Origin of the sequence: Sphingomonas oleivorans, from assembly GCF_003050615.1 — a bacterium.
GTDB lineage: Bacteria > Pseudomonadota > Alphaproteobacteria > Sphingomonadales > Sphingomonadaceae > Sphingomonas_H > Sphingomonas_H oleivorans.
Genome location: NZ_NWBU01000009.1, coordinates 224164 through 337958, shown reverse-complemented (window position 1 = coordinate 337958; position 113795 = coordinate 224164). Strand labels below are relative to the sequence as shown.

Annotated in this window: 103 protein-coding genes, 1 tRNA gene and 1 pseudogene (2 of these 105 only partly in view); 49 read left to right on the top strand and 56 right to left on the bottom strand. The window is 66.5% G+C overall.

All coding sequences use genetic code 11. From position 1 onward, the window contains the following. The 3 genes in view from CLG96_RS11425 to CLG96_RS11415 are tightly spaced (at most 3 nt apart) and all read right to left on the bottom strand, a layout consistent with a single transcriptional unit that may run on beyond the window. Nucleotides 1-1206, bottom strand: the 5' portion of a protein-coding gene (locus CLG96_RS11425) for an efflux transporter outer membrane subunit (protein ID WP_423828199.1). Its footprint begins 246 nt before the window's first position; 1206 of the gene's 1452 nt are visible here — the first part of the coding sequence; the start codon lies at nt 1204-1206; its stop codon lies off the left edge, out of view. Beyond that, complete coding sequence (locus tag CLG96_RS11420) at nt 1203-4373, bottom strand: efflux RND transporter permease subunit (protein WP_107968049.1); 3171 nt, start codon at nt 4371-4373, stop codon at nt 1203-1205. Before CLG96_RS11420 ends, CLG96_RS11425 begins: the two co-directional genes overlap by 4 nt. A 3-nt stretch (nt 4374-4376) precedes the next feature. Further along, nucleotides 4377-5570: an efflux RND transporter periplasmic adaptor subunit gene (locus CLG96_RS11415; RefSeq protein WP_107968047.1), complete on the bottom strand. Its 1194-nt coding sequence runs from the start codon at nt 5568-5570 to the stop codon at nt 4377-4379. Nucleotides 5571-5856: 286 nt separating this feature from the next. Between CLG96_RS11415 and CLG96_RS11410 the strand changes: the two genes are divergently transcribed. The 3 genes from CLG96_RS11410 (at nt 5857) to scpB (ending at nt 9634) form a co-directional block, all read left to right on the top strand. After that, complete coding sequence (locus CLG96_RS11410) at nt 5857-6876, top strand: sulfate ABC transporter substrate-binding protein (RefSeq protein WP_107968045.1); 1020 nt, start codon at nt 5857-5859, stop codon at nt 6874-6876. Nucleotides 6877-6932: 56 nt separating this feature from the next. Continuing rightward, nucleotides 6933-8450 carry an OprO/OprP family phosphate-selective porin gene (locus CLG96_RS11405; RefSeq protein WP_107968043.1) on the top strand — a complete coding sequence of 506 codons (1518 nt, stop codon included), beginning with the start codon at nt 6933-6935 and terminating at the stop codon, nt 8448-8450. 404 nt (nt 8451-8854) lie between these two features. After that, nucleotides 8855-9634 (top strand): methylmalonyl-CoA decarboxylase, encoded by a 780-nt coding sequence (gene scpB, locus CLG96_RS11400; protein ID WP_107968041.1) that lies wholly within the window; start codon nt 8855-8857, stop codon nt 9632-9634. Nucleotides 9635-10206: 572 nt separating this feature from the next. Here the strand turns inward: scpB and CLG96_RS18775 are convergent. The 10 genes from CLG96_RS18775 to CLG96_RS11340 form a co-directional block, all read right to left on the bottom strand. Further along, nucleotides 10207-10404 carry a hypothetical protein gene (locus CLG96_RS18775; RefSeq protein ID WP_165799626.1) on the bottom strand — a complete coding sequence of 66 codons (198 nt, stop codon included), beginning with the start codon at nt 10402-10404 and terminating at the stop codon, nt 10207-10209. A gap of 462 nt (nt 10405-10866) precedes the next feature. Beyond that, entirely contained in the window at nt 10867-13305 is a 2439-nt protein-coding gene (locus CLG96_RS11390) for a ligase-associated DNA damage response DEXH box helicase (protein ID WP_107968038.1), read from the bottom strand. After that, complete coding sequence (locus CLG96_RS18770; protein ID WP_165799625.1) at nt 13268-13441, bottom strand: hypothetical protein; 174 nt, start codon at nt 13439-13441, stop codon at nt 13268-13270. Before CLG96_RS18770 ends, CLG96_RS11390 begins: the two co-directional genes overlap by 38 nt. 1004 nt (nt 13442-14445) lie before the next feature. Further along, complete coding sequence (pgmG, locus tag CLG96_RS11370; RefSeq protein ID WP_107968133.1) at nt 14446-15828, bottom strand: phosphoglucomutase/phosphomannomutase PgmG; 1383 nt, start codon at nt 15826-15828, stop codon at nt 14446-14448. 65 nt (nt 15829-15893) lie between these two features. Beyond that, nucleotides 15894-16307 carry a J domain-containing protein gene (locus tag CLG96_RS18985; protein ID WP_207796666.1) on the bottom strand — a complete coding sequence of 138 codons (414 nt, stop codon included), beginning with the start codon at nt 16305-16307 and terminating at the stop codon, nt 15894-15896. After that, nucleotides 16304-17116 carry a division plane positioning ATPase MipZ gene (locus CLG96_RS11360; RefSeq protein WP_107968031.1) on the bottom strand — a complete coding sequence of 271 codons (813 nt, stop codon included), beginning with the start codon at nt 17114-17116 and terminating at the stop codon, nt 16304-16306. The genes CLG96_RS18985 and CLG96_RS11360 overlap by 4 nt, the downstream gene beginning before the upstream one ends. Before the next feature lie 267 nt (nt 17117-17383). After that, nucleotides 17384-18493, bottom strand: coding sequence for a GNAT family N-acetyltransferase (locus tag CLG96_RS11355; RefSeq protein WP_107968131.1), 1110 nt, complete (start codon nt 18491-18493; stop codon nt 17384-17386). 24 nt (nt 18494-18517) lie between these two features. After that, complete coding sequence (locus CLG96_RS11350; protein ID WP_107968130.1) at nt 18518-18976, bottom strand: RidA family protein; 459 nt, start codon at nt 18974-18976, stop codon at nt 18518-18520. A 32-nt stretch (nt 18977-19008) separates the two neighbouring features. Continuing rightward, nucleotides 19009-19632, bottom strand: coding sequence for a hypothetical protein (locus tag CLG96_RS11345; RefSeq protein ID WP_107968029.1), 624 nt, complete (start codon nt 19630-19632; stop codon nt 19009-19011). Beyond that, nucleotides 19629-19898 carry a DUF3572 domain-containing protein gene (locus CLG96_RS11340; RefSeq protein WP_107968027.1) on the bottom strand — a complete coding sequence of 90 codons (270 nt, stop codon included), beginning with the start codon at nt 19896-19898 and terminating at the stop codon, nt 19629-19631. Before CLG96_RS11340 ends, CLG96_RS11345 begins: the two co-directional genes overlap by 4 nt. Nucleotides 19899-19938: 40 nt before the next feature. Between CLG96_RS11340 and CLG96_RS11335 the strand changes: the two genes are divergently transcribed. Next, complete coding sequence (locus CLG96_RS11335; protein ID WP_107968128.1) at nt 19939-20301, top strand: response regulator; 363 nt, start codon at nt 19939-19941, stop codon at nt 20299-20301. A 138-nt stretch (nt 20302-20439) separates the two neighbouring features. On the opposite strand, the gene rpmG is transcribed toward CLG96_RS11335, so the two are convergent. Next, nucleotides 20440-20607, bottom strand: a complete 168-nt coding sequence (rpmG, locus tag CLG96_RS11330) for a 50S ribosomal protein L33 (protein ID WP_010125625.1) — start codon at nt 20605-20607, stop codon at nt 20440-20442. Between the two features lie 192 nt (nt 20608-20799). Between rpmG and CLG96_RS11325 the strand changes: the two genes are divergently transcribed. Both CLG96_RS11325 and CLG96_RS11320 read left to right on the top strand, forming a co-directional pair. Beyond that, the gene (locus tag CLG96_RS11325; protein ID WP_107968026.1) at nt 20800-21135 is read left to right on the top strand and encodes a hypothetical protein; all 336 of its coding nucleotides are present in this window, start codon (nt 20800-20802) and stop codon (nt 21133-21135) included. 123 nt (nt 21136-21258) lie between these two features. Then, nucleotides 21259-21759, top strand: coding sequence for a Dps family protein (locus CLG96_RS11320; RefSeq protein ID WP_107968024.1), 501 nt, complete (start codon nt 21259-21261; stop codon nt 21757-21759). A 36-nt stretch (nt 21760-21795) separates the two neighbouring features. Here CLG96_RS11320 and CLG96_RS11315 read toward each other — a convergent pair whose 3' ends face one another. Further along, nucleotides 21796-22428: a hypothetical protein gene (locus tag CLG96_RS11315; RefSeq protein ID WP_107968023.1), complete on the bottom strand. Its 633-nt coding sequence runs from the start codon at nt 22426-22428 to the stop codon at nt 21796-21798. A 197-nt stretch (nt 22429-22625) separates the two neighbouring features. On the opposite strand from CLG96_RS11315, the gene clpB reads away from it, so the two are divergent. Further along, entirely contained in the window at nt 22626-25205 is a 2580-nt protein-coding gene (gene clpB / locus CLG96_RS11310) for an ATP-dependent chaperone ClpB (RefSeq protein WP_107968126.1), read from the top strand. A gap of 75 nt (nt 25206-25280) precedes the next feature. On the opposite strand, the gene CLG96_RS11305 is transcribed toward clpB, so the two are convergent. Continuing rightward, complete coding sequence (locus tag CLG96_RS11305; protein ID WP_107968021.1) at nt 25281-25556, bottom strand: HU family DNA-binding protein; 276 nt, start codon at nt 25554-25556, stop codon at nt 25281-25283. A 282-nt stretch (nt 25557-25838) separates the two neighbouring features. On the opposite strand from CLG96_RS11305, the gene CLG96_RS11300 reads away from it, so the two are divergent. Together CLG96_RS11300 and astD are read left to right on the top strand one after the other, a co-directional pair. After that, complete coding sequence (locus CLG96_RS11300) at nt 25839-26861, top strand: DUF1338 domain-containing protein (RefSeq protein ID WP_107968019.1); 1023 nt, start codon at nt 25839-25841, stop codon at nt 26859-26861. Beyond that, complete coding sequence (astD, locus tag CLG96_RS11295; RefSeq protein ID WP_107968017.1) at nt 26858-28318, top strand: succinylglutamate-semialdehyde dehydrogenase; 1461 nt, start codon at nt 26858-26860, stop codon at nt 28316-28318. Before CLG96_RS11300 ends, astD begins: the two co-directional genes overlap by 4 nt. 10 nt (nt 28319-28328) lie before the next feature. Here the strand turns inward: astD and CLG96_RS11290 are convergent, their stop codons facing one another. Continuing rightward, the gene (locus CLG96_RS11290; RefSeq protein WP_107968015.1) at nt 28329-28934 is read right to left on the bottom strand and encodes a redoxin domain-containing protein; all 606 of its coding nucleotides are present in this window, start codon (nt 28932-28934) and stop codon (nt 28329-28331) included. 96 nt (nt 28935-29030) lie between these two features. Further along, nucleotides 29031-31109: a protein-disulfide reductase DsbD family protein gene (locus CLG96_RS11285; protein WP_107968013.1), complete on the bottom strand. Its 2079-nt coding sequence runs from the start codon at nt 31107-31109 to the stop codon at nt 29031-29033. 72 nt (nt 31110-31181) lie between these two features. On the opposite strand from CLG96_RS11285, the gene CLG96_RS11280 reads away from it, so the two are divergent. Further along, nucleotides 31182-32804, top strand: a complete 1623-nt coding sequence (locus CLG96_RS11280) for an alkaline phosphatase family protein (protein ID WP_243395743.1) — start codon at nt 31182-31184, stop codon at nt 32802-32804. Nucleotides 32805-32843: 39 nt separating this feature from the next. Here the strand turns inward: CLG96_RS11280 and metH are convergent, their stop codons facing one another. The 4 genes from metH to CLG96_RS11260 form a co-directional block, all read right to left on the bottom strand. Further along, nucleotides 32844-35471 carry a methionine synthase gene (metH, locus tag CLG96_RS11275; RefSeq protein WP_207796665.1) on the bottom strand — a complete coding sequence of 876 codons (2628 nt, stop codon included), beginning with the start codon at nt 35469-35471 and terminating at the stop codon, nt 32844-32846. A gap of 65 nt (nt 35472-35536) precedes the next feature. Then, the gene (locus tag CLG96_RS11270) at nt 35537-36595 is read right to left on the bottom strand and encodes a homocysteine S-methyltransferase family protein (RefSeq protein WP_107968010.1); all 1059 of its coding nucleotides are present in this window, start codon (nt 36593-36595) and stop codon (nt 35537-35539) included. Next, on the bottom strand, nt 36592-37536 hold the full coding sequence (gene metF, locus CLG96_RS11265; protein ID WP_207796670.1) for a methylenetetrahydrofolate reductase: 945 nt from the start codon (nt 37534-37536) through the stop codon (nt 36592-36594). Before metF ends, CLG96_RS11270 begins: the two co-directional genes overlap by 4 nt. Further along, complete coding sequence (locus CLG96_RS11260; protein ID WP_107968005.1) at nt 37536-38516, bottom strand: ArsR/SmtB family transcription factor; 981 nt, start codon at nt 38514-38516, stop codon at nt 37536-37538. Before CLG96_RS11260 ends, metF begins: the two co-directional genes overlap by 1 nt. Before the next feature lie 106 nt (nt 38517-38622). On the opposite strand from CLG96_RS11260, the gene CLG96_RS11255 reads away from it, so the two are divergent. The 3 genes from CLG96_RS11255 to CLG96_RS11245 all read left to right on the top strand — a co-directional run bounded on the left by CLG96_RS11255 (nt 38623) and on the right by CLG96_RS11245 (nt 40242). Beyond that, on the top strand, nt 38623-39510 hold the full coding sequence (locus CLG96_RS11255) for an MlaA family lipoprotein (protein WP_107968003.1): 888 nt from the start codon (nt 38623-38625) through the stop codon (nt 39508-39510). A 144-nt stretch (nt 39511-39654) separates the two neighbouring features. Then, the gene (locus CLG96_RS11250) at nt 39655-39885 is read left to right on the top strand and encodes a hypothetical protein (protein ID WP_107968001.1); all 231 of its coding nucleotides are present in this window, start codon (nt 39655-39657) and stop codon (nt 39883-39885) included. 144 nt (nt 39886-40029) lie between these two features. After that, complete coding sequence (locus CLG96_RS11245; protein WP_133175393.1) at nt 40030-40242, top strand: hypothetical protein; 213 nt, start codon at nt 40030-40032, stop codon at nt 40240-40242. Nucleotides 40243-40430: 188 nt separating this feature from the next. Here CLG96_RS11245 and groL read toward each other — a convergent pair whose 3' ends face one another. Together groL and groES are read right to left on the bottom strand one after the other, a co-directional pair. After that, nucleotides 40431-42074: a chaperonin GroEL gene (gene groL, locus CLG96_RS11240; protein ID WP_107967998.1), complete on the bottom strand. Its 1644-nt coding sequence runs from the start codon at nt 42072-42074 to the stop codon at nt 40431-40433. Nucleotides 42075-42170: 96 nt separating this feature from the next. After that, nucleotides 42171-42458, bottom strand: a complete 288-nt coding sequence (gene groES / locus CLG96_RS11235) for a co-chaperone GroES (RefSeq protein WP_107967996.1) — start codon at nt 42456-42458, stop codon at nt 42171-42173. Nucleotides 42459-42816: 358 nt separating this feature from the next. Here groES and sppA point away from each other — a divergent pair, with 358 nt between their 5' ends. Genes sppA through mtnP form a run of 3 tightly spaced genes read left to right on the top strand, consistent with a single transcriptional unit; the run spans nt 42817 to nt 46125 of the window. Continuing rightward, complete coding sequence (sppA, locus tag CLG96_RS11230; protein WP_107967994.1) at nt 42817-44700, top strand: signal peptide peptidase SppA; 1884 nt, start codon at nt 42817-42819, stop codon at nt 44698-44700. After that, a complete protein-coding gene (locus CLG96_RS11225; protein WP_107967993.1) occupies nt 44697-45230 on the top strand; it encodes an arsinothricin resistance N-acetyltransferase ArsN1 family B in 534 nt (177 codons plus the stop codon). Before sppA ends, CLG96_RS11225 begins: the two co-directional genes overlap by 4 nt. A gap of 31 nt (nt 45231-45261) precedes the next feature. Continuing rightward, complete coding sequence (mtnP, locus tag CLG96_RS11220; protein ID WP_107967991.1) at nt 45262-46125, top strand: S-methyl-5'-thioadenosine phosphorylase; 864 nt, start codon at nt 45262-45264, stop codon at nt 46123-46125. 7 nt (nt 46126-46132) lie between these two features. Here the strand turns inward: mtnP and CLG96_RS11215 are convergent, their stop codons facing one another. From CLG96_RS11215 to CLG96_RS11205, 3 genes are read right to left on the bottom strand one after another with little or no spacing between them, the layout of a single operon-like run. After that, nucleotides 46133-47554 (bottom strand): efflux transporter outer membrane subunit, encoded by a 1422-nt coding sequence (locus CLG96_RS11215; protein ID WP_107968122.1) that lies wholly within the window; start codon nt 47552-47554, stop codon nt 46133-46135. Further along, entirely contained in the window at nt 47547-50717 is a 3171-nt protein-coding gene (locus CLG96_RS11210; protein WP_107967989.1) for an efflux RND transporter permease subunit, read from the bottom strand. The genes CLG96_RS11215 and CLG96_RS11210 overlap by 8 nt, the downstream gene beginning before the upstream one ends. Before the next feature lie 12 nt (nt 50718-50729). Then, on the bottom strand, nt 50730-51875 hold the full coding sequence (locus CLG96_RS11205; RefSeq protein WP_243395742.1) for an efflux RND transporter periplasmic adaptor subunit: 1146 nt from the start codon (nt 51873-51875) through the stop codon (nt 50730-50732). A 125-nt stretch (nt 51876-52000) separates the two neighbouring features. Between CLG96_RS11205 and CLG96_RS11200 the strand changes: the two genes are divergently transcribed. Next, a complete protein-coding gene (locus CLG96_RS11200) occupies nt 52001-52648 on the top strand; it encodes a TetR/AcrR family transcriptional regulator (protein WP_165799624.1) in 648 nt (215 codons plus the stop codon). 21 nt (nt 52649-52669) lie between these two features. Here CLG96_RS11200 and CLG96_RS11195 read toward each other — a convergent pair whose 3' ends face one another. Next, nucleotides 52670-53509, bottom strand: a complete 840-nt coding sequence (locus CLG96_RS11195) for a class I mannose-6-phosphate isomerase (protein WP_107967985.1) — start codon at nt 53507-53509, stop codon at nt 52670-52672. 64 nt (nt 53510-53573) lie between these two features. Between CLG96_RS11195 and CLG96_RS11190 the strand changes: the two genes are divergently transcribed. Next, entirely contained in the window at nt 53574-54290 is a 717-nt protein-coding gene (locus CLG96_RS11190; RefSeq protein WP_423828198.1) for an extensin-like domain-containing protein, read from the top strand. A 33-nt stretch (nt 54291-54323) separates the two neighbouring features. Here the strand turns inward: CLG96_RS11190 and CLG96_RS11185 are convergent, their stop codons facing one another. Together CLG96_RS11185 and CLG96_RS11180 are read right to left on the bottom strand one after the other, a co-directional pair. Beyond that, complete coding sequence (locus tag CLG96_RS11185) at nt 54324-54884, bottom strand: hypothetical protein (protein WP_107967982.1); 561 nt, start codon at nt 54882-54884, stop codon at nt 54324-54326. 224 nt (nt 54885-55108) lie between these two features. Further along, nucleotides 55109-55384: a hypothetical protein gene (locus CLG96_RS11180; RefSeq protein ID WP_243395741.1), complete on the bottom strand. Its 276-nt coding sequence runs from the start codon at nt 55382-55384 to the stop codon at nt 55109-55111. Between the two features lie 156 nt (nt 55385-55540). Between CLG96_RS11180 and CLG96_RS11175 the strand changes: the two genes are divergently transcribed. Further along, the gene (locus CLG96_RS11175; protein ID WP_120308478.1) at nt 55541-56701 is read left to right on the top strand and encodes a sensor histidine kinase; all 1161 of its coding nucleotides are present in this window, start codon (nt 55541-55543) and stop codon (nt 56699-56701) included. Further along, complete coding sequence (locus CLG96_RS11170) at nt 56691-57440, top strand: LytR/AlgR family response regulator transcription factor (RefSeq protein WP_243395740.1); 750 nt, start codon at nt 56691-56693, stop codon at nt 57438-57440. The genes CLG96_RS11175 and CLG96_RS11170 overlap by 11 nt, the downstream gene beginning before the upstream one ends. A gap of 9 nt (nt 57441-57449) precedes the next feature. Here the strand turns inward: CLG96_RS11170 and CLG96_RS11165 are convergent, their stop codons facing one another. Further along, entirely contained in the window at nt 57450-59195 is a 1746-nt protein-coding gene (locus tag CLG96_RS11165) for a DUF885 domain-containing protein (protein WP_107967978.1), read from the bottom strand. Between the two features lie 75 nt (nt 59196-59270). Between CLG96_RS11165 and CLG96_RS11160 the strand changes: the two genes are divergently transcribed. From CLG96_RS11160 to CLG96_RS11150, 3 genes are all read left to right on the top strand, one after another. Further along, nucleotides 59271-59480 carry a dodecin gene (locus CLG96_RS11160; protein WP_107968116.1) on the top strand — a complete coding sequence of 70 codons (210 nt, stop codon included), beginning with the start codon at nt 59271-59273 and terminating at the stop codon, nt 59478-59480. Between the two features lie 127 nt (nt 59481-59607). Beyond that, a complete protein-coding gene (locus CLG96_RS11155) occupies nt 59608-60996 on the top strand; it encodes a peptide MFS transporter (protein WP_107967976.1) in 1389 nt (462 codons plus the stop codon). 20 nt (nt 60997-61016) lie between these two features. Continuing rightward, the gene (locus CLG96_RS11150; protein ID WP_107967975.1) at nt 61017-62276 is read left to right on the top strand and encodes a UdgX family uracil-DNA binding protein; all 1260 of its coding nucleotides are present in this window, start codon (nt 61017-61019) and stop codon (nt 62274-62276) included. 4 nt (nt 62277-62280) lie between these two features. On the opposite strand, the gene CLG96_RS11145 is transcribed toward CLG96_RS11150, so the two are convergent. Together CLG96_RS11145 and smc are read right to left on the bottom strand one after the other, a co-directional pair. Continuing rightward, nucleotides 62281-63093, bottom strand: a complete 813-nt coding sequence (locus CLG96_RS11145; RefSeq protein WP_107967973.1) for an aldo/keto reductase — start codon at nt 63091-63093, stop codon at nt 62281-62283. 42 nt (nt 63094-63135) lie between these two features. Then, nucleotides 63136-66549, bottom strand: a complete 3414-nt coding sequence (gene smc, locus CLG96_RS11140; RefSeq protein WP_107967971.1) for a chromosome segregation protein SMC — start codon at nt 66547-66549, stop codon at nt 63136-63138. A gap of 87 nt (nt 66550-66636) precedes the next feature. Here smc and CLG96_RS11135 point away from each other — a divergent pair, with 87 nt between their 5' ends. Then, nucleotides 66637-66927: a GIY-YIG nuclease family protein gene (locus CLG96_RS11135; RefSeq protein WP_107967969.1), complete on the top strand. Its 291-nt coding sequence runs from the start codon at nt 66637-66639 to the stop codon at nt 66925-66927. 125 nt (nt 66928-67052) lie between these two features. Here the strand turns inward: CLG96_RS11135 and CLG96_RS11130 are convergent, their stop codons facing one another. The 3 genes from CLG96_RS11130 to CLG96_RS11120 form a co-directional block, all read right to left on the bottom strand. Further along, nucleotides 67053-67796 (bottom strand): thioredoxin domain-containing protein, encoded by a 744-nt coding sequence (locus tag CLG96_RS11130; RefSeq protein ID WP_107967967.1) that lies wholly within the window; start codon nt 67794-67796, stop codon nt 67053-67055. A 102-nt stretch (nt 67797-67898) separates the two neighbouring features. Next, nucleotides 67899-68600, bottom strand: a complete 702-nt coding sequence (locus tag CLG96_RS11125; RefSeq protein WP_107967966.1) for a DsbA family protein — start codon at nt 68598-68600, stop codon at nt 67899-67901. 2 nt (nt 68601-68602) lie between these two features. Beyond that, nucleotides 68603-69139, bottom strand: coding sequence for a DUF721 domain-containing protein (locus tag CLG96_RS11120; protein WP_243395739.1), 537 nt, complete (start codon nt 69137-69139; stop codon nt 68603-68605). A 38-nt stretch (nt 69140-69177) separates the two neighbouring features. Here CLG96_RS11120 and mutY point away from each other — a divergent pair, with 38 nt between their 5' ends. Both mutY and nudC read left to right on the top strand, forming a co-directional pair. Beyond that, entirely contained in the window at nt 69178-70227 is a 1050-nt protein-coding gene (mutY, locus tag CLG96_RS11115; protein ID WP_107968115.1) for an A/G-specific adenine glycosylase, read from the top strand. Then, entirely contained in the window at nt 70224-71105 is an 882-nt protein-coding gene (gene nudC / locus CLG96_RS11110; RefSeq protein ID WP_423828197.1) for an NAD(+) diphosphatase, read from the top strand. Before mutY ends, nudC begins: the two co-directional genes overlap by 4 nt. A 7-nt stretch (nt 71106-71112) precedes the next feature. Here the strand turns inward: nudC and CLG96_RS11105 are convergent, their stop codons facing one another. Further along, entirely contained in the window at nt 71113-72006 is an 894-nt protein-coding gene (locus CLG96_RS11105; RefSeq protein ID WP_107967963.1) for a prephenate dehydratase, read from the bottom strand. Nucleotides 72007-72158: 152 nt separating this feature from the next. Between CLG96_RS11105 and CLG96_RS11100 the strand changes: the two genes are divergently transcribed. Further along, the gene (locus CLG96_RS11100; protein ID WP_107967961.1) at nt 72159-72860 is read left to right on the top strand and encodes a c-type cytochrome; all 702 of its coding nucleotides are present in this window, start codon (nt 72159-72161) and stop codon (nt 72858-72860) included. Nucleotides 72861-73020: 160 nt separating this feature from the next. On the opposite strand, the gene CLG96_RS11095 is transcribed toward CLG96_RS11100, so the two are convergent. The 3 genes from CLG96_RS11095 to CLG96_RS11085 form a co-directional block, all read right to left on the bottom strand. After that, complete coding sequence (locus CLG96_RS11095; RefSeq protein ID WP_243395738.1) at nt 73021-73950, bottom strand: LOG family protein; 930 nt, start codon at nt 73948-73950, stop codon at nt 73021-73023. A 58-nt stretch (nt 73951-74008) separates the two neighbouring features. After that, nucleotides 74009-74641 (bottom strand): extensin family protein, encoded by a 633-nt coding sequence (locus tag CLG96_RS11090; protein WP_243395737.1) that lies wholly within the window; start codon nt 74639-74641, stop codon nt 74009-74011. 108 nt (nt 74642-74749) lie between these two features. Then, the gene (locus CLG96_RS11085) at nt 74750-75175 is read right to left on the bottom strand and encodes a hypothetical protein (RefSeq protein ID WP_107967957.1); all 426 of its coding nucleotides are present in this window, start codon (nt 75173-75175) and stop codon (nt 74750-74752) included. 187 nt (nt 75176-75362) lie between these two features. Between CLG96_RS11085 and CLG96_RS11080 the strand changes: the two genes are divergently transcribed. Both CLG96_RS11080 and serA read left to right on the top strand, forming a co-directional pair. Further along, nucleotides 75363-76520 carry a phosphoserine transaminase gene (locus CLG96_RS11080; RefSeq protein WP_107967955.1) on the top strand — a complete coding sequence of 386 codons (1158 nt, stop codon included), beginning with the start codon at nt 75363-75365 and terminating at the stop codon, nt 76518-76520. 126 nt (nt 76521-76646) lie between these two features. After that, nucleotides 76647-78224, top strand: a complete 1578-nt coding sequence (serA, locus tag CLG96_RS11075) for a phosphoglycerate dehydrogenase (protein WP_107967953.1) — start codon at nt 76647-76649, stop codon at nt 78222-78224. 103 nt (nt 78225-78327) lie between these two features. On the opposite strand, the gene CLG96_RS11070 is transcribed toward serA, so the two are convergent. Continuing rightward, the gene (locus tag CLG96_RS11070; RefSeq protein WP_107967952.1) at nt 78328-78618 is read right to left on the bottom strand and encodes a GIY-YIG nuclease family protein; all 291 of its coding nucleotides are present in this window, start codon (nt 78616-78618) and stop codon (nt 78328-78330) included. Between the two features lie 114 nt (nt 78619-78732). Between CLG96_RS11070 and CLG96_RS11065 the strand changes: the two genes are divergently transcribed. Together CLG96_RS11065 and CLG96_RS11060 are read left to right on the top strand one after the other, a co-directional pair. Continuing rightward, nucleotides 78733-79848: an ATP phosphoribosyltransferase regulatory subunit gene (locus tag CLG96_RS11065; RefSeq protein ID WP_107967950.1), complete on the top strand. Its 1116-nt coding sequence runs from the start codon at nt 78733-78735 to the stop codon at nt 79846-79848. A 53-nt stretch (nt 79849-79901) separates the two neighbouring features. Further along, entirely contained in the window at nt 79902-81191 is a 1290-nt protein-coding gene (locus tag CLG96_RS11060) for an adenylosuccinate synthase (protein WP_107967948.1), read from the top strand. Nucleotides 81192-81237: 46 nt separating this feature from the next. Here CLG96_RS11060 and CLG96_RS11055 read toward each other — a convergent pair whose 3' ends face one another. Next, the gene (locus CLG96_RS11055) at nt 81238-81780 is read right to left on the bottom strand and encodes a hypothetical protein (protein WP_133175392.1); all 543 of its coding nucleotides are present in this window, start codon (nt 81778-81780) and stop codon (nt 81238-81240) included. Between the two features lie 159 nt (nt 81781-81939). Between CLG96_RS11055 and CLG96_RS11050 the strand changes: the two genes are divergently transcribed. Then, nucleotides 81940-82689, top strand: coding sequence for a class I SAM-dependent methyltransferase (locus CLG96_RS11050; protein WP_107967945.1), 750 nt, complete (start codon nt 81940-81942; stop codon nt 82687-82689). Nucleotides 82690-82792: 103 nt separating this feature from the next. Here the strand turns inward: CLG96_RS11050 and CLG96_RS11045 are convergent, their stop codons facing one another. From CLG96_RS11045 to CLG96_RS11020, 6 genes are all read right to left on the bottom strand, one after another. Next, on the bottom strand, nt 82793-83065 hold the full coding sequence (locus tag CLG96_RS11045) for an acylphosphatase (protein ID WP_107967943.1): 273 nt from the start codon (nt 83063-83065) through the stop codon (nt 82793-82795). Beyond that, the gene (gene aroC / locus CLG96_RS11040; RefSeq protein WP_107967941.1) at nt 83062-84132 is read right to left on the bottom strand and encodes a chorismate synthase; all 1071 of its coding nucleotides are present in this window, start codon (nt 84130-84132) and stop codon (nt 83062-83064) included. The genes CLG96_RS11045 and aroC overlap by 4 nt, the downstream gene beginning before the upstream one ends. Continuing rightward, nucleotides 84129-84533, bottom strand: a complete 405-nt coding sequence (locus CLG96_RS11035; protein ID WP_107967939.1) for an endonuclease domain-containing protein — start codon at nt 84531-84533, stop codon at nt 84129-84131. The genes aroC and CLG96_RS11035 overlap by 4 nt, the downstream gene beginning before the upstream one ends. A gap of 66 nt (nt 84534-84599) precedes the next feature. Continuing rightward, nucleotides 84600-85403 (bottom strand): enoyl-ACP reductase FabI, encoded by an 804-nt coding sequence (gene fabI, locus CLG96_RS11030; RefSeq protein WP_107967938.1) that lies wholly within the window; start codon nt 85401-85403, stop codon nt 84600-84602. Between the two features lie 10 nt (nt 85404-85413). Continuing rightward, on the bottom strand, nt 85414-86385 hold the full coding sequence (locus CLG96_RS11025; RefSeq protein WP_107968109.1) for a YihY/virulence factor BrkB family protein: 972 nt from the start codon (nt 86383-86385) through the stop codon (nt 85414-85416). 75 nt (nt 86386-86460) lie between these two features. Continuing rightward, a complete protein-coding gene (locus CLG96_RS11020; protein WP_107967935.1) occupies nt 86461-87426 on the bottom strand; it encodes a DnaJ C-terminal domain-containing protein in 966 nt (321 codons plus the stop codon). A gap of 181 nt (nt 87427-87607) precedes the next feature. On the opposite strand from CLG96_RS11020, the gene CLG96_RS11015 reads away from it, so the two are divergent. Further along, complete coding sequence (locus CLG96_RS11015; protein WP_107967933.1) at nt 87608-88693, top strand: zinc-binding metallopeptidase family protein; 1086 nt, start codon at nt 87608-87610, stop codon at nt 88691-88693. Nucleotides 88694-88806: 113 nt separating this feature from the next. Here CLG96_RS11015 and CLG96_RS11010 read toward each other — a convergent pair whose 3' ends face one another. From CLG96_RS11010 to CLG96_RS11000, 3 genes are all read right to left on the bottom strand, one after another. Continuing rightward, nucleotides 88807-89163 (bottom strand): UrcA family protein, encoded by a 357-nt coding sequence (locus CLG96_RS11010; protein WP_107967931.1) that lies wholly within the window; start codon nt 89161-89163, stop codon nt 88807-88809. 217 nt (nt 89164-89380) lie between these two features. Beyond that, nucleotides 89381-90514, bottom strand: a complete 1134-nt coding sequence (locus CLG96_RS11005; RefSeq protein ID WP_165799623.1) for an FAD-dependent oxidoreductase — start codon at nt 90512-90514, stop codon at nt 89381-89383. A 54-nt stretch (nt 90515-90568) separates the two neighbouring features. Next, nucleotides 90569-91225, bottom strand: a complete 657-nt coding sequence (locus CLG96_RS11000; RefSeq protein WP_107967930.1) for a glutathione S-transferase — start codon at nt 91223-91225, stop codon at nt 90569-90571. Nucleotides 91226-91374: 149 nt separating this feature from the next. Between CLG96_RS11000 and CLG96_RS10995 the strand changes: the two genes are divergently transcribed. Continuing rightward, nucleotides 91375-92592, top strand: coding sequence for a polyhydroxyalkanoate depolymerase (locus CLG96_RS10995; protein ID WP_107967928.1), 1218 nt, complete (start codon nt 91375-91377; stop codon nt 92590-92592). 89 nt (nt 92593-92681) lie between these two features. Beyond that, a complete protein-coding gene (locus tag CLG96_RS10990; protein WP_107967926.1) occupies nt 92682-94175 on the top strand; it encodes a S10 family peptidase in 1494 nt (497 codons plus the stop codon). Between the two features lie 90 nt (nt 94176-94265). On the opposite strand, the gene CLG96_RS10985 is transcribed toward CLG96_RS10990, so the two are convergent. After that, nucleotides 94266-94616, bottom strand: a complete 351-nt coding sequence (locus CLG96_RS10985) for a hypothetical protein (protein WP_133175391.1) — start codon at nt 94614-94616, stop codon at nt 94266-94268. Between the two features lie 186 nt (nt 94617-94802). Here CLG96_RS10985 and uvrA point away from each other — a divergent pair, with 186 nt between their 5' ends. After that, nucleotides 94803-97658, top strand: coding sequence for an excinuclease ABC subunit UvrA (gene uvrA / locus CLG96_RS10980; RefSeq protein ID WP_107967922.1), 2856 nt, complete (start codon nt 94803-94805; stop codon nt 97656-97658). A 274-nt stretch (nt 97659-97932) separates the two neighbouring features. Continuing rightward, entirely contained in the window at nt 97933-98391 is a 459-nt protein-coding gene (locus tag CLG96_RS10975) for a PA2169 family four-helix-bundle protein (protein WP_107967921.1), read from the top strand. Between the two features lie 60 nt (nt 98392-98451). On the opposite strand, the gene CLG96_RS10970 is transcribed toward CLG96_RS10975, so the two are convergent. Beyond that, nucleotides 98452-98718 carry a hypothetical protein gene (locus CLG96_RS10970; protein WP_133175390.1) on the bottom strand — a complete coding sequence of 89 codons (267 nt, stop codon included), beginning with the start codon at nt 98716-98718 and terminating at the stop codon, nt 98452-98454. Between the two features lie 147 nt (nt 98719-98865). On the opposite strand from CLG96_RS10970, the gene CLG96_RS10965 reads away from it, so the two are divergent. After that, nucleotides 98866-99270, top strand: coding sequence for a DUF3597 domain-containing protein (locus CLG96_RS10965; RefSeq protein WP_107967917.1), 405 nt, complete (start codon nt 98866-98868; stop codon nt 99268-99270). Between the two features lie 160 nt (nt 99271-99430). Here the strand turns inward: CLG96_RS10965 and CLG96_RS18765 are convergent, their stop codons facing one another. Then, entirely contained in the window at nt 99431-99664 is a 234-nt protein-coding gene (locus CLG96_RS18765) for a hypothetical protein (RefSeq protein ID WP_165799622.1), read from the bottom strand. A gap of 235 nt (nt 99665-99899) precedes the next feature. Here CLG96_RS18765 and CLG96_RS10955 point away from each other — a divergent pair, with 235 nt between their 5' ends. Then, nucleotides 99900-101192 (top strand): homoserine dehydrogenase, encoded by a 1293-nt coding sequence (locus tag CLG96_RS10955; protein ID WP_107967914.1) that lies wholly within the window; start codon nt 99900-99902, stop codon nt 101190-101192. 69 nt (nt 101193-101261) lie between these two features. On the opposite strand, the gene CLG96_RS10950 is transcribed toward CLG96_RS10955, so the two are convergent. After that, nucleotides 101262-101672, bottom strand: a complete 411-nt coding sequence (locus tag CLG96_RS10950; protein WP_107967912.1) for a hypothetical protein — start codon at nt 101670-101672, stop codon at nt 101262-101264. Between the two features lie 32 nt (nt 101673-101704). On the opposite strand from CLG96_RS10950, the gene glpX reads away from it, so the two are divergent. The 3 genes from glpX (at nt 101705) to CLG96_RS10935 (ending at nt 104694) form a co-directional block, all read left to right on the top strand. Beyond that, complete coding sequence (gene glpX / locus CLG96_RS10945; RefSeq protein ID WP_107967911.1) at nt 101705-102688, top strand: class II fructose-bisphosphatase; 984 nt, start codon at nt 101705-101707, stop codon at nt 102686-102688. 98 nt (nt 102689-102786) lie between these two features. Then, the gene (gene recJ, locus CLG96_RS10940; RefSeq protein WP_107968106.1) at nt 102787-104553 is read left to right on the top strand and encodes a single-stranded-DNA-specific exonuclease RecJ; all 1767 of its coding nucleotides are present in this window, start codon (nt 102787-102789) and stop codon (nt 104551-104553) included. A 65-nt stretch (nt 104554-104618) separates the two neighbouring features. Then, nucleotides 104619-104694 (top strand) — tRNA-Glu (locus tag CLG96_RS10935). Between the two features lie 137 nt (nt 104695-104831). On the opposite strand, the gene CLG96_RS10930 is transcribed toward CLG96_RS10935, so the two are convergent. Beyond that, a complete protein-coding gene (locus CLG96_RS10930; RefSeq protein WP_107967909.1) occupies nt 104832-105236 on the bottom strand; it encodes an HIRAN domain-containing protein in 405 nt (134 codons plus the stop codon). A 347-nt stretch (nt 105237-105583) separates the two neighbouring features. Here CLG96_RS10930 and CLG96_RS10925 point away from each other — a divergent pair, with 347 nt between their 5' ends. The 7 genes and pseudogenes from CLG96_RS10925 to CLG96_RS10900 form a co-directional block, all read left to right on the top strand. Further along, nucleotides 105584-106063 carry a Ros/MucR family transcriptional regulator gene (locus CLG96_RS10925; protein WP_107967908.1) on the top strand — a complete coding sequence of 160 codons (480 nt, stop codon included), beginning with the start codon at nt 105584-105586 and terminating at the stop codon, nt 106061-106063. A gap of 38 nt (nt 106064-106101) precedes the next feature. Then, nucleotides 106102-106323 (top strand): annotated as a pseudogene (locus tag CLG96_RS10920) (IS481 family transposase); the annotation flags it as partial. Between the two features lie 235 nt (nt 106324-106558). Then, nucleotides 106559-107716, top strand: coding sequence for an ROK family transcriptional regulator (locus CLG96_RS10915; RefSeq protein WP_243395736.1), 1158 nt, complete (start codon nt 106559-106561; stop codon nt 107714-107716). 368 nt (nt 107717-108084) lie between these two features. Further along, entirely contained in the window at nt 108085-109473 is a 1389-nt protein-coding gene (locus CLG96_RS10910; RefSeq protein WP_207796663.1) for a sugar porter family MFS transporter, read from the top strand. Between the two features lie 14 nt (nt 109474-109487). Continuing rightward, nucleotides 109488-111056, top strand: coding sequence for a glycoside hydrolase family 32 protein (locus CLG96_RS10905; protein WP_243395735.1), 1569 nt, complete (start codon nt 109488-109490; stop codon nt 111054-111056). A 206-nt stretch (nt 111057-111262) separates the two neighbouring features. After that, nucleotides 111263-111427 carry a hypothetical protein gene (locus CLG96_RS18760; RefSeq protein WP_165799621.1) on the top strand — a complete coding sequence of 55 codons (165 nt, stop codon included), beginning with the start codon at nt 111263-111265 and terminating at the stop codon, nt 111425-111427. Then, nucleotides 111428-113795: the 5' portion of a TonB-dependent receptor gene (locus CLG96_RS10900; protein ID WP_279330653.1), read on the top strand. It continues 317 nt past the right edge of the window; 2368 of the gene's 2685 nt are visible here — the first part of the coding sequence; its start codon is at nt 111428-111430; its stop codon lies off the right edge, out of view.

Sequence of the window (113795 nt, the reverse complement as noted above, 5' to 3'; positions counted from 1 at the left end):
CCGGCCGATCGTGCTGCGCCGCGCCAGCGCGTCGGCCACCTCGCGGAACGCCGTCTGGATCGTCAGCTCATAGGCGGCGAGCGCCCGGTCGCGCCCGGCCCGGGCGGTGGCGAGATTGCCGCGATTGGCACCGCCATCGAAGATCGGCAGCGTCGCCGAAGGCGCCACGCTCCAATTGAACGCCCCTTCCTTGAACAAGGCGTCGAGCGCCCCGCTGGCAAAGCCCGCCACCGCCGTCAGGCTGATCGACGGGAAGAAGGCCGCCCGCGCCGCGCCGATCCGCGCATTGGCCGCCTTCAACGTAAATTCCGCCTCCGCCACGTCGGGCCGGCGCAACAATATGCGCGAATCCAGCCCCACCGGCAGCTCGGCCAGCCCGCCATCCACCGCCTCGATCGATAGCGGCAGCAGTTCCTCCGCCACCGGCGCGCCGACCAGCAGCTCCAGCGCATTGCGATCCTGCGCCACCTGCGTCGTGAAGCTCGCCACATCCGCGCGCGCCGTCGCCAGGATCGTCTCCGCCTGGCGCAGGTCGATGCGCGTGCCGATGCCGCCGGTCAGCCGCGCACGCGTCAGCCTCACCGATCGCACCGCATTGGCCTCGGTCGCCTCAGCGATCGCCAGCAGGCTGCGGTCCGCCGCGAGCGTCAGCCAGGCGCTCGCCGTCTCCGCCACCAGCGCCAGCCGCGCCGTCCGCGCCACCGCCTCGGTCGCAAAATAGTCGTTGAGCGCGGCGTCGGTCAGGCTGCGCACCCGGCCAAACAGATCGATCTCGAATGCCGCCATGCCGAGATCGACCGAATAGCGGTCGCTCGTCCGCGCAGCCCCGCTCGTGCCGTTGGCGCCGCCCCCATTGCCGCTGGTGCGCGCGACCGAGGCATCGGCGCCCGCCACGATGCGCGGCAGTCGCTCCGCCCGCTGCACGCGATATTGGCCGCGCGCCGCCGCAACATTGGCCGCAGCAATGCGAAGGTCGCGATTATTGGCGAGCGCCTGCCCGATCACCGCCTGCAGCTTGGGATCGCGGAAAATGTCGCGATAATCGACGCTCGGCAACGCGGCCGCATCGCCCGGCTCGACATAGGCTGCGCCCTTCGGCCAGCTCGGCGGCACGGGCGCGGCCGGCCGCACATATTTGGGCTGGAGGCTGCACGCGCCGAGCGCAGTCGCCATAAGCAGCGCGAAGGGAATGAACGCTCGCATCAATGCGCGCCCGCCGCCGCGCCGCTTACGGGCCGCTGCTTCACCTTTTCGCGGAAGAGCCGCCGCACCAGCACGAAGAAGAGCGGCACATAGAATATGGCGAGAATCGTCGCGGTCAGCATGCCGCCGATCACGGCGGTGCCGATGGCGATGCGGCTCTGCGCGCCTGCGCCGGTCGATATGGCGAGCGGCAGCACGCCGAAGATGAAGGCGAAGCTGGTCATCAGGATCGGACGAAGCCTGAGTCGCGCCGCCTCGATCGCCGCCTCATAGGCGCTCTTCCCCGTCTTTTCCGCCTGTTCGGCGAATTCGACGATCAGGATCGCATTCTTCGCCGAAAGCCCCATGGTGGTGAGCAGACCCACCTGGAAAAAGACGTCATTCTCCAGCCCGCGGAACGTCACGGCCAGCACCGCGCCGATCAGCCCCAGCGGCATCACCAGCAGCACCGCGAGCGGGATCGACCAGCTTTCGTAAAGCCCGGCCAGGCACAGGAAGACGACCAGCAGCGAGATCGCATAGAGCATCGGCGCCTGCCCTGAGGAGAGCCGCTCCTGAAAGGACAGCCCGCTCCAGGATACGCCCACGCCCGGTATCTCGGCGGCGAGCTGCTCCATCCGGTCCATCGCCTGGCCCGAGCTGCTGCCCGGCGCCGCCTGCCCCTGTATCTGATAGGAAGGGATGCCGTTGAAGCGCGTCAGCGTCGCCGGCGCGGTCGACCAATGTGCGCTGGCAAAGGCGGAGAAGGGCGCCATCGATCCGTTCGCCGAGCGCACATACCATTGGTCCAGATCCTCGGGCGCGGAGCGATAGGGCGCATCGCCCTGTACATAGACGCGCTTCACGCGCCCGCGGTCGATGAAATCGTTGACATAGATGCCGCCCCAGGCGGCGCTCAGCGTATTGTCCACCGCCGCCTGCGACAGGCCCAGCGCGCCGACCTTCGCCTGATCGACATCGACCTGCAATGTCGGCTGATCCTCCAGCCCGCCCGGCCGCACGCTCGCCAGCGACCTGTCTGCCGCGGCCGCGGCGAGCAACCGGTCGCGCGCCGCCTTGAATTCGGCGCGGCTGAGGCCGCCTATGTTCTGAAGCTCGAGCTGGAAGCCCCCGCTCTGCCCCAGCCCCTGCACGGCGGGCGGCGTCAGCGCGAAGAATTGGGCGTCGCGCAATTGCCCGCCCAGCGCCCTGTTGGCGCGCTGAGTGATGGCGATCACGCCATTTTCCGCGCCCTCGCGCTCGTCCCAGGGTTTCAGCGCAATGAAACCCTGCCCGACATTCTGGCCCGATCCGCCGAAGCGGAAGCCGGATACGGTGAACAGCCGGTCGACATTGGCCGCCTCCGTCCCCAGGAAATAATCCTCGATCCTCTTCGCCGTCTCCAGCGTGCGCGGCCGCGTCGCGCCGGGGGGCAGCGTATATTGGACGATCGCCGATCCCTGGTCCTCGGTCGGCAGGAAACTGGTCGGCAGGCGGGTGAAGAGCAGGGCCAGCCCCGCCGCGATCACCACATAGAGGATCATCGCGGCACCCCGCCGCGCGATCGTCCGCCTCACCCCCTGTTCGTATCGCGCCACCATGCGATGGAAGCGCCGGTTGAAGCCTGCGGAGAAGCGTTCGAGCAGCGCGCCGATCCGCCCCTGCCCGGCAGTCCCTGCCTCCTCATGCCGCTTGAGCAGGGTCGCGGTCAGCGCGGGCGTCAGGATCAGCGCCACCAGCACCGAAAGCGCCATGGAGGAGATGATGGTGATCGAGAATTGGCGATAGATCACGCCCGTCGATCCGCCGAAGAAGGCCATGGGCAGGAACACGGCGGAGAGGACGAGGCCGATGCCGATCAGCGCGCCCGTAATCTCGTCCATCGACCGGATCGTCGCCTCGCGCGGAGAAAGGCCGGGATTCTCCTGCATCACCCGCTCGACATTCTCGACCACCACGATCGCGTCGTCGACCAGCAGGCCGATCGACAGCACCAGACCGAACAATGTCAGCGTGTTGATCGAATAGCCGAACATAGCGAGCACGCCGAACGTGCCGAGCAGCACCACCGGCACCGCGATCGTCGGGATCAAGGTTGCCCGCCAATTCTGCAGGAAGACGAACATCACGATCACGACGAGGATGATCGCCTCGACCAGCGTCTTCACCACCTCCTCGATCGAAAGGCGGATGAATTCGGTGCTGTCGCGCGGGAAGGCGAAACGATAGCCGGGCGGGAAGCTGCGCGAGAGCTGCGCCACCTTGTCCTTCACCATCTGCGCGGTGGTCAGCGCGTCCGCGCCGGGGGCGAGCTGGATGGCGATGCCTGCGGCGGGATGACGGTTCAATCGCGTCAGCGCATTGTAATTTTCGGAGCCGAGCTCGATCCGCGCCACGTCGGAAAGCCGCACCTGAGAACCGTCCGTCTGCGTCTTGACGATGATCGCGCGGAATTGCTCCGGCCGCTGCAGGCGCGACTTGGCGGTCACGGTCGCGTTCAGCATCTGCGTGTCGGGCGACGGCTGCGCGCCGAGCTGGCCGGCGGCCACCTGCGTATTCTGCGCCTGAATGGCCGCTATGATGTCGGACGGCATCAGCCCCACGGCCGAAAGCCGGTAGGGATCGAGCCAGATGCGCATCGCATATTGCGCGCCGAACACATTGGTGTTGCCGACCCCCTGGATGCGCCCGATCGGGTCCTGCAGGTTGGACGTCAGATAGTCGGCGACGTCGGCATTGGTCTGCCGGTCGCTTTCGTCATAGACCGCGACCACCATCAGGAAGTCGGCGTTGGACTTGGTGACGGTCAGCCCCTGCTGCTGCACCTGCTGGGGCAATCGGGGCAGCGCCTGCTGCACCTTGTTCTGCACCTGCACCTGGGCGATATCCGGATCAGTGCCCTTCTCCAGCGTCACGCTGATCTGCACGCTGCCCGCCGAGCTGGACGTGGCGGAGAAATAGAGCAGCCCGTCAATGCCGGTAAGCTGCTGCTCGATCACCTGGGTGACGCTGCTCTCCAGCGTCTCGGCGGACGCGCCCGGATAATTAGCCGAGATATTGACGCCCGGCGGCGCCACGTCCGGATATTGGGCGATCGGCAGGCTGAAGATCGCGCCGATACCCGCCAGCATCACGCCGATCGCGATCACCCAGGCAAGGATCGGCCGATCGATGAAGATGCGGGATATCATGCCTCAGCGCCCGGTGCGGGGTGCGGCGGCTCCGCCGGCGGGCGGCGGGCTGGGCGGCGATCCGGCGGGAACGGGACGCACGGGCTGGCCCGGCTTCGCCTTGGCCGTACCCTCCACGATCACCCGCTCGCCCGGCTTCAGCCCGGCCGTCACCAGCCATGCGTCGCCCAGCGCGCGATCCGTCTCGATCGCGCGCAGCTCGGCCTTATTGTCGGCGCCCACCACATAGACATTGGCCTGGCCGCGCGGATCGCGGCTCACCGCCGGCTGCGGCACCAATATCGCCTCGCGCCGATTGCCCTGCACCACCGACGCGCGCACATACATTCCCGGCAGCAGCAGCCCTTGCGGATTGGGGAAGCGCGCGCGCAGCGTCACCGTCCCCGTGCTGGGATCGACGGTCACCTCGGCGAACTCCAGCCTCCCCGTCAGCCCGTAATCGCTGCCATCCTCCAGCTTCAGCCGCACTGTGGCGCTTGCCGGCACCACGCCCCCCGTCATCAGCGCGCGGCGCAGCACGAGCAGCTCCGCGCTCGATTGCTGGATATCGACGAAGATCGGATCGAGCCGCTGGATCGTCGTCAGCGCCTGCGACTGGCCCGCCGTCACCAGCGCGCCGGTCGTCACGATCGATCGCCCGATCCGGCCGCCGATCGGCGCGGTCACGCGGGTGAAACCCAGATTGATGCTCGCCGTGTCGAGCGCCGCGCGGCTCTGCGCCACCTGCGCGCGCGCCTGCCCCGCCGCCGCGCGCGCATCGGCCGCGTCCTGCCGGCTCACCGCCTCGATCCCCACCAAAGCGGCCATGCGCTCGGCGCGCTGCTCGGCAGCCGCGACATTGGCCTCGGCATTTGCGAGATTGGCGCGCGCCTGCGCCGCCGCCGCGCGATAGAGGCGCGGATCGATCTCGTAGAGCGTCTGGCCCGCGCGCACCATCGCGCCCTCGGTGAACAGCCGCGCGCGGACGATGCCCGATACCTGCGGCCTTACCTCCGACGTCTCATAAGCGGCGACGCGGCCCGCAAGCTCGCTCGCGAGCGGCACCGTCTCGCTCCTGACCGTCACATAGCCCACTTCGGGCGGCGGCGGCGCGGCCTTCTCCGCCTGTCCCCCGCTGCAGGAGGCGAGCGACAGCGCCAGCAGCAAGGCTCCCGCGGCGCTCCTTATGTTCTTGCGGCCATATCCGGGAAAAATCATGGAATGCTGGCTATTGGGCGCCCGACAGCCTGTCAATCGCCGGAATATTGCAGCCGCAAGGGATCCTCCGTCCGCATGTTCCGGAAGGGACGCCGCCGCCCTCCATCGCGTAAAATCCACGGCAGCGTTCCCCCTTATGCGGCCATCCATCATGATACTGTCAGGAATGGATGTTTCACCAGCAGAAAATAACAACGAGGGACGGCTCCGCGCCGGCGAAGATTCCTTATTATGTCTACTCTATTGAAAGAGATTATATTTCTCCCATTATCAGGGGAGTTTCGTCATGAAACGTCGCCTCGCCTCGATCGCCGGATGGCTGACCGCATTCGGGCTCGTCCTGCCCGCCACCGCCGCCGTCGCGGCTCCCGTCCAGCTTCTCAACGTCTCCTACGATCCCACGCGCGAACTCTATCGCGCGATCAATGACCAGTTCGCCAAGCGCTGGAAGGCGCAGAGCGGTCAGGATGTGGTGATCAAGCAAAGCCATGGCGGCTCGGGCAAGCAGGCCCGCGCGGTGATCGACGGGCTTCCCGCCGATGTCGTCACGCTGGCGCTCGCTTATGATATCGACGAGATCGCCGCGCGCACCAAGGCGCTGCCCGCCAATTGGCAGAGCCGTCTGCCGCAGAACAGCACGCCTTATTATTCGACGATCGTCTTCCTCGTCCGCAAGGGCAATCCCAAGGAGATCAAGGACTGGGGCGATCTGGTGAAGCCGGGCGTCAAGGTCATCACGCCCAATCCCAAGACGTCCGGCGGTGCCCGCTGGAACTATCTCGCCGCCTGGGGCTATGCGCGGCGCACCTATGGCTCGGATGCCAAGGCGCGCGACTATATGACGCGCCTGTTCCGCAACGTGCCGATCCTCGATTCGGGCGCGCGCGGCGCCACCACCACCTTCGTCCAGCGCGGCCAGGGCGATGTACTGCTCGCCTGGGAGAATGAGGCATTCCTTGCGGTGAACGAGCTTGGCCCGGGCAAGTTCGACATCGCCGTGCCCTCCATTTCGATCCTCGCCGAGCCGCCCGTGGCGGTGGTCGATCGCAATGTCGATCGCAAGGGCACGCGCAAGGCGGCAGAGGCCTATCTGCGCTATCTCTACACGCCCGAAGCGCAAGAGATCGTCGCGAAAAATTATTATCGCCCGCGCAATCCGGAGGTCGCCGCACGCCATAAGGCCCAGTTCCCGAATGTCGCGCTCCTCACCATCGATCGCAATTTCGGCGGCTGGGCCCGCGCCCAGGCGGCCCATTTCAACGATGGCGGCGTGTTCGATCAGGTGTTCGAAGAAGCGAAGCGCTAAGGCGCGTGGCCCCTGGGGGGAGGGATTTTCCGGGCCGCAGCAAAAGGGATTTGACCATGCGCAGCATTTTCGCCGGCGGGGCCTCGCTGATCGCGCTTGCGATCGCCGCGCCCGCTGCGGCCCAGACAGGTCCCGAGCCCGGCCAGGAGGAACAGACCCAATCCTATGAAGGCCAGGAAACCGGCATCGACACGCTCGTCCCCGCCGACGACGTCGCCGCCGAGCCTGCTCCCGCCATACAGAAGACGGGCGATCCGATCCTCGACCGGCTGAACGCGCTGGAAGCCAAGGTCAGGGCGCTCGAGGCACGCAACAAGCAGCTCGAGGATCAGGCCGCCGAAACCGCGACCCGCGTCGAGAAGGTCGAGGTCCGCGCCGCCAAGGGCGTGCAACCTGGCGTCGCCCCCACCTTCGCGGACGTGACGGACAATTTCAGCTTCAAGCCGCGCGGCACGTTCCAGATCGATTATGCCGCTTATAATGCGCGCGCCGGCGGCTATGATTTCAACAATGGCACGCAGATCCGCCGCGGCCGCTTCGGCTTCGACGGCACGGCCTGGCGCACGTTCCGATATCGCATCGAGGCTGAATTCGTGAACAACAGCGTCAATCTGCTCGACGCCTATGTCCAATATGCCGGCATCCCCCAATGGCTGTTCACCGTCGGCCAGCAAAAGACGCCCTTCGGCCTCGAAGCCAACACCAGCGACGCGTTCAACACCTTCCTGGAACGCGGCATGGCCAATGTCGCCTTCGGCGCGGTCGGCGCGGAGCGGCGCATCGGCGCCACCATCGCCTATCAGACGGACCGGCTGAACGCCACGATCGGCGTCTTCGGCGCGGGCGAGGCGGTAAATCGCAACGCCGTCACGCCCGACGAGACCTATAGCGTCAACGGCCGCCTCAGCTGGGCCCCGATCCTCGATGCCGGCCGCCTCGTCCATCTCGGCGCATCGGCCTATCATGTCACAAATCTCGCCGGGAATATGATCACGCTCGCCGACCGGCCGAACAGCCGCATCGACGACGGCCGCATCATCTCCGCCGCCATCCCCGGCGGGGTCAGCCCCACCGGCGTGAAGAGCGGTGCGAAGGACGCCACCTTCGTCGGCGCGGAAAGCGCGCTGGTCTATGGCCCCTTCTCCGTGCAGGGCGAATATGGCCATTTGTCGGTCGATCGCTTCGGCGCGGAGCCCTCGCTCGATTTCGACGGCTTCTACGCCTTCGCCAGCTTCTTCCTGACGGGCGAGTCCCGCACATTCCGCAACGGCGCGGTCGACCGGCTGCGGCCTTTCGCGGACTTCAATCCGCAAAATGGCGGCTGGGGTGCGTTCGAGCTCGCCTTCCGCTACGACCAGCTCGACCTGACGGACACGGCGCTTTCGCCACTCAAGCGCAAGGCGCACAGCTATACGGGCGCACTCAACTGGCATTTGAACGGCAATTTGAAGCTGCTGTTCAACTATATCCGCGCAAAAGGCACCAATAGCCCGCTGGTCGTAGCCCCCGTCACCGAAAACGGCACCACCGCCAAGGTCGACATCTTCCAGACCCGCCTGCAACTCGACTTCTGACCAGCCCCTCTCCCCTCCGGGGGAGCGAGAAAGCCTCTCATCCCGTCGCCTTACAGGTCAGCGTCTTGCCAAACGCGAGCCGCTCCAATGCCTGCTGAGCTGAAGCTCCGGAGACCTTGGGACATCGAGACCGGGGGGACATCGAGACCGGGCCGGCGACTCTCGTCCAGCTCACGCGCCGCGATTGTTCCACACAAGGAGGCAAATCAGTAGCAAAAACACCCCTCGGAACTGCCGAGCCTACCAGCCACCCCCGGATCAGCCCAAAAGTCCAGGTGCTTCCATGCGTCCAATCGAGCCCGGACCATGATCTGTAAATTGCAACGACTTCGTGCTCTGCAAAACCACTGCGAAGGATTGTTTTCCTTATACATTCCATATCGAACGTGAGGGGGAAAATGTAAATGCCGTTAGCACTTACCTCTATCCAGGGCGATATTGGGTTTATCACCCTGAATCACGAGCGAAAGAAAAATGCGCTCAGTGAACCGCTGGTTTGCGAGATCATCTCTGCCCTTGCTGCGTTCAGGGAGCAAGAGATACGGGTGGCAATCCTGCGCGCCCAGACCGGCTCAACAGTCTGGTCGGCGGGTCATGACGTGACCGAACTCCCGGACTCGCACCGGGATCCGCTGGAATGGCAGGATCCTCTTCGTCTCCTGATCAGGGAAATCGAGAACTTTCCGGCGCCCGTCATAGCCATGATCGAGGGCACGGTCTGGGGCGGCGCCTGCGAGACCGCGTTCGCGTGCGATCTGATCGTGGCGGCACCGAACGCCACCTTTGCCGTCACTCCGGCGAAGCTTGGCGTGCCCTACAACGTTTCCGGCATGGTCACCTTCCTGAATGCCGCCGGCCTGCGCATCATCAAGGAAATGGCCTTTACTGCGCAGCCCATGACGGCCGAACAAGCCGAAAGGCTCGGCATGATCAACTATGTTGTTCCCGTCGATGAGTTGGAGACGTTCACCGTGCAGCTCGCGCGTAAAATAACCGCCAACGCCCCATTGAGCATCTCAGTCATGAAAGAGCAGTTGAGAATTCTTGCGGGCGCGCGCCCCATGTCACCGCAGGGATTCGAGCGCATCCAAGGATTGCGCCGCGCAGTATATAGTAGTGATGACTATCAGGAAGGAATTCGCGCCTTCAAGGAAAAGCGCAAGCCCGTCTATAAAGGACGATGAGCGCGACTTCTGCGCTTATGGTCAAGCTGACGATTGCGATCCTGGGCGCAAGAAGGTGTTGGTTGTCGCTATCTACTGGGCAAAGGGGCACATCGCACTGCCGGCGCGTGGTACGGCTTGCCCGAGTGGGTATGAGCCAAACAGCGCGTGCTCAATGCCATTTGACAAGCCGAGCGGCGCTGCGGCAGTTCGAGCCATGGTCCATGAAACTTGGTCCGAAGCGACTGCCCCCGCCCGATCGAGAGCGTTCTGATGTCCCGCTTCGGTCGAGGTCAGCTAAGCTGACAACATCTCCGGAGGCAAGGCGACAACCTTGTTCCGGCTCGCATTTTCTGCCATTGTAAAATGAATATGTCAGTAAATGATATTAGGAAATCGAGAGGCCGCCCTGCTTCCGGTGGAACGCCTGTCACCGTCCGCCTATCGCCTGACCAACTTGCAACGCTGGACGAGTGGATAGCCAATCAACCTGATCCAAAGCCCAGCCGGCCCGAGGCGGTTCGGCAGCATTTGGACCGGAGCCTAGCTCAGTCAGGAAGCCGGATAAACGAACATCCGCGCTCAATTATCCTTCACGAGATGACCGGGCGAGACAAAATTGAGGAACCGCCCGATGCCTGATCCCCGCCCGGATTGACGAATTTCACAAGCACGAGATGTCGCACATTGCGAGCATCACGGTGAGCGTGCTTGAGGAGGATATCGATCAGCAGCGCATCGTCCGCCAGTCCCTGCACAATCCATTCGCGCCTAATCAGCACCAGCACCACGATCGACGATAATATGAAGAAGAGCGGGCCAAAGTCTGTACCAAGAGACCTTTTCCTAACCAATCTTCCAGCGGATATCTGACAATTCAGATTATCACGCCCTCCGCGACGGTTTGCCTGCCTTCCATCAACGCGAACTGACTTCCCGGCGTGAGCAAATGGGCCGGTACTTGCTCCGACAGAAACCGGACGGAGACAGTCATTGGGCTCTGCTGTCCGGACTGCTCCGGCAACTCGACGACCAAACTCCAGGCCGCCGCCGGCCAATCGCTTTGCGCGCGAAACCGCGCCACGGTCGAATAGAGCGGCCCTGTGTGTGCGGCCTTCCGTCCATCCTCGCTCTCCGACAGCCAGCGCGCAACTGCGCTCGCACGCCTCGACGCACTGCCTTCTCCCGGCTTATCACTAGCTGGTTAGATCGCTATACGAACGTCCGCAACGCGTCGGAATTTGCGGCCAGCCTCATTCCCCCCGCATCGCCTCCGCCGCCAGCGCTTCCGCCTCGATCAGCAGCGCATCATCCGCCTGCCCCTGCGCCACGCGCTCGCGCCCGATCAGCACCAGCACAGGCACGGCCAGCGGCGATACGCGATCCAGATCGACATGCAGCATCGTCCCCGCCGCGCGCTCCAATAGCGAGGCGAGCCGCCCCACATCCGTCATCCGCGCCCGCGCATCCGCCCAGGCCGCGCGCAGCAGCAGATGGTCGGGCTCGTAGCGCCTCAGCACATCATAGATGAGGTCGGTCGAGAAGCTGACCTGCCGGCCCGTCTTGCGCTTGCCCGGATGCTGCCGCTCGACCAGCCCGCCGATCACCGCAACCTCGCGGAACGCCCGCTTCAGCAGCGCCGATTGCTGCACCCAGTCGACAAATTCATGCTCCAATATATCCGGCGAGAAGAGCGCCGCCGGATCGACCACGGGCTTCAACGAATAGGTCGCCAGGGCATAGTCGCTCGCGACGAAGCCCAGCGGCTGCAGCCCCGCCGTCTCCATCCGCCGGGTGAGCAGCATGCCCATCGACTGATGCGCATTCCACCCCTCGAAACTGTAGCAGACCATATAATGACGCCCCTCGCGCGGGAATGTCTCGATCAGCAATTGCCCCGGATCGGGCAGCACCGATCGCCGCGCCTGCATCTCCAGCCATTCGCGCACATCGTCCGGAAAGCGCGCCCACTGGCCCGGCTCATGCAGATATTCGCGCACCCGCCGGGCGAGGCCCGTCGAGATCGGCATGCGCGCGCCGCCATAAGTGGGAATGCGCGCCGGCCGGGCGGTGGCGCGGACGATCAGATCCTCCACCTCGACCTTATCCACCTCCAGCGTCAGCCCCGCAAAGAAGAAAGTGTCGCCCTTCGCCAAGGTAGCAGCGAAGCCCTCCTCCACCTTGCCCAGCGTCCGCCCGTTCCTGAAGCGCACATTGAGCATCGTCGCCTCGACGATGATGCCCGCGTTCAGCCGATGCTGCTGCACGAAGCGCAGATGGCTCACCCGCCATGTCCCGTCCGCCTGGCGCGTCAGCCGCTTGAAACGATCATAAGCCCTGAGCGCATATCCGCCGGACTCGATGAAGCCGAGCACCGCTCCGAACGTCTCCGCGTCGAGCGCGCTGTAAGGCAGAGCCGAGCGCACCTCCTCCAGCATCTCCTCCTCGCGGAAGGGCCTGGCGCAGGCGCATGCCATGACATGCTGCGCCAGCACGTCGAGCGTCCCCGCCCGGAATATGTCGCGGTCGAGCTCGCCCGCCTCGACCGCGTCGAGCGCCGCGCGCGCCTCCAGATATTCGAAGCGGTTGCCCGGCACGAGCAGCGCCTGCGAAGGCTCGTCGAGCCGATGGTTGGCACGCCCGATCCGCTGGAGCAGCCGCGACGATCCCTTGGGCGCGCCCATCTGGATGACGAGATCGACATCGCCCCAGTCCACGCCCAGGTCGAGGCTGGAGGTCGCCACCAGCGCGCGGAGCCGCCCGTCCGCCATCGCCTGCTCCACCTTGCGCCGCGCCTCGGGGCTGAGCGATCCATGGTGGATGCCGATCGGCAGGCCCCGGTCGTTTACCGCCCACAGATCCTGGAAGATCAGCTCGGCCAGACTGCGCGTATTGCTGAAGACGATGGTGGTGCGGTGCCGCTCTATCTGCGCCATCACCTGCTTGGCCGCATAGCGCCCCGAATGGCCCGACCAGGGCACGCTGTCTTCCGGCAGCAGGATCGAAATATCCGCCTCCGCCCCCGGATCGCCCGTCACCAATGCCGTTGCATCGATATCGCCATGGGGCGCCAGCCAGGCGCGATAGCCGTCCGGGTCCGCCACCGTGGCGGAGAGCGCCACGCGCCGCATGCCCGGCGCCAGCCGCTGCAGCCGTGCGAGGCAGAGCGAGAGCAGGTCGCCCCGCTTGCCCGTGGCGAAGGCATGCACCTCGTCGATCACGATCGCCTTCAGATCCGCGAACAGCCCCGCCGCATCGGGATAGGAGAGCAACAGGCTCAGCGACTCCGGCGTCGTCAGCAGCATGTGCGGCGGCCTCGCCCGCTGCCGCGCCTTCCGGTCGGACGGCGTATCCCCCGTCCGCGTCTCGACCCGGATGTCGAGGCCCATCTCATGGATCGGATTGATCAAGTTCCGCCGGACATCGACCGCCAGCGCCTTCAGCGGCGAGACATAGAGTGTGTGAAGCGTCGTAACGGGATGCTCAACCAGATCGACCAGGCTGGGCAGGAAGCCCGCCATCGTCTTGCCCGCCCCGGTCGGCGCGACCAGCAGCGCATGGCGCCCCGCCCGTGCCGCCTCCAGCATCTCCAACTGATGCCGCCTGGGCGCCCAGCCCCGCGCGGCGAACCATCCGGCGATCGCCGGCGGCAAATCAGCTGCGATCCTTCTCCTCGCGGTCGATGCGGTCATAAAGCTCCGCCGTCCCGCGCTCCGTCCGCTCGCGCTGGGCGGGCGAACGGTTGCGATTGGCGATCACCGCCCAGATCAGCGCCACCGCCAACAGGATCGGCCCGATGATCGTGATGAGGCTCCACAGCGCTTCCATCTCCAGACTCCTGCATCCGGCCCTCTCCGCCAAACGCAGCATATCCGGCTCCGATCCCATGGAAGCCCGCCCGCCGCCATCCCTCTTGCATCCTGCGGCGATCCTGATGAGATAAACCATATTCAATCAGGTCCAAGACTTGTTGAAGAGTGAGGCTCCACGGAAAGATTGATACGCCTGATTTCCTTGTGCGTGGCGTTCGTCACGCGCTGAATGCTCATTAAGGCGGACCGAGGGTGAGCCAAAAGCTGGCGAGCAGAACGCCCAGGTTCCAGACCATATGCGCGGCGACGTTTGCCACATATCCAGTCATGTAGCCGCGCTCGCTTGCGACGCGGCAGTATAGTCCCGCGAGAAGCAAAAAAGCTCCACCAACGCCAACGGACAACAGACTCGCTCCATGTGCGCCCCAACCGATGACGAACATCGATCCGATGAAGAAAATGCTGCCAGCCTGAGGCAGCAGACGTTGCACAAGGCGAAGTGCTATAAGAAATATCACGCCTTCTATTAACGGCGATAGCAGCACATCCGCGATCAGCGCCTTTGTCAGATCATCCTTGCCTGGATTTCAAATGGCTGCAGCCGAACATCAGCGATAAGAAAACCCCAGGAAATTACAGCAAATGCACAAAGCATGCCGGTTGCTGCGGCGGAGAAGGCCCACCTGGGATCTTTCACGATTCCTCAAAAGATTTATTCAGATACTGATTAAGCATATGCCAACTCCGAGACACCAAGCTCAGAGTTAGCGCGGCCAGATGGACGAGATCCCGCATGCCGCAGCGGATTCGGAACTCGAACCGTCGCCCCGAGCGCGCGCACCCGCCACCGCTCTTTGCATCATCGTCAATATCATGGCGTCCGAGGGACGCACGGACATCAGCCCCGATCGGCTCCTGTCCGCCGACCAACCGCAGGACGTCTCCGCCCTTCCCTGGCATGGCTTTTTGTGACTTTCCGAACGACGGCACGCCCGATGCGCGCCGTCGTTCAGTTTCGGATCAGTGCCCTGCCGACAATACCGGCTCGACACCCGATGCGGAAAGCTGCGCATTGATCTGCCCCATAAGCCGGTCGAGCCCGGCCTGGTCCTTCGCCTCGGCGCGGGCGACCAGCACGTCCTGCGTGTTGGATGCGCGCAGCAGCCACCAGCCTTCGGGCGTGTTGACGCGGGCGCCGTCGGTGCGGTTCACATCCGCGCCTTCAGCCTCCAGCCGGTCGAGCACTTCCTCGACCACCTTGAACTTGCGATCCTCGGACGACTGGAAGCGCAGTTCGGGCGTGTTGACCATCTCCGGCATCGCATCTTTGATCGCGGTCAGCGATCCGCCGAGCACGCGCACCGCCTGGATCAGCCGGATCGCGGCATATTGCGCGTCGTCGAAGCCATACCAATTGTGGCGGAAGAAGATATGGCCGCTCATCTCGCCGCCGAGCGGGGAGTCGGTTTCCTTCATCTTGGTCTTGATGAGCGAGTGGCCGGTTTTCCACATCAGCGGCGTGCCGCCCAGCTCGGCGATCCGGTCATAGAGCGCCTGGCTCGCCTTGACGTCGCCGATGATGACGGCGCCCGGCTCCTCGCGCAGCACCGGCTCGGCGAGGATGGAGAGCAACTGGTCGCCCCACACGACGCGGCCCTGGCCGTCGATCGCGCCCAGCCGGTCGCCGTCGCCGTCGAAGGCGAGGCCGAAATCCAGCCCCTTTTCGAGCACCAGCTTCTTGAGATCGACCAGATTCTCCTCGACCGTGGGATCGGGATGATGGTTGGGGAAGGTGCCATCGATATCGGTGTAGAGCGTGTGATGCTCGCCCGGCAGCTGCTTGACCAGCTTCTCGATCACGCGGCCGGCAGCACCATTGCCCGCGTCCCAGCCGATCTTGAAGGCGCCGCCGGCATAGCCCGCCAGCAGCCGCTCGACATAAAGATCCTCGACATAGGCTTCGGAGACGGAGCCCTGCCCCTCTTCCCAGTCGCCCGTCTCGGCGAGCTTGCCGATCGACTGGATGTCCTCGCCGAAGAAAGGCTTATGCTGCAGCACCATCTTGAAGCCGTTATAGTCGGCCGGATTGTGGCTGCCCGTAATCTGGATGCCGCCATCCACTTCGAGCGTCGCTTCGGCATAATAGAGCATCGGGGTCGGGCCCAGGCCGATACGGATCACGTCCACGCCGCCCTTGGTCAGCCCGTCGACCAGCGCCGCTTCGAGCATCGGCGAGGAGATGCGGCCATCATAGCCGACCGCCACGCGCGTACCGCCCGCGCGGCGCACATGCGTCGCGAAGCCACGGCCGATCGCATAGGCATCTTCCGGGCCCAGCGTTTTGCCGACGATGCCCCGGATATCATATTCACGCAGCGATGTCGGATCGAAGCGATGGGTCATTTGGCTCTCCGCATAAGGATGGAAATGCAACTCAAAACTCAAGACGCACAGGAAATGTTACGGCTTCAAGATCGGGATCCACGCACCGACAATAATCTGTCGCGCGCTGCGTTGACGCGAGCGGTAAGGTCCGCCGAACCGCCGACATCGGGATGGACCCGTGCGATCAGCCGGCGATGCGCGGAACGCACCGTCTCGCTGTCCGCGTCGGGCGGCACGTCGAGCAGGCGGCACGCCTCCTCCGCGGACATGATCCCGCCCTGAGCCTCGCCCCGCTCGCCAGCGCGGCGGAACCACAGCCACCAGGCAGCACCGCCCCCCGCCAGCAGCGCCAGCGGAACCTCGCCCTTGCTGAACATCCTGATAGCGACGATCGCCGCCACCGCCGCCGCCACATCGCCGAAGCGCAGCGCGCGAAGCTCGCCCGTCTTCCAGGCCCAGGCGCCCACCAGCGCGGCGACGATCAGCGCCGGGATCATGCCTCGGCTACCTCGGGCGCCTGCTTCGGCGCGGACGTCCAGTCGGGGAGCGCGAAGCCCGCGACCAGCTCGCGCAGCTCCTGCCGCGCCGCGATATGGGCGATCCCGGCTTCCGCGCCGATCAGGTTGAGATCGAGGAGCGTAATTCCCTTGGGGAAAAGCTCGCGATAGATGACGCGCTCGGACAGGCCCGGTATCACGCGGAAGCCCACCCGCTTGGAAAGCTCGCCCAGCGCCGTCGCCACGCGGCGCATGTTGCGCGCTTCGAGATGCTGGAGGCGGTTGCGCAGCAGCACCCAGTCGACCGTGCCGCCGTCGGCGCGCGCGCGCGCCTTGCGCGCCTCCCACACCAGCTCGGAATAGAAGCTCGGCCGCTTGATCCTGTACGTCTCGGGATCGACCTGGCCGATCAGGTCGAGGTCGATGAAACTGTCGTTGATCGGCGTCACCAGCGTATCGGCGCGCTCGATCGCGGCGCGCGCATGCGGATCGTCGCGGCCCGGCGTGTCAACCACCACTATGTCCGCATCGGCAGCCAGCGCGTCCAGCCGCTCGCCGATCACCATGCCCTTGTCCGGATCGAACGTCTCGCAGTTCGGCATCGGCAGGTCGACACCCGAGCGCCGCATCGTTGCCTCGCGATTTTCCATATAGCGGGCGAAGGTGCGCTGACGCGTGTCGAGATCGATCGCCGCCACCCTGCGGCCTGCCGCCGCCAGCGCGACCGCGGTATGCACGGCAGTGGTCGATTTGCCCGATCCGCCCTTCTCGTTGGCGAAGACGATCAGATGCGCTGCGGCGGCACTCATGCCCGAAACCCTTGATCCCTGCTATCCATACCGTGCCGGCGCCCCATGCACGGACCACAGCTTATGGCCGCCGCTGCGATTTCACGCAAATGCTTCGTAATCTGCAAGGAAAAACTTAGGTGCTGCACCGAAATCGCGGCGAACAACATCGCCAAAGGGAAAGGAATGATGCTCGGCGGAAGAAAAAGCGCCGCAGCATCGACCGCTCGACACAAGAATGGAGACGATCGGCTTGCCGATGACCGGGCATGTCGGGAAAGCTCCACCCTATCCCCGGCGGAACGGCCCAATCTCGTCCAACATGGCGATATTCTGCGCCACGGCCTGCCGCTCCGCCTCCAGATAATTCGCCACGGCCGCGCGGAAGCCCGGATCGGGAATATGATGGGCGGAATAAGTGGCGGTCGGCTGATAGCCGCGCGCCAGCTTATGCTCCCCCTGCGCGCCCGCCTCGACCGTCTTCAGGCCCCGCGCAATCGCGGCATCGATCGCCTGATAATAGCAGAGCTCGAAATGGAGGAAGGGCACCTCCTCGGTCGCGCCCCAATAGCGGCCATAAAGCGCGTCCGCGCCGATCAGGTTGAGCGCGCCCGCGATCGGCCTGCCATCGCGCAAAGCGAGGATAAGCAGCACCCGATCGCCCATCCGCTCGCCGAGCAGCGAGAAGAAGGCGCGGGTAAGATAGGGCCGGCCCCACTTCCTGGCGCCCGTATCCTGATAGAAGCGCCAGAAGGCGTCCCAATGCGCCTCGGTCAGTTCCCGGCCGGCGACATGGACGATCTCCAGCCCCTCGACCGCGGCCGCGCGCTCCTTGCGGATCGCCTTGCGCTTGCGCGATGCCAGCGCGCCGAGAAAGTCGTCGAAACTGGCATAGCCTTCATTGGTCCAGTGGAACTGGCGATCGGTGCGGATCAGCCATCCCGCCGCCTCGAACAGCGACACCTGCTCCGGCGCGACGAAGGTAGCGTGCGCGGAGGACAGGCCATGCTGCTGCACGACCGCTTCGGCCGCAGCGATCAGCGCCGGCGCGAGCGTTGGATCGCGCAGCAGCAGGCGCGGCCCCGGCACCGGCGTGAAGGGCACCGCGATCTGCAGCTTGGGATAATAGCGCCCGCCGGCGCGCTCATAGGCATCGGCCCAGCCATGATCGAACACATATTCGCCCTGGCTATGGCTCTTTGCATAAGCGGGCAGGATCGCCGCGGGGCGCCCGTCCGCCCCATCGATCGCAAGCGGGACGGATTGCCAGCCCCTGGCGCTGGTGGCGCTTCCCGAATCCTCGAGCGCCGACAGGAAGGCATGGGAAATGAAGGGATTGTCCTGCCCGGCGCACGCATCCCATGCGTCGGCGGAAAAGGCCGATACGCCGTCCGCCATCCGCGCGACGACGCCCGTCACCGCTCAATCCCGGACGGCGACGACTGCATCCACCTCGACCGCGGCGCCCAGCGGCAGCACCGGCACGCCGACCGCGCTGCGCGCATGCCTGCCCGCATCGCCGAACACGGAAACCATCAGTTCGGACGCGCCATTGGCGACCTTGGGCTGGGCGGTGAAATCGGCCGTCGAGGAGACGAACACGCCGAGCTTCACGATCCGCTCGACCCGATCGAGCGAGCCCAGCGCCGCCTTGATCTGCGCGAGCAGCATCACGCCGCAACGCTCGGCCGCGAGACGACCAAATTCCTCGTCGCAATCCTCGCCCAGCCGCCCGGTCATCAGCGCACCGTCGCGGAAGGGAAGCTGGCCGGAAACATGGAGCAACCCGCCCGCCAACACGGTGGGCACATAGGCGGCGACGGGGGCGGCGGGCTCGGGCAGTTCGATGCCGAGTTCGGAAAGGCGGTTGTCTATCGTCATGGCGCCGTACTTCGGCCCCAGCGCCGCGAGCGTCAAGAGCAGGCCGGCACCCGGAAATGCGCCAGCACCCATTGCGCGGCCTCCTGCCAGTCGTCGATCCGCGCATGGGCGGCGGACGCCGGCGGCACGAGCGGCGCGAGCGCCGGCTCGGAAACCATATGCAATCGATAAACGTCGGGCGCATGTTCCGCGACGGAGTCATGATGCGTCGCCAGATCGTCGACGAACACCGCCACCGAGGGACGATATTCCTCGATCAGCCGGCATACGGGCGGCCCCTTGCCGCCCTGATTGCATTGCACGCGGTGGCGAATGCCGAGCGCTTCGAGCTGCGCCACGCGGCCGGCATGGCAATGATCGCCGAGATTGGTGAGCACGACGATATCGGCCACTTCGCCGATCCGGGCCAGCGCCTCGCGCGCATGCGGCACCAGCGTCTGGCGGTGCATTTCGGTCGCGAAGAAATTGTCGAGCAGCGACCACATCTCCTCGGGCGTCAGCACATATCCGTCGCTCCGCCGACGCATCGAATCGGCGAAATGGCCATGCTTCAGATTGAGGTCGATCGCATGCGCCTCATCCAGCCACGCCCCGAAAGGGCTCACCATATGGAGCAGCACTTCGTCGCAATCGGTGATCAGGAGCGGCCGGCTCATCCCTCGAGCGACTCCCGTGCCTGGACGAGCGCCTCGGGCGCGACGCCGATCGATTCGGCGCAAGCGATCAGATCCGGCTGATGCGCTTCGAGGAAGCCCAGCGTCGCGGCCAGCAAGGCGGGCTCCGCCGCACGGGCACGCAGATCATCCGGCGCGAGCCCGGTCAGCGCGAGCAGCCGCCCGGCCCGGTCTGGCTGCGCCAGCGTCCAGGCGAGCGCCGTCAGGCCCAATGCCGCGGGATCGGGGATGATTGTCTGCCTTGGCATCCTGGCCTAACGTCAATTTTCAACAATATGGTATGTGGGCGTGGCGAAGAAAGTGCTCGTTGTCGAGGACAATGATCTCAATCTGAAACTCTTTTGTGACCTGCTGCGCGCCCATGATTATGCGGCCGAGCCCGTGCGGGACGGCCGCGAGGCAGTCGAGCGGGCCCGCGCCTTCGCGCCCGATCTGGTGATCATGGATATTCAACTGCCCCATGTCAGCGGGCTGGAACTGATCGAGACGATGAAGGCGGATGATGACCTGCGCAACATCCCGATCATGGCGGTGACCGCCTATGCCGCAAAAGGGGATGAGGAGCGCATCCGCTCCGCCGGCGCCGAGGCCTATGTCTCCAAGCCGATTTCGGTAGCGCGCTTCGTGGAAGCGGTCGAATCGCTGATCTGATGACATGAAAATGCCGATCCAGCGGAAAGCCCGGCCTTCCTTCCTGTCGGAACAGGAGCAGGAGATCGAGCCACCGCTGGATCGAGCGAGAAGCGGGATCAAGTCCGGGGCGGCGCCGTCGCGCCCGCCCGCACGGGCTTACTTGATCTTGGCTTCCTTGAAATCGACATGCTTGCGCACGACCGGATCATATTTCCGGAAGCTCAGCTTCTCGGTCTGGGTGCGCGGGTTCTTCTTCGTGACATAGAAGAAGCCGGTGTCGGCGGTGCTGACGAGCTTGATCTTTACGGTGGTCGGCTTTGCCATGACCCGTTACCCTCTGAACCTGTGCGATCGACGCGAATAAAAAAATAAAAGCGGCGTCGCCGCCGCTCCTGTCAGCCCGGGCCTTTGGGATAGACTGGCCGAAAAGTCAAGCAGCGCGGCCCCTATTGCAACGCCAGCGTCGCAATTCGCCCCTAAAAATGCGCTCGGGGACACTGCAGCGCAAGGGGTGTGATGATGGAAATGGCCTTGGGACATGGCGATGGGGGCCCCTTCCCGCCAGCCGCCGTCCGGGCGAGAATCGATGCGCTGGAGCGCGATTTCCGCATATTGGCGCCCACGGAACTCGGCCGACGCGTGAATGCGCTTCACCGACTCGCGCGGACCGCAGGGCTGGAGCCTGCGGCGACGCTGGCGGCGGGGCTCGCCGATGCAGTCGCACGGCATGGGCGCGGGGCGATGATCATGCCCTATCTTGCGGGCCTGCGCGAAGCGGCCTGCTGCGAACCGAGCGATTCGCGCGCGGGCGACATATTGCTGGCGACGATCGGCGTCCGCCTCGCCGGCTGACAATCGGCCTGCAATCGACGGGATCGATCAGTGCGATCACAACATTTTCATGGTTCCAGGCGCCACCAACGCTAGAGTGGATCGTTAGCGCAACGAACCAAACTGCCTTGGAGGAACAAGATCATGGCGAAAACGCCTGAGCCCGAGCTCGCCACACCCACCGACCTGCCGTCCAACGCCGTCTCCTCGGTGGCGGATGCGCTGAACGGCATATTGGCCGACAGCTATGCGCTCTACCTCAAGACCAAGAACTTCCACTGGCACGTATCGGGCCCGCATTTCCGCGATTATCATCTGATGCTCGACGAACAGGCGACGCAGATCCTCGGCACCACCGATGCGATCGCCGAGCGCGTCCGCAAGACCGGCGGCACCACGCTGCGCTCGATCGGCGACATCGCCCGTCGGCAGACGATCAAGGACAATGACGCCGAATTCGTCAGCGCCACCGACATGCTCGCCGAACTGCGCGACGACAATCTGAAGCTGGTCGAGAAGTTCCGCGAAGCCAAGGACATCGTCGACGCGGCGAAGGACAATGCCACGAGCGGCATTCTCGACGAATGGACCGACCTCGCCGAGGAACGGGCCTGGTTCCTGTTCGAAGCCAGCCGCGGCGCCTGATCGCGAACAGCCGCCGCCCGATCGCCCGAGGGCGCTTCAGGCGGCGGCCCTGGCGCGGCCGAATAGCCGGCCTTTCCCTCGGCGAGCGGCGAAGCCGGCAAGCGACAGCCCGGCAGTCATCGTCGCCCAGCCCTCCGGCTCGGGCGCAGGCGGGGTGATGCTGAACGTCAGAGGAGCGATGCTCGATTGCCCGAGATCGTCTGCTTCAGCGCGAGCCAGTGCGGAAAAGGATAGCAATTCCGTCGCGCCCGGATAGCGAAGATCGTGGATCAGATCCGCCCCATTCGCTTCGAAATCCAGATAGAAGAACAGCTTATGGCTCGGAATCGCGCGATCGACGAAGCCGGTGGAGAATTGCAGAAACTCGTCTGAGCCGTCGTCCCCCACCAGATCGCCATAATAGGAATATTGCGCAAATCGCCGACTGCCGATGCCGAAATGGATCTCGGCATCATCGAACAGCGCCACGCCCAATCCGGGGTTGGTTTCATAGACGTAAAAGGGCAGCGCATCGCGGTCATAGGACAGCGTTCCCGAAACCTTCATGCCGGTCGGATAGAGCGATCCATCGGCGAAATTGCCATCGAACTTGATGCGCACCTGCTCGGCCGAAGCGGCGGCCGGAACGATCATGGCCAGGATAGCCGCGACGACCAGCCCTATCCTCATATGCAATCCTCCCGAACGCCGGCGACGCAAAGCATGTCGGCAGGAAAAGCTTCCTCCAAACGGGGATAATCTCCGGGCAAATGCTGAGCCGCAAAGCAGCGCGCGACTGCTCGCAGGAAGAGGATAGGGAAAATGTCGCGCCAGCCCCTTGTGTTGCATAATAGCAACATCATATCCGTCCGCGAAAGGGGATGTTCATGAACCTCGAAAAGTTCACCGATCGCACCAAGGGCTTTCTCCAGTCGGCGCAGACCGTCGCCATCCGGATGAATCATCAGCGGATCGCACCCGAGCATTTTCTGAAGGCGCTGCTCGAAGACAAGGAAGGCATGGCGGCCAATCTGATCCGCGCCGCCGGCGGCAGCCCCGAAGCGGCGCTGCGCGAAACCGATGCGGCGCTCGCCAAGCATCCTGCCGTCACCGGCGGCGGCGCGCAGCAGCCGCCCGGGCTCGACAATGATATGGTCCGCGTCCTCGATTCCGCCGAGCAGATCGCCGAAAAGGCCGGCGACAGCTATGTCACCGTCGAACGGCTGCTGCTGGCGCTGACGCTCGCGACCGGCACCGCAGCAGGCAAGGCGCTCGCCAGCGCGGGCGTGAGGGCGGATGCGCTCAACGCCCGGATCAACGCGCTGCGCGGCGGCCGCACGGCGGACAGCGCGTCGGCCGAGGATCGCTATGAGGCGCTCAAAAAATATGCGCGCGACCTGACCGAGGCCGCGCGCGAGGGCAAGCTCGATCCGGTGATCGGCCGCGACGAGGAGATTCGCCGCACCATCCAGATCCTCGCCCGGCGCACCAAGAACAACCCCGCGTTGATCGGCGAGCCGGGCGTCGGCAAGACCGCGATCGCCGAGGGGCTCGCGCTGCGCATCGCCAATGGCGACGTGCCCGACGGCCTGAAAGACCGGCGGCTGATGGCGCTCGACATGGGATCCCTGATCGCGGGCGCAAAATATCGCGGCGAGTTCGAGGAGCGGCTGAAGGGTGTGCTCGACGAGGTGAAGGGCGCCGAAGGCGAGATCATCCTGTTCATCGACGAGATGCACACGCTGATCGGCGCGGGCAAATCCGAAGGCGCGATGGATGCGAGCAACCTGCTGAAGCCCGCCCTCGCGCGCGGCGAGCTGCATTGCATCGGCGCCACCACGCTCGACGAATATCGCAAATATGTCGAGAAGGACCCGGCGCTCCAGCGTCGCTTCCAGCCCGTCTTCGTGGGCGAGCCGACCGTCGAGGACACGATCGCTATATTGCGCGGGCTCAAGGAGAAATATGAGCTCCATCATGGCGTGCGCATCGCCGACAGCGCGATCGTCGCGGCCGCGACGCTTTCCAACCGCTACATCACCGACCGCTTCCTGCCCGACAAGGCGATCGACCTGATGGACGAGGCCGCCTCGCGCCTGCGCATGGAGGTGGAGTCCAAGCCCGAGCAGATCGAATCGCTCGACCGGCGCATCATCCGCCTCAAGATCGAGCGCGAGGCGCTGAAGAAGGAGACCGATTTCGCCTCGAAGGACCGGCTCGCCAATCTGGAGCATGAGCTCGCCCAGCTCGAGCAGCAATCGGCCGAGCTCACGCAGCGCTGGCAGGCGGAAAAGGAAAAGATCCACGCCGAGACCAAGATCAAGGAGCAGCTCGACCAGGCCCGCATCCAGCTCGAACAGGCGCAGCGCTCGGGCGACCTCGCCAAGGCGGGCGAGCTATCCTATGGCGTGATCCCCAGCCTCGAACGGCGGCTTGCCGAGGCGCAGGCAGCTTCGCAGAGCGCGATGCTGCGCGAGGAAGTGACATCCGAGGACATTGCCTCGGTCGTGTCGCGCTGGACGGGCATCCCCGTCGACAAGATGCTGGAAGGCGAGCGCGAGAAGCTGCTCCACATGGAAGAAGCGCTCGGCCGCCGCGTGATCGGGCAGGAGGAGGCAGTGAAGGCCGTCTCCGCCGCCGTCCGCCGCGCGCGCGCGGGCCTGCAGGATCCCGGCCGGCCGCTCGGCTCCTTCCTGTTCCTCGGCCCCACCGGCGTCGGCAAGACCGAACTCACCAAGGCGCTCGCCGAATTTCTGTTCGACGACAGCGCGGCGATGGTGCGGATCGACATGAGCGAGTTCATGGAGAAGCATTCGGTCGCCCGCCTGATCGGCGCGCCCCCGGGCTATGTCGGCTATGAGGAAGGCGGCGTGCTGACCGAGGCGGTCCGCCGGCGGCCCTATCAGGTTGTGCTGTTCGACGAGGTGGAGAAGGCGCATCATGACGTCTTCAACATCCTGCTGCAGGTGCTCGACGATGGGCGGCTGACCGATGGCCAGGGCCGCACGGTCGATTTCGCCAATACGCTGATCATCCTGACGTCCAATCTCGGCTCGCAATTCATCGCCAACCTGCCGGACGATCAGCCGGTGGAAAGCGTCGAGCCACAGGTGATGGAGGTCGTCCGCGCCCATTTCCGCCCGGAATTCCTGAACCGGCTGGACGAGATCATCCTGTTCCACCGGCTTGGCCCGCAGCATATGGGCCCGATCGTCGATATCCAGGTGGCGCATGTCCAGCGGCTGCTGAAGGATCGCAAGATCGCGCTGAGCCTGACGGAGGCGGCACGCGCCTGGCTCGGCCGGGTAGGCTATGATCCGATCTATGGGGCAAGGCCGCTCCGGCGCGCCGTGCAGAAATATCTGCAGGATCCGCTGGCCGATGCGATCCTCAGGGGCGATGTGCCGGATGGTTCGGTCGTCACCGTCGACGAGGGCGACGGGGCCTTGAAACTGTCGGTGGGCTGAGGCGCCCACAGGCTGGAAATAAATGGCCGGGAAAGACTGTCGCCGGAACATATGCCCCGGCGACAGTCTGCAGGATCAGCCGTTCAGCTTGTCCTTCACCGCCTTGGCAGGCGTGAAGCCGAGCTTGCGCGACGCGGCGATCTTCATCGGCTCGCCGGTCGCCGGATTGCGGCCGTCGCGGGCCGGGCTGTTCTTCACCTTGAACTTGCCGAAGCCGCTGAGCGAGACTTCCTCATCCTTCGCCGCGGCGTCCGTGATCGCGGAGAAGACGGCGTCGATCAGCTTGCGGGCTTCGGCCTTGGTGACGCCATGATCGGTTGCGATACGATCGGCGAGATCGGCATTATTCATATCGTGACTTTCCTCCGTGAATCGGGAGGCGGCTTGTAGCGACAGCGATAGACCTTCGTCCATCGCCAGCACAGCGTTTCAGCCGCCCTTGCGCTGCTATCGGGCGAAAATGCGCACTTGTCACCATCGTTCGTGCAATTGCCGCAACCAGCTGCCCACCCGAACATTGTCCGAGCAGCCGGAATCGATGCTGTGCGCGCCGCCGTGCCCGTTCACAAGGGTGTCCTCGACGCGTCCGTCATCCTATGACAACCGCACGATCAAGGCACAGAGGAATGTCTGATGGCCAATGAGAATGATGTCGTCGCAGCCCTTGTCGCGACGATGCTGGGTGAGGCAGGAGCCGCCGGCGCGGTCGCCAAGCTCGATCTCGATCCCGCAACCACCACCGGTGACGGCGAGACCGTGTCCCGCGCCGCCTTTGCCATGGCGCTCAACGTCCTGCTGTTCGACGACCTGCTGCGCCGCGTGCCGACCGGCGCCGCCTATGTGGCGGACAGGATCGCGGGCGGCGGCAAGCTGCTTTTCGATCATGGCGCGCTGCGCACGATCCGCTTCGCGGATGGCCCCACGGGGGAGTTGCCGGCGGGCGAGGCCGCCTTCACCCGCATTCTCGAGCCGCTCGGCTATCATATGGCGGAAGTCTATCCCCTCCCCCGCCTCAAGATGACGGGCCGCGCCTATCGCCACCGCGATGCGCCCGAAACGATCCCGCAATTCTTCGTGAGCGAGCTGCATGTCGATCGCTTCGACGCGGCGTTCGGCGAGGCCGCCGCCCGCATCTTCGGCAACTCACATGATCCGCTCGGGCAGGCCGCCCGGACGGCACTCGATCTTTTCGCGGCGGAGGGCGCTGTCCCCTTCCCCGTCGCCGCAGCGGCGCTGCCCGAGATCGTCGCCGCCTTCGGCCGCCACCATCCCGCACCCGCACTCGCCGATTATGAGACATTGCTGGGCCAGTCCGCCGAAGCCGCCTGGATCGCGACCGAGGGCAATGCCTTCAACCATGCCACCGATCGCGTGGCCGATGTCGATACGCTGGCGGAGGCGCAGCGCGCGCTCGGCCGGCCGATGAAGGATCAGGTCGAGATATCGGGCAGCGGCCGCATCCGCCAGACCGCCTTTCGCGCCGATCCGGTCGAACGCAAGTTCGTCGGTCTCCATGGCGAGATCGTTCGCCGCGCGGTCCCCGGCTCTTTTTACGAATTCATCACCCGCAAGATCGATCCGGAGACGGGCAAGCTCGACCTCGGATTCGACAGCGGCAATGCGCAGGGCATCTTCGCGATGACCAAGACGGCATGAGCGGGCTCTATATTGATGGACGCTGGCGCGCCGGCAGCGGAGCACCGTTCGCCTCCATCGATCCTGCGACGGGCGAGACGATCTGGGAGGAAGCATCGGCCTCCCCCGCCGATGTCGCGGCCGCCGTCGCGGCGGCCCGCGCCGCCTTTCGCGGCTGGGCCGATACGCCGCTCGACGAGCGCATCGCCGCCGTGCGCCGCTTCGCCGGCGTGCTCGGCGAGCGCCGCTCCATGCTTGCCGAGGCCATATCGCGCGAGACGGGCAAGGCGCTGTGGGAGAGCGAGGCCGAGATCGGCTCGATGATCGCCAAGGTCGAGGTGTCGATCGCCGCGCAGGCGGAGCGCGCCGGCACGCGCGAGGCGGCCCTCGCCTTCGGCAGCGCGGTGTTGCGCCATCGCCCGCATGGCGTGATGGCGGTGCTCGGCCCCTATAATTTCCCGGGTCATCTGCCCAACGGCCATATCGTGCCGGCGCTGCTGGCGGGCGACACGATCGTCTTCAAGCCGTCCGAGCTCACCCCGCTGGTCGGCCAGCTCATGGCCGAGGCATGGGCGGGGGCAGGATTGCCGGCCGGCGTGTTCAATCTCGTCCAGGGCGGGCGCGACACCGGCGCCGCCCTGATCGAAACGCATATCGATGGGCTGCTCTTCACCGGCTCGGCTGCGGCCGGCGCGCATTTCCGCCGCGTCTTTGCCGATCGGCCGCAGGTGATCCTCGCGCTGGAGCTGGGCGGCAACAATCCGCTTATCGCCTGGGATACGCCCGCCGAACCCGCCGCCTCGATCATCGCCCAGTCGGCCTTCGTCACCACCGGCCAGCGCTGCTCCTGCGCGCGCCGTCTGATCGTGCCGGAAGGCGCTAGCGGCGATGCGATCGTCGAGGCAGTGGCGGCGCTGGCGGATCGCCTCCGCATCGGCGCCTGGAACGAGGCGCCGGAATCCTTCATGGGCCCGCTCATCTCCGATGCCGCGGCGGCACAGGCGCATGGCGCGGTCGATCGCCTCGTCGCGGCCGGCGCGCGCAGCATCCGCCCGCTGCTGCGACCGGAGGGGAAGCGCTCCGCCTTCGTCACGCCCGCGCTGATCGACGTGACCGGAATCGCCGCGCCCGATGCCGAAATCTTCGCGCCGGTGCTGCAGATCATCCGCGTTCCCGGCTTCGATGCGGCGATCGAGGCCGCCAATGCGACCGCCTTCGGCCTGTCCGCCGGGCTGATCAGCGACGATGACGCGCTCTGGCACCGCTTCCTCGACCGCTCCCGCGCGGGCGTGGTGAATCGCAATCGGCCGACTACGGGCGCTGCATCGAACATGCCCTTCGGCGGCATAGGCGCATCGGGCAATCATCGGCCGAGCGCTTATTATGCCGCCGATTATTGCGCCTATCCCGTTGCCAGTTTCGAGGCGGCCAAGGTGGTGGACCAGAGCGATAGCATCAGGGGCCTTGCCACCAGCTGATCACGCCCGTTCAGGAGGCATATTTGACCGAGCAGCCATAGCTGCGCGTCTGGGCGACGGAGACCTGCTTGCCTGCCTTCACTTCCGCCAGCGCCGCCAGCACATGGTTGCGCGCGCCCGCTATGTCGGCGGGATCGGCAGTGGGCCGATCATCGATCGCGCCCTGGTAGACGAGGATGCCTTTCGCATCGATCACATAGATTTCGGGCGTGGTCTTGGCGGCATAGGCCCTGCCGATCGCGCCCGAAGGATCGAGCAGATAGGCGGTCGGCTGCGCCTTTTGCGCCTTCACGAAGCCATTGGCCGCGGCCCCCGTCATATGGCCCTGCTTGCCCGATGCCCCGGAATTGACGCTGAGCCACACTGCGCCGTCCTGCCGCGCGCGGGCCTGCGTCTTCTGCATATTCCCGCTGCGATAATGTTTCTGCACGAAAGGACAGCCCGGATTATTCCATTCGAGCACGACCGTCCGGCCGCGATAATCGGCCAGCTTCACCGGCCTGCCATTGGAATCGACCCCGCTGAAGGCCGGTGCGGGCGCACCGATGCGGGGCTGGGCCGATGCCGGCGCCGCGATCGCGACGGACAGGGTGACGAGGGCAAACAGGCGAGACATAGGCGCACCTCCCAAACCCATCCCCGCCGGACCCATCATCCTGCGGCCATCGGCGGGACGTCAATCACTGAAAACACGCTGTGCCGAGCAAGGCCCTCAGGCGCCGAGCGCGGTGAGCGTCCCCGGCGTCAGCACCTGCGGCAGCACGGTCGGCTCGCCGCCGCCGGCCGGATAGAAGAGATAGAGCGGCACACCCGACCGGCCATGCGTCGCGAGGAAACGGCCGATCGTCGCGTCGCCGCGCGTCCAGTCGCCCACCAGCACCGCCACCTTTCTCGCCTTGAACGCGTCGGCGACCTCGGCGCGCTCGATCGCAGCCTTCTCGTTCACCTTGCAGGTCAGGCACCAGTCTGCCGTGAAATAGACGAAGATCGGCCTACCCTCGCTGCGGAGCGCCGCCAGCCGCGCCTCGCTGAACGGCTCGGCGCTGAGCGCGCTTTCCGTCTTGGCGGATGCGATCGCCGGCTCGCGCGGCACCACGACCAGCAGCGCGATCGCCGCCGCCGCCGCCGGCACGAGCGGCCACCATGCGGCCCCCGCGCCGCGCGCCTGCCGCCGCCCGACCCACCAGAGCGCCAGCCCGATCAGTAGTGCGGCACCCAGCCCCAGCGTCATACCGTCCACGCCCGCCTGCCGCCCGAGAATCCAGGCAAGGCCCAGCGCCGTCGCGAACATCGGAACGGCAAGGATGCGCCGCAGCTTATCCATCCACGCCCCCGGCCTGGGCAGCTTGCGCCGCAACGCGGGCACGAAACCCAAGGCGAGGAAAGGCAAGGCAAGACCCAGCCCCAGCCCCGCGAATACCGCCATCGCGCCCGCCGGCGGCAGAACGAGCGCCGCCCCCAGCGCCGCGCCCATGAAAGGCCCGGTGCAGGGCGTCGCGACGAAGGCCGCCAGCGCGCCCGTCCAGAAGGCACCGCCCATACCGCCGGAGGAGGCAAGGCTGTCGCCTCCCGAAATCACCGGCAGCTCGAACAGCCCGGCGAGATTGAGCCCGATCGCCGCCACCAGCAGGAGGAGGAAGAGGATCACGCGCGGATCCTGAAGCTGGAAGGCCCAGCCCGCTACATTGCCGCCCGCGCGCAACACCAGCAGGATCGCGCCCAGCGCCGCGCAGACCAGCACCACGCCCGCTGTATAGGCGAGCGCCTCCTTGCGCGCCGAAGCCTCGGACTCACCCGACCGGGCGAGGCTCAACGCCTTCAGGCTCAGGATCGGAAAGACACAGGGCATGATGTTGAGCAGCAATCCGCCCAATATCGCGCCGCCGAGCGCGAGCAGCAGCGTTGCCGCATCGCCCTCTTCCCCGGCCCCAGCTGCCTCGCCCGCCTTGGCTAGCGGCGTGCCGCCCGCGGGCACCGTACCCGACACCGCCGTCAACATCAGCCCATTATGCTCGCCGAGCTTCAGCAGTCCCTCGATCTTCGCGGGTGCCGCCTCGCCCTCGCGTGCCTTGGTCTCGATCACCAGCAGGTCGCCGTCGCGCGTCACCGTCTGCGGCGCGGCATAGTCGATCACGCCATCGGTCAGCGGGAAGAAATAGGCCTGGCTTACCGCCGCCGCGGCCGGCAGCGGCACGCCCAGGCGAAAGCTGCTCCCCGCGACCGCGAACTTGGCCTCCGAACCCAAGGGCTTGGGCAGCGCGGCGCGATAACGGTCGAACTCGGCGCGCGTCGCGGCGTCCACCGCGCCGTCGCCCACCACCAGATCGATCGCAAGCTCCGCCGTCTCGGGCACGCAGATTTCGGACGTGCAGACCAGCCAGTCCGCCTTGCCCCGGATGGGCAGCTTCGTGCCCGGCGCCAGCCCCGCCGGCAGCGTCAGCTCCATCAACTGCGTATAGGGCCCTTCATAGACATAGTTCATCAGGCCCGAGATCAGCAGCGTCTGCGGCACGGGATATTGGATCGGGCCGATCGTCACGCCCGGCGGCGCGGTCCATTCGATATTCGTCTCGACGCCCGAATCGCCCGGATTCTTCCAATAGCCATGCCATGTCGGATCGGGCCGCATCAGCAGCGCGAGCGTGATCGTCGTCCCCGCCTTGGGCGCGCTGCTTTCCGCCACCAGCCTCGACTTGAGATGCGGCTCCGCCTGCGCGCGCGCCACCATGGGCGCCAGCAGCGCCGCCAAGGCCAGCCACAACGTCATTAACCGGAAACCGAGGCCGTTCATCGTCACTCCGCACGTGATTTCGGGGCCGCTATAACATAATGCGGCAAAAGCGCGATCAACCGGGGAACAGTTTTGAAACGACTATTCGTAAGTCTCGCCGCCCTTCTTTCCGCCACGGCCGCGCCGGCCGCACCGCCTCCGCCGAAGCTGATCGTCGCCATCTCGGTCGATCAATTCTCCGCCGATCTCTTCGCCGAATATCGGCAGATCTTCACCGGCGGCATGAAACGGCTGGCCTCCGGCGCCGTCTTCCCGTCGGGCTATCAGAGCCATGCCGCGACGGAGACCTGCCCGGGCCATTCGACGATCCTCACCGGATCGCATCCCGCCCGCACCGGCATCATCGCCAATAACTGGATCGACCAGAGCGTCGCCCGCGCGGACAAGAATGTCTATTGCGCCGAGGATCCGACGGCGCCCGGCAGCGATCATGACAATTATGTCCCCTCCACCCTCCATCTGAAGGTGCCGACGCTCGGCGACCGGATGAAGTCGGCCGATGCCCGCTCGCGCGTCGTCTCGGTCGCGGGCAAGGATCGCGCGGCGATCATGATGGGCGGCCATGCGACCGACCAGATCTGGTTCTGGGGCGGCAAGAGCTTCGTCACCCTCGCCGATCACAAGGGTCCGCCGCCCGCGATCGTCTCGCTGACCAACGCCCGGCTTGCCGCGCTGATCGCCCGGCCGGCGGTCGCCAAGCTGCCGCCGGTCTGCCGCTCGCGCTCCGTCGCGGTGCCCGTCGGCGGGCGCGAGGTGGGCGTTCTGGCCGATCGCGCGGCGGAGGATTTCCGCGGCTTCCGCGCCGCCGGCGAGTTCGACGCCGCCACGGCGGACCTCGCCATCGGCCTCCTCAAGGATATGAAGCTGGGCCAGGGCCCCGCCCCCGATCTCCTCACCATCGGCCTGTCCGCAACCGATTATGTCGGCCACGGCTTCGGCGTGGAGGGCGCCGAGATGTGCGCGCAGATGATGGCGCTCGACGCGACGGTCGGCCGCATCCTCGCCGCGCTCGACGGCTCGGGCGTGCCCTATGCGGTGGTGCTGACCGCCGACCATGGCGGGCATGACCTGCCCGAGCGCAACCTGCGCCGCGCCTTCGGGGATGCCCAGCGCGCCGATCCGGCGCTGTCTCCCGGGACGTTCGGCAAGGCGCTCGCTGCCGATCTCGGCTTCGGCGACAGGAAGCTGTTGCTCGGTGACGGGCCGTTCGGCGACTGGTATCTCGCGCGCGACATCGATGCCGTCGATCGGCCGCGCATCCTGTCCGCCGCACGCGCCAAGCTGCTCGCCCATCCGCAGGTGGAGGCGGTCTTCACCGCCGAGGAGCTGCGCCGCATGCCCGATCCCCAGCCTCCGGTGGAGGAATGGTCGGTGCGCGAGCGCGTCCGCGCCAGCTTCGATCCCGAACGATCGGGCGACCTGATCGTGATCCTGAAGCCGCATGTCACGCCGATCTCCGATCCGTCCAAGGGCTATGTCGCCACCCATGGCAGCCCCTGGGCCTATGATCGCCGCGTGCCGATCCTGTTCCTGCGGCCCGGCGCGACGTCGTTCGAACAGCCGTTGTCGGTCGAAACGGTCGATATCCTGCCGACGCTCGCCGCACTGATCGGCCTCGACGTGCCGAAGGATCAGATTGACGGCCGCTGCCTCGATCTCGATCCGGGCGAGGCCGGCACCTGCCCGGCCAAATGACGATCATCCCCTCCCCGCCCATGCGGGGAGGGGCATCGCTCAATCGAGATTGGGCCTGAGCCAGCGCTCCGCCGTCTCCAGATCGACGCCGCGCCGCGCGGCATAATCGTCGAGCTGATCGCGTCCCACCCGCGCCACGCCGAAATATTGGCTGTCGGGATGGCCGAAATAGAAGCCGGACACCGCCGCCGTGGGCAGCATGGCGAAGCTCTCCGTCAGCGTGATCCCCGTCGCATCGGTCGCCTTCAGAAGATCGAACAGGATCGGCTTCAGGCTGTGGTCCGGGCAGGCGGGATAGCCCGGCGCGGGCCGGATGCCGCGATACTGCTCCTTGATCAGCGCCTCGTTGGTGAGCTGCTCGCCTTCCGCATAGCCCCATAGCTCGGTGCGCACATGCGCATGCAGCCGCTCGGCAAAGGCTTCGGCCAGGCGATCGGCGAGCGCCTTCAGCAGGATATCGGAATAATCGTCCGTCTCCGCCTTGAAGCGGGCGAGATGCGCTTCGATGCCATGCCCCGCCGTCACCGCGAAGCCGCCGATCCAGTCGCCATCGGACGAGATGAAGTCGGCCAGGCACATATTGGCCCGCCCCTCGCGCTTCCTGATCTGCTGGCGCAGCATCGGCAGCGTGATTTCCCCATCCTCCGTGTGAACAAGGATATCGTCGCCCACGCGCCGACAGGGCCAAAGCGCCGCCACGCCCTTGGCCGTCAGCCATTTCTCGGCGATGATCCGGTCGAGCATCGCCTCGGCATCCGCGAACAGGCTGCGCGCACTCTCGCCCACAATCTCGTCGTCGAGGATGGCCGGGTAATTTCCCGCCAGCTCCCAGGCACGGAAGAAGGGCGTCCAGTCTATATAGTCGCGCAGATCCTCGAGCGGCCAATCCCCATAGACATGCACGCCCGGCCGCTTCGGCGCGGGCGCCTTCTGCGCCTCGTCGAGCGGGAAGGCGTTGGCGCGCGCCTCCTCGATCGTCGCCAGCTCATTCTGCCCCTTGCCCTCGCGCGCGAGGCGCACCGCCGCATAATCGGCGGCGGTCTTCTCGACGAAGGCATCGCGCTGCGTATCGGACATCAGCGTGGAAGCGACGCCCACGGCGCGCGAGGCATCGAGCACATGCACCACCGGCCCCTCATAGGCCGGCGCGATGCGGAGCGCGGTATGCACCTTGGAGGTCGTGGCCCCGCCGATCAGCAGCGGCATCGCCATCTTCGCACGGTCCATCTCCTGCGCGACCGTCACCATCTCGTCGAGCGAGGGGGTGATGAGGCCGGACAGGCCGATCATGTCCGCATCATTCTCCTTCGCGGATTTGAGGATGTCCATCCACGACACCATCACGCCGAGATCGATCACCTCATAGCCGTTGCACTGGAGCACGACGCCGACGATATTCTTGCCGATATCATGCACGTCGCCCTTCACGGTCGCCATGATGATCCGGCCCTTGGCGCGCTGCCCCTGCACCTTCTCCGCCTCGATGAAGGGCAGGAGATGCGCCACCGCCTTCTTCATCACGCGCGCGGATTTCACGACCTGCGGCAGGAACATCTTGCCCGATCCGAACAGGTCGCCGACGACGTTCATGCCGTCCATCAGCGGCCCTTCGATCACCTCGATCGGCCGCGCGAAATTCTGCCGCGCCTCTTCGGTATCCTCGACGACATAGGCGTCGATGCCCTTCACCAGCGCATGTTCGAGCCGCTTGACGACATCCCAGCCGCGCCATTCCTCCGCCGCCTTCTCGGCCGCCGCATCCTTGCCGCGAAACTGCTCGGCAAGCGCGATCAGCCGCTCGGTCGCATCCTCGCGCCTGTCCCAGATGACGTCTTCGCACGCCTCGCGCAGCTCCGGGTCGATCGCGTCATAGACGTCGAGCTGGCCGGCATTGACGATGCCCATGTCCAGCCCCGCCCGGATGGCGTGATAGAGGAACACACTGTGCATCGCGCGCCGCACCGGCTCATTGCCGCGGAAGGAGAAGGAGAGGTTCGAGACACCACCCGAAATATGCGCATGCGGGCAGCGCAGCTTTATCTCGCGGCATGCCTCGATGAAGTCGATCGCATAGCGCCGATGCTCGTCTATGCCCGTCGCGACCGCGAAGATATTGGGATCGAAGATGATGTCCTCAGGCAGGAAGCCGATGCCGACGAGCAGATCATAGGCGCGTCCGCAAATCTCGACCTTGCGCTCCTTCGTGTCCGCCTGGCCCGTCTCGTCGAACGCCATGACGACGACCGCCGCGCCATAGGCCATCACCTTACGGGCATATTTCAGGAATTCGGCTTCGCCTTCCTTCAGGCTGATCGAATTGACGATCGGCTTTCCGGACACGCATTTCAGCCCCGCCTCGATCACGCTCCATTTGGAGCTGTCGATCATCACGGGCACGCGCGCGATATCGGGCTCGGCGGCGATCAGCTTGAGGAAGCTGGTCATCGCCATCTCGGCGTCGAGCAGCCCCTCATCCATATTGACGTCGACCACCTGCGCGCCATTCTCGACCTGCTGGCGCGCGACCTCGACCGCGCTGGCATAATCGCCCGCCATGATCAGCTTCTTGAACCGCGCCGATCCGGTCACGTTGGTCCGCTCGCCGATATTGACGAAATTGGCGGTGGAAACGGCGGAGGGCGCGTCGATCGGGAATGCGGTGGCCACTTGGTCTTTCTTTCGTCGCCCCCACGCAGGTGGGGGCCTATGTCTGGCGCGGATTGGGGGAGGCGTTAGCCCACCATCACCATCGGATCGAGCCCGGCGAGCTTCGTCACCGGCGCGATCTTCGGAATGGCGCGCGACGGATGGCCCGTCACGGCATCGGCCATCGCCTTGATATGCGCCGGCGTCGTGCCGCAGCAGCCGCCGACGATGTTGATCAGCCCAGAGGTCGCCCATTCGCCGATCAGCCCGCCCGTCGTGTGCGGCTGCTCGTCATATTGGCCGAGATCATTGGGCAGGCCGGCATTGGGATAGACCATCAGCAGCGTGTCGGCGATGCCGGACAGCACCTGCACATGCGGGCGCAGCAGATCCGCCCCGAAGGCGCAGTTGAGCCCAATCGTCAGCGGCCTGGCATGGCGCACCGTATGCCAGAAGGCCTCGACCGAATGGCCCGAAAGATTGCGCCCGGACATGTCGGTGATCGTCATGGAGAGCATCATCGGCACTTCGATGCCCCGATCCTCGCCCAGCTCCAGCACCGCCATGATCGCCGCCTTGGCGTTCAGCGTGTCGAACACCGTCTCGATCAGGATGAAATCGCATCCGCCGTCGAGCAACGCCTCGGCCTGATCGCGATAGACATGCTTCATCGTGTCGAAATCGATCGCGCGATAGCCCGGATCATTCACGTCTGGCGAGAGCGACAGCGTCTTGTTCGTCGGCCCGATCGCGCCCGCCACGAAGCGCGGCCGCCCGTCCGTCGCCTGATAATCGTCCGCCGCCTTGCGCGCGATCCGCGCCGCCGCCAGGTTCATCTCGCGCACGAGATGCACCGCGTCATAATCGCCCTGGCTGATGATGTTGGCGTTGAAGGTGTTGGTCGAAACAATGTCCGATCCCGCGTCCAGATAGGCGCGCGTAATCTCGTCGATCACGTCCGGCCGGGTCAGCACCAGAAGGTCGTTATTGCCCTTCTGATCGTGGCCCAGCGCATAATCCCCGCGATAATCCTTCTCCTCGAGCCTGTAGCTCTGGATCATCGTGCCGAATGCGCCGTCGGTCAGCAGGATGCGCTGCGCCGCCTGTTCGCGCAGCCGCTGCGCTGCCTCGGATTTGTTGGTCATGCCGCCTTCTCCAGCGCGCCGGCCTTCTTCACCCGCTTGCCCAGCAGATGGCAGATAGCGAAGGACAGCTCGGCGCGGTTGAGCGTGTAGAAATGGAATTGCCGCACGCCGCCGGCATAGAGCCTGCGGCACAGCTCGGCCGCCACCGTCGCCGCGACGAGCTGGCGCGCGGCGGGATGATCGTCCAGCCCCTCGAACAGCCGGTCCATCCAGTCGGGGATGGCGGCGCCGCACATGGCGGCGAACTTGCGCGTCTGCGCCACATTCGACACGGGCAAGATCCCCGGCACGATCGGCGCGCTGATGCCCGCCGCCGCCGCCCGGTCACGGAAGCGGAAATAGGCTTCGGGCGAGAAGAAGAATTGGGTGATCGCGCGCGTCGCGCCCGCATCCAGCTTGCGCTTCAGATTGTCGATATCGGCTTCCGGGCTCACCGCCTCGGGATGGCCTTCAGGATAGGCCGCGACCGAAATCTCGAACGGCGCAATTTTCCTGAGCCCGGCCACCAGATCGGCCGCCCCCTGATAGCCTTCCGGATGGGGCGTGAACTTCGTGCCCTCCACCGGCGGGTCGCCGCGCAGCGCGACAATATGCTTGACGCCCGCATCCCAATAAGCGCGCGCAATCTCCTCAATCTCCGCCTTGCTAGCATCGACGCAGGTAAGGTGCGCGGCGGGCGGAATGTCCGTCTCGCGCGCGATCCGCTCGACGGTCGCATGCGTTCGCTCGCGCGTCGATCCGCCCGCGCCATAGGTAACGGAAACGAAGCGGGGGCCGAGCGGCGCGAGCGTCTGGATCGCGCTCCACAGCGTCTCTTCCATCTTCTCCGTCCGGGGCGGGAAGAATTCGAACGACACCTCCGCATCGCCCGCCAGATCGGCATAGAGCGGCGCATCCAGCGCGCACCGCGCCTCTTCGAGTTGCGCCACCGAGAAAGTCATCACGCTACCACCTTGAACAGCTTTTCCGCGGGCTCCGCCTGTTCGCGGCGATGGCCCAGCCATAGTTTCACCGTCAGCTCGCCGCCGCGCAGCTCGACCGGCCTCGCCAGCTCCAGCCCCGCCGCGGCAAACCATTTCCCGATCTGCTCGTCGGCGAAGCCCAGCCGCGCATGCGCGTCCTGCATGCGCAGATCTTCCCGCTCATGGCTCGCGAAATCGACGATCAGCAGCCGCCCGCCCGGCACCAGCAGCCGCGCCGCCTCGGAAATGGCCGCACCCGGCTGCTGCGCATAATGGAGCACTTGATGCACGATCACCGTATCCGCCGAGCCATTGGCGAGCGGCAGCGCATACATATCGGCCTGGCGCAGCTCGACCTGCGGATTATCGCCCAGCTTGGCCCGCGCGAAGCGGAGCATTTCCGGGCTGCGATCGATGCCGATCGCGCTCGTCGCATCGCCGCCGAACAGCTCGATCATCCGCCCCGTGCCCGTGCCGATATCGACCAGCCGGCCCACCGGCCCCGTGCCGAGCGCCTCGGCGATCGCCGCCTCCACCTGCGCCTCGGCGACATGAAGCGAACGGATCGCATCCCATTCGGCCGCATGCGCGGCGAAATATTGCTCGGCCGCCGCCACCCGGTCGGCGCGCACCGCGGCGAGGCGTGCCGTATCCGCCACCGCCCAATGATCGCCGTCCCCGGCGCTCCAATCGTCGATCGCGGCGAGCAGCGCGCTGTCCTGCGATCCGGGCCCACGCGCCGCCGGCCCCAGCCCCAGGAACACCCAGCTTCCTTCCTTGCGCCGTTCGGCCAGCCCGGCATCGGCGAGGATCTTCACATGGCGGGACACGCGCGGCTGGCTCTGCCCCAGCACTTGCGCCAGCTCGCCCACGGAAAGCTCCATCGAGCGCAAGAGCGCGAGGATCCGGAGCCGCGTCGGATCGGCGAGCGCGCGGAATATGGCGAGGGCAGTTCGCATGGCGTAGCATCAGATATAAAGATATCTTTATATGTGGTCAACCTCTTGTGACCTCCCCCCGCCTATGGCACCGCCCCTGTTCGGAACAGAAAAGGGGTAAGGCTTCATGCGCGCATTCGCCGCCGCCGCCGCGCTGGCGCTCCTGTCGGGCTGCGCCACCGTGCCTGGCGAGGACAGGCTCGCCGAGCGCGATCCGCTGGAAGGCTTCAATCGCGGTGTCTGGGACGTCAACCAGGCGGCGGACAAGGTGGTGCTGAAACCCGTCTCGTCGGTCTATCGGACGATCACGCCCAAGGTGGCGCGACGCGGGATCAGCAATGCCTTCGCCAATCTTACCGAGCCCTGGTCGTTCATCAACAATCTCCTCCAGGGCAAGCCGAAGCGTGCGATCAACTCGTTCGGCCGCTTCGTCGTGAACACGACGATCGGCGTCGCCGGCCTCGGCGATCCGGCGACCAAGATGGGGATGAAGCCGACGCCCGAGGATTTCGGCCAGACGCTCGCCCATTGGGGCGCCAATGGCGGGCCCTATCTCGTCCTCCCGCTGCTCGGCCCCTCGACGCTGCGCGACGGCGTCGGATCGGGCGTGGCCTTCTTCGCCGATCCCTTCAACATCGCGATGAATTCGGAGCTTTCGAGCCAGGAGCGACTCGCGGTCCGCGCAGCCAACATCATCAGCGCGCGGGCGGACCTCACCGAATCCGGCGGCGATGCCTTTCTGGAAAGCAGCCTCGATCCCTATGCGGCGGCCCGCTCCGCCTATCTGCAGCACCGCCGTGCCCAGATACTGGATCAGGAGGGTGCCGAAGGCGCCGAGGACCAGATCGTGCCGACCCCAGCCGACAGCGGCACGCCACCCGCGGAAGAGGAGCCGATCGTCCCGACCGAGGCGGATAGCGCCCCGGAAGCGCCGACACCGACGCCAACATCTCCGGAAAGCCCGCCCGAAACGCCGTCACCGGCCGATCCGGCACAGCCCGCGCCAACAGAATGACTACTAATTAAAGAGACATTGCGTCCGCCCAAGCGACCCGGTAAAGCGGGCTTAGCCTGTTTCAGGGGGAAACACGGCCGTCATAATTCGGATGATCGCCGCTCGCGTCACCGCATTCCGTTACAACTAGGAGGGTTCAAACCCATGAAGAAGACCGTTGCTCTTTCGCTCGTCCTCGCTGCTTCGCTCGGCCTCGCCGCCTGCTCCAAGCCGGCTGCGGAAAATGCCGTCGATGCGAACGCGGCTGCGGCCGACCTGAACGCGACGGCGGACGAGACGCTCGGCGACGTCAACGCCGCGATCGACAACGCCGCCGATGCGGCGCTCGACAACGCTGCCGCGGCGACCGCCGACAACGCGGCGAACGCGCTCTGATCTTCGCCGGCGGGGCGTCTCGCTTCGCCGGACAGAGAACAGGAAAGGGCCGTGCTCCCAAAAGGGAGCGCGGCCCTTTTGCATTGCACAATCCAGAGCTAAAGTGCCGGCAGAGCCACAGGCCGGAGGCTGATAATGGATGGCATGAGACGAGCCCTGCCCCTCGTCGCGCTGGCGGTGCTGATGCTGGCTTCGGCCTGCGACGGAAATGACAGCCCGCCCGCCAATTCCCCTTCCCCGGAAGAGGCCGCCGCGATCAATGGCGCGGCCGAGATATTGGACGCCTCACCCGACAGCCTTGCCGCGCCGGAGAATATGGCGATTGGCGCAGAGAGCGACGCGAACCTCGCTTACTGACGGGACTTATCCAGCGCGGGACATCCTTCGCCTGACCACACTCACCCCGCGTCTGTCGAAGCGTGCCGAGACTCAGACAAGCCCAGCCTGAGCGCGATGCAATCCTGGCGAAGTCGGCCTGGGCCAAAAAGAAAGGGCCGGAGGATCGCTCCTCCGGCCCTTCCCTTTCATGGCGTTTGAACGGGGACTTAGAAGTCCATGCCGCCCATGCCGCCCATGCCGCCCGGCATGCCACCAGCCGCGGGCTTCTCCTCGGGGATGTCCGAGACCGCCGCTTCGGTGGTGATCAGCAGGCCGGCGACCGAGGCCGCATCCTGCAGCGCGGTGCGCACTACCTTGGTCGGGTCGATCACGCCGGCGGACACCAGATTCTCATAGGCGTCGGTCGCGGCGTTGAAGCCCAGCGTCTCGTCATTGCCGTCGAGCAGCTTGCCCGCGATGACCGCGCCGTCATGACCGGCATTCTGCGCGATCTGACGGACCGGCGCCTGGAGCGCGCGGCGGATGATGTCGATGCCGCGGGTCTGGTCGTCATTGATGCCCTTCAGGCCGTCCAGCACCTTGGTCGCATAGAGGAGCGCCGTGCCGCCGCCGGGCACGATGCCTTCTTCGACCGCCGCGCGGGTCGCGTGCAGCGCGTCGTCGACGCGGTCCTTGCGCTCCTTCACCTCGACCTCGGTCGCACCGCCGACCTTGATCACCGCGACGCCGCCGGCGAGCTTGGCCAGACGCTCCTGGAGCTTCTCGCGGTCATAGTCGCTGGTGGTGTTCTCGATCTGGCGACGGATCGCCTCGACGCGGCCCTTGATCGCATCGGCCTGGCCCGCACCATCGACGATGGTGGTGTTGTCCTTGTCGATCGAGACGCGCTTGGCGGTGCCGAGCATGCCGATGGTGACATTTTCGAGCTTGATGCCGAGATCCTCGGAGATCAGCTCGCCGTCCGTCAGGATGGCGATGTCCTCGAGCATCGCCTTGCGGCGATCACCGAAGCCCGGCGCCTTGACGGCCGCGACCTTCAGGCCGCCGCGCAGCTTGTTGACGACCAGCGTGGCGAGCGCCTCGCCCTCAATATCCTCGGCGATGATGAGGAGCGGACGGCCCGACTGCACGACCGCTTCGAGGATCGGCAGGATCGCCTGCAGGTTGGAGAGCTTCTTCTCGTGGATCAGGATGTACGGATCCTGGAGCTCGACGAGCATCTTCTCCGGGTTGGTGATGAAATAGGGCGAGAGATAGCCGCGGTCGAACTGCATGCCTTCGACGACGTCGAGCTCGAAATCGAGGCCCTTGGCTTCCTCGACCGTGATCACGCCTTCCTTGCCGACCTTCTCCATCGCCTCGGCGATCTTCTCGCCGACGACGGTGTCGCCATTGGCGGAGATCACGCCGACCTGGGCAACTTCATTGGTGCCGGCAACGGGCTTGGAACGCGACTTGAGGTCGATCACGACCTTCTCGACCGCAAGGTCGATGCCGCGCTTCAGGTCCATCGGGTTGATGCCGGCAGCCACCGAGCGCAGGCCCTCGCGAACGATCGCCTGGGCGAGCACGGTCGCGGTGGTGGTGCCGTCACCGGCGACGTCGTTCGTCTTCGACGCGACTTCGCGGACGAGCTGGGCGCCGATATTCTCGAACTTGTCCTTGAGCTCGATTTCCTTGGCGACGGTCACGCCATCCTTGGTGATCCGCGGCGCGCCGAACGACTTGTCGATGACGACATTGCGGCCCTTCGGGCCCAGCGTCACCTTCACCGCGTCGGCGAGAATGTCGACGCCGCGCAGGATGCGCTCACGGGCGTCACGCGAAAACTTGACGTCTTTCGCTGCCATGTTCGTAATTCCTCTGATTACAGGTCTATGTGCAAGCCGCCGCGCTCACCCGGCCTCGACAGGCCCGGCCCGAGCGGCGTCGAGTCTCGAATGAGATCAGCCGACGATCCCGAGGATGTCGCTTTCCTTCATGATCAGCAGGTCTTCGCCATTGATCTTGACCTCGGTGCCGCTCCACTTGCCGAAGAGGATGCGGTCGCCCGCCTTCACCTCGAGCGGGGTCACCTTGCCGTCGTCGGACTTGAGGCCGGAACCGGCGGCGACGACTTCGCCTTCCTGCGGCTTTTCCTTGGCGGTGTCGGGGATGATAATGCCGCCGGCCGTCTTTTCCTCGGCCTCCACGCGGCGAACCAGCACACGATCGTGCAGCGGACGGAAACTCATGCGCGTCACCCTTTCCTGTCGGTACGGGGAAGACCGGCAGCGCCGACCTCATTCCCCCATACTGGTCTGGCGTTGAAACTGTTGGCACTCTCCCTTGGTGAGTGCCAACGGCCATATGTGCCTCTGCCCCGTCCCTGTCAAGCGAGCCCGCCGGCGCCTTTCTGGCGTCTCGCCCCGGTCCGCGCCAGAGGGCGGTGCATCTCTCTGAGATGACAGGCCGCCACCTTGCGGCCAGAGGAAGACGGGATCGGAAATATCCTGGGCCGGCATGGACGAAACAGGCGTTTCCACATGCCCCGCCGATGCTCTACCATCGCGCATTCCCGCCAAATTCCGTGGCGGCCGGGAGATTGAACCGATGCGTGTCCTGCGTGGCGTATGGAAGCTGCTTGTCGGCATCAAGGACGGGCTGGTGCTCGTCATGATGCTGCTTTTCTTCGGGCTCCTCTTCGCCGCACTCTCCGCCACGCCCAACCCCTCCGTCCCGGCGAGCGGCGCGCTGCTGCTGAAATTCGACGGCGCACTGGTCGAGCAGCCGGCCGATGCCGATCCGCTGTCGCTTCTGTCCGGCAGCTCGCCGGAGCAGCGCGAATATCGGCTGCGCGACGTCACCCGCTCGCTGCGCGCCGCCGCGACCGACGCCCGCGTCAAGGCGGTCGTGCTCGATCTGGACGGCTTTGCCGGCGGCCGGCCCGCGACGATCGACGAAGCGGCACAGGCGGTGGACATCGTCCGCCGCGCCGGCAAGCCCGTGCTCGCTTATGCCACCGGCTATAGCGATGACGGCTATCAGCTCGCCGCCCATGCGAGCGAAATCTGGCTCGACCCGTTCGGCGCGGTGCTGATCTCCGGCCCGGGCGGCTCGCAGCTTTATTATAAGGGCCTGCTCGACAAGCTGGGCGTGGAGACCAAGGTCTATCGTGTCGGCCAGTTCAAGTCGGCGGTCGAGCCCTTCACCCGCACCGATCAGTCGCCCGAGGCACGCGCCGCCAATCAAGCACTGGCCGATTCTCTGTGGGCGAGCTGGCGGCAGGGCGTCGCGACCGCCCGGCCGCAGGCCCGCCTCGCCGCCTATGTCGCCGATCCCGCAGCCGCCATCACGGCAGCGAAGGGCGACATAGCCGGGGCGGCGCTGGCCGCCGGTCTCGTCGACAGGATCGGCGACCGCATCGCCTTCGGCCGGCGCGTGGCATCGCTCGCCGGCGCGGGCGACCTGAGGCAGCCGGGCAGCTTCCGCTCCATCGCCTTGTCCAACTGGGCCTCGGCCAATCCGGAAAAGAGCAGCGGCGATGCGATCGGCGTGCTCACCGTCGCCGGCACGATCGTCGATGGCGAGGCGCCGGCCGGCTCCGCCGGCGGGGACAGCATCGCCCGCCTGCTGCTCGACGAGCTGGCGAAGAACCGCATCAAGGCGCTGGTCGTGCGCGTCGACTCGCCCGGCGGCTCGGTCACCGGGTCGGAGCGGATCCGCAGCGCGATCCTGCAGGCCAAGGCGCGCAAGCTGCCCGTGATCGTCTCGATGGGCGGGCTGGCGGCAAGCGGCGGCTATTGGGTCTCGACGCCCGCCGATCGCATCTTCGCCGAACCCTCCACCATCACCGGCTCGATCGGCGTGTTCGGCCTGCTGCCGAATTTCCGCGGCACGCTCGACAAGCTCGGCCTCTCGGCGGACGGGGTGAAGACCACGCCGCTTTCCGGCGAACCCGATCTCCTGCGCGGCACCTCGCCTTTGTTCGATGCGCTGATGCAGCGCGGCGTGGAAAATATGTATCGCCGCTTCACCAGCCTCGTCGCCCAGTCGCGCAAAATGCCGGTGGCGCGGGTCGATGAGATCGGCCAGGGCCGCGTCTGGGCCGGCGGCACGGCGCGGCAGATCGGCCTGGTCGATCAGTTCGGCACGCTCGACGACGCCATTGACGAGGCCGCGCGCCGCGCCGGGCTCGATCGCGCCAATGTCCGGCCGATCTTCATCGAGCGCCAGCCCAGCTTCCTCAAGCAGCAGCTGCGCGAGCTGCTCGCCGGGCCCAGCCGCGAGACGAGCGACGCCTCCGCCCGCGATCCCTGGACGCACCTTGCCCGCCGGCCCGAAGCGCTGCTCGCCCAGGCGCTCGGCGACGCGCGGTCGATCGCCGCCGGCCCGGCGATCCAGGTCCGCTGCCTCGAATGCCCGGCGGCGGCACCCGTCCCCACTTCGGGGACACGCACGCTCGCCGGCCTGATCGCGGCGAGGCTCGGCCTATGAGCTTCCGCATCCGCGCCGTCACGCCCGACGATGCCGGGGCGATCGCCGCCATCTACGCGCCCTATGTCGAGGACACGGCGATCACCTTCGAGCTCGCCCCCGCGCCCGACGCCGCGGAAATGCGCCGCCGCATCGCCTCGATCGCGGGCCGCTTTCCCTATCTGGTCGCGGAACAGGATGGCGCGCTGCTCGGCTATGCCTATGCCGGCCTTTATCGCACGCGCCCAGCCTATCGCTGGGTGGTCGAAACGACCGTCTATGTCGCCATGGACGCGCAGCGCCGCGGCATCGGCCGCGCGCTTTATGCGGAGCTGCTCGATCGGCTGAAGGCGCTGGGCCATGTCGCGGCCGTCGGCGTCATCGCTCTGCCCAACGCCGCCAGCGTCGCGCTGCACGAAGCGCTCGGCTTCACCCATGCCGGCACGCAGCGCGCGATCGGCCACAAGCTGTCGCAATGGTATGATGTCGGCTTCTGGCAGGTCGAGCTGGCCGAACGCATCGCCGATCCCCCGCTGCCGCTGGAAAGCTGAGGCGCGGACTGGACATAGGGAGGCTTCTGACATGCGCTTGGGTTTGATCGGCGGCAGCGGCTTCTATCAGCTATCCGGCCTGGAAGAAGCGGAATGGCACGCGGTGGAGACGCCCTGGGGCCAGCCTTCGGACAGGCTGCTGTTCGGCCGCATCGGCGATACCGAGCTGGTCTTCCTGCCCCGCCACGGGCGCGGCCATCACCTCACCCCGTCCGAAATCAATTATCGCGCCAATATCGATGCCATGAAGCGGGTCGGCTGCCAGGCGGTGCTGTCGCTCGCGGCCTGCGGCTCCTATCGCGAGGAACTGCGCCCAGGCATGTTCGTGCTGGTCGATCAGTTTCTCGATCGCACCTTCCGTCGTGTGAACAGCTTCTTCGGCGACGGCGTTGTGGCCCATGTCGCGATGGCGGAGCCGACCTGCGCCGATCTCTCCGCCATCGTCGCCGAAGCGGCGAAGGCGCTCGAAATTCCCCATGCGCGCGGCGGCACCTATGTCGCCACCGAAGGCCCGCATTTCTCCACCCGCGCGGAATCGCTGCTGCACCGCGCCGCCGGCCATCATGTGGTGGGCATGACCAACATGCCCGAAGCGATCCTCGCTCGCGAGGCGGAGCTCTGCTACCTCACCGTTGCGATGGTGACCGACTATGACAGCTGGCTCGGCGGCGATCAGGCGGTCGACGTGGCGCAGATCCTGTCGGTGATGCGCGACAATGTCGGCCGCGCCAAACGGCTGGTGGAGGAGGTCGCCCGGCGTCTTCCGGCGGACGGCGCCTTCTGCTTCAGCGGCTGCCGCCATGCGCTGGACAATGCGATATTGAGCGATCCCAGCGTCCATCCGCCCGAAACGGTCGCGCGGCTCGATGTCGTGGCCGGCCGCGTCCTGCGGTAGAAGACGATCAGCCTCCCGCCGGCGGCAGCCCGCCGCCGAGCGCGACATAGAGCGAAACCAGATTGCGCAGGTCCGCCGCGCGCAGCTCGATCATCGCCTGCTCCGCCGAAAACAGATTCCGCTCCGCATCGAGCACCTCGATATATTGGGCGACGCCATTCTCGTAACGCAGCCGGGCGAGCCGGGTCAGCCGGCGCTGCGCCTCCAGCGCACGCTCCTGCGAAGCGATCTGCTCGGCCAGATAGCGACGCCCGGCAAGCCCGTCCGCCACCTCGCGGAAGGCGATCTGTACCGCCTTCTCATAGCTGGCGACCGCGATATTCTCGCGCGCTTCCGCCACCGTCAGATTGCCCCTGGTCCGCCCCCAGTCGAAGATCGGCAGGCTGATCGAGGGGCCGAAGCTCCATCGCAGCCCATCATTGCCGACGAGATCGCTCAGATCATTGGATGCGAAGCCGGCCGATCCGGTGAGCGAGATGGTGGGGAAGAAGGCCGCCCGCACCGCACCGATATTGGCGCGCGCGGCGCGAAGCTGCTCCTCCGCCGCGATGATGTCCGGCCGGTTGGCCAGCAGTTCGGATGGGAGGCCCGGCCCGATCTCCCGCGCGATCCCCTGCCGCGCCATGGACAGCGGCTCGGGCAGGTCCGCCGGCACCGGCGCGCCGATCAGCACATAGGAGAAGTTGCGCGTTTCCGCCCGCGACCGGCGCAGCACGGCAAGCTCGGTCTCCGCCTGGGTCAGCAGCGTCTCTGCCTGGCGGAAATCGAGCGCGGAGGTCACGCCCGCATCGAGCCGCTTGCGCGCGATGCGCAATCCTTCCCGCCGGCTGGCAACGGTCGATTCGGCAAGCGCGATCCGCTCGGCCAGCTCGCGCGCGGTGAGATAGTTGATCGCCACGTCGCGGATCAGCGACAGGCGGAAGGCGCGCTCGGCGGCGACGGTCGAGAGATAATTGGCCCGCGCCGCATCGGAGAGATTGCGCACCCGCCCCCAGAAATCGAGCTCGAATGCGCTGACGCCCACGCCAATGTCATAGCGGTTGAAGGTGAAGGAGCCGCCCTGCGTCGGCACGCCCGCGGCGACGCCGCCCGCACCCACCCGGCTGCGCGTAGCGCTGCCGCTCGCGTCCAGCGTCGGCAGCCGGGCCGCATCCTGGATACGATATTGGCCGCGCGCCTCCGCGATCCGCGCGACCGACACGCGCAGGTCGCGATTATTGTCGAGCGCCATGCCGATCAGCTGTTGCAGCCGCGGATCGGTGAAGAATGTGTGCCAGCCTAGGTCCGTCGCCTTCAGGCTGCCCTGTAGCGGCCGCCCCTCCTCGGGATAGGCGCTCGGCACGGGCATGGCGGGCGTGACATGTTTCGGCGCGAAATTGCAGCCGGCAAGCGCCGTGACGCCGGCGAGCGCGAGGAAGATCTTACGCATGGCCCGGCGCCTCCCCGCCCCGCGCAGCGACCGGCGCATGGGGTGCGTGCGGTGTCCCGCGCGTCAGCCAGCGGCGCACCGCAATGTAGAATAGCGGGATGAAGAATATGCCGAGCAGGGTCGCCGCGATCATGCCCCCCATCACGCCCGTGCCCACCGCGCGCCGGCTGGCGGAGCCCGCGCCGGTCGAGATGAACAGCGGCACCATGCCGAGAATGAACGCCATCGACGTCATGATGATCGGCCGCAGCCGGAGCTTCACCGCCTCCATCGTCGCCTCGAACATGCTCGCCCCTTCCGCCTCGCGCTCGATCGCGAATTCGACGATCAGGATCGCATTCTTGGCGGCGAGGCCGATGATGGTGATCAGGCCCACATTGAAATAGACGTCCGCCGCAAGCCCGCGCATCATCGAAAAGAGCACCGCGCCGAGCACGCCCAGCGGCACCACCAGCAGCACCGCGATCGGCACCGTCCAGCTTTCATAGAGCGCCGCCAGCAGCAGGAAGACGACGATCAGCGACAGGCCGAGCAGCGCGCCCACCTGCCCCGCCGACTGGCGTTCCTCGAAAGAGGTGCCGGTCCATTCGAAGGAGAAGCCGGGGGGAAGCTGGGCGGCGAGCCGCTCCATCTCGTCCATCGCCTCGCCGCTCGACCGGCCGGGTGCCGCGATGCCCGAGATCGTCATGGCGGGATAGCCATTATAGTGCTGGAGCTGCGGCGGCCCGGCGGTCCATTCGGCGGTGGTGAAGGCGCCGAAGGGCACCATCTCGCCCATCGCGTTGCGCACGCGCAGCGCCAGCACATGCGCCGGCGTCATGCGATAGGGCGCATCCGCCTGGAGCAGCACGCGCAGCACGCGGCCATCGCGGTTGAAGTCATTGGCATAGGCCGAGCCGAAGGCGATCGCGAGCGTGTTGTTCACATCGCCGATCGACAGGCCCAGCGCGCGCGCCTTCACCCGATCGATATTCACCCGAAGCTGCGGCGAATCCTCCATATCCTCGGGCCGCACACCGGCAAGCAGCTTGCTCTGCCCGGCAAGGCCCAGAAGCTGGTTGCGCGCCTGGACGAGCGCTTCCATGCCCCGGCCGCCGCGATCCTCCAGCTTCATCGTGAAGCCGCTCGCATTGCCCAGCGCCGGGATCGGCGGCGGATTGAGCGTGAAGACCAGCGCCTCCTTGATGCCCAGCAGCGTGCCGAGCGCCTTGCCGACCAGCGTATCGGCCGAATTTTCCGCGCCCGGCCGCTCCTCCCAGGGCTTCAAGGGCACGAAGCTGATCGCCGCGGTCTGCCCCTGGCCGAAGAAGCTGAAGCCACGCACGAACACCACGTCCTGCACCTGCGGCTGCTGCGCGTAGAAGGCCTTGACCTGCTCGATCGCCTCGTTGGTGCGCTCGATCGTGGCGCCCGGCGGCGCCTGGACCACGCTGATGACATAGCCCTGATCCTCGGACGGCAGGAAACCGCTCGGTAGGCGGAGGAACAGCAGCACCGTCACCGCCACCATCGCCACGAATATGGCGAGCCAGCGCAGCGGCGCCGAAACCAGCCGGCGCACGCCGCCCTGATAGCGTTCGGTCGTCCGCCCGAACCAGCGGTTGAAGCCCGCGAAGAAGCGGTCGAGAAAGGCGAAGCGGCGCGGCTTCGCATCCTTGGCATGCGGTTTCAGCAGCGTGGCGCAGAGCGCGGGCGTGAGCGTGAGCGCGAGCAGCGCGGAGAAGGCGATGGAGATGGCCAGCGTCACCGAAAATTGGCGATAGATGCCGCCGGTCGATCCGGGGAAGAAGGCCATCGGCACGAACACCGCGATCAGCACCAGCGTGATACCGATGATCGCGGTCGTGATCTGGCCCATCGCCTTGATCGTCGCTTCCCTGGGGCTCAGATGCTCCTCGGCCATGATCCGCTCGACATTCTCGATTACGACGATCGCATCGTCGACGAGGATGCCGATCGCCAGCACCATGCCGAACAGCGTCAGCACGTTGATCGAGAAGCCGAACAGCCACAGGCCGAGGCAGGCGCCCGCCAGCGCGATCGGCACGACGACCGAGGGGATCACCGTCGCGCGCCAATTCTGGAGGAACAGGAACATGACGAGGAAGACGAGCGCCATCGCCTCGAGCAGCGTCTTGATCACCTCGTCGATCGACGTGACGACGAAGGGCGTCGTATCGAACGGCACGGACCATTGGACATCGGGGGGAAGCCCGCCGGCCAGCTCGGCCATGCGCGCCTTTACGCCCTCCGCCGTCGCCAGCGCATTGGCGCCCGTGGCGAGCTGGACGGCCATGCCGGCCATCGGCTTGCCGTTGAGCTCGGTGGTGAACAGATAGTCCTGCGCGCCCAGCTCCACGCGCGCGACATCGCCCAGCCGGATCGTCGATCCGTCGGGATTGGCACGCAGGATGATGTTGCGGAACTGCTCGGCATTGGTGAAGCGGTTCTGCGTGACGATGGTGGCGTTGAGCTCGCTGCCGTTCGCGATCGGCTGGTCGCCCAGGCTGCCGCCCGCCGTCTGGCTATTCTGCTCCTGCACCGCCGCCAGCGCCTCCGCCGCGGACAGCCGATATCCGGCCAGCTTGTCGGGATCGAGCCAGATGCGCATCGCATAGGGCGATCCGAACAGCTGGACATTGCCCACCCCCTGCACGCGGCGAAGCTCGTCGACCACCTGATTGGAGGCGACATTGCCGAGATCCAGGCTCGACGTCCCGCCGCTCTTGGAGGTGAGCGCGATGATCATCAGGAAGGAGGGATTGGCCTGCGCGATCGGTATGCCCTGGCGACGCACTTCCTCGGGCAGGCGCTGCTCGACGCGGCCGAGCCGGTTCTGCACCTCCATCTGCGCGATGTCGATGTCGGTGCCGGCCTGAAATGTGAGGGTGATCTCCGCCGTGCCGTTCGATCGGCTGGTCGAAGACATATAGAGGAAACCCTCTACGCCGTTCAGCTCCTGCTCGATGATCTGGGTGACATTCTGCTGGATCGTCTCCGCATCCGCACCGGGATAGACGACGGTCAGGCTGAGCGAGGGCGGCGCGACATTGGGATATTGCTCGACCGGAAGCGAGCGCAGCGCGATAATGCCGGCAAGCAATATGCCGAGCGCGATCACCCAGGCGAAGACCGGGCGACCGATGAAGAAGCGCGAGAGCATGGGCCCGCCTCCTCAGCGCGCTGCCGAGGCCGGCTGCGGACCGCCGCGCGCGGGCAGGACCGTCACCTTCCCGCCCGGCCGCACCTTCTGCAATCCGTTGACGATCACTCGCTCGCCTGCCTTCAGGCCGGAGCGCACCACCCAATTGTCGCCCTGCAGGTCGCCCACCTCGATCGGTCGCGCCATCGCCACATCGTCGCGGCCGACCACCATCACCGACGCGCCCTTCGGGCTTACCTGCACCGCGCGCTGCGGCACGAGCAGGCCACCCTGGGTCGTCCCGCCCTCGATCCGGGCGCGCACGAACTGGCCGGGCAGCAGATAGCGCTGCGGATTGGGGAACTGGGCGCGCAGCGACACCGTGCCGGTATTCTCGTCCACCGACATGTCGAGGAAGTTGAGATGGCCGACCGGGCCATATTCCGTCCCGTCCTCCAGGATCAGCCGCACCTGGACGCGATTGAGCGCCGGCGACACCACCCGGCCGGCGGCGATGTCGCGGCGCAGCCTGAGCAGCTCGCTGCTGGACTGGGAGAAGTTCACATAAATGGGATCGAGCTGCTCGATCCGCGTCATCAGCGTCGCGCCCGAGGCGCTGACGAGCGCGCCCTCGGTCACTTCGGCGCGCCCGACCCGGCCCGAAATCGGCGCGGTGACGCTGGCATAGGCAAGGTTCAGCCGCGCACGATCGACCGCCGCGCCAGCTTCCGCGACATCCGCCTGCCCGCCGCGCTGCTGCGCCACGGCCGCATCATATTCCTGTCCGCTGATCGCCTGCTCGCGCACCAGCGGGCGATAGCGGCCGACCACCTGGCCGGCATTGGTCGCCGCCGCCCGGGCGCGGTTGAGCGCGGCCACGGCGGAGGCATAGGCTGCCTGCATCTCGCGCGGATCGATGCGGAATAGCGGCTGGCCGGCGCGCACGTCCGTGCCCTCCGCATAGAGCCGCCGTTCGACGATCCCATCCACGCGTGCGCGGACTTCCGCCGTGCGCACCGCCTGGACGCGGCCGGGAAGCTCGATGATGTTGGCCACGGGCCGGGCGCTGAGCGTGACCACTTCGACGGGCGGCGGCGGCGGCGCAGGCGGCGGCGGCTGGTCGCAACCTGCAAGCGCGATCAGGCTGCATCCCGTCACCGTTGCGGACAGGCGTGCCACAATCCCTCTCATCGAAGCCAGCATCCCGATCCCTACTCCCTGCATTCTACGGGGGCCCCGCCCTTGTCGCGCATGAATGTGTAATGTACGCTACACTACGCGTCAAACAGGATCTGGGGAGCCGAGTGGAGACGGCATTGGATGTTGAGGACGGGAAGACCGACCGGAGGGAGCAGCGCCGCCGCGCGATGATCGAAGCAGCGCGCAAATTGTTCCTGGAACGCGGCTTCGATGCGGTGAACGTGTCCGACGTCGTCCGCCGGTCCGGTGGGTCGCTCTCGACGCTCTATGATCTGTTCGAGAACAAGCAGGGCCTGCTCGCCGCGGTCGCGCTGGAGCATCATTCGACCGGCACCGAGCGGATCGATGCGATCATCGCGCAGGGCGAGGATCCGCCGGCAACGCTCGCCGCCATCGCCCAGGCGATCCATGAGGAGTGCATGCATCCCGGCAAGGTCGGCATGATGCGCGTGGTGATGGCCGAAAGCCTGCGTAGCCCGGATTTCGCCCAGCGCCTGTTCGAAACGCTGCACGTGCCGCTGGTGGAGCGGCTGGCGAGGCTGTTCGCCGGCTGGGCCGAGGCGGGGCTCGCCGATATTTCCGATGCTCGCCTCGCCGCGAATCTATTCCTGGGCCTGCTGCTCTACGGCCATCAGATGCGCGCCTTCGTGGGCGAGCGCCACGATCCCGATCCCGCACTGTACGAGGCGGCAATCCGCGACTCGGTGCGCCTGTTCGCCGCCGGCTACAATGTCCGCGCGCGGCCGGCCTGAGCTGCGCCGACCGCCAACGGATCAGGACCAGAGATCGGGGATCACGCCCTTGCCCGGATAGGCGACCAGCAGGTCGCTGCCCTCGTCCAGCCCCAGCCGGGCCTCATCCTCCACCAGCCACACGCCCCCCGCCTCGAAGGGCTGGCCATCAATCTCGCCGCCGCCCGCCAGCGGCACCAGCCAGATCGGCCGGCCGTCGCTCCGGAGCGTCCCCCCGCCCATGCGCGCCCAGCGTTCCAGCACGAAGGCCGGCCCGTCCGCCAGGATGAGGCGGTCCGGCTCCACCTCATGCGGAATATAGGGCGCGACATAGGGAACGGGCTCGCTCACCGCGACGCCCTCCTCCAGATGCAACTCGCGCGGCCGGCCATAATCATAGAGCCGATAGGTCAGGTCCACATTCTGCTGCACCTCGACCAGCGTCAGCCCGGGCCCGATCGCATGGACGGTGCCGGCGGCGGAATAGAAGCTGTCACCGGCCTTCACCGCTTTCCAGTCCATCTTCTCCTCGAGCGTGCCGTCGAGCGCGGAGGCCCTGAGTTCCTCCTTGCTCATCACCTCCAGCGTGCCGATCGCGATCGAGGCATGGGGCTCGGCGGCGAGCACCACCCAGGCCTCGTCCTTGCCGCGCGGATAGCCGCGCGCCTGCGCCGCCTTGTCGTCCGGATGCACCTGGATCGATAATTTCTCGCTGGTGAAGAGATATTTGACGAGCAGTTCGGGATCGCCGCCGCCGGGCAGCTCGAACCAGATTTCGCCCACCGGCGCGCCGCCGGGCGCGACATCGTCAAATCCCGGCCACAGATCGGTCCGGCCCCAGGGCTTCTCGACGCGCTTTGTGATAAGACGAGTGGCGGCCATCAAGCTCTCCGGAAATTGCTGCAACGCTTAATGCCCCCGAACGTAGTCAAAGGCGATGCGTTTCGTGCCCGTAGTGAGGATAATTTTCATCGCCGCCTTGCTTGCGGCAGGCTTTATTTTGTTCGCGATCGGCCGCCGCAGCCCACAGGACCTGCCCTGGACGCGGCTCGATCTGGGCGCCCCCATCGGCCTGTTCACCGGGCGCAAGGTAGCCACACTGACCGAGAATGCGCCGCTGTGCCGGGCGCTGCTCGATCGAGCGGGCGTGCGCTACATGACGCTCACGCCACGGGCCGAGGGCGCGCATTGCGGCCATTCCGATGCGGTGCGCTTCACGGCTGGCGGATCGCGGCGAATCGCCTATGCGCCGCGCCCTCCCGGCACCTCCTGCGCCGTCGCTGCGGCGCTCGCAATGTGGGAATGGAATGTCGTCCAGCCCGCCGCACTTCGCCATCTGGGCCGGACGGTAACGCGAATCGAGCATCTCGGAAGCTATAATTGCCGCCGCATCTATGGACGCGAAAATGGCAATTGGAGCGAGCACAGCCGGGCCAATGCGATCGACATTACAGGCTTCCGGCTGGACGACGGCCACCATGTCACCATCCTGAAAGGCTGGGACGGGGCGCCCGAGGAAGCGGCCTTCCTGCGCGAGGTCCGCGACGGGGCGTGCAAGCTCTTCTCGACGACGCTGTCACCCGATTACAATGCGGCCCATGCCGATCATCTTCACCTGGACGAGGCGAAACGCGGCATCGCCGGCTGGCGCACCTGCCGATAGCCCCTTCCCCGCCGGCAAGGAAGGGGCGTGGCCTCAATTGGGTAGATTGGGCAGCTTCTTCTCTTCCACCTTGTCCACCCATTCCGGGTAGAAGCAGGGTTCGCGATTGGACCAGCCCGGCGCGGTCGCTGCGGCCTCGCTGATCGACTGGAGCAGCGTACGGCGCTTTTCGGGATGGAGATGCGGCAGCGCCGCCGCCGCGCAGAAGGCGCCCGGCAGCCAGGGCCGCACATTGGCGCCGATCAGCCGTTCGTAGAGGAAGCGATAGGCGCCGAAGCTGGCGAGTCGGTCCTGCCCCAGATCGAAGGCGGAGATCGTCACCAGCGGCGCGAAGAAAGGCTCCACCGCATCCAGGCCACTGTCGTCGGGAACATTTTCGCGAATATGATCGAGCCGCAGATAGATGCGCGACTGCGCCCGGATGCTCGCCGCCTCGATCAGATCGCGAGACCAGCGCTTCATCGCATCCTCGCGATGCAACCCGACGTCGAGAGACCTTCGGATATAACGTTGCGTTGCAGCGGAGAAGGTGGCGAACTCCTTCATCTCCGCCAATGTCATCGTGCCGTCCGCCGGTCTCATCCTGGTGCCCATCGATACTCACCCCGCTACTGGCTGCCGACGCCGATGATGCACCTCTCTGGATTTCGGGCGCCTGAACCGTTCGGCGTTCGCGATAACCGGATCGGAGCATGTTTCGTGCTGCAATGCAACACGACTTTAACGCTTGGGTTGTAATTCGTTAACAAAAGAGGCCGCCCGGACACAGCGGACGGCCTCCACAGCTATAATGGTGAATCGCCTTTCGAGCAGGCGACCTATTTCCTGTCGGCCCGGCGCTCCTTCTCCGCCTCTTCGTCATAGCCCGAGGAAGGGGCGGGGTCCCCGCCCCGGCCCGGCTGGGTGTTGGCCGGCGCGTCGGAAGTCGGAAAGGTCTCGTCCAGCCCGACGTCCAGCTTCGCATCCTCATTGCTCGGATCGCGCTTCAGCCGCATGTCATCGTCCGCATCATGGGCGGGGCGGATCGCGGGCGGTTCGGAATGCTCGCGATGCGCATGTTGTTCCGCGTGCTGAACCAGCTTCTCGTCAATCATGGTCAGCCTCCTGTCAGCTATTCAGGGCCAACGCATCGTTCTCCCCACCGTTCCGCCCGGCCCCGAGGCTGAACTTTCGATGAACGACAGCACGGCTTCGACCGGGAACAAGCTGATGGATGGGCATATCCGCCGGGACCGCGCTATAGCAGCGACATGAATGAACATGCGCCAGCGGGCGGGGCGGTGATCGGCCTGCGCACCGCGCTGATTTCGATTGTCGGGTTCTGGCTCTTCTATTTCGTCATCGCCACGCTCCGCTCGCTCGTGATCGGCTTCGAGGATCAGGTCGAGCTGCTCGGGCGCCGGCTGATCGTCTCGGCCGGCAGCATCGGCATAACCTTCCTGCTCTATCTCGCGCTCCGCCGGATCGCAACGCTGTCGCTGCGCCATGCGGTCGCGATCGCCGCCATCGCCTCGCTGCCGGCGGCGATCGGCTATGCGACGATCACCTGGTATGCGTTCGACGGCTATATATCGCGCACCATGCCCAGGGTGATCGTGCGCAAGCAGGAAGAGGACAGGACGGTCACCATCTCGGTCGGCGGCGATGCAGCGGAGAAGGAGCTGGGGCCGATGAAGATGGTCGCCGATCACAGCATGAACGGCTATTTCTTCATGATCGCCTGGTCGGCGCTGTTCCTGGCGCTGAGCTATGCCGCCGCCGTACGCGAGGCGGAGCGGCGCGCCGCCGCCTTCCGCACCGCCGCCCAATCGGCCGAGCTGCGCGCGCTGCGTTATCAGGTGAGCCCGCATTTCCTGTTCAACACGCTCAACTCGCTCTCCTCGCTGGTGCTTAAGGGCAATCGCGACGAGGCCGAGCGGATGATCATGAATCTCGCCACCTTCTTCCGCACCAGCCTCACCGCCGAGCCGACCGAGGATGTCCCTCTCGCCGAGGAGATCCGTCTCCAGAATCTCTATCTGGATATAGAGATGGTGCGTTTCCCCGGGCGACTGATCGTCGACATCGCGATTCCCGACGATCTGCGCGACGTCTGCGTGCCCGGGCTGATCCTCCAGCCGCTCGTCGAAAATGCGATCAAGCATGGCGTTTCCTGCTCGCGGCGCGCGGTCACGCTCCGCATCCATGCGCGGCGGGATTCGCATGGCCTGCTGATCAGCGTGGAGGATGATGCCGATCCGCTGCCCACCGACGAGGCGGAACGCGTGATCGGCACCGGCGTCGGCCTCGCCAATGTCCGCGACCGGCTGTTCGCGCGCTTCGGCGACGCCGCCTTCTGTCGCTGGGGCCCGCTGCCGCAGGGGGGCTTCGCGGTCACGCTCGGCATGCCTTTGGTGCATCGTGGCTGCTGATCGGCCGCTGCGCACGCTCGTCGTCGATGACGAGCCGCTCGCCATCGAACGACTCCAAATACTCTGCGCGCGCGAGCCCGCGATCGATCTGGTCGGCACCGCATCCGATGGGGAGGCGGCGCTGCGCCTGATCGACGCGCTCGAGCCCGATCTGCTGCTGCTCGACATCGCCATGCCGGGGCTGGACGGCATGGGCGTCGCCCGCGCGCTGGAAAGCCGGTCGCGCCGCCCGGCGATCATCTTCTGCACCGCCTTCGATCGGTTCGCGGTGGAGGCGTTCGACGTGGCGGCGGTGGATTATGTGCTGAAGCCGGTCGCGCCCGATCGCCTGTCCCGCGCCGTCGCCCGCGTCGCCGAGCATCTGCGCGGGCCCGCTGCGGACACGCCCGCCACGGCCGGGGAAAATGCCTTCACCAACGAATTCTGGGTACCCCATCGCTCGGAGATGATCCGCATCGCGGCGCTCGACATCGACCGGATCGAGGCGGAGCGCGACTATATGCGCCTTCATGTGGGCGCGCGCAGCTTCCTGCTTCACCAGACGATCGGCGAGCTCGAGCGGCGGCTCGATCCCGGCTGCTTCATTCGCCTGCACCGTTCGACGATCGTGCGCCGCGATCGCATCGCCAAGCTGGTGCATGACGGGCTGGGCGTGTGGCATGCGGTGCTGACCGACGGCAGCAAGCTCCGCATCGGCCGCACCTATCTGCCCGCCGCACGCGCGATCGCGGGGCGCTGAGCGCTCCGCTCAGCCCTTCGCCTCGCTCGCGATCCAGGCGTCGATCCGCGCCTCCAGCAGGTCGAGCGGCACCGCGCCGCCGCCCAGCACCGCGTCATGGAAACGCCGAAGGTCGAAGCGCGCGCCCAGCGCCTTCTCCGCCCGCGCCCGGAGTTCCCGGATCTTGAGCTCGCCGATCTTGTAGGCCAGCGCCTGTGCTGGCCAGGAGATATAACGGTTCACCTCCGCCTCGATATTGGCATCGCTGAGCGCGCTATTCTCCTTCATGAAGGCGATCGCCTGCGCCTTCGTCCAGCCCATGGCATGGATGCCCGTATCGACCACCAGCCGGCAGGCGCGCCACATTTCGTAGGACAGCCGGCCCATATCCTTTTCGGGCGTATCATATAGCCCCATCTCGATGCCGAGATGCTCGGTATAGAGCGCCCAGCCCTCGACAAAGGCCGTGAACGAGGCCTGATGCTTGCGGAATTCGGACAGGTCCAGCTCCTGCTGGAGCGCGATCTGATTATGATGGCCGGGCACCGCCTCATGCGCGGTCAGCGCGGGCAGCTCCCACAAGGGCCGCTGATCGAGCTTCGACGTGTTGACATAATAAGTGCCCGCTATGCCCGATGCCGGGCTCCCCGGGCTGTAATAAGCGGTCGTCGTCCCTTCCGCCGTCTCCGCCGGAATCGGGCGCAGGCCATAAGGCAGGCGCGGCAGCTTGCCGAAATAAGCGGGCAGCTTGCCGTCGATCGTCTTGGCGACGAACGCCGCCGCCTGGAGCAGCGCCTCGGGCGTCTTCGCATAATAAGACGGATCGGTGCGCAGCTTCGCGATGAAGGCGGCACGGTCGGCATAGCCTGCCTTGCGCGCCACCGTCTCCATCTCGGCCCGGATGCGCGCCACTTCGGACAGGCCGAGCGCATGGATCTGCGCTGGCGTCATGTCGGTGGTCGTCATCACCTTCGCCTCGGCCGCATACCAGCCCGCCCCGCCCGGCATCGCCGACGCACCCAGCGTCTTGCGGCAGTTGGGCGCATAGCCCTTGCGATAATAATCGAGCAGCGCGCGGTTCTCGGGATAGATGCTATCGCGGATCAGCGCTGCCGCACGCCGGCGCATCGCCGCCCAGTCGGCCTCGCTCATGTCCGCCGGCCGCGCGCCCTGGAAAGGCCGGTAATAGCGTGATTGGCTGGGATCCTCCGCGATCAGCCCGCTGATCGTCCTGTCATATCCCGCCATCGCCTCGCAGGGCTGGGCCAGGCCGTCCGCAACGGCCTTCTGGGTGATCCGCATCGCCTCGCGATTATAGGCCGGATAGGCCGCCAGCCGGTCGAGATAGCTTTGATAATCGGCCCGCGTGCGGAAGGGCAGATCGTTCGCCAGCCCGGCAAATTCCTGATGCCAGGCCGAATAGGTGGTGAGCAATATCTCGCGCTGCGCGAAGCGATTGGCCTCCACCTGCTCGCGCAGCAGCCGCGCGAGGATCGCCTTATTCTCGCGCTCGGGCCCGTTCAGCCCGGCATCCGGAATCGCCTCCAGCCGATCGAGGAACGCCCCGGCGCGCTCTGCGTCGCGATCCCGCGCGGCGAGGCTGATGTCCGCCAGCCTGCCGTCGCCCGATCGGTCGCCGAGCGAGGAAGCGAGCGTGGGATGCGTATCAAGATGCCAGCGCCAATGATCGGCGATCAGCGCGCGCAGATCGTCGCCCGGCGCAGCCGTCGCAGGCGCGGATAGGGCGAGGGCTGCGGCGAAGAGGAAGAAACGCATTGCAAACTCCGGATTGAACCCTTCGCACCCTCGGCTGTTGGCCTTTCCGAAGCAATGGCAAGCGAGGAGAAGGTCATGAGCAACCATGTCTACAAGCTGATCGAGATCGTCGGCAGCTCGCCCGACGGCATCGAGCCTGCGATCCGCAACGCCATCGCCAAGGCCGGCGAGACGGTCCACAATCTCAAATGGTTCGAGGTGAACGAGACACGCGGCCATATCGAAGACGGCAAGATTGCCCATTTCCAGGTGACGCTGAAGGTCGGCTTCACGGTCGATGCCTGACCGCTTGCAAGCCCCTGCCATGCCGATAAGCTCGCCCCCATGACAATCGGGGGGCGGACAAGCGGATGATCGATCGCAGAGCAGCGGAGCGCAGGACGGATCAGGATCCTTCGCGGAGGCGGGGCCGATGACCGCCGAACCCCTCGCCCCGCCGATCGCCCCGCCCCACGCGGAAGGCACATTTTTCGGCCAGCCGCGCGGCCTGCTCTACCTCGCCTTCACCGAGGCGTTCGAGCGCTTCTCCTTCTATGGCATGACGTCGCTGCTCGTCCTCTACATGATCGGCCAGCTCCTCCTGCCCGGCCATGTCGAGAATATTGCGGGCTTCGCCACCTTCCGCGCGCTGATCGAGGCTTTGCGCGGGCCGCTGTCGACACAGGCGCTCGCCTCCCAAATCTATGGCCTTTATGCGGGCTTCATCTATTTCACGCCGGTGCTGGGCGGGATCATCGCGGATCGCCTGCTCGGCCGGCGCCATGCCGTCATGATCGGCGCAGTGCTGATGAGCGCAGGCCATGTCGCCATGGCGTTCGATGTCTCCTTCCTGCTCGCGCTGCTGCTGCTCGTCGTCGGCTGCGGCTTCCTCAAGGGCAATATCTCCTCGCAGGTCGGCAGCCTCTATCCCTTGGCGGATGCCGCCGGCCGCACGCGCGGCTTCGCCATCTTCAGCATGGCGATCAATTTCGGCGCGGTCGCCGGTCCGTTCAGCTGCGGGCTCCTGGCCCAGCTTTATGGCTGGCATGTCGGTTTCGGCGCCGCGGGGCTGCTGATGCTGATCGGCCTCGCAATCTATCTATCCGGCTATCGCTATCTGCCCGTAGACGGGGCCGCGCCCCGCGCAAAGGCGCCGAAGACCGCGCGCGCCGGCAATGGCGAATGGCGCAGGATCGCGGCGCTGATCGCGCTGATGCTGATCAGCATGTTCCACTCGATCGCTTATTATCAGGTCTCCAACACCGCGCCCGTGTGGATCAGCGGCAATGTCGATCTGACCTTCTTCGGCCTCACCGTTCCCGTGCCCTGGTTCCAGTCGGTCGATCCCTTCTTCAGCGTGATCGGCGTGCCCCTGCTCTTCGCACTGTGGAAACGGCAGGCGGCGGGGCGCGGCGAGCCGGGGGACATCGCCAAGATCGGCATCGGCGCTGCAATCTGCGCCGCGAGCAACCTGCTGCTCGCGCTCGCCTCGCTGGGATCGGGCAAGGCGAGCATCCTCTGGCCGCTCGCTTATTCCGCCGGGCTCGGCATCGCCTTCCTCTATTATTGGCCCACCTTGCTCGCCTTGGTATCGCGCGCAGCGCCGCCCGCGATCAACGCGACGATGATCGGCGGCCTGTTCCTTACCTTGTTCCTCGGCAACAATATCATCGGCTGGCTCGGCTCCTTCTATGAAGCCATGTCGCATGCCGCCTTCTGGACGATGCACGCCGCGATCGCCGCCACGGGCGCCCTATGCATCCTGCTGTTCGGCCGGTCGCTGGAACGGCTGCTCGCGACGGAGCCGAAGCCGAATGCATGACAGGCGGGATCGGAAGGCGGATGCACATCGTCACGCTTGCGGCCGAGGATGATTTCGAAGGCTGGCGCGCCGCCGCCCGCGCGCTGGCCCTCGCGCAGGTCCCGCCCGAGGAGATCGGCTGGCAGATAGGCGAGGCCGCCTCCTTCGGCGAAGCCGATACACCCGCCGGCACCGGCTTCTCCGTCCCCCGCCGCTTCGTCGACATCGCCCGCACCGCCATCTGCCACAGCGATCCCGAACGTTTCGCACTACTCTATGCGCTGCTCCTCCGCCTGCGCGGCCAGCCCCGGCTGATAGACGACCATGCCGATCCGCTCGTCCAGCAACTTGAGCGCATGGCGCGCGACGTCCGCCGCGACATGCACGGGATGCGCACCCGCCTCCGCTTCCGCGAAGCAGAGCAACCGGAACATCGCCATATCGCCCGCTTCGAGCCCAACCATCATATTCTGCGCGCCAATGCCGACTTCTTTGTCCGCCATTTCGGCGCCATGCGCTGGTCGATCCTGACGCGCCGGCTTTGCACCCATTGGGACGGCAAGGCGCTGAGCTTCTCCCCCGGCACGGCCGGCAATGGGTCCGACCTACCCGACACCGCGTTGATACCGGGCCTGGCCGCAGATGCGCAGGCAGGGGAAACGAGCATGGTCGAGGCATCGCGCGCCGAAATCGGCGGCAATATCGAAATGGCGTGGGAGGCCCTGCGCGAGGAAGCCGCCGCCTGCACCCGCTGCCCGCTCTACAAAAATGCGACGCAGACGGTGTTTGGCGAAGGGCGGGTCGATGCCACGCTGATGTTCGTCGGCGAACAGCCGGGCGATCAGGAGGATCTTGCCGGCCGGCCCTTTGTCGGCCCCGCCGGCCAGCTTTTGGACCGGGCGCTGGGCGAGGCCGGCATCGATCGCACACGCACCTATGTCACCAACGCCGTCAAGCATTTCAAATTTGAGCTGCGCGGCAGGCGCCGCCTCCACGCCAAGCCCAATGGCGTGGAGATCGAGGCCTGCCGCTGGTGGTATGAGCAGGAACGGATGCTGATCCGCCCGCCCGTCACGATGGCGCTCGGCGCCACCGCCGCGCGCGCGATGCTGGGCAAGGTCGTCACCATCTCCGCCTCACGCGGCCGTCCGCACCGGCTGGAGGATGGCGGCGAAGGCTGGGTGACGGTGCACCCCAGCTATTTGCTGCGCATCACCGACCGGGCGGAGGCCGACCGCGAATATGCCCGCTTCGTCCAGGATCTGAAGCGCGTGGGCGATCGGATCGCGGCGCTTCCCTGAAGGATTAGACGCTGGCCGGATCCGGTCCGATCCGCCCGTCCGCACGATCCAGCGCGCTGATCGCGGCGATATCCTCCTCATCCAGCCGGAACTCGATCGCCGCCAGATTCTCCCCGAGGCGCGCGGGATTGCCCGTCTTGGGAATGGAGATCAGGCCCAACTCGAGATGCCAGCGCAGCACCACCTGCGCCGCCGTCCGCTCATGTTTCGCCGCGATCGCCGCGATGGTGGGCTCGCCCAGCACGGCGCCCCGGCCCAGCGGCGCCCAGCTCTCGGTCACGATGCCATGCGCGGCATGGAATTCGCGCAGCGCCTTCTGCTGGAAATGCGGATGGAGCTCGATCTGGTTGACCGCCGGGACCACGCCCGTCTCGCCGATCAGCCGTTCGAGATGGGATGGATTGAAATTGGATACGCCGATCGACTTGGCCCGGCCCTCCTCGCGCAGCCGGATCAGCGCGCGCCAGCTCTGGATATAGAGATCCTCATCCTGCCCCGGCCAGTGGATCAGATAGAGGTCGATGCTGTCGCGATCGAGCCGCTCCAGCGAGGCATCGAAGGCGCGGAGCGAGGCATCATAGCCCATGTCCGTCCGCCACAATTTGGTGGTGAGGAAAATGCCGTCCGTGCCGCGCAGCCCCTCGGCCACGCCGCGCTCATTCTCGTAGAAGGATGCCGTGTCGACCGAGCGATAGCCCGTCGCGACCGCCTTCCGGACGAGCTCGGCCGTCTCGCTGTCCGGTAGCTCATACACGCCGAGCCCGATCTGCGGCATATCGCGGCCGTCATTAAGGGTGATCAGCGGCTGATCCGTCATGCGCGTCTCCTTTTTGGGGGTGAACCCCGCTTATAGACCGCATCACTCCGCTGCCAACAGCGACTCCGCCCCGCCCAGATCGACCGACACCAGCCGGCTCACGCCCCGCTCGATCATCGTCACGCCGAACAGCCGGTGCATCCGGCTCATCGTCACGCTGTTATGGGTAACGATCAGGTAGCGCGTCTCCGTCTCGCGCACCATGCGGTCGAGCATGTCGCAGAAACGCTCGATATTGGCATCGTCGAGCGGCGCATCCACCTCGTCCAGCACGCAGATCGGCGCGGGATTGGTGAGGAACAAGGCGAAGATCAGCGCGACCGCCGTCAGCGCCTGCTCGCCGCCCGAAAGCAGCGTCAGCGCGGCAAGCTTCTTGCCCGGCGGCTGGGCCATGATCTCCAGCCCCGCCTCCAGCGGATCCTCCGAATCGATCAGCGCCAGATGCGCCTCGCCGCCTGCGAAAAGCGTGGTGAAGAGCCGGCGGAAATGGCCGTCCACCGCCTCGAAGGCGGCAAGCAGCCGAGCGCGTCCCTCGCGATTGAGATTGCCGATCGATCCGCGCAGCCGGTTGATCGCCTGCCCCAGCTCCTCGCGCTCGGCGAGTGCCGCGGCATGGCCCTGCTCCAGCTCGTTGAGCTCGGTTTCGGCGACGAGATTGACCGGGCCCAGCCGCTCGCGATCGGCGATCAGCCGATCATGCCGCGCCGCCTCGCTCGCCGCGTCGCCCACTTCCGCGCTCGCGAAACCCGCTTTTTCCGGCAGCACGGGCGCGGGGCATTCGAAGCGCTCGCCCGAAAGCCGGCCGAGCTCGACCCGGCGCGCCTCGGCATGTTCCTGCCGCGCGACTGCGCCCGCCCGTGCCTCGCGCGCAGAAGCGAGCGCCTCGCCGCTTTCCGCCAGCGCCTTCTCGCTCCGGCGCAGAACGTCGCCGGCCTTGTGCTCTGCCTCCTGCGTCATGGCCGCCGCCGCATCCGCCGCCTGCACCTCCGCCGCGAGTTCGGCCAGCTTGCCGTCCAGCTCGGCCGGCATGGTGGCGAGCGAGGCGAGCTCGCTCTCCACCGCCGCCATGCGCTTGGCCATTTCATCGATGCGGCGGGCGGCATCCCCCGCGCGCGAGCGCCAGCCCTTCGCCTCGGCCCGTACCGCCTGGAGCCGCCGCCCGTCCGCCTCGATCCGCTGGACCAGCGCCGCCGCATGTGCGCGCGCCTCGGCGAGCGCGGCGCGGGCCGCCTCGGTCGCGACGCGCAACCCATCGACCATCTGCCGCGTCGCCTCACCATCGGGCAGTGCCGCCAGCGCAGCCCGGGCGGCGGCCTCCGCCCCCTCCGCCTCCTCCCGCTCGGCGGACGCACGGGACTGGCGTTCGGCGAGACTCGCGCGCGCGGCGGTATGACGTTCGATCCGGGCGGCGGCGGCATCCTCTTCGCGTATCGCCATGCGCGCTGCAGCCTCGCCCTCGGACTGGGCACGCCGCGCGGCATCGATCGCCGCGCGCACCTCGCCGAGCGTGGCGCTTGCAGCCGCAAGCGCGGCGGCGGCTTGCTCCACCATGTCGCGGGCGGACGGCAAACTCCGTTCCAGCTCAGCAAGACGATTGGCGCGGATCAGCCGCTCGGCAGCGGCCGCGCCGACATCGCGCGCGACATAGCCGTCCCATCGCCTGAGCCGTCCGTCATGCGTGACGAGGCGCTGGCCGACAGCGAGGTCGATGCCGCCATCATCCGTCTTCACCACCCCGATCTGGGCAAGGCGGCGAGACAGTTCGGGTGGGGCGTTCACATGCTCATTCAGTGCTGTGACGCCCTTGGGCAGAGTTGGATCCTTTTCTTTCCGCTCCGATCCTGCCCAGCCGCGCGGCCCCTTGTCGCCGATCGGCGCGTCGAGATCGTCGCCCAGCGCGGCAGCCAGAGCGCGTTCATAGCCGGGCGCGGCGCGGATCTGGGCGAGCGCCTTGGTGCCGCCGCTCTCAAGCCCCTTGGCCAAGGCTCGCGCTTCGGATTCGAGCGCGGCGAGCGCGGCGCGGGCGCTCGCCCCCTCGCTTTCCGCCCGGTCGCGCGTGGTGGAGGCGGCGTCGCGCCGCGCCTCGGCTTCGGCGAGGGAAGCAATGGCGGCGGCGATCGCGGCTTCGGCCTTGGCGCGCGCGGCCCTCGCCGTATCGAGCGCGGCGTGGAAGGCTTCGTCATCTCCCAGCGCCGCCAGTTCGCGATCGATCCGCTGGCATTCGGCAACCGCCCGGTCGAGCCGTTGCCGCGCCTGAGCGAGCGCCGCCTGCGCCACGCGCGCCTCGGCCTGCTCGGCCGCCTGCGCCGCCATGGCGCGCGCCAGCTCCACCTCGCCATCGCGCGCGGCGCGCTCGGCCTCGGCGACCTTGGTCTCCAGCTCGCCGCGCTGCGCCTCGGCCTCGCCGAGAGAGAGGGTGAGCACCTTCTCCTCCTCCGCCAGCCGGGCGAGCGCTTCGGAGGCGTCGATGGCGAGCCTATCCTCGCGCATGCGGTCGCGGGCGAGCGCATCGCGCTGTTCGGCAAGCTCCCTCAGGCGCCGCTCGACACTCGCCCGCTCGGTCCTGAGCGCGGCCAGCCGATGGCCGGCCTCGCTCGCCGCCTCGCGCGCGGACTGGGCGGCGGCGCGTGCCTCGGCGACGGTTCGGATCGCCGCCGCCTGATGCGCCGCGGCCGCGCGCTGCGCCTCGGCTGCGGCCGATACCCGCTCCCCGGCCGCCGCCGCTTCCTTCACCGCGGCATCGGCCGCTCGCGCCGCCTCGCGCCATCGGGCGAAGATGGTGCGCCCCTCCGCCACCCTGATCTGCGTGCTCAAGGCGCGATAGCGCTCCGCCGTCCGCGCCTGCCGCCTGAGCGAATTGGCGCGGCTTTCCATGTCGCCGAGAAGATCGTCCAGCCGGGCGAGATTGGCCTCGGTGCCGCGCAGCTTCTGCTCCGCCTCGCGCCTGCGGACATGGAGACCGGCGATCCCCGCCGCCTCTTCCAGCATCTGCCGCCGCTCGATCGGCTTGGCGGCGATCACGGCGGCGATCCGGCCCTGGCTGACGAGCGCGGGGCTGTGCGCGCCGGTCGCGGCATCGGCGAACATCAGCGCCACGTCGCGCTGGCGCACGTCGCGTCCGTTGATGCGATAGGCCGATCCCGCGCCCCGCTCGATCCGGCGGACGACCTCGGTCTCCTCGGGGCCCTGCTCGCCGGGAGATTCGGTCAGGATCGTGACTTCGGCGAAGTCGCGCTTGGCGCGCGTCGCGGTGCCGGCGAAGATCACATCCTCCATGCCGCCGCCGCGCAGCGACTTGGACGAGGTTTCGCCCATCGCCCAGCGGATCGCCTCGAGCAGATTGGATTTGCCGCAGCCATTGGGCCCGACGACGCCGGTCAGCCCCGGCTCGATGATGAGCTCAGCCGGCTCGACGAAGCTCTTGAACCCGGAAAGCCTGAGCTTCTTGATCTTCAAACGCGCCACCTCCGGGGATGAGGATAGCCTTTTTCTTCGCGCTGGCGAAAGCTGGCGTTCCTGGTTTCGTTAGATCATCCTGGAACGATGCAGGGCGGGTGGATTTACATCATGACGGACAAGCCGCACGGCACACTCTACATCGGCGTGACGGCGGATCTGGCGGCGCGAATATATCAGCACCGCACCGGGACCGGATCTGATTTCTGCAAGCGCTACGGATTGAAAAGGCTCGTCTATGTCGAGCCTTATCCTACGATTGGCGAGGCAATCATGCGCGAGAAGGCGATGAAGGCCTGGAAGCGAATCTGGAAGACGGCACTTATTTCCAAGACCAATCCCGATTGGGAGGATCTCTATCCGAGGATTAACGGGTAGGAATCGCTCTCATCCCAAACACCGTCACCCCAGCGAAGGCTGGGGTCCCTCCACGGTAGACGCAGGCGGAGAGCCTGGAGGGATGCCAGCCTGCGCTGGCATGACGGATTAAGGAAGGGGCGGGATCAGCCCACCGCCTCGCGCAGCTTGGCCTCGAGCAGCGTCCAGTCATAGACGCTTTCCTGGAGCTCGCCATTGATCAGGAAGCTGGGCGTGCCCGTGATCTTGTCCTGATTGGTGCCGAGATCGCGGATCTTGACGATCTCGTCGAGCGCGGCCTTGTCCGACAGGCAGGCGTCGATCTTCGCCTGCGGCAAGCCGCGCGCGCGGAAGAAACCGTCGAGCCCGGCGGCCCCGGCCAGCGCGCGGAACTGCTGCTCGGGCGGCAGCGCCTGGATCCGCTGTGCCTCAGCCTCAGGCAGCGCCTGGAAACGGCCGATCCACGCCCCCTGATCGGCATAGACCTGCTCGGCCAGCTTGAAATAGGGCGCCGGCCCCTGACAGCGGGTGAGCAGCGTTGCCGCCACATCGAGCGAATTCAACACATAGGGCCGGAATTCCCAGCTCACCTTGCCGCTCTTGATATAATTTTCGCGCAAAGGCTCGGCCGCCGCCGCGGTGAAATCGCGGCAATGCGGGCAGGTGAGCGAAGCATATTCGACCAGCTTCACCGGCGCTTCAGGGTTGCCCATGATGAAGCCGCCCTGCGGCGTCTTGGCGACGATATCGGTCCATTGCTGCCCCGCGGGCGGCGCGACCGCGGCCACCGGCGCGGAGGGCTTGGCGCTATTGTCGCTCCCTGCCTTGTCGCAGCCTGCAAGCGCGACGGCGGCGACGATCATGGGCGCAACGGACCAGCGAAGCTTCATATCATTCTTCCTCAAATGCGAGCGCCGAGGCGGCTTGGGCGCGGCTTTAGACCAGCTTCGGCCATCAGAAAACCTGTCGCGCGGGCGCGGGGCCGGCGGCACCTATTTCAGCGCCGCCTTCAGCTTGGGCTCCAGATCGGCCCAGCTCCCTACGCCTTCCTGCGCGACGCCGTTGATCAGGAAGGCGGGCGTGCCTCCGATCTTGCGCCCATTCCAGGCCTCGTCCGCCATGTCGGCGAGCAGCTTCTGCTGCGCGGGATCGCCGAGGCAGGCCCTGATCCGCGCCGGCGCCATGCCCCGCGCACGGAACAGCGCGTCGAGCCCCGATCCTTCCGCGAAGCCCACGAGCCGATCGGCGGCGGACAGTGTCCGCGGGTCCTTCTCAACATAGGTCTGGGCGCGTGCGATCCACTCTTCCTGACGCGCGAACACCGCTTCGGCCGCCGGGAAATAGCTCGCCGGGCCGTCGCAACGGGCGAGCAAGACCGCCGTCAGATCGAACGGATCGCGCAGCGCATGGCGCACCTCCAGGCTGACGAGGCCTGTGCGGATATAGCCCGCCTTGAGCGGCGCCATCGCCTCGCCCGCGAAATGGGCGCAGTGCGAGCAGCTGAGCGACAGATATTCGACCAGCTTCACCTTCGCCGCCGGATTGCCGAGCAGGAAGCTGCCCGATGCGGTGCGGCTCGCCACCTTGCTCCAATCCTGCTTCGCCGGCGCGGCGGCGATCGGCGCCGAAGCGATGGGGCCGAGCGCGGCCCCAAGCGCGGCAAGGGCAAGGCCGATGGCGGCGGCGAGACGCATGCTCATTCCTTGTCGTTGGAGGCGAAGACGGGCGGGCCGCTGCTGGCGGCCAGCGCGCCGGCCAGCGCGGCGAGGCAATCGCGCAGTTCCGGATCGCCGATGGTACGCAGGCTCTCGCCCAGCTCCGCCGGCACCGGCTGGGGCGCGGGAACGGCGCGACGCGGCGTGGGGCGCAGCGGCGGCCCCTGGCGGATAGCGACGCGCGCGACGGCGGGATAGCCGAAGAAGCGGTTGACCCGCTCGACGATGGCGGGCGCCACATGCTGGAGCATCGGCCCATGCGCGCCATCCACCGACAAGGTCAGCACGCCCTCGCTGCGCCGGCCGGGCGGGAAGCGGATCGATTCGGGAGTGGTGACGCCGGCATAGCGGGGGCCGACAATCTCAGGCCAGCGACTCACCACCGAGGATTGGACGAAGCCGAAGCGGCGAAATGCGGCGCGGCCGATATGGGGCACGATATCCGCCACGGCGCGGGCACCGCGACCGCGCGGCCGCTCCTCCTCCATGGGGGTTTGCTTGGGCTTGCGTTCCTTCATCGGCCTTCCCATGCCATAGCCGCGCCATGCCCGTCGACATGACTTTATCGAAAGCCGAAACGCCCTTTCCCCAGGGCCAGGTGAGCGCCGCGCTGCTCGCCTGGTATGACCGGAATGCGCGCCGCCTGCCATGGCGCGCGGGGCCGGACGAGGCAGCGGATCCCTATCGCGTCTGGCTTTCAGAGATCATGCTGCAACAGACCACCGTGGCGGCGGTGAAGCCCTATTTCGCGGCCTTCACGACGCGCTGGCCGACCGTCGAGGCGCTGGCGGCGGCAGAGGAGAGCGCGGTCATGGCCGCCTGGGCGGGGCTCGGCTATTATGCCCGGGCGCGCAACCTGATCGCCTGCGCGCGGGTCGTGGCCGCCGATCATGGCGGGCATTTTCCGGACGAGGAGGCGGCGTTGCGCGCGCTTCCCGGCCTCGGCCGCTATACGGCGGCGGCGGTGGCGGCGATCGCCTTCGGGCGGCGCGCGGTGGTGGTCGATGCCAATGTCGAGCGGGTGGTGGCGCGGCTCTTCGCTCTGTCCGATCCGCTGCCGGGCGCGCGCGACAGCCTCTATGCGCTTGCCGATTCGATCACGCCCGACATGCGCGCCGGCGATTTCGCCCAGGCAATGATGGATCTGGGCGCCACCATCTGCACGCCGCGCAATCCCGCCTGCGCCATCTGCCCCTTGCGCGACGGTTGCGCGGCGGCACGGACCGGTACGACCGAAGCCTTCCCCGTCAAGGCTGCGAAGAAGGCGAAGCCCGTGCGGCGCGGCACCGCCTTCTGGCTGGAGCGGGACGGCACGGTGCTGCTCGTAAGGCGGCCGGCAAAAGGACTGCTGGGCGGCATGATGGCGCTCCCCACCGGCGAATGGACGGCGGCCGATCCGGGGCTGGCGGGCGCACCGACCGAGGCGCAGTGGCGACCGGCGGGAACCGTGTCGCACATCTTCACCCATTTCGCGCTGGAGCTGGCCGTCGTCGTGGCGCGCGGGGATGCGGAGGGGATATGGTGGCCGATCGAGCGGATCGAGCAAGCGGGATTGCCGACAATATTTGCCAAGGCGGCCGCCTCGGCGCAGAGCGTCGATCCGTGACCGATGCCATTCCCCTGCCGGGCTTCACCGGCTCGCCGCTCGACCGCGCCGATCATCTGCGCGGCGATCCCGAAATCTGGGCGGCGCTCGTCCGCGATCCGGCGGCACGGCTGCTCCTGCTCGACGGATATGATCCGCTCACCGGGCCGGAGGGCAGGCTCGGCTGGGGACTGCTGAACGGCGGTGTCGACGGCCGCGACATGGCCCTTCTCGGCCTGATCGACGGCAGCCCGCGCTTCATCGAGATACGATCGCCCGCACCCGCGGCACGGCGCTCGCCGGCGCTGATGGCCATGCTCGATTCGCTGCCCGAGGGGGAGGCCGCGACCTACGCCGCCGCGCGCAGCCTCGCCGACTGGCATGCGCGGCACCATTTCTGCGCCAATTGCGGCAGCGCGACCGCGCCGTTCCGCGCGGGCTGGGGGCGGCATTGCGACGCTTGCGGCACGGATCATTTCCCGCGCACCGATCCGGTCGTCATCATGCTCGCCGAATATCGGGGCCGCGTGCTCGTCGGCCGCCAGCCGGCGTTCCCCCCCGGCCGCTATTCGGCGCTGGCGGGATTCCTGGAGGTGGGCGAGTCGATGGAGGAAGCGGTGGCGCGCGAGCTGGCGGAAGAAGCGGGCGTGCGCGTGGGGCCGGTCCGCTATGTCGCGAGCCAGCCCTGGCCCTTCCCTTCCTCGCTGATGCTCGCCTGCATCGCCGAGGCCGAGAGCGAAACGATCAGGCTGGACGAGAATGAGCTTGAGGATGCGATGTGGGTGACGCGCGAGGAAGTCGCCGCCGCACTTGGCGGCGATCCCGACGCACGGTTCGGCGCGCCGCCGCCTTATGCCATCGCCAACACGCTGTTCCGGAAGTGGCTGGCAGGCGCCTGAGCAGGCGTCAGGCGATGACCCGCGCGCGCGCCTGCGGATAGGTGCCCAGGATGCGCACCCATTTGCTGTGGAAGCGCAGCTCCTCCAGCGCACGCGCGACCGCCGGATCGCCGGGATGTCCCTCGATATCGGCATAGAATTCGGTCGCGGCGAAGCTCGCCCCGCGCTGATAGCTTTCCAGCTTCGTCATGTTGACGCCGTTGGTCGCGAAACCGCCCAGCGCCTTGTAGAGCGCCGCCGGAATATTCTTCACCTCGAAGATGAAGGTCGTCATCGACGGGCCCATCACGGGATGCGTCGCCGCCCCGCGCGCGAGAATGACGAAGCGGGTGGTATTGTCCTCCGAATCCTCCAGCCCCTCGGCGATCACCTTCAGGCCGTAGAGATCTGCGGCGAGGCGCGGCGCGATCGCGCCGATTCCCGGCCGGCCGAGCTCCGCCACCTGCGCCGCAGCGCCCGCCGTGTCGGGATAGGCGACCGGCTTGATGCCCCGCGCGCGCAACCAGTGGCGGCATTGGCCCAGCGCTTGAGGATGGCTCATCGCCTCCGTCACGGCCACCTCGTCCAGCGCGAGCAGGCAGTAGCGGATCGGCATGAAATGTTCGCCGATGATGGTGAGGCCGGATTCGGGCAGCAGGAAATGGATGTCCGCCACGCGGCCGTGCAACGAATTTTCGATCGGGATCATCGCGCAATCGGCGCGCCCCTCGCGCACCGCATCGAGCGCATCCTCGAAATGGAAGCAGGGCAGCGGCAGGCAATCGGGAAAGGCGCGGAGTGCGGCGATATGCGAATTGCAGCCGGGCGCGCCCTGAAAGGCGACCGTGCGGCCCGGTTCGGCGGCGGCAGCGGCCGTCATCTCGGCGACGAGGGCGCGGGCGGGGGCGGGATAGCTCTCCATGACGGCCGATGCGCTTAGGAGCATCGGCGGCGGGCGGCAAGCGCCCCCGGGAGCGTCCCAAGCTTGCGGGGCCGCCCAAGCGATTCTAAAGAAAGCTGCCTTATTGTCGCGCGACAGATGCGCGGGGCCTTAGGACCTGAGGATAGAGCGGCATGAACGACCGGGGGAACACAATAGCCGGCTGGGTGCTCGCCGGCGGTATTGCGGCGCTGGGTCTCTCGATCGTGACAGGCGAATATTTCCACGCCGAACGGCCCGAGAAGATGGGCTATGTGGTCGAAGGCGTCGAACAGGAAAGCGGCGAGAGCGGTGGCGCACCGGCCCAGCCGATCGAATTTTTTCTCGCCAAGGCCGATCCGCAGAAGGGCGCGCAGGTCTTCAAGAAATGCGCTGCCTGCCACACCGACGCCAAGGGCGGGTCGAACGGCCTGGGCCCGAACCTGTGGGGCACGGTCGGCAAGGCGCATGGCCATGTCCCCGGCTTCGCTTATTCGGACGCGCTGAAATCCGTCCCCGGCAATTGGGACTGGAAAAGCCTCGACGCCTGGCTGACCAGCCCGAAAAAATATGCGCCGGGCACCAAGATGACCTTCGCGGGCCTGTCCAAGCCGGAAGATCGCGCCGACGTGATCGCCTATCTCAACACGATGGGGGACAGCCCGCTGCCGCTGCCCGCCGCTCCGGCCGAGGCCGCGACGCCCGCCGGCGCCGAGGCCGAGCCGGCCAAGCCCGCGGACGCCGAGGGCGCGCAGAAGGCTGCGAACGAGCCGGTGCAGACCGAGACTCAGGCCGCCAAGCAGCCTCGCGGCAATATCGCGGGCGAAGGTGCGCCCGCGCCTGCCTCCGGCCATTAAGCCGGGCTTCCGCCCGAATAGACCAAGCCTTCGCCCGGATTGAATCACCGCGCAATCACGACACCGCGCTCAGGGTGAGCGCGGCCCGGGCCTCGGAGCGGGGCGCAGGGCGCGAGATTTCAGCCCCGCACCCCGGCCCCGGCCCCGCCGGGGCCCTGCATCACACCGCCGGATGCGCGTGCGCGCCGCGGCCCTTCAGCCAGACGCGCTCCTTGGTAGCGGCATAATAATCATTGACCGCTTCCCATGCCTCGTCGGCCGTCTCGACGAAGCGGATCAGGTCGAGATCGGTGGGCGAGCAGACGCCCTCCTCCACCAGCGCCTCGAAATCGACGACGCGGTCCCAGAACTCCTTGCCGAACAGCAGGATCGGCAGCACCGCCATCTTGCCTGTCTGGACGAGCGTCAGCAGCTCGAAAAATTCGTCGAACGTGCCGAAGCCGCCGGGGAACACCGCTACCGCGCGCGCGCGCAACAGGAAATGCATCTTCCTGAGCGCGAAATAATGGAATTGGAAGCTCAGCCTCGGCGTCACATAGGCATTGGGCGCCTGCTCGAACGGCAGCACGATGTTGAGCCCGATCGATTCGGCGCCGGCCTCCATCGCGCCGCGATTGGCCGCCTCCATGATCGAAGGGCCGCCGCCCGAGCAGACCACGAACTGGCGCCTGCCATCCTCGCCCGGCGGGGTCGCGCTGGCGAGCATGGCAAGCCTGCGCGCCTCGTCATAATATTTGGCCTTGGCCTTGAGCCGCTCGGCGATGCGGCGCTGCGTATCCGTATGGGCGGCGGCAATGATCGCATCGGCCTTGGCCGGCTCGGGAATGCGCGCGGACCCATAAAAGACGAAAGTGGAACCGATGCCGGCCTCGTCGAGCAGCAGCTCGGGCTTCAGCAGCTCGAGCTGGAAACGGACGGGGCGCAGATCGTCGCGCAGCAGGAAATCGGGATCCTGATAGGCGAGGCGATAGGCGGGATCGGCGGTCTGCGGCGTTTCCACCACCCCCTTGGCGACGGCCGCATCCTCGGCCGCCTTGGGGAATACGCGCTTGGGAATATCCTTCTTCATGCCTGTGGAATGGCCTTCCATCCGTCGCTCCCGGGAAGCCCGCCGCAGGGACACGGCAGGCCATGCAGAATCCCCTCGCTTAGCGGCAATAGGGACCCTTGCCCATATCGAAATGGAAATGATCCCGGTGAAACGCGTTCGCATCGGGCCCGAGCACGATGCCGAAGCGTCGGCAGGCGGATCGATGCACCGCGCGCAGAAAGGCACGGACATTGGGATCGGAGCCGCTCCATCCTTCCTTCACCGTGATCCGGCGCCCATCCGATAGCTGGAATGCCGATATATCGACCGCATTGGCACGGCCATGCTCGGAAAGACGGTTGCCGATCTGCCCGTTGACCGGTCGGCAGCTATAGGTGCCGAAGCTTTCCATTTTCGTGACATAGCCGTCGAGCCAGGCGCGCGCCGCCTGCTGCACGGCCTCGCGCACCCATTGGGAGAAGGGCAGCGCCACACCGCATTTGAGCGCGCCCAAATTGGTGACGGGAATGCCGATCGCGACCAGCTTCACCGATCCCGTCGCCGAACAGCCGCCCGCGAAACGCCGGTCGGGCAATATCTCATATTTCACGCCCATCGCGCTGAGGTCGGCGCGGCACTGGCGGAGCTTGCGCGGATCGTCCGGCTGCTCCGCCGGCGTCGAGGGCCTGGCCGGCGGACGGCGCGACGGCGGCCCGGCGCATGCCGCCAGCAGCACCAGCAATATTACCACCCCCCAATTCTTCATATGGGCCAGGTGGCGCGGCGCGGCTTGCCGGTCAATGAATGGACGCTGCCCCGGAGTCGGAACGAGGCACCGATACGACGGAACGAGATACTGCTATTTCACCTTGCCCGCGACCATCGACCGGGCGACCAGATCCACCACCTCGGCGACCGTCATGGTGAAGGGCGCGCCCTTCTGCCGATGCCATTGGACATAGCCGCTGGAGGGATCGGGAAAGACGGCGTCGCTGTCCACGCGCCGCATCACGCTGCGGTCCAGCGCCGCCTCGGTGATCGGCAGATGCTGGATATCGGGCATTTGCGGGCTCCCGCGCGGCGTGCCGAGGCCGATCACGCTGACATGGAAGACGCGCTGGCCATCCCCCATCCGGTCGATCTTCCAGATGCGCAACAGCGAACCGCGATCGATGGCACGCGCCTTATAGCTCCACACCTGCCGCTCGGCATAGCGGAACGGCCCGGCCGCCGGCGCCACGGCGCCGGAAAGCAATGCCGCCAGCAGGATCAGCATCCGCATCATCGCCGGAAATCCTAGCCCACACCCGTCAAGACAAGGTTAATCGCGGCTGGAAGAGCGGCCATGCGAAAACATTCACGACGCACTTTCCTCACCGCGAAATGCTTGACAGCCCGCCTCGCGCCACTAAAGCCGCCGGCGGGCCACGCCGTCCCAACGCGGCGCGTGCTCTCTGTGAGGAGAGTCATTCATGACTGAGATTACCCGCCCCGGCCTGAAGCCGGCGCGTCCGCATTTTTCCTCCGGCCCCTGCGCCAAGCCGCCGGGCTGGCATCCGGAAGGCCTCGCTCTCGGTTCGCTCGGCCGCTCGCATCGCTCCAAGCTCGGCAAGAGCCGCCTCGCCCATGCGATCGACCTCACCCGCACCATCCTGAAGATCCCCGCGACGCACCGCATCGGCATCGTGCCGGGTTCGGATACGGGCGCGGTGGAAATGGCGCTCTGGTCGATGCTGGGCGCGCGCGCCGTGACGATGCTCGCCTGGGAAAGCTTCGGCGAAGGCTGGGTGACGGACGTCGTCAAGCAGCTCAAGCTGCCGGATGCGAAGGTGGTCAAGGCGCCCTATGGCGCGATTCCCGATCTGGGCGCGGTCGATCAGTCGGGCGATGTGGTCTTCACCTGGAACGGCACCACGTCCGGCGTGCGCGTGCCGGACGGCGAGTGGATCCGCGACGATCGCGAAGGCCTGACCTTCGCCGACGCGACGTCCGCCGTGTTCGCGCAGGACCTGCCCTGGGACAAGCTCGACGTCACCACCTTCAGCTGGCAGAAGGTGCTGGGCGGTGAAGGCGGCCATGGCGTCATCATCCTCGGCCCTCGCGCGGTCGAGCGGCTGGAGAGCTATCAGCCTTCCTGGCCGCTGCCGAAGATCTTCCGCATGACGAAGGGCGGCAAGCTGATCGAGGGCATCTTCAAGGGCGACACGATCAACACGCCCTCGATGCTCGCGGTCGAGGACTATATTTACGCGCTGGAATGGGCGCAGTCGCTGGGCGGGCTCGAGGCGCTGATCGCGCGCGCCAATGACAATGCCGAAGCGCTCGACGCCTGGGTTTCCGCGACGCCCTGGATCGAGCATCTCGCCGCCGATCCGGCGACACGCTCCAACACCTCGGTCTGCCTCAAATTCGCGGATGCGGCGGTGCAGGGCCTGGACGACGATGCCAAGGCCGCGCTCGTCAAGAAGATGGCGTCGCTGCTCGAGGCGGAGGATGCCGCCTATGACGTCGCCGGCTATCGCGATGCGCCTCCGGGCCTGCGCGTCTGGTGCGGCGCGACGGTCGATGCGGGCGACATCCAGGCGCTCGGCCCCTGGCTCGACTGGGCCTGGGCGCAGGCGCACGGCTGACCACCCTCTCTCATTCCACGTCACCCCAGCGAAGGCTGGGGTCCCTCCCCGCTTCCAGCATGTGACGACTTAGGAGGGATGCCAGCCTTCGCTGGCATGACGGTCTAGTTCCAAGGACCCAGAATCATGCCCAAGGTACTGATTTCCGACAAGATGGACCCCAAGGCCGCGCAGATCTTCCGCGAGCGCGGCATCCAGGTGGACGAGATTACCGGCAAGACCAAGGAGGAGCTGATCGCCATCATCGGCGATTATGACGGCCTCGCCATCCGCTCCTCGACCAAGGTCACCAAGGACGTTCTCGCCGCCGCGAAGAACCTCAAGGTGGTCGGCCGCGCCGGCATCGGCGTCGACAATGTCGACATTCCGGCCGCCTCCGCCGCCGGCGTCGTCGTGATGAACACGCCCTTCGGCAATTCGATCACGACGGCCGAACATGCCATCGCGCTGATGTTCGCGCTCGCCCGCGACCTGCCCGCCGCCGACGCCTCGACCCAGGCCGGCAAGTGGGAGAAGAACCGCTTCATGGGCGTCGAGGTCACGTCCAAGACGCTCGGCCTGATCGGCGCGGGCAATATCGGCTCGATCGTCGCGGACCGGGCGCTGGGCCTCAAGATGAAGGTGATCGCCTATGATCCCTTCCTGACGCCCGAGCGCGCGCTGGAGCTGGGCATCGAGAAGGTGACGCTCGACGATCTGCTCGCGCGTGCCGACTTCATCACGCTCCACACGCCGCTCACGGATTCGACGCGCAACATCCTCAGCCGCGAGAACATCGCCAAGACCAAGAAGGGCGTGCGCATCATCAACTGCGCGCGCGGCGGGCTGGTCGACGAGGCGGCGCTCAAGGAGGCGCTCGATTCGGGCCATGTCGCGGGTGCCGCACTCGACGTGTTCGTCGAGGAGCCGGCCAAGGTGAGCCCGCTGTTCGGCACGCCCAACTTCATCTCCACGCCGCATCTGGGCGCGTCGACCAGCGAGGCGCAGGTCAATGTCGCCATCCAGGTCGCCGAGCAGATGGCGGATTTTCTCGTCTCGGGCGGCGTCACCAACGCGCTCAACATGCCGTCGCTGTCCGCCGAGGAAGCGCCCAAGCTCAAGCCCTATATGGCGCTCGCCGAAGGGCTCGGCAGCCTCGTCGGCCAGCTGGTCGGCGATGATGTGAAGGCCGTCGCGATCGAGGTCGAGGGAGCCGCTGCCGAGCTCAACCAGAAGCCGATCACGGGCGCGGTGCTCGCGGGCCTGATGCGCGTCTATTCGGACACGGTGAACATGGTGAACGCGCCCTTCCTGGCGAAGGAACGCGGGCTCGACGTGCGCGAGGTGCGCCATGATCGCGAGGGCGACTATCACACGCTGGTGCGCGTGACGGTCCGCACCTCGGCCGGCGAAAAGTCGGTCGCGGGCACGCTCTTCGCCAATTCGGAGCCGCGCCTGGTCGAGATTTTCGGCATCAAGGTCGAGGCCGATCTCGCTGGCACCATGCTCTATGTCGTGAATGAGGATGCGCCCGGCTTCATCGGCCGCCTCGGCACCGCGCTCGGCGAGGCGGGCGTCAATATCGGCACCTTCCATCTCGGCCGTCGCGCGGCGGGTGGGGAAGCGGTGCTGCTCCTCTCGGTCGATTCGCCCGTGACCGAGCCGGTGCTGTGGGACGTCTGCCGCCTCCCCGGCGTGAAGACCGTCAAGCCGCTGACCTTCTGAGATGGTCCGTCGCCCCGGCGCAGGCCGGGGCCCATGGCTCTCACCACAAGGGACACCGTTCGAGGCGATAGACATGGGCCCCGGCCTGCGCCGGGGCGACGGGTCAGCCGTTAATCTCCTCGAACAAGTCCCGCCACTCGGGATTGGTCTTGCCGATGAGGTTCAGCTTCCACGTCCGCTGCCATTTCTTGAGCGCTTTCTCGCGCGCGATCGCTTCGAGCATCGTTTCATGACGTTCGATATAAACCAGCCGGTTCAGTCTATGCTTGCGACAGAAATCGGAGCCTTGCCCGGTCCGATGCTGATGGATGCGCGCAGCGAGGTTGGCGGTCACGCCGACATAGAGCGTCCCGCTCGGCCCATTGGTCATGATGTAGACAAAGCCTCCCGCCATAGCGGCATCATGCGCGGCAATAGCCATGGACACCAGCCTTCGCTGGTGCGACGGCGCGAACTGGCGACGCTCCAAGCTGGCATGACGCGAAAAGCACGTTAAAGGCCTCTCCCCATGACCATCGCCCCCGGCCTGCTCCCCGAAGGATATCGCGATCGCCTGCCCCCGCAGGCCGAAGCCGCATCGCGGCTGCTGCATCGGGTGATCGTCGCGATCGGGCGGCATGGCTATGATCGCGTCACGCCCCCGCTCGCCGAATTTGAGGAAAGCCTGGTCGGTCGGCTGAAATCGGCGCGCGCGCAGGATCTGCTGCGCTTCGTCGATCCCGTGTCGCAGCGCACGCTCGCATTCCGGCCGGACATTACCGGCCAGGTCGGCCGCATCGCCGTCACGCGCATGGGCCATCGCGCCCGGCCGCTCCGCCTCGCTTATGGCGGCCCCGTCCTCAAGCTGCGCGCCACCCAGCTCCGTCCCGAGCGCGAGCTGACCCAGGCCGGCGCCGAGCTGATCGGCAGCGACGGCCTCGCCGCCGTGATCGAATGTCTGAGCGTCGCGATCGAGGCGCTGGAGACGGCAGGCGTCACCGGCATCACCGTCGACCTCACGCTGCCCGACCTCGTCGAGACGCTGGCGGCGGGCCCGATGCACCTGCCGGCCGACCGCATCGATGCGGTACGCGAGCTGCTCGACGCCAAGGATGCCGGCGGGCTCGCGGCGCTCGGTGCGGAGGCCTATCTCCCCTTCATCGCCGCCGCCGGGCCGCTCGATACCGCGCTCGAACGGCTGCGCGCGCTCGATCCCGCCCAGGCGCTCGACAGCCGTCTCGCCGCGATCGAGACGATCGCCGCCGCGATCGGCAATCGCGCAACGCTCACGCTCGATCCGACCGAGCGGCACGGCTTCGAATATCAGAGCTGGATCGGCTTCTCGCTGTTCGGCGAGGGCCTGTCCGGCGAAATCGGACGCGGTGGCAGCTACACGATCCTTCATCCCGACGGGCGCGAGGAAGCCGCGGTCGGCTTCTCCCTCTATCTCGATCCGCTGGTCGATGCCGGGCTGGGTGCGGAACCGCGTCGGCGCATCTTCCTGCCGCTCGGCAGCGATGCGGCGGCCGGGCGGGTGCTGCGCGGCCAGGGCTGGACGACGATCGCGGCGCTCGTGGAGGGCGACGATCCGGCGGCGCTCGGCTGCACCCATATCTGGAACGGCACAGAGACGATCGAACTTTAACGCCCCTCTCCCGCCGAGAGGCGAGAGGGCCCTGCAAAGAACGGACTGAAATAATGGCCAACGTCACCGTCATCGGCGCCCAGTGGGGCGATGAAGGCAAGGGCAAGATCGTCGACTGGCTCTCCGCGCGCGCCGATGTCGTCGTACGCTTCCAGGGCGGGCATAATGCCGGCCATACGCTGGTGGTCGGCAACCAGACCTACAAGCTCTCGCTGCTCCCCTCGGGCATCGTGCGCGGCACGCTTTCGGTGATCGGCAATGGCGTGGTGCTCGATCCCTGGCATTTCCGCGACGAGGTGGCGAAGCTCGCCGCGCAGGGCGTCGAGATCACGCCGGACAATCTCCACCTGGCCGAGACCTGCCCGCTGATCCTGCCCTTCCACCGCGATCTCGACGCGCTGCGCGAGGATGCGTCGGGCGCGGGCAAGATCGGTACCACGCGGCGCGGCATCGGCCCTGCTTATGAGGACAAGGTCGGCCGCCGCGCGATCCGCGTATGCGACCTCGCCCATCTCGACGATCTCGGGCCCCAGCTCGAACGGCTGCTGGCGCATCATAATGCGCTGCGCGCGGGCTTCGGCGTCGAGCCGATCGATTGCGACGCGCTCGTCGCCGAGCTGGAGGGGATCGCCAGCTTCATCCTGCCCTATGCCAAGCCCGTCTGGCTGACGCTGAACGAAGCGCGCAAGCGCGGCGACAAGATATTGTTCGAAGGCGCGCAGGGCGTGCTGCTCGATGTCGATCACGGCACCTATCCCTTCGTCACCTCGTCCAACACCATCGCCGGCACGGCGGCCAGCGGCTCGGGCCTCGGCCCCTCCGCGGCGGGCTTCGTGCTCGGCATCGTCAAGGCCTATACGACGCGTGTCGGCTCCGGCCCCTTCCCCACCGAGCTGGAGGATGAGACGGGCGAGCGGCTGGGCGTGCGCGGCCATGAATTCGGCACGGTCACGGGGCGCAAGCGGCGCTGCGGCTGGTTCGACTCCGTGCTGGTGCGGCAATCGGTCGCGGTCTCGGGCGTCACCGGCATCGCGCTCACCAAGCTCGACGTGCTCGACGGCTTCGAGGAGATCAAGATCTGCACCGGCTATATGGTCGGCGATCGTCAATATGACTATCTCCCGCCCCATCCCGCCGATCAGGCACGCGCGACGCCGATCTACGAGACGATCGAGGGCTGGAGCGAATCTACCGCCGGCGCGCGGAGCTGGGCCGACCTGCCTGCGCAGGCGATCAAATATATCCGCCGCGTGGAAGAGCTGATCCACTGCCCGGTGGCGCTGGTTTCGACCAGCCCGGAGCGCGACGACACCATTCTCGTCCGCGATCCCTTCCGCGACTGATCATGAGGCGGCCGGGCACCCCGCCCGGCCGCCCCCTTGCACCCGGTCAGCGCCCCGAAGGCATGAGCGATGCATTCGCTCCGGCATTGACCCTGGCATCGACGCCGCTGTCGGCACGGGCGCGGCTCGCCCCCGCATCGGCATTGCCATTGACGTTGGCATTGGCGCCGACCCCGACGCCCACATTCGCGCCGGCGCGCGGCATGGACACGCTGCGGACTTCACCCTGCGCCCGTCCGGCGACGGCCGAGGCGCGATGGCGCGCACGATCGGCTGCACGATAAGTCTTGCGTTTGGCGGCTATGGCGGTGCGGCGGCCGGCATCGGCCGCGCCCTTGGCAGTGGCGCGCGTCGTGCCGGCCACGCCGCCAACCGTCGCGCGCGCCGTTCCCGTCACGCCGCTGACGGTCGATCCCACCGTTCCCACGACGTCCGGCATGGTGACGCCGCCATTCAGCGTGCCCCCTGCCGCACCCGAGACAGCCGGCATATTGACCGCGCCGCTACCGGCTGCACCCACATTCACCTGGGCTATTGCCGTCATCGGCAGGGCGGCGGAAAGCGCCATGGCAAGGGGAATGATACGCATTAAAATCTCCTCTTTTCCGTCGCGGAGGGACCGTCGAAGGCCGAGCGCCCCGACCGCTTGCAAGAGGAGAACGACGGCCGGACCCGATTTCATCCGGGATTGACGGCAAGGGTGGTTCGCGCCAAGCACGTGCCGCCGAGGGGCCGGGAGTGGAGTTGCATGGCGAGTACGGGTGGTGGTTCGACTCCTCAGGCGCTTTTCAACCTCCCCCGCCTCCTCGCCCTGGGCCGCGCCGCGAGCGATGCGCTGTTCGTCGGCGCGTTCGGCGCGATCGGCTGGCCCTGGCTGCTGAAAAGCCTCGGCGATGGCGGTGCCGAGGCGCGCGCAGCACTGCTCGAACGCACCGGCCTGCCCGATGATGCGCTGCCCGAACAGCTTGGAAGCTGGCGCGCGGATGCCGGGCTGCTGCTGCTGATCGCCGAACATATTCTCGATCGCCGGCCGCTCAGCGTCGTCGAATTCGGCGGCGGCACGACCACGCTGGTCGCCGCGCACTGCCTGGCGCGGAACGGGGATGGCGGCCTCGTCACCAGTATCGACAATCATCCCGACTTCGCCGGCTCGACGCGCGACATGCTCGCCGCGCAGGGGCTGGAGGCGGATGTCCGCGCCGTACCGCTCGACACGCCGCCGCAGGGCTGGCCGGGCCTGTGGTATGATCATGGGCCGCTTCCCGATCGGATCGACATGCTGATCGTCGATGGCCCGCCCTGGGTGATCCATCCCTTCGTGCGCGGTGCCGCGGCCTCGGTATTCGATCGCATCCCAAGCGGCGGCACGGTGATGCTGGACGATGCCGCGCGGCCGGGCGAGCGGCTGGTGGCGCGTCGCTGGAAGCGCGAATGGCCCGAATTCGACTGGGATTATGTCCCCGGCGCCGCCGGCACGCTGGTGGGCGTGCGGCGCTAGGGGGGACTTGCGGCTGGAGTATATCGCCGCGCTTGAGCCACCATGCCCAAGGCGAGCGCGGATGAAGCGATAGGCCTCCGCGTCCGCAGGGGCGACGGAGAGACTATTGCGTCGCCCGCCGGGTGAAGCCCGGCGCCACCGCCTCGCCGCTCTCCTCCACCTCGACCCGATCGACCCGCGCCGCGGGCGGCCCTTCATGGCAAAGCGCCACGAAGCGCGCGATCACCTGCGCCTCGCCTGAAACCAGCGCCTCCACACTGCCGTCCGCCCGGTTGCGCACCCAGCCATCCAGCCCCAGCGACCGCGCCGTCTCCACCGTCCAGTCGCGGAAGAAGACGCCCTGCACCCGTCCGTGGATGAGGAGCCGGCGGCTCATCCCACCTGCGCCCGGTGGAGCAGCTTCTGATCCGCCAGCACCAGCGCCATCATCGCCTCCACCACCGGCGCCGCGCGAATGCCGACGCAGGGATCGTGCCGCCCCTTGGTGCGGATATCGGCCGCCTGGCCGTGGCGCCCGATCGTCTCGACCGGAGTCAGGATCGACGAGGTGGGCTTGAGCGCCACGCGCACCACCACCGGCTGTCCGGTCGCGATGCCGCCCGCGATGCCGCCGGCATGGTTGGCAAGGAAGATCGGCTTGCCATCATTGCCCGGCCGCATCGGATCGGCATTGGTCTCGCCCGTCAGCCGCGCCGCTGCGAAGCCGTCGCCAATCTCGACGCCTTTCACCGCATTGATCGACATCATCGCGGAGGCAAGCTCGCTGTCGAGCTTGGCATAGAGCGGCGCGCCCCAGCCGGCGGGCACGCCTTCGGCCACGCATTCGACGATGGCGCCCACCGACGATCCCGCCTTGCGCGCGCCATCGACGATCGCTTCCCAGCGCGCCGCCGCAGCCGCATCGGGGCAAAAGAAGGGATTGGCGTCGATCTGCGCATCGTCGAAAGCGTCCCGGTCGATCGCGTCGCCGCCCAGCTCCACCAGATAGGCGCGGATCCGTACCTCGGGGATCACCGCGCGGGCGACCGCGCCTGCCGCCACCCGCGCCGCCGTCTCGCGCGCAGAGGAACGGCCGCCGCCGCGATAGTCGCGAAAGCCATATTTGGCGTCATAGGCATAATCGGCATGGCCCGGCCGATAGGCGAGCGCCACTTCCGAATAATCCTTGGACCGCTGGTCGACATTCTCGATCATCAGGCTGATCGGCGTGCCGGTGGTGCGGCCCTCGAACGTGCCGGAAAGGATGCACACCCGGTCCGGCTCCTGCCGCTGGGTGGTGAAGCGCGACGTGCCCGGACGGCGCTTGTCGAGCCAGGGCTGGATATCCTCCTCGGACAGCGCCAGCCCCGGCGGGCACCCATCCACCACCGCGCCCAGCGCCGGCCCATGGGATTCGCCCCAAGTCGTGAACCGGAAAACGCGACCGAATGTGTTGAAGCTCATATCCCCTCTCCCTGCAGGGGAGAGGGAGGGGCCCGCTCGGCGGAACCGAGCGGGAGGGTGAGGGCCTCGCGGATCACCGCCAGCACGCCTTCCGGATTATCGAGCATGTCATTGTTCCAGAAACGGATCACCCGGAATCCCTCATGTTTGAAGAAGGCTGTGCGCCGCGCGTCATATTCCACCTGCTCATCATGCTGTCCGCCATCCGCCTCGACGACCAGCTTCGCTTCAGCACAGAAAAAATCGGCGACATAGTTGCCGATCCACGCCTGTCGCCGAAACTTGCAGCCCTCCAGCCGGCGACCGCGCAATCGCGACCAGAGCCGCGTCTCGGCCTGGGTGCCGAACCGTCGCATTCCGCGCGCACGATCGAGAGCCTCCGTGCCGGGCGGCCGCTTCATCCCCTCACCCTTCCCACCGCTCCGCGGCGGGCCCCTTCCCTCTCCCCTGCAGGGAGAGGGAACAGCTCAAGCAAGCGCGATGTCCGGCGCGTCCTCGGCCTTCATGCCGATCACATTATAGCCCGCATCGACATGATGGATCTCGCCCGTCACGCCGCCCGCCAGATCGGACAGAAGATAGAGGCCCGCGCCGCCCACATCCTCGATCGTCACATTGCGGCGGAGCGGCGAATTCAGTTCGTTCCACTTCATGATGTAGCGGAAATCGCCGATGCCGGACGCGGCGAGCGTCTTGATCGGGCCAGCGGAAATGGCGTTTACCCGGATCTTCTCCGGCCCCAGGTCCATCGCCAGATATTTGACGCTGGTTTCCAGTGCCGCCTTGGCCACGCCCATCACATTATAATGGGGCACCACCTTCTCGGCGCCATAATAGGAAAGCGTCAGGATCGATCCGCCCTCGGGCATCAGCTTGCGCGCCGCGCGCGTGACCGCGACGAAGCTGTAGGCCGAGACGTTCATCGTCAGCAGGAAATTGTCGAGGCTGGTGTCGACATATTTGCCGCGCAGCTCATTCTTGTCCGAAAAGCCGATGGCGTGGACGAGGAAATCGATCGTCGGCCATTTCGCGCCCAGCGTCTCGAACGCGGCATCGAGCGCGCCCATGTCGGTCACGTCGCAATCGATCAGCAGATCGGAACCGAGCTCCTCCGCAAGCGGACGCACGCGTTTTGCCATGGCATCGCCCTGATAGCTGAAGGCGAGTTCGGCGCCATGCGAATGAAGCGCCTTGGCGATCCCCCACGCAAGCGAACGATCATTGGCGAGGCCCATGATCAGTCCCCGCTTCCCTTCCATCAAGCCGGCCATCTTTGCTCCCTTACGCCTGCACCGGCGCTCCCTTTACGCTTGCCGAAGGGGTTTCCGCCAGTGCCGCGTTGAGATGCGCGCCGATGACGAGGCCGAAGCCCACCAGCCAGAAGAAAAAAAGCGCGATGATCACGCCTGCCAGGCTGCCATAAGTGAGGTCATAGCTGCCGAGCAGCGCCAGCACATCGGGCAGCGCCATCGTCACCGTCACCCACCATAAAGCGGTGAAGAAGGCGCCCGGCCATTTGGGGCAGGGCGCATAGCGATATTTGGCGGGGGTCAGCGTGTAGAACAAAGCATAGAGCGCGACGAACAGCGTTGCCATCGGCGCCAGCCGCGACAGGCCGATCAGGCTGACGAGGTCGCTCGCGAAAGGCAGCAGCCGATAGACGAACTCCTCCGCCGCAGTCAGCACCACCTGCGCCGAAAAGGCGGTGAGCACCAGCACGACCGAGATGATGATCATCAACAGCGATCCCAGCCGATAATGCCAGAAGCCGCGGCTGTAATTGGTGCCATAGGCGCGGCGGAGGATGTCGCGGATCGTCTCGATGAAGCTGCCGACGGTCCACAGGCCGACGAGTGCGCCCAGCCAGAGCAGCGATCCGGTGCGCTGGGCGAGCACGTCGATGATCGGCTGGCGCAGCAATGCAGCGACCGCGGGCGGCAGGGTGCGCAGGAAATTCTCGACCGCCACTATCGTATCCGGCCCGCGATCGAGGAACTGCGCCAGCGCGGCGGTGACGATGAAGAAGGGGAAGAGCGAGATCAGCGCCAGATAGGCGAGATTGCCGGCATGGATGAAGCCGTCCGAATAGACGCCGACCAGGACGCGCTTGATTATCTCGAACAATGCCCCACCCGGCCGGACATGATCGAGCGACCGGTCGAGGCGGCTGCGCTTGGCGCGCTGTTCGGGCGATTCGGGCGAGACTTCCTGCAAGCGGCTCCCCTTCCCCTCCTCATGCCCGTTCTTCGTCATGCCGGCGAAAGCCGGGCATCCCTTCAAGCTACCATATAAGGGCTCCGATCTTCCGGAGTGACGAAACGCCCCCTGTTATACGCCCAGCGCCGCGCGTGGGTTGCGCGCATGATCCGCCTCCCAGCTTTCGACGAACTGGCGCAGCGCCGGATCATCGGGCGGAATGTCGACCATCAGCGTTACATATTGATAGCCGCGCGTGCCGTCCTTCCGATGGAAACCGCGATCCTTGAGCCGCAGCACCTTGCCCGAATTGGCGCCTTCGGGAATGTTCAGCATCACCGCGCCCTCGACGGTCGGCACCTTCACCCGCGCGCCCTTCACCGCCTCGTCGAGCCGGATCGGCAGATCGATCCGCACATCATCGCCGTCGCGGCGGAAGAAGCGGTGCGGCTTCACCTCGATCGTGACGATCGCATCGCCCCGGCCACCGGGCCCCTCATCGCCCTGTCCCGCGAGCCGCATCGGCGTTCCGGAAACCGCGTCGGCCGTGATCTTCAGGTCGATCGTCTTGCCGCTGGCGAGCGTGATCCGCTGGGGTTTGAGCGCCGCCGCCTCCTCGAACGGTACGGCAAGGCGATAGCTGACGTCCGCCCCCTTGGCTGCCGCGCGCTGGCGGAAGCCGCCGCCAAAGCCGCCCCCCGGCCCAGCGGCGCCGGCGCGCCCACCCCGGCCGCCGAACAGCCCCTCGAATATGTCGCCGAAATCGACGCCCTCACCGCCAAATTCGAAGGATGCGCCGCCCTGCCCCGGATGGCCGCGACGGAATCCACCCGCGCCGCCGGCCGCCCCCGCGCCATAGCCGAAGGGCATTTTGGGATTGCCATGCTCGTCTATCTCGCCGCGATCATATTGGGCGCGCTTGTCCCGATCGGTCAGCAGGTCATAGGCGGCGGTCACCTCGGCGAAACGCGCCGCCGCCTTGGGATTGTCCCGGTTGCGATCGGGATGAAGCTCCTTGGCGAGCTTGCGATACGCCGTCTTGATCGTCGCGTCGTCCGCGTTGCGGGGCACGCCCAGCCGTGAATAGAGATCCGCCATGTCCAACCGTTTCGCTCATCAGGGGCAGGACGCCAACTGTTGCCCTGCCGCAACAGTGCAGATGTGTCAGGCCACGCCGCCGCACAAGGGGAAAGATGCGGGAATATGCGGGGGCAGGCACCTTCGCGGCGCTGCCGCGTTCTCCCGGCCCATTTGACCGAAGCGACCGGAGATCTGCCACATGGCGCCCTTCGCCTGCCCCAACTGCGCCCGCCTGCTGCATTTCGAGGTGCGCGTCTGCCCCAATTGCAGCTTCACGCTGGGCTATGATCCGCTGGACGACCGGTTCCTGTTCCTAGGCGATGCCGCCACCACCTGGCGCGACGCGAAGGGCGAGGCGCATGACATGGTCGTCTGCGCCAACAACAACGAATATGGGGTATGCAACTGGCTGGTGCCGCGCGACAGCGACACGGCCCTTTGTCGCGCCTGCCGCCACAACCGCACCATCCCCGACCTGACCGGTCCGAACGTGCCCGAACGCTGGGGCAAGATCGAGGCGGCCAAGCGGCGGCTGTTCCACACGCTCATAAAGCTCGGCCTGCCGATCGAGACGCCGGCGGAGGCGAAGCAGGGCCAGGGCCTCGCCTTCGACTTCCTCTACGATCCCGCCGCCGAGCAGACGGGCAATCCGCAGGTCATGACCGGCCATGACAGCGGCCTCATCACGCTCAACCTGATCGAGGCGGACGATGTCGAGCGCGAGCGCATCCGCCGCACGCTCGGCGAGCCCTATCGCACGCTGCTCGGCCATTTCCGCCATGAGGTGGGTCATCATTACTGGTCCCGCCTGATCGAGGGCAGGGAGGAGGAATTAAGCGCCTTCCGCGCCGTCTTTGGCGACGAGACGATCGACTATGCCGCCGCGATGCAGAAACATTATGGCGATGGCGGCTCCACCTGGACCACCGACTATGTCAGCGCCTATGCAACCATGCATCCTTGGGAGGATTTTGCGGAGACGTTCGCGCATCTCCTCCACATCGTCGATACGCTGGCCACGATCGGGGGCTTCGGCATGCGGATGACGACATGGCCGAGCATGGCCGAGCAACCGGTGGTCGATTTCGATCCCTACAAGGCGGATACGGGCCAGCTCGTCGCCGAATGGACGCCATTCTCCTTCGCGGAAAATGCGATCAACCGCTCGATGGGCCAGCCGGACCTTTATCCCTTCCACCTCCCCCCGGCGGTCGTGACCAAGCTCGATCATGTCAATCGGCTGCTCAAAAAGGCCGCCGCCCCTGCCGAGGCGCGCGCGGCCTGAGACGCCAATGGGCCTAAGATGCCAATGGGAAAGCGCCCCCGGGGCCGGGGGGCTCCGGGGGCGCATGCGACACGCGCGGCGGGGACGTTGGGACGGGTAACCGCGCGTGCCGATCAGAGGCCGTTGCCGGTGGAAGCGGAGCCCCGCGCGGCATAGGCGGCGCGATCCTTGGCGCGAGCGATCGCCAGCTCGACGCGCTGCGCCGCATTCGCGACCGCCACCCGGCGGCACTCCATCGCCTTTTGCAGCGTGGCGACATCCCGCGCGTCGGAAACATTGCACGCCCGGTTGGCCGCCCGGCGGATGCGATGGTTCAGTTCGGTGACGCCTGCGGCCGTGCGCAGGTCCAGGTCGCCATGATTGGCATAAACGCTCTTCTGCTCGGTCTCGGCCGCTTGAGCAGGCAGCGCGACGGCGGCGGCGGCGATCAGGGCCATGGCGGAAAGGCCCTTGGAAACGGTGCTGAACATGGTCTTTCTCCTCGAGCGACACCGGCGAGAAAAACCCGATGTCCGTTGCTGTTGGAGGAGGTTTAGACCCGGCCCGCCGGCCGTTCATGCGTGCTTCGACCGGCGCGCGAGACGCGTTGACGAACGACCGCCGGGCCGACGAACGCCCTATCCGGATCGACGAACCGTTTACGCATTTCCGCAATCCAGCGCGGGCCGGCCTCAGCCCGTCGCCGAATCAGCAGCGGCGAAGCCCCGCGAACAGCGCCTTGTGCCCCGCCAGGATGCGCGCGCGGGTCGCCATGTCCGGCTCCAGCGAGAAATTGTCGAGATCGCCCGTCCCGCCCAGCAATATGCCGTCGGTGCGCGAGAACATATAGATCCCGCCCGGCGCGGAGACGGCGTAGCGCACCTCCGGCTGGGGCAGCAGGAAGCTCAGCTGGCCGCGCATCGCGGTCAGCTCCCGGTCGCCGAACAGGTCGCGGCTGCCCAACCCCGTGCAGTTGATCACCACCCGTTCGGGGAGCGCCGCGATCTCGGCCACATTGGCGAACGGGCGCACCACCACCTTGCCGCCCGCGCCATAGACGTCGATCAGCATTTCGCGCAGGAAGATGGACGGCTCGACGATCATCCCGTCCTGCTGGCGCACATAGGCATGGGGCCAGGGATTCTCCGTCTTCGCCAGCATGCGCGTTTCGGGCAGCAGATCGGGGATCAGCGAACTGTAAGGATCGACGTCGAACGGCCTGTCCGAGCAATAATAATTCTTCATCCAGCGTATGCCGTAACGCGCGCCTGCGAGAAGCTGGTAGCGGCGATAGGCATAGACGCTGGCCGCGCGAAACTGCGCGACGAAGGCATCGCTCGCATGCCCCTTCTGGAAGGCGCGCGCGGGAAACCATTGCCCGCCGGCAATGTTGGAGGTCGTCTCGGGCGGCAGCGCCTTGGCGTAGATGGTCACGGGAAAGCCCGCTTCCTGCACCAGCCTTGCCGTCGCCAGCCCCACTGCGCCCGCGCCCAGCACCGCGACCGGCCCCGAATGGCCCGGCAGCGCCAATTCGGTGGCGAGCTTCGCCGTGCCCCAGCAGAGCGTTATGCCCGCACCGCCATGGCCATAATTATGGACGAGTCTCTTGTCCCCCAAAGCCTCGGCACGGACGACGAAGCCCGACGGACGGAAGGGACGCAGGCCGACGACGGTGCGAATCACCCGATCCTCGGCCACATGCACCGGCGGCAGCGCGCAATTGTCGGATATGTCGGGCATCGCCATCTGCGTCGGCCAACCCGAGCCCGCCCGGGTGCAGGCCTGCAGCGCCAGCGCCCCGGCCGCCGCCGATCCCCCCTTCAGAAACAGCCTGCGATCCATGAAGCACGTCCCCCTTTCATCCGATGGCGCCCCGCAGGCCGGGACACCTGCAGTTCAGAACTCGATATCGAGCTCCTCCACCTCCTCCGGCTCGGCCTTTGCGGCTGCGATCCATTCCTCCATCAGCGGCCAGGCCATTATCGTATCGCGATAGGCCGCCGGCACGGGCCGGAGCGGCACGTCATAGGTGACGAAGCGCGTGGCGGCGGGCGCGAACATCGCATCCGCCACGCTCGGCCGCGCGCCGAACAGCCAAGGCCCGCCATAATGAGACAGGCACTCCTCCCAGATCGCCTGCACCCGCTCGATATCGGGCCGCGCGCCGGTGAAGATGCGGAAATTGGGGTGATGCGCCTTCAGGTTCATCGGCAATGCCGAGCGCAGGTTGAAAAAGCCCGAATGCATCTCCCCCGATACGGCGCGGCACAGCGCCCGCGCCGCCCGGTCGGCGGGATAGAGCTGCGCCTCGGGGAAGCGCTCGTTCAGATATTCGGCGATGGCGAGCGTGTCCCACACGCTCAACCCCTCATGCTCCAGCCGCGGCACCAGCACCGAGGGCGAGAGCAGCAGCAACTCCGCCCGGTTCGCCGGATCGTCGATCGGCACGATCCGCTCCTCGATGTCGAGCCCCGCCATCCGGCACAGCAGCCAGCCGCGCAGCGACCAGGAGGAATAATTTTTGCTCGAGATCGTCAGCACCGCGTCCGCCATCGCCTCCCCCGAACAATTGCATGCCCGTCAAATATGCCTGTCGCACCGCAGCACCTAATGCATTATTCGGGATCGGAAGAAAGGGGGGGGAGTCGTCCCCCGGGTCTGGTCCAGAGGCCGGCCTTGTCTGTGGGGGGAGCGGCAGGCGCATGCTGTACGATGTCTATCAGGGGCTGGAGGACGTTCTCGCCCCTTTCCGTGCGGGCGCCGCCGGCGCGCTCGAGGCACGCGACCGGTTCGGCGGGCTTGCCCATTGGCCGCTGCCCAAAAGCATGTTCGCGCTGATCGAGGTCGGCGCGGGCGCGCGGCTCACCCATAAACGCCCGGCCTATGGCATCGAAAGCGTCACCGTCGGCAATGCCGAGGTCGCCGTGCGCGAGGAAGTGGTCTTCTCGCTGCCCTTCGGAAGCCTGCTCCATTTCGCCAAGGACGATGTGCAGACGCCCCAGCCCAAGATGCTGGTCGCAGCCCCCCTGTCCGGCCATTTCGCGACCCTGCTGCGCAGCACGATCGCCACGCTGCTCCACGATCATGACGTCTATGTCACCGACTGGGCCAATGCGCGCGACGTGCCGCTGTCCGCCGGGTCGTTCGGTTTCGACGATTATGTCGATTATCTGATCCGCTTTCTGGTCGAGCTCGGCCCCGGCGCGAACCTGCTGGCGGTGTGCCAGCCCTGCGTGCAGGCGCTCGCCGCCACTGCGGTGATGGCGGAGGACGGCCATCCCGCCCAGCCCCGGACCATGACGTTGATGGCAGGACCCGTGGACGTGCGGATCAACCCCAGCTCGGTCAACGCGCTCGCCACCGCGCATGATCTCGACTGGTTCGAGCGCAATCTCATCACGCGCGTGCCCTGGCGCTATGCCGGGCGGGGGCGGCGCGTCTATCCCGGTTTCCTCCAGCTTACCGCCTTCATGTCGATGAATATGGGCCGCCATGCCGCACAGCATCGCGCGCTCTATCAGTTCCTCGCCGATGGCGATGCGGAGGAAGCGACGAAGATCCGCGACTTTTACGACGAATATTTCGCCGTGCTCGACCTTACCGCCGAATTTTATCTGGAAACGATCGACAAGGTGTTCCAGCGCGCGGAGCTGGCGCGGGGCGAGCTCGATTTCCGGGGCGCGCGCGTCAATCCCGGCAAGATCCGCCGCACCGCGCTGCTGACGGTCGAGGGCGAGCGCGACGATATTTGCGCGGTCGGCCAGACGGCGGCCGCGCATGATCTCTGCACCGGCCTGCGCCCGCATCTCAAGCGCCACCATCTTCAGGCGGGCGTAGGCCATTATGGCGTCTTTTCCGGCCGGAAGTGGGAGACGCAGGTCTATCCCCAGATCCGGAATCTCGTGCTCGCAATGTCATAAGCCAGGCGCGCGGATCTGTATTGCTCTGGCAAAGCACCTCGTTTCGGCCTACCCCTTCGCCAACGCCAAATTTGGGGGAACCGAAACTGATGCACATATTCGCCCGGATCGGCGCCGCTGCATTGCTGGCCCTTTCCGCCACGACCGCGCTTGCCGCCGACGATCCCGCGCCGAAGAAGGAGGAGATCGCGCTCGCGCCGCTCCCGTCCGATCGCACCATCCGCCAGACCAGCAGCATCGCCGGGCGCAAGCTCGCCTATGACGCCACCGTCGGCAGCCTTCCCGTGCGCGACGAGAAGGGCAAGACGATCGGCGAGGTCGTCTATACCGCCTATACCGTGCCCGGCACACGTGCCGCCGGCCGTCCCGTCACCTTCGCCTTCAACGGCGGGCCGGGCGCATCGTCCGTCTATCTCAATCTCGGCGCGATCGGGCCCAAGCGCGTCCAGTTCGGCGCGGAGGGCGATGCGCCGTCCGACAGCGCGGTCGCGGTCGACAATCCCGGCACCTGGCTCGACTTCACCGATCTCGTCTTCATCGATCCGATCGGCACCGGCTTCAGCCGCAGCCTGGTGGAGGAGGAGAAGAGCAAGAAGGCCTTTTACGGCGCCAAGCCCGACATCGAATATCTGTCGCGCATCGTCTATGACTGGCTGGTCAAGAATGGCCGGCTGACCTCGCCCAAATATATCGTCGGCGAAAGCTATGGCGGCTATCGCGTGCCGCGGCTCGCCTATCATCTCCAGACGCAGCTCGGCGTCGGCCTGAACGGCATCGTCATGGTCTCGCCCTATCTCGATCCCACCGCGCAGGATGATGAGGGCGGCGGCACCGCGCTTTCGCCGCTGCCCTGGATGATCAACCTGCCGTCGATGGCCGCAGGCCATCTCGAGCGGCAGGGCAAGCTCAGCGAAGCGGCGCTGCGCGATGTCGAGACCTATGCCCGCGGCGAATATCTCCAGGATTTCCTACGCGGCCGTTCCGATCCGCAGGCGATCGAGCGCATGTCGGCCAAGGTCGCGGCCTATACCGGGCTCGATCCGGCGCTGGTGCGCAAGCTTCAGGGCCGTGTCGATATCGGCACCTATCTGCGCGAAACCTATCGCACGGACGGCAAGATCGGCAGCGTCTATGACAGCAATGTCACGGCCTTCGATCCCTTCCCGGCCTCGCCCCAGCGCCGCTCGGGCGATCCGATCCTGGAGGCGCTGATCGCGCCCACCACCAGCGCGATGGTCGATTTCGTCACCAACCAGGTCGGCTACAAGATCGACGCGCGCTATTATGCGCTGTCCTACAAGGTGAACGAGCTGTGGGATCGCGACAATAAGGACGAACCCGTCACCGATCTGCGCAAGGCGATCGCGAATGACGGCAAGATGGGCGTGCTGATCGTCCATGGCATGGACGACCTCTCCTGCCCCTATTTCGCCTCGCGGCTGCTGATCGATCAGATGCCGAGCTATGGCCGGCCGGACCGGGTGAAGCTCGCCCTCTATCCGGGCGGCCACATGTTCTACAGCCGCCCCGACAGCGCCGCCGCCTTCCGCCAGGAAGCGATGCGCCTCTACGGCACGCACTGATTGCCCTTCCCCCTCTCCGCCCGCTCGGGCGGAGAGGGAATGCCTCATACCGGACCGTCGCCCTTGCCTTCGCAGGGATGACGGTATTGTTTACGATCCCCGCGTCTCGCTCGCCCTGATCTCGCCCGCATCGCCAACGGGCCGGCCGAGAAACACCACCGACTCGATCAGCACGAACAGCGCCGCGCCGATTATGGCGAGCAGCAGCGCCTGCCGCCTGCCCGCCCCCGTCCGTCCCTTGTCGAACAAGGCGGCCAGCGCGATCGCCGCCAGCAGCACGGAAAGCCCCGCGCCCAGCCCGAGCAGCAGCGCATGCAGCCTATAGTCCGCTATGTCCTGCGTCAGCCGATCCACCACTCTGCAGCCGGGAAGTGCGAGGAAGATCAGCGGCACGACACTCCGCATCACGCGCCTGCCACCGCCCTGACTGGGTCCGTCCACCGCCGCGCTCCGCCCTCTCCCGTGCCTTGGAGCATCGTTCCCCTGCGCGCGCCCTAACATGCCGCAGGATTCGGCCGTCCGCGCCCTTGCCCTTGGCGTCCACGCAATCCATCTTGGCCCGAGCGGCCCCGCGCCTTGGCGCAGACCCTCTTGCCCATCCAGAACAAATGTGGAACTTGCTCGAAGATGCTGACCAACATCTCCGTCCGCGGCGCGCGCGAACATAATCTCAAGGGCGTGGACGTCGATATTCCGCGCGACAGGCTCGTCGTCATCACGGGTCTTTCGGGATCGGGCAAGTCGAGCCTCGCCTTCGACACAATCTATGCCGAAGGGCAGCGCCGCTATGTCGAGTCGCTCTCGGCCTATGCGCGCCAGTTTCTCGAGCTGATGCAGAAGCCTGACGTCGATCATATCGAGGGCCTCTCGCCCGCAATCTCGATCGAGCAGAAGACGACCTCGCGCAATCCGCGCTCGACGGTCGCCACCGTCACCGAGATCTATGATTATATGCGCCTGCTCTGGGCGCGCGTCGGCGTGCCCTACAGCCCCGCCACGGGCCTGCCCATCTCCGCCCAGACGGTCAGCCAGATGGTCGATCGGGTGATGCAGCTCCCCGAAGGCACGCGCTTCTATCTGCTCGCCCCCACGGTACGCGGCCGCAAGGGCGAATATCGCAAGGAGCTGGCCGAATGGCAGAAGGCCGGCTTCACCCGCGTCCGCATCGATGGCGAGATGCATGAAATCGAGGAGGCTCCCGCCCTCGACAAGAAATATAAGCATGACATCGAGGTCGTCATCGACCGCCTCGTCGTCCGCGAAGGCATAGAGACGCGCCTCGCGCAAAGCTTCGAGACCGCGCTCAAGCTCACCGACGGCCTTGCCTATGTCGATGTCGTCGATGGCGAGCGCATCACCTTCTCGGAGAAGTTCGCCTGCCCCGTCTCGGGCTTCACCATCGCCGAGATCGAGCCGCGCCTCTTCTCCTTCAACGCGCCGCAGGGCGCCTGCCCCGCCTGCGACGGCCTGGGCGAGAAGCTCTATTTCGATCCGCGCCTCGTCGTCCCCAACGAGCAGCTGTCGATCAAGGCCGGCGCGGTCGTGCCCTGGGCAAAGTCCAACCCGCCCAGCCCTTATTATATGCAGGTGCTCGCCTCGGTCGCGAAACATTATGGCTTCGATCTCGCCACCCCCTGGAACGAGCTTCCGGACGAAGCGCAGGACGCGGTGCTCCACGGCACCAAGGGCAAGCCGATCATCCTCAAATTCATCGACGGCAAGAAGAGCTACGAAGTCAACAAGCCCTTCGAGGGCGTGATCGGCAATCTCGATCGCCGCATGGCCTCCACCGAATCCGCCTGGATGCGCGAGGAGCTGGCCAAATATCAGTCCGCCGCTCCCTGCGAGGTCTGCCGGGGCGCGCGCCTCAAGCCCGAGGCGCTCGCGGTCAAGATTGCGGGCGAGGATATCAGCATGTCGACGCGCCGCGCGGTCGGCCCCGCTTTGGCCTTCTTCCGCGACATGCCCAATCATTTGAACGACCAGCAGAAGGCGATCGCCGAACGCATCCTCAAGGAAATCGTCGAGCGCCTCGGCTTCCTCGACAATGTCGGGCTCGACTATCTCAATCTCGACCGCACCTCGGGTACGCTGTCGGGCGGCGAGAGCCAGCGCATCCGTCTCGCCAGCCAGATCGGCTCGGGCCTCTCAGGCGTGCTCTACGTTCTCGACGAGCCCTCGATCGGCCTTCACCAGCGCGACAATGACCGCCTCATCGTCACCTTGAAACGCCTGCGCGATCTCGGCAACACGGTGATCGTCGTCGAGCATGACGAGGATGCGATCCGCACCGCCGACCATATCATCGACATGGGGCCGGGCGCGGGCGTCCATGGCGGCCGGATCATCGCCGAGGGCACGCTCGCCGACATCCTCGCCAATGAGGACAGCCTCACCGGCCAATATCTGTCCGGCCAGCGCGAGGTCGCCGTGCCTGCGAAGCGCCGCAAGGGCAATGGCAAGAAGCTCATGGTGCGCGGCGCCACCGCCAACAATCTCAAGAATGTCACCGCCAGCATCCCGCTCGGCACCTTCACCTGCATCACCGGCGTCTCGGGATCGGGCAAGTCGACCTTCACCATCGACACGCTCTTCGCCACCGCCGCGCGTCAGCTGAACGGCGCGCGCATGCTCGCCGGCCATCATGAGAAGATCGAGGGGCTGCAGCATCTCGACAAGGTGATCGACATCGATCAATCCCCGATCGGCCGCACGCCCCGCTCCAACCCCGCCACCTATACCGGCGCCTTCACCAACATCCGCGACTGGTTCGCGGGCCTGCCCGAGGCGCAGGCGCGCGGCTACAAGCCCGGCCGCTTCAGCTTCAACGTCAAGGGCGGTCGCTGCGAAGCCTGCCAGGGCGATGGCGTGCTCAAGATCGAGATGCACTTCCTGCCCGACGTCTATGTCACCTGCGACGTCTGCCACGGCGCGCGCTACAATCGCGAGACGCTGGAGGTGAAGTTCCGCGACAAGTCGATCGCCGACGTGCTCGACATGACAGTCGAGGACGCGGTCGAATTCTTCAAGGCCGTGCCCCCCATCCGCGACAAGATGGCGATGCTCGCCGAAGTGGGCTTGGGCTATGTCAAGGTCGGCCAGCAGGCGACGACGCTGTCGGGCGGCGAGGCGCAGCGCGTCAAGCTCGCCAAGGAACTCAGCCGCAGAGCCACCGGCAACACTCTCTATATTCTCGACGAGCCCACCACCGGCCTTCATTTCGAGGATGTGCGCAAGCTCCTCGAAGTGCTCCACGCCCTCGTCGAGCAGGGCAATACGGTGGTCGTGATCGAGCATAATCTGGAGGTCATCAAGACCGCCGACTGGCTGATCGACCTTGGCCCCGAGGGCGGCGACAAGGGCGGCGAGATCGTCGCCACCGGCACGCCCGAGCAGGTGGCGAAGGAACCCCGCAGCTATACCGGCTACTATCTCAAGCCGCTGCTGGAAAAGAGCGGAACGGCAAAGGTCGCGGCCGAATAACCCTCTCCCCTCGGGGGAGAGGGCAGGGTGAGGGCAAGCCTCCGAACCGATCGCGCAATATCAGCGACTGCAAGCCGCCCCCGGCCACGCTCCCCGCGCTGGCTCCGGAGCATGGCTTTTTGCGACTTTTCGTCGCCATCGCCCGCCATATCGCCGGTCCGCGTGTCGAACGGACCGGCCGGGCACGGGACAAGGCCGGCTGTGCCGCGGCGGGCAACCCTCGGCTACGCCGCTCGTTCGAACAGTCCCCCTCCAATGAGCAAGGAGCTCCATCATGCTAGGCAAGGACCACGACATCCGCGTGCTCAATTCGCTGATCGCGACCACCTTCGACAGCATCGACGGCTATCGCGAGGCCGCCAAGGATGTAGGCAGCGGCCGCTTCGCCACGATCTTCACCGCGCGCGCCGCCGAGCGGGTGGAGGTCGCCACAAGGCTGCAGGCGGAGGTGAGTCGGCTGGGCGGCGAGCCGGAAAATAGCGGCACCGCGCTCGGTGCCGCGCATCGCGTTTTCCTCAACCTCAAGGACGCCGTCACCGGATCGGACGAGAAGGCGATCGTTGACGAGGTCGAGCGCGGCGAGGACCATATCAAGCGCAAGTTCGAGGAGGCGCTGGCCGATACCGACCTGTCGCCCGAGACCAGGGCCGTCATCCGCGAGACGTTCACCTCGGTGAAGAGGGGCCATGACGAGGCGAGCGCGCTCAAACATTCGCTCGCCGCGACGCACTGATCCGGCGGGCATGCGGGCGGACGCGGGGGATCGACCCCGCGCCCGCCTGCTCCGCTCCGGTTAGCGACTCCCATGCTCCGGGGCGTCGGCGCCCGTCATGGGCCCATGCGGCGCGCTGACCAGCTCGACCTTGCCGCCGCCGGCCGCCGGATCCTCGTCATAATCCTCCGGGGCGCCGCCGCCGCCAGCACCCGCGCCGCTGCCCGTCACCATGCCGCCCACCTCGCCGGGCCATTGGCCGCGATTGGTAGCGCCCGGGTCGATCTCCCGCTCGCGGGCGATGCTCGTTCCGGGCGGCCGCTGTCCGGTGGGAGGGTTCTGTTCCATGTCGTCCATCATCCCTCTCCAACCCATCTTCTCGCCCCCGTCTCCGTGAAAACCCTTAGCGCAGCGCGGAGTTGCCCGGTCATGCATCCCGTACGCGCCCCATTCGTTGCCCACCCACGAACCGAAGCCCGAAGGAGGAATCCCGCCATGAACATCTTCGGAACGATCAAGGACGCCATTTTCGGCAAGGCCAAGGCGCCCGCCCAACCCGCCCCCAAGCCGCAAGCAGCCCCCGCCGGCCAGGCCGCCGCACCCCGGCCCGCACCTGCCCCTGCCCAGCCCACGCCGGCCCAGCCGGTCGATGTCGAGGCCATCCTGACCGAGCTTGCCGCCAAGAGCGGCCGCCCCAGCAATTGGCGCGTTTCGATCGTCGATCTGATGACGCTGCTCGGCCTCGATTCCAGCCGCGCCAACCGGACAGATCTCGCCCGCGAGCTGGGCTATACCGGCGACACCAATGACAGTGCGACGATGAACATCTGGCTGCACAAGCAGGTGATGCGCAAACTCGCCGAAAATGGAGGCAAGGTGCCCGCCGAGCTGCAGCATTGATCCAGGGATGAAGGAGCGGGGCTGTCCGGACAGCCGGCTGCCCCGCCTCCGATAGCCGCCGAACGCCCGCCCCGCATATCGGCGGACGGGAAGAGCATAGGAAAAGGGGCCGCCTCGGCGACCCCTTCCATCATGTCTGATATGTTTAGGTGGCCGTGGCTCAGCGGTTGCGACTGCCTCCGCCTTTGTCCTCCTCATCGCGATCCATCTGGCCGCGACTGCGGTCGCCCTGCTGCTGGTCACGCTGTTGCTGGTCACGCTGCTGCTGGTCGCGCTGTGCCTGCTGCTGCCGGTCGGTGCGCTGCTGGCTGTCGCGCTGCTGGTCGGCACTGCCCTGGCCGCGGCCTTGGCCACCCTGCTGGCCGCCTTGGCCACCTTGCTTCTGGTTCGGCATCTCGTCCACTCCTCCTGGTCGGGCTCATCCGGGGAAAAAGGGGCCGGAAGAGCCGGAAGGAGAACAAGGGCCGGACAGTCCCGTTCCGCCGGATGCGGTGGAGCGTCCCGCCGGGCAGGATATTCTGCGCGTGCAACGATCACCGGAAAGCACGCCGTCCCGCATCAAACGAGGTTCTCAAGCGCCGTCCCTCCCTCTAGGAGGCTCCCCGCCACATGTTGGGGAAGGAGTTTCGATGACGCAGCCTCTGAAGATCGCGCTGGCCGGCCTGGGCACGGTAGGCGCTGGCGTGATCAAGCTCCTCGGCGAAAATGCTGCGCTGATCGAGCGCCGTGCCGGCCGGCCGATCGAGATTATCGCCGTCTCCGCGCGCGACCGCACGCGCGACCGCGGCGTCGATCTTTCCCGCTTCGCCTGGGTCGATGATGCGGGCGAGCTTTCGCATCGCGACGATGTGGACGCGGTGGTCGAGCTGATCGGCGGTTCAGACGGCCCCGCGCTGACGATCGCCCGCGCGGCGCTCACCAACGGCAAGGCCTTCGTCACGGCGAACAAGGCGATGATCGCGCATCATGGGCTGGAACTCGCCGCCACCGCCGAGAAAACGGGCGCCGCGCTCAAATATGAAGCGGCCGTGGCTGGCGGCATTCCGGTGATCAAGGGCCTGCGCGAAGGCGCCGCCGCGAACGAGATCGGCCATGTCTATGGCATTCTCAACGGCACCTGCAATTATATCCTGACCGCGATGGAGGAAGCGGGGCGCGACTTTGCCGACGTGCTCGCCGAGGCGCAGGCGCTTGGCTATGCCGAGGCCGATCCCAGCTTCGACATCGATGGGGTGGATGCCGCGCACAAGCTGTCGATCCTCGCCAGCCTCGCCTTCGGCACGACGATCGATTTCGATGCGGTCGCGATCACCGGCATCCGCCACATCATCGCCGCCGACATTGCCGAGGCGGCAGCACTCGGCTTCCGCGTGCGACTCGTCGGCTTCGGCGAGGCAGGGCCGAAGGGACTGTTCCAGCGCGTCCATCCCTGCCTGGTGCCGATCGGCCATCCGCTGGCCCATGTGGTGGGCTCGCTCAATGCCGTGGTGGCCGAGGGCAATTATGTCGGCCGGCTGATCTTCCAGGGCCGGGGCGCGGGCGAGGGGCCGACCGCGTCCGCCGTCGTCGCCGATCTGGTGGATATTGCGCGCGGCGAATATGGCCCCGCCTTCGCCATGCCCGTCGCCAGCCTTGCCCGGCTCGCCCCGGCGCCCGCCGGCGAACGCAATGGCCGCGCCTATCTGCGCTTCACCGTCGCCGACCGGCCCGGCGTTCTCGCCGAGATCACCGCGGCGATGCGCGATGCCGGCGTGTCGATCGAAAGCCTGATTCAGCGCGGCGCTGCTGCCGACGGCAGCGTGCTGCTCGTCATGGTGACGCATGAGTGCCCGGAAAGCAGCGTGACCGACGCGCTCGCCCGCCTGCAGGGCTCGCAGAGCCTGATCGGCAAGCCCATGCTGATGCATATATTGGACGTGTGAGCCGCCAATTCCCGGGGCCGACAATCGCTCCGGGAATTTTGCCTAGGGAATCGGGCTTCGGCCGCCGCCTCAATCGTCGGAGCCAAAGATCGCCTCGATCGCATTTCCGATCGCCTGAAAGTCGATTCCCGTGGAGCAGCCACGGATCGGACAGGGCTCGCCCGGATCCTGATTCAGCTCCCCGAGCGCCTGGCGCGGCCCCTCGCGCGGACCGCGTTCGCCCGGCAATGTCAGGCGCTGGCGGCGTTGTTCCGCCCGCTGCCGCCGCTCTTGGCCACCACAGACGACGATCTCGCTTCCCTCCCCCCGCGCATCGCAGGAGGGATCGGGAATGCGCGTCATCAGGGGCGGTAGGATGCCATTGCCCGATCGGCGTCGGGCGGCGGGGAAGGCGGTGTTTCGATCGTCGTCGAGGCGGGTGCGAAGAGGAGAAATGCTGCGGCCATTCTCGACAACGTCATGCGGCTCACCTATCGCCATGGCATAACCCGGGCACAAGGAAGAGGCATAGCATGGTACAGGCAAGCAAAGCGCTCGATCGGGTACTGGTTCTAGAAATGGTGCGCGTCACCGAAGCCGCAGCGATCGCGGCCTCCACCCTCGTCGGCCGGGGTGACGAGAAGGCCGCCGATGCCGCCGCGGTCGAGGCGATGCGCGCGGCCTTCAACGGCCTCGCCTTCGACGGCACCGTCGTGATCGGCGAAGGCGAGCGCGACGAGGCGCCGATGCTCTTCATCGGAGAGAAGGTCGGCTCGGCGCAGGGCGCTGGCCCGAAGATCGACATTGCGCTCGATCCGCTGGAAGGCACCACGATCACCGCGAAGGCGGGGCCCAACGCGCTCGCCGTGCTCGCCATCGCGGAGGAAGGCTGCCTCCTCAACGCGCCCGACGTCTATATGGACAAGCTCGCCATCGGCCCTGGCTACGAACCCGGCCTCGTCAGCCTGGAGCAGAGCCCGAGCGACAATGTCCGCGCGCTCGCCGCCGCCAAGGGAGTGAAGCCCAGCGAGATCATCGCCTGCGTGCTCGATCGCCCGCGCCATGAGAAACTGATCGCGGAGCTCCGCTCGCTCGGCTGCGGCATCGTGCTGATCCCGGACGGCGACGTGGCCGGCGTGATCGCGGTCACCGATCCGGAAACGACGATCGACATCTATATGGGTCAGGGCGGCGCGCCGGAAGGCGTGCTCGCGGCGGCGGCACTGCGCTGCGTCGGCGGCCAGTTCCAGGGCCGGCTCCTGTTCCGCAACGATGACGAGCGCGCGCGTGCCGCCCGCTGGGGCGTCAACGATCTCGACCATATCTACCAGCTCGACGAGCTGGTGAAGGGCGATGCCATCTTCGCCGCCACGGGCGTGACCGACGGCTCGCTGCTGAAGGGCGTCAAGCGCCACAAGAACGGCTATCTCACCACCGAAAGCGTGGTGATGCGCGCGAGTTCAGGCACGGTGCGCTGGGTGAAGGGCGAGCATCGCACGGGCAAGTCCGACATCTGATCGCGGCTCCGAAGGGCCCCGCTCCCTCGCCTACCCAGGGGAGACCGGGGCCCATTCAGGCGATTCCTCTTTGCGCCCCGATGGCCTATGAAGAGCGGATGAACTTCCCCGTCTGCGGCGTCACCCGCTCGATCCTCGGCCAGCCCTGGCATTGGCGCGGCACCGCCACCGACACGCGCGACGAAGGCTTCCAGCCCGACGATCTGATAAGCCAGCTGCTGCTCGCGCGCGGCTGCCCGCGCGACGCGGTGGAGAGCCATCGCCAGCCCACCATCCGGGCGTTCATGCCCGATCCCTCCATCTTTCGCGACATGGACAAGGCCGCCCAGCGGCTCGCCGATGCGGTGGTAGCGCGCGAGCCCGTCACCATCTTCGGCGATTATGACGTGGATGGCGCCACCTCGGCGGCGCTGCTGATCCGCCTGCTGCGCGATCTCGGCCTCGCCCCCCAGGCCTATATCCCCGATCGGCTGATGGAGGGATATGGCCCCTCGGGCGAGGCGCTGGTCCGCATCGCGCGCGGCGGCGCGCGGCTGATCGTCACGGTCGATTGCGGCGCGCAGGCGTTCGAGGCGCTGGAAATGGCCCGCGCTGAAGGCGTCGATGTGATCGTCGTCGATCATCATAAATGCACCGCCGCCCTGCCCCCTGCCCTCGCGCTGGTAAATCCCAATCGACTCGACGAGGAGGAAGGCACCGCGCACGGCCATCTCGCCGCGGTCGGCGTCGCCTTCCTGCTCGGCGCGGCGCTGCTCCGCGAGCTGCGCGCGCGCGGCCATTTCGCGCGCCGGGCGGAGCCGAAGCTGATCGAGCTGCTGGATATAGTGGCGCTCGGCACGGTCGCCGACGTGGCCGCGCTCCGTGGGCTCAACCGCGCCTTCGTGGCGCAGGGGCTGAAGGTGATGGCCGGCCGCCGCAATATCGGCCTGGCCGCGCTGATCGAGGCCGCCCGGCTGGAACGCGCGCCGACCTGCACCGATCTGGGCTTCGCGCTCGGGCCCAGGATCAATGCCGGCGGGCGTGTCGGCAAGTCCGATCTCGGCGTGCGCCTGCTCACCACCGAGGATCCGGACGAAGCCCGCGCCATCGCCGGCGAGCTCGACCGGCTCAATGAGGAGCGCCGCGCGATCGAGGCCGCCGTGACCGAAGCAGCCGAAGCGGCCGCCGCCACCCAGGGCAATCGCGCCGTCATACTGGTTTCCGGCGCCGGCTGGCATCCCGGCGTGATCGGCATCGTCGCCGGCCGCTTGAAGGAAAAGCTCGCCCGCCCCGCGATCGTGGTCGCGCTCGACGAGCAGGGCGTGGGCAAGGGCTCGGGCCGCTCGATCGGCGGCGTCGATCTCGGCGCGGCGGTGCTCGCCGCCAAGGATATGGGGCTGCTCGTCGCGGGCGGCGGCCATGCCATGGCGGCGGGGCTGACGGTCGCGGCCGAACAGATCGAGGCGCTCGCCGACTTTCTCGATACGCGGCTGGCCGCCGATGTCGCCCGCGCCCGTGACGATCGGGCGCTGCTGCTTGATGCGGTGCTCGCGCCGGGCGGGGTCGGCCCCTCGCTGGTCGAGGCGCTGGAGGCGGGCGGCCCCTATGGCGCCGGCTGGCCCGCGCCGCGCGTCGCCGCCGGGCCGGTGCGCGTGATCAAGGCGGATATTGTCGGCAACGGCCATGTCCGCGCGATCGTCGCCGGGCGCGACGGTCGCTCGATCAAGACGATCGCCTTCCGCCAGGCCGAAAGTCCGCTGGGCCAAGCGCTGCTCGGCGCGGGGCCGGGCCGCCATCTCTGGGTGGCGGGCCGCGCGCGGATCGACGATTGGGGCAGCCGCCCGGCCGCCGAACTGCATCTCGAGGACGCCGCCTGGGCCGATTGACATAAACTTGTCTTGAGCGCCTTGACCCGGCGCCCCCGCTCCCCTATCCGGCGCGCACCGCCGATGGCCCCATCGTCTAGCGGTCTAGGACGTCGCCCTTTCACGGCGAAAACACGGGTTCGAGTCCCGTTGGGGTCACCAAGCGTTTTCAGTGACTTAGCTGATATTAGCGTCACTGCGTTCCCGAATTTCGGTAATGGATCGGTAATAAGCGCTCCTGAGCAGCGGTGCATATTCAGGGACGTTCGCGGACATTCCGTTGCCGCAGCGCCCGAGTCTCAAGCTTCCCAATCATCCGGCGGAATATAGTCGGGATAGAAGTCGTCACCGCTCGGCGGCGGAGCCGATGACCTGGGGTGAGGCAGAGTCGGCTCCTCGCCCCCGAGATTTACCCGAATCACGGCATTCGTCCGCCCGGCTTCCTGAAAGACGGCGCGCATATCCATCCCCTGCGCGATCTTGCCGCCAATCCACCCACAGCGCTCGGCGCTCAGATAGCCGATCTGAATTCCGCGTTCGCTGATGACCGCCACAGCCGACGGATCGACGGGGTTCTTAGGCTCGGGCACCAGATAGACGCGCTCACCCGGGCTACACATAGCCACCTCGAACTGCCGATTGCTTCCGTCCTTGTTCAGGAAGGCAACACCGACAACGGCCAGGCTCAGTTCTCGTCCGCTCATGCGCGGCGCATAGCATGACAGCCCTTGAGCAAGGGATATGCGATAGCCCTGCCTGTGGCCCGTCGAGGCTCGGCAGGAATATTCGGCAGGAATATAGAGTCTATGTCAGGGGGCAGCGGGAAATCGTTCTGCCAGGAGCAAATCATCTTGGCCGTGACATAGTCATGGCTTCGGGGTAGCGAGAGCTCTGATCAGCTTTTGGCTGGCCTAACGGTGGCTGGAACCACTATAATGAGCGTTGCCACCGACAATCTTGCGAACAAGAAACGAATGTGATTGAGGAAGGTTGTTATTCACGCGCATTTGCGTATGGCAGAACCCATTTTTGAGCAATAGGGGTTCGTGAAATGACTGATGTGTATCAAAACTCTCTGGTTGAATTGGTCGCGGATATCGTTTCCGCGCACGTCTCGCACAACAGCGTTGCCGTCGCTGACGTACCGTCGCTGATCCAGAACGTCCATGATGCACTGGCTGGACTTGACGCACCCGCCGCGGAAAGCGTGGTGGAAAAGCCGGAGCCGGCCGTCTCAATCCGTGCGTCCGTGAAGCCCGACTATATCGTCGATCTGTTCACGGGTAAGAAGCTCAAGATGCTGAAGCGTCATCTCGCCACGCATCACAATATGACGCCGGCCGAATATCGCGCTTATTGGAACCTGCCGTCCGATTATCCGATGGTCGCGCCCAACTATGCCGCGCAGCGCAAGGAACTGGCGCACAAGATCGGTCTCGGCCGCAAGCCCAAGGCGGCTCCGGAGCCCGCAAAGCCCGTGAAGGCGACGCGGAAGGGCCGGGCGAAAAAGGCTGACCCCGTCGAAGCCTGATCGGATAAGGGGCGATCGGCATTGATCGCCCCCGCTTACTGACACGGTCGACGCTGCACCGCTGCTTCCAGCGCCATGACATCTCGCGCTTGCCGAATGTCGAAGGCGACAAGCCGAAGCGAAGCAAGTTCCGGGCCTATCCAATCGGCTATTTCCATATCGACATTGCCGGGGTCCGGACCGAACAGGGCAAGCTATACATGTTGGTCGCGATCGGCCGGACCTCGAAGTTTGCCTTCGTCGAACTGCACGTGAAGGCGAAAACTGCGACCTCCCGGGAAATTCCGACAGGCGCCCCCTTTAAGCGGGTCAGGTGCCCCCTCCTCTCCCCCTGGCAGCGTCCCAACTCCAGCAAATATTGACAAGACCCCCCGAATAGCGGCGGAAGTCGAGCAAAATAGGTGGGGATGGATATGTCGGGGGCGATTATGATTCGGGGAGGAGCGGCCTGTCGCGCTGGGTCCGGCCTTGCAGCGCGGCAGTAATGCGAACGGCGTGCGCCGTTACAATGAGCGGCTCGTTCTTGCGACGATCCGCCGGCTGAACGGGGCCTCCAAGGCCGATCTGTCCAAAAGCACCGGCCTGTCGCCGCAGGCGATGGTGCGGATCGTCGAGGATCTCGAAAGAGACGGCCTTCTGCTCCGCGCAGGCAAGCGGATGGGCGGCCTCGGCCAACCGTCCGTCATCTACAAGATCAATGGCGAAAACGGCTATACGATCGGGGTCGAGATCGGCCGGCACAGGCTGACGGCGGTGCTGCTGAACTTCGACGGCGTTGTGCTGGCCACCCATGGCCGGGCAATGGCCTTCCCCAAGCTCGCGACGATCATCGCCGAAGTGCGCGGCTTCGCGGAGGCCCAGCTCTCGTCGCTCACCGCGTCGCAGCGCGCATCCTTTCTCGGCATCGGCATCGCCATGCCCTGGTTCCTCGGCGAGTGGCAGAAGGAGATCGGCATCTCCGCCGAGCAGGCGCGCGAATGGCAGCAAGCCGATGTCGAGGAGACATTTCGCTCCGGGCTCGATTGCCCGATCTTCTTCGAGAATGACGGCAATGCCGGCGCCCTGGCCGAATTGCTGTGCGGGGTTGGGCTGAGCCTGAACAATTATCTCTACTGCCATCTCGGAACGTTCGTCGGCGGCGGTCTCATCCTGGGAGGCCAGATCCAGACCGGCCGGCACGGCAATGCCGCAGCGCTCGCCTCAATGCCGGTGCCGGGCAGGGGCGGGAAAGGCCATGATTATCTGCTCCATCGCGCGTCGCTTTACCGCTTCGAATCCTTGCTGCGCGATGCTCCGTTGCGGGATGGCGCCTCACCCTCGATGGTGGAATTTCTCGAAGGACATCCCAACATGGCGCAGGTCTGGATCGAGGAATGCGCGGACGCGCTCGCCTTTGCCGTCATCGGTGCCAACAGCCTGCTCGATCTCGATGCGATCGTGCTGAACGGTGCGCTCCCCGATGCGGTGATCGACAGGCTGATCGAGGTGCTCCGGCAGCGGATCAGGCGCGATGCGCCACGCGATTTCTTCGAACCCGTCCTGCTGCGCGGCAGGATGGGCGAGATCGCACCTGCGGTCGGCGCCGGCCTGCTGCCGCTCCATGCCGCTTTCTCGCCCAATCTCGGCTCGCTTCTGAAGGGCGCAGAGGATTGATGCGCCTTGACCGGCCATGGGAAATAGGGACGGTTTTTTGCCCAGGAGCGGGCCCGGATTGCACGGCCTGTCGCAATAGAGGGTCGATTCCCTTGGACGGGCCCCAAAGCCTTATCCACGCCTTGACGATCCTTCGCCTTAAGGGCCGCCGAGCGCGCGCTTAGGACTGTTGACCCGACTAAGTCACTTCAATAGATTTAGTTCACGCCACATAGATGGCGAAAAGAATAAGCGCGATTGCGCGCAGGAGAGGAAGAATATGACCCTGAAAGCATGCGGCTGCATGTCCGTTTCGGCGCTTGCCCTGCCGATGGCCGGGGCGCGGAAGCGCCTCACCCTTCCGGCCTCCTTTCTGGAAGGCGCGGCCGATGCGTGAGCGATCCCATGATGCAACCCCGGTAACGCTCGCCATGATCCTGAGCGCGGCAGGTGCTGCGCTGGGCGGGCTGTTGTTCGGATTCGACACCGCCGTCATCTCCGGCACCACCTCCGCCCTGCAGGCGCGGTTCGGGCTGAGCGATGCCGCACTCGGCTTCACCGTGGCGTCGGCGCTGATCGGCACGGTGCTGGGCTCGCTCGTCGCCGGCTGGCCGGCCGACCGCTTCGGCCGCAAGCCGATGCTGCTGACGGTCGCGCTCTTCTATGTCCTGTCCTCGCTCGGCAGCGGCCTGGCGGGGAGCTGGTCGAGCCTGCTGCTGTTCCGCTTCCTGGGCGGGCTCGCGATCGGCGCGGCGTCGGTCGTCACGCCAATCTATATCGCCGAGGTCTCGCCTGCCCATTTCCGCGGCCGGCTGGTTGCGCTCAACCAGCTCAACATCGTGCTCGGCATCCTGATCGCCTTCCTTTCCAACCTCATCATCGCGCGACTGGCGCCGGCGGACGTGGCGTGGCGGTGGATGCTCGGCATCGTCGCCATCCCCTCCTTCCTGTTCCTCGTCGTCACGCTCCTCCTGCCCGACAGCCCCCGCTGGCTGGTTCAGAATGGCCGCTTGGATGCGGCGCGTGCGGTCATGACGCGGCTGGGCTTTCCCGCGCCCGAGGAGGAGGTGCGCCACATGCAGGCCGCGGCCGCGCGCGAGGCCGGCGCCGTCGCGCCGCGCCTGTTCGAGCGCAAACATGCGCTGCCGGTGGCCTGCGCGATCGCCATCGCGATGTTCAACCAACTTTCGGGCATCAATGCGCTGCTTTATTATGCGCCGCGCATCTTCGAGCTGGGCGGTGCCGGCGCCGACAGCGCGCTGCTCCAGGCGGTGGCGGTCGGCGGCACGAATCTCGTCTTCACCATCCTCGCGCTGTTCCTGATCGATCGCTTCGGCCGCAAGCCGCTGCTCTATTTCGGCTCGGTCGCTACGGCGGCCGCGCTGTTCCTGGTTGCAGCCCAGCTTTCGAGCGATCGCCCGGACGGCACGGCCGTGCTGCTGGGCCTGCTCGGCTTCATCGCCGCTTTCGCCATTTCGCAGGGCGCGGTGATCTGGGTGTTCATCTCGGAGGTCTTCCCCAGCGCCGTGCGTGGCAAGGGGCAGGCGCTCGGCAGCACCACCCATTGGGTGATGGCGGCGGCGATCACCTGGACCTTCCCCGTCTTCGCGACCAGCCTCGGCGGCTATGTCTTCGTCTTCTTCGGCACGATGATGCTGCTGCAGCTGCTGTTCGTCTGGAAGATGATGCCCGAAACCAACGGCATCGCGCTCGAGGATATGGATCTCGGCTTCGGCCCCCGCCGGGCCGACGAAACGCGGGGAGCTGCGACCATATGAGCAGGAAATGTCCCATGGGCGCGGCCCTGGCCGCGATCGCTGTCGCGATGATGGCGACCATGCCGCTCGCGGCGGCAAGCCCCTCCGCCCCGGCTCGAACGCCTGCGGGCGACGTTCATCGCCCCCAATATCATTTCACGCCGGCGCGCAACTGGCTGAACGACCCGAACGGCCTGGTCTATTATGAAGGGGAATATCACCTCTTCTACCAATATAATCCCCATGGCGACCGCTGGGGCCATATGAGCTGGGGCCATGCGGTCAGCCGCGACCTCGTCCATTGGCAGGAGCTGCCGGTCGCCATCCCCGAGACCGACGTCATGGCCTTTTCGGGCAGCGCGGTGATCGACTGGAAGAACAGCAGCGGGCTCGGAAAGGGCGGCCGCCCGCCGCTGATCGCGGTCTATACCGGCCATGATCCGCGCACGGGATCGCAGGCGCAGTTCCTCGCCTACAGCAATGACAAGGGGCGGAGCTGGACACGCTACGGCACCGGACCCGTGCTCGACATCGACTCCACCGAATTCCGCGATCCCAAGGTCTTCTGGCATGCCCCCACCAAACGCTGGGTGATGGTGGTGGTGATGGCGGCGGAGAACAGGGTCGCCCTCTACACCTCGCCCGACCTCAAGAGCTGGATGCTCGCCAGCCATTTCGGCCCGGCTGGCGCACAGGGCAAGAATTGGGAATGCCCCGATCTGTTCGAGCTGCCGGTCGAGGGGCGGCCGGGCGAGACGCGCTGGGTGCTGAGCGTCAATCTTGGCGACAATGCGGTCGGTGGCGGCTCGGGCGGCCAATATTTCGTCGGCGATTTCGACGGCACCCGCTTCACGCCCGATCCGAGCTGGGGCGAGGCGCCGGCATGGATGGACTATGGCGCGGATTTCTACGCCGCCGTTTCGTGGAACGACCTGCCCAAGAGCGATCCGCGCCGCATCTGGATCGGCTGGGCGAATGACTGGCGCTATGCCGAGTCCATTCCGACCTATCCGTCGCGCGGGGCGATGTCGCTGCCGCGCACCGTGGCACTGCGCAAGACGGCGGAGGGCTATCGCATCGCCCAGGCGCCGGTGCGCGAGCTTGCGGGGCTGCGTTCGAACCACCGGACGACCTCCAACCTCCGTCTGGGCGAACAGCCGGTGGTGCTCGCCCCCCATGGCGTCGAGGGAGGCGCGGTCGAGCTCGACCTCGATATCGACACCGGCACGGCGGATCAGCTCAGCTTCGTCCTCACCGACGGCCAGGGCTATGAGACGCTGATCGGCGTCAATCCTACGGTGAACGAGGTCTTCATCGACCGGACGCGCTCGGGCCCGCATTTCCACGATGGTTTCCCGAACCGGCACGTCGCCCCCGTCGACCTTCGTACCGGCCGACTGAAGCTGCGCATCTTCGTCGATCAGTCGATCATCGAGCTGTTCGTCAATGATGGCACACAGACAATTACCGACCGCTTCTATCGTGGCGGCGGCCCGCTCTCCTGGTCGGCCGTCGCCCGCAATGGCACCGCCACCATCCGTACGCTCGACGCCTGGACTCTCGCCGATGCCGGCGCCGATTCCAGCCGTCTCGCACGCCGCTAAAATCATAAAGTCAGCCCAAAAGCGTAAAACGATTTCTAGTCATACAGACTCAGATCTGACGGCTCTGAAATCGCAGCAAAACAAGGGTTTAGGGCGGTTGATCCGATACAATCGGATCAACCGCCCTAGCGTCGTCATCGTACGGCGTCCGGCCGGCGAAGCGACAAAATAAGCGCCCCAAGGCGCATGATAGGGAGGAGAATAGGATGATTTCCCGGACTTCGGGCATTGCCCTGTTGCGGCAGAATATCTCGATCTTCGCGTGCGCGACGGCCTTGATAGCCTCGCCCGTCATGGCGCAGGATGCGGCGCCACAAGGCGCTCAGGCCGAGCGGGACGCCGCGGAACAAAATCCCGACGATGTCGCGTAGATCGTCGTTACCGGCGTTACCGAAAATACGCGCAAGCTCGACGCGACCTTCTCGATCAACACCATCGGCGCCGAAGACATTCAGATCCTGGCGCCGGCGAGCACGGCCGATCTGCTCGGCAATATTCCCGGCCTGTTTCCCGAAGGGGGCACGGCGGGCGAGGCGAGCAACAATATCACGGTGCGCGGCCTGCCCGTCACGGGCGGCTATCGCTATGCGCCGCAGTTGATCGACGGGCTTCCGACGTTCGAGGATCCGGAAACGCCGTTCATGAACAACGACGTGTTCATCCGGGTCGATCTGATGACGGAGCGCGTCGAAGCCATCAAGGGCGGCCCCGGCGGCATCCTCTACTCGAACGGCCTCGGCGCGGTCGTGAACTACATCACCCGCACCGGCAAGCAGGAGTTTGAAGGCGGCTATAAGATCGAGCTCAGCGATTATGGGCTGGTCCGAAACGAGGCGTTCGTATCGGGGCCGATCAACAAGAATCTGACCTTCGCGCTGGGCGGTTTCTATCGCATCTCAAATGGCATGCGCGACGTCGGCTTCACTGCCGACAATGGTGGCCAGATCCGTGGGAACCTCGTCTACAAGAGCGATGATGAATCCACGGTCATCGAGACGCACGCCCTGATCCTGCGCGACAAGACTGCTTTCTATCAGAATATTCCCTTCACCATCCCGGCGATCTCGCAGCGCGGCACGCCGGAAAATCCGACGATCATCGACCAGGACAATATCCAGAGCGTGGGGATCAACTTCCGCGACGGCGCGCTGACGTCGCCGGGGCTGCGCTATTTCGAGCTGCTGGACCAGAATGGTCGCAAGTCGGTCGACATCGCCGACGGGATCAATCCCGAGTTCGATATCTCCACCATCAAGTTCAGCAAGGAGCTCGATTCGGGGTGGAAATTCGGCGCGGGCCTTCGCTACACGACCGGGGTCAGCGGCTTCAACGCGATCTTCGTGGATCCGGCCGTGGAGCGCGAGCGCTTTCTCTCGCAGCGCGCGAACAACGAGATCAACAATCCCGCTTTCGTCGCAGCGCAGAATTGCGATCTCGATGATGTGCGGCTCACCGGCTATTTCAGCGGCATCAATCAGAGCAACTGCGGAGCCAACCTGCCCGCGAGCACCTTGGCGCAGTTCGTCCAGCAATTTGCGAACTACGACCGTGTTCAGGCCAACTATCTCGATACGGGCAAGGAAGTAACTGATGCACAATATCTGAACCTCCCCGTCCCGTTCATCACGACGGTGGAAGCCGACAGCTTTTCCGGCGATTTCCGCATCCAGAAGTCGCTTAACCTTGCCGGCAAGCACGATCTGACGCTCGGCGGCTATGTCAGCAACTATAATTACGACATGAATTTTCAGGCGGCGCTGCTCGTCAGCGACGTAAGCGAAAACGCCCGTCTTATCGATCTGATCGCGGTGGACGCGAACGGCCAGCAGGTCGGTCCCTCGCTCACCGATCGCGGCGTGCTGGTGCCATCGCTCTTCGGCCAGAATTCGGACGCAGCGTTCCGGGGATATGCGCTCTATGCGCTCGATCATTGGGAGCTGTTCGACAATCGCCTGAAGATCGATATGGGCGTGCGCTGGCAGAAGCTGGATGTCGACGTCGTGACCCAGCCGCTCGAACTTCGGCGGAACCTCACGCCATCGGATGTGGAGCCCGGCAGCACCGAAGACACGCTCGCCGACAATCTCGTGAACCTGCCTGGCGATCCGCGTTTCCAGGAAAAAAGCTATGACGCTTTCGGCTGGTCGATCGGCGGAAACTATTCGTTCACCAACAATTTCGCGATCTATGGTCTGGTTTCGGACTCTTTCCGCCTGCCAAGTCCGGAGGACGTCGTCTTCCGTGGCTCGGCGACCAATCAGACATCGCCTTCAGGCTCCGTCGAGCTCAATCAGGTCGAACGAATCCTGCAGATCGAGGGCGGCACACGCTATTTCAGCCGTGAATTCGACGCAGCGCTTGCCGTTTTCTACAACGACTTTTCGGCACGCGACCGGGCCAGCGCCTATCGCGATTTCACGGACCCGAGCTGCGCGGTGCCCAGCGGCGTTTCCGATCTTGCGGACTGCCCGATCGTCGATCAGGTCTTCAACGAGGGCGTGAGCAATATCGGCGTCGAGTTCGAGGCCGGCCTGCGCCCGACATTTCTCGAGGGCTTCGAGCTGAAGGGAAGCTTCGTCTACCAAAAGCCCGAATTCAAGGGGACGTCGCGCACCGATGTCCGCGCGATCGTCGACAGTCTGGGCACGATCACCGGTTATGAGTTCACCGAGGTCAATTCGGATGGGCGTCGTCCGCAGCGCCTTTCCGAAATCCTTGTGAATGTGCGCCCGTCCTTCG

Coding starts and splice junctions, on each gene's coding strand:
- CLG96_RS11420 (WP_107968049.1), bottom strand. CDS start 4,373: ATGATATCCCGCATCTTCATCGATCGGCCGATCCTTGCCTGGGTGATC.
- CLG96_RS11415 (WP_107968047.1), bottom strand. CDS start 5,570: ATGATTTTTCCCGGATATGGCCGCAAGAACATAAGGAGCGCCGCGGGA.
- CLG96_RS11410 (WP_107968045.1), top strand. CDS start 5,857: ATGAAACGTCGCCTCGCCTCGATCGCCGGATGGCTGACCGCATTCGGG.
- CLG96_RS11405 (WP_107968043.1), top strand. CDS start 6,933: ATGCGCAGCATTTTCGCCGGCGGGGCCTCGCTGATCGCGCTTGCGATC.
- scpB (WP_107968041.1), top strand. CDS start 8,855: ATGCCGTTAGCACTTACCTCTATCCAGGGCGATATTGGGTTTATCACC.
- CLG96_RS11390 (WP_107968038.1), bottom strand. CDS start 13,305: ATGACCGCATCGACCGCGAGGAGAAGGATCGCAGCTGATTTGCCGCCG.
- CLG96_RS18770 (WP_165799625.1), bottom strand. CDS start 13,441: ATGGAAGCGCTGTGGAGCCTCATCACGATCATCGGGCCGATCCTGTTG.
- pgmG (WP_107968133.1), bottom strand. CDS start 15,828: ATGACCCATCGCTTCGATCCGACATCGCTGCGTGAATATGATATCCGG.
- CLG96_RS18985 (WP_207796666.1), bottom strand. CDS start 16,307: ATGATCCCGGCGCTGATCGTCGCCGCGCTGGTGGGCGCCTGGGCCTGG.
- CLG96_RS11360 (WP_107968031.1), bottom strand. CDS start 17,116: ATGAGTGCCGCCGCAGCGCATCTGATCGTCTTCGCCAACGAGAAGGGC.
- CLG96_RS11355 (WP_107968131.1), bottom strand. CDS start 18,493: ATGGCGGACGGCGTATCGGCCTTTTCCGCCGACGCATGGGATGCGTGC.
- CLG96_RS11350 (WP_107968130.1), bottom strand. CDS start 18,976: ATGACGATAGACAACCGCCTTTCCGAACTCGGCATCGAACTGCCCGAG.
- CLG96_RS11345 (WP_107968029.1), bottom strand. CDS start 19,632: ATGAGCCGGCCGCTCCTGATCACCGATTGCGACGAAGTGCTGCTCCAT.
- CLG96_RS11340 (WP_107968027.1), bottom strand. CDS start 19,898: ATGCCAAGGCAGACAATCATCCCCGATCCCGCGGCATTGGGCCTGACG.
- rpmG (WP_010125625.1), bottom strand. CDS start 20,607: ATGGCAAAGCCGACCACCGTAAAGATCAAGCTCGTCAGCACCGCCGAC.
- CLG96_RS11325 (WP_107968026.1), top strand. CDS start 20,800: ATGATGGAAATGGCCTTGGGACATGGCGATGGGGGCCCCTTCCCGCCA.
- CLG96_RS11320 (WP_107968024.1), top strand. CDS start 21,259: ATGGCGAAAACGCCTGAGCCCGAGCTCGCCACACCCACCGACCTGCCG.
- CLG96_RS11315 (WP_107968023.1), bottom strand. CDS start 22,428: ATGAGGATAGGGCTGGTCGTCGCGGCTATCCTGGCCATGATCGTTCCG.
- clpB (WP_107968126.1), top strand. CDS start 22,626: ATGAACCTCGAAAAGTTCACCGATCGCACCAAGGGCTTTCTCCAGTCG.
- CLG96_RS11305 (WP_107968021.1), bottom strand. CDS start 25,556: ATGAATAATGCCGATCTCGCCGATCGTATCGCAACCGATCATGGCGTC.
- CLG96_RS11300 (WP_107968019.1), top strand. CDS start 25,839: ATGGCCAATGAGAATGATGTCGTCGCAGCCCTTGTCGCGACGATGCTG.
- astD (WP_107968017.1), top strand. CDS start 26,858: ATGAGCGGGCTCTATATTGATGGACGCTGGCGCGCCGGCAGCGGAGCA.
- CLG96_RS11290 (WP_107968015.1), bottom strand. CDS start 28,934: ATGTCTCGCCTGTTTGCCCTCGTCACCCTGTCCGTCGCGATCGCGGCG.
- CLG96_RS11285 (WP_107968013.1), bottom strand. CDS start 31,109: ATGAACGGCCTCGGTTTCCGGTTAATGACGTTGTGGCTGGCCTTGGCG.
- CLG96_RS11270 (WP_107968010.1), bottom strand. CDS start 36,595: ATGACCAACAAATCCGAGGCAGCGCAGCGGCTGCGCGAACAGGCGGCG.
- metF (WP_207796670.1), bottom strand. CDS start 37,536: ATGACTTTCTCGGTGGCGCAACTCGAAGAGGCGCGGTGCGCGCTGGAT.
- CLG96_RS11260 (WP_107968005.1), bottom strand. CDS start 38,516: ATGCGAACTGCCCTCGCCATATTCCGCGCGCTCGCCGATCCGACGCGG.
- CLG96_RS11255 (WP_107968003.1), top strand. CDS start 38,623: ATGCGCGCATTCGCCGCCGCCGCCGCGCTGGCGCTCCTGTCGGGCTGC.
- CLG96_RS11250 (WP_107968001.1), top strand. CDS start 39,655: ATGAAGAAGACCGTTGCTCTTTCGCTCGTCCTCGCTGCTTCGCTCGGC.
- CLG96_RS11245 (WP_133175393.1), top strand. CDS start 40,030: ATGAGACGAGCCCTGCCCCTCGTCGCGCTGGCGGTGCTGATGCTGGCT.
- groL (WP_107967998.1), bottom strand. CDS start 42,074: ATGGCAGCGAAAGACGTCAAGTTTTCGCGTGACGCCCGTGAGCGCATC.
- groES (WP_107967996.1), bottom strand. CDS start 42,458: ATGAGTTTCCGTCCGCTGCACGATCGTGTGCTGGTTCGCCGCGTGGAG.
- sppA (WP_107967994.1), top strand. CDS start 42,817: ATGCGTGTCCTGCGTGGCGTATGGAAGCTGCTTGTCGGCATCAAGGAC.
- CLG96_RS11225 (WP_107967993.1), top strand. CDS start 44,697: ATGAGCTTCCGCATCCGCGCCGTCACGCCCGACGATGCCGGGGCGATC.
- mtnP (WP_107967991.1), top strand. CDS start 45,262: ATGCGCTTGGGTTTGATCGGCGGCAGCGGCTTCTATCAGCTATCCGGC.
- CLG96_RS11215 (WP_107968122.1), bottom strand. CDS start 47,554: ATGCGTAAGATCTTCCTCGCGCTCGCCGGCGTCACGGCGCTTGCCGGC.
- CLG96_RS11210 (WP_107967989.1), bottom strand. CDS start 50,717: ATGCTCTCGCGCTTCTTCATCGGTCGCCCGGTCTTCGCCTGGGTGATC.
- CLG96_RS11195 (WP_107967985.1), bottom strand. CDS start 53,509: ATGGCCGCCACTCGTCTTATCACAAAGCGCGTCGAGAAGCCCTGGGGC.
- CLG96_RS11185 (WP_107967982.1), bottom strand. CDS start 54,884: ATGGGCACCAGGATGAGACCGGCGGACGGCACGATGACATTGGCGGAG.
- CLG96_RS11180 (WP_243395741.1), bottom strand. CDS start 55,384: ATGATTGACGAGAAGCTGGTTCAGCACGCGGAACAACATGCGCATCGC.
- CLG96_RS11175 (WP_120308478.1), top strand. CDS start 55,541: ATGAATGAACATGCGCCAGCGGGCGGGGCGGTGATCGGCCTGCGCACC.
- CLG96_RS11165 (WP_107967978.1), bottom strand. CDS start 59,195: ATGCGTTTCTTCCTCTTCGCCGCAGCCCTCGCCCTATCCGCGCCTGCG.
- CLG96_RS11160 (WP_107968116.1), top strand. CDS start 59,271: ATGAGCAACCATGTCTACAAGCTGATCGAGATCGTCGGCAGCTCGCCC.
- CLG96_RS11155 (WP_107967976.1), top strand. CDS start 59,608: ATGACCGCCGAACCCCTCGCCCCGCCGATCGCCCCGCCCCACGCGGAA.
- CLG96_RS11150 (WP_107967975.1), top strand. CDS start 61,017: ATGCACATCGTCACGCTTGCGGCCGAGGATGATTTCGAAGGCTGGCGC.
- CLG96_RS11145 (WP_107967973.1), bottom strand. CDS start 63,093: ATGACGGATCAGCCGCTGATCACCCTTAATGACGGCCGCGATATGCCG.
- CLG96_RS11135 (WP_107967969.1), top strand. CDS start 66,637: ATGCAGGGCGGGTGGATTTACATCATGACGGACAAGCCGCACGGCACA.
- CLG96_RS11130 (WP_107967967.1), bottom strand. CDS start 67,796: ATGAAGCTTCGCTGGTCCGTTGCGCCCATGATCGTCGCCGCCGTCGCG.
- CLG96_RS11125 (WP_107967966.1), bottom strand. CDS start 68,600: ATGCGTCTCGCCGCCGCCATCGGCCTTGCCCTTGCCGCGCTTGGGGCC.
- CLG96_RS11120 (WP_243395739.1), bottom strand. CDS start 69,139: ATGAAGGAACGCAAGCCCAAGCAAACCCCCATGGAGGAGGAGCGGCCG.
- mutY (WP_107968115.1), top strand. CDS start 69,178: ATGACTTTATCGAAAGCCGAAACGCCCTTTCCCCAGGGCCAGGTGAGC.
- CLG96_RS11105 (WP_107967963.1), bottom strand. CDS start 72,006: ATGGAGAGCTATCCCGCCCCCGCCCGCGCCCTCGTCGCCGAGATGACG.
- CLG96_RS11100 (WP_107967961.1), top strand. CDS start 72,159: ATGAACGACCGGGGGAACACAATAGCCGGCTGGGTGCTCGCCGGCGGT.
- CLG96_RS11095 (WP_243395738.1), bottom strand. CDS start 73,950: ATGGAAGGCCATTCCACAGGCATGAAGAAGGATATTCCCAAGCGCGTA.
- CLG96_RS11085 (WP_107967957.1), bottom strand. CDS start 75,175: ATGATGCGGATGCTGATCCTGCTGGCGGCATTGCTTTCCGGCGCCGTG.
- CLG96_RS11080 (WP_107967955.1), top strand. CDS start 75,363: ATGACTGAGATTACCCGCCCCGGCCTGAAGCCGGCGCGTCCGCATTTT.
- serA (WP_107967953.1), top strand. CDS start 76,647: ATGCCCAAGGTACTGATTTCCGACAAGATGGACCCCAAGGCCGCGCAG.
- CLG96_RS11070 (WP_107967952.1), bottom strand. CDS start 78,618: ATGGCGGGAGGCTTTGTCTACATCATGACCAATGGGCCGAGCGGGACG.
- CLG96_RS11065 (WP_107967950.1), top strand. CDS start 78,733: ATGACCATCGCCCCCGGCCTGCTCCCCGAAGGATATCGCGATCGCCTG.
- CLG96_RS11060 (WP_107967948.1), top strand. CDS start 79,902: ATGGCCAACGTCACCGTCATCGGCGCCCAGTGGGGCGATGAAGGCAAG.
- CLG96_RS11055 (WP_133175392.1), bottom strand. CDS start 81,780: ATGCGTATCATTCCCCTTGCCATGGCGCTTTCCGCCGCCCTGCCGATG.
- CLG96_RS11050 (WP_107967945.1), top strand. CDS start 81,940: ATGGCGAGTACGGGTGGTGGTTCGACTCCTCAGGCGCTTTTCAACCTC.
- CLG96_RS11045 (WP_107967943.1), bottom strand. CDS start 83,065: ATGAGCCGCCGGCTCCTCATCCACGGACGGGTGCAGGGCGTCTTCTTC.
- aroC (WP_107967941.1), bottom strand. CDS start 84,132: ATGAGCTTCAACACATTCGGTCGCGTTTTCCGGTTCACGACTTGGGGC.
- CLG96_RS11035 (WP_107967939.1), bottom strand. CDS start 84,533: ATGAAGCGGCCGCCCGGCACGGAGGCTCTCGATCGTGCGCGCGGAATG.
- fabI (WP_107967938.1), bottom strand. CDS start 85,403: ATGGCCGGCTTGATGGAAGGGAAGCGGGGACTGATCATGGGCCTCGCC.
- CLG96_RS11025 (WP_107968109.1), bottom strand. CDS start 86,385: ATGACGAAGAACGGGCATGAGGAGGGGAAGGGGAGCCGCTTGCAGGAA.
- CLG96_RS11020 (WP_107967935.1), bottom strand. CDS start 87,426: ATGGCGGATCTCTATTCACGGCTGGGCGTGCCCCGCAACGCGGACGAC.
- CLG96_RS11015 (WP_107967933.1), top strand. CDS start 87,608: ATGGCGCCCTTCGCCTGCCCCAACTGCGCCCGCCTGCTGCATTTCGAG.
- CLG96_RS11010 (WP_107967931.1), bottom strand. CDS start 89,163: ATGTTCAGCACCGTTTCCAAGGGCCTTTCCGCCATGGCCCTGATCGCC.
- CLG96_RS11005 (WP_165799623.1), bottom strand. CDS start 90,514: ATGGATCGCAGGCTGTTTCTGAAGGGGGGATCGGCGGCGGCCGGGGCG.
- CLG96_RS11000 (WP_107967930.1), bottom strand. CDS start 91,225: ATGGCGGACGCGGTGCTGACGATCTCGAGCAAAAATTATTCCTCCTGG.
- CLG96_RS10995 (WP_107967928.1), top strand. CDS start 91,375: ATGCTGTACGATGTCTATCAGGGGCTGGAGGACGTTCTCGCCCCTTTC.
- CLG96_RS10990 (WP_107967926.1), top strand. CDS start 92,682: ATGCACATATTCGCCCGGATCGGCGCCGCTGCATTGCTGGCCCTTTCC.
- uvrA (WP_107967922.1), top strand. CDS start 94,803: ATGCTGACCAACATCTCCGTCCGCGGCGCGCGCGAACATAATCTCAAG.
- CLG96_RS10975 (WP_107967921.1), top strand. CDS start 97,933: ATGCTAGGCAAGGACCACGACATCCGCGTGCTCAATTCGCTGATCGCG.
- CLG96_RS10970 (WP_133175390.1), bottom strand. CDS start 98,718: ATGGAACAGAACCCTCCCACCGGACAGCGGCCGCCCGGAACGAGCATC.
- CLG96_RS10965 (WP_107967917.1), top strand. CDS start 98,866: ATGAACATCTTCGGAACGATCAAGGACGCCATTTTCGGCAAGGCCAAG.
- CLG96_RS18765 (WP_165799622.1), bottom strand. CDS start 99,664: ATGCCGAACCAGAAGCAAGGTGGCCAAGGCGGCCAGCAGGGTGGCCAA.
- CLG96_RS10955 (WP_107967914.1), top strand. CDS start 99,900: ATGACGCAGCCTCTGAAGATCGCGCTGGCCGGCCTGGGCACGGTAGGC.
- CLG96_RS10950 (WP_107967912.1), bottom strand. CDS start 101,672: ATGGCGATAGGTGAGCCGCATGACGTTGTCGAGAATGGCCGCAGCATT.
- glpX (WP_107967911.1), top strand. CDS start 101,705: ATGGTACAGGCAAGCAAAGCGCTCGATCGGGTACTGGTTCTAGAAATG.
- recJ (WP_107968106.1), top strand. CDS start 102,787: ATGAACTTCCCCGTCTGCGGCGTCACCCGCTCGATCCTCGGCCAGCCC.
- CLG96_RS10930 (WP_107967909.1), bottom strand. CDS start 105,236: ATGAGCGGACGAGAACTGAGCCTGGCCGTTGTCGGTGTTGCCTTCCTG.
- CLG96_RS10925 (WP_107967908.1), top strand. CDS start 105,584: ATGACTGATGTGTATCAAAACTCTCTGGTTGAATTGGTCGCGGATATC.
- CLG96_RS10910 (WP_207796663.1), top strand. CDS start 108,085: ATGCGTGAGCGATCCCATGATGCAACCCCGGTAACGCTCGCCATGATC.
- CLG96_RS10905 (WP_243395735.1), top strand. CDS start 109,488: ATGGGCGCGGCCCTGGCCGCGATCGCTGTCGCGATGATGGCGACCATG.
- CLG96_RS18760 (WP_165799621.1), top strand. CDS start 111,263: ATGATTTCCCGGACTTCGGGCATTGCCCTGTTGCGGCAGAATATCTCG.